Origin of the sequence: Hyphomicrobium sulfonivorans, from assembly GCF_013306565.1 — a bacterium.
In the GTDB taxonomy this organism is placed as follows: Bacteria; Pseudomonadota; Alphaproteobacteria; order Rhizobiales; family Hyphomicrobiaceae; genus Hyphomicrobium_A; species Hyphomicrobium_A sulfonivorans.
This window is the reverse complement of the sequence record NZ_PZPO01000005.1, coordinates 230,406-343,998: the sequence shown is the minus strand read 5'-3', so window position 1 is coordinate 343,998 and position 113,593 is coordinate 230,406. Positions and strand designations below refer to the sequence as shown.

General features: G+C 61.6%; 103 protein-coding genes, 2 tRNA genes and 2 riboswitches (1 of these 107 running past the window's edge). Of the genes, 54 read left to right on the top strand and 51 right to left on the bottom strand.

Annotated features, from left to right (window positions below; genetic code table 11):
- The 7 genes from C6Y62_RS13055 to C6Y62_RS13025 form a co-directional block, all read right to left on the bottom strand.
- Positions 1–285: the beginning of a TorF family putative porin gene (locus C6Y62_RS13055; RefSeq protein WP_173954271.1), read on the bottom strand. It extends 507 nt beyond the left edge of the window; only the first 285 of its 792 coding nucleotides appear in the window; its start codon is at positions 283–285; its stop codon lies off the left edge, out of view.
- A gap of 124 nt (positions 286–409) precedes the next feature.
- Complete coding sequence (gene fae, locus C6Y62_RS13050) at positions 410–949, bottom strand: formaldehyde-activating enzyme (protein ID WP_173954270.1); 540 nt, start codon at positions 947–949, stop codon at positions 410–412.
- Positions 950–1,071: 122 nt separating this feature from the next.
- Positions 1,072–2,034, bottom strand: coding sequence for an electron transfer flavoprotein subunit alpha/FixB family protein (locus C6Y62_RS13045; protein WP_173954269.1), 963 nt, complete (start codon positions 2,032–2,034; stop codon positions 1,072–1,074).
- 4 nt (positions 2,035–2,038) lie between these two features.
- Positions 2,039–2,833, bottom strand: coding sequence for an electron transfer flavoprotein subunit beta/FixA family protein (locus tag C6Y62_RS13040; protein ID WP_173954268.1), 795 nt, complete (start codon positions 2,831–2,833; stop codon positions 2,039–2,041).
- Positions 2,811–4,253 (bottom strand): hypothetical protein, encoded by a 1,443-nt coding sequence (locus C6Y62_RS13035; RefSeq protein ID WP_173954267.1) that lies wholly within the window; start codon positions 4,251–4,253, stop codon positions 2,811–2,813. The genes C6Y62_RS13040 and C6Y62_RS13035 overlap by 23 nt, the downstream gene beginning before the upstream one ends.
- Before the next feature lie 31 nt (positions 4,254–4,284).
- Positions 4,285–6,447: a heterodisulfide reductase-related iron-sulfur binding cluster gene (locus C6Y62_RS13030; protein ID WP_246274674.1), complete on the bottom strand. Its 2,163-nt coding sequence runs from the start codon at positions 6,445–6,447 to the stop codon at positions 4,285–4,287.
- A 76-nt stretch (positions 6,448–6,523) separates the two neighbouring features.
- Positions 6,524–8,710 carry an oxidoreductase gene (locus C6Y62_RS13025; protein WP_173954266.1) on the bottom strand — a complete coding sequence of 729 codons (2,187 nt, stop codon included), beginning with the start codon at positions 8,708–8,710 and terminating at the stop codon, positions 6,524–6,526.
- A gap of 578 nt (positions 8,711–9,288) precedes the next feature.
- Here C6Y62_RS13025 and C6Y62_RS13020 point away from each other — a divergent pair.
- Positions 9,289–9,978 (top strand): TetR/AcrR family transcriptional regulator, encoded by a 690-nt coding sequence (locus tag C6Y62_RS13020; RefSeq protein ID WP_173954265.1) that lies wholly within the window; start codon positions 9,289–9,291, stop codon positions 9,976–9,978.
- Between the two features lie 158 nt (positions 9,979–10,136).
- On the opposite strand, the gene C6Y62_RS13015 is transcribed toward C6Y62_RS13020, so the two are convergent.
- The gene (locus C6Y62_RS13015) at positions 10,137–11,333 is read right to left on the bottom strand and encodes an aspartate aminotransferase family protein (RefSeq protein ID WP_173954360.1); all 1,197 of its coding nucleotides are present in this window, start codon (positions 11,331–11,333) and stop codon (positions 10,137–10,139) included.
- Between the two features lie 107 nt (positions 11,334–11,440).
- Complete coding sequence (locus tag C6Y62_RS13010) at positions 11,441–12,652, bottom strand: benzoate/H(+) symporter BenE family transporter (protein WP_173954264.1); 1,212 nt, start codon at positions 12,650–12,652, stop codon at positions 11,441–11,443.
- Between the two features lie 119 nt (positions 12,653–12,771).
- On the opposite strand from C6Y62_RS13010, the gene pdxR reads away from it, so the two are divergent.
- The 3 genes from pdxR to C6Y62_RS12995 all read left to right on the top strand — a co-directional run bounded on the left by pdxR (position 12,772) and on the right by C6Y62_RS12995 (position 15,556).
- The gene (pdxR, locus tag C6Y62_RS13005) at positions 12,772–14,262 is read left to right on the top strand and encodes a MocR-like pyridoxine biosynthesis transcription factor PdxR (RefSeq protein ID WP_173954263.1); all 1,491 of its coding nucleotides are present in this window, start codon (positions 12,772–12,774) and stop codon (positions 14,260–14,262) included.
- A gap of 93 nt (positions 14,263–14,355) precedes the next feature.
- Positions 14,356–14,658: a putative quinol monooxygenase gene (locus tag C6Y62_RS13000; protein ID WP_173954262.1), complete on the top strand. Its 303-nt coding sequence runs from the start codon at positions 14,356–14,358 to the stop codon at positions 14,656–14,658.
- A 157-nt stretch (positions 14,659–14,815) separates the two neighbouring features.
- On the top strand, positions 14,816–15,556 hold the full coding sequence (locus tag C6Y62_RS12995) for a PLP-dependent aminotransferase family protein (protein ID WP_173954261.1): 741 nt from the start codon (positions 14,816–14,818) through the stop codon (positions 15,554–15,556).
- 465 nt (positions 15,557–16,021) lie between these two features.
- Here the strand turns inward: C6Y62_RS12995 and C6Y62_RS12990 are convergent.
- Positions 16,022–16,106, bottom strand: a tRNA-Tyr gene (locus C6Y62_RS12990).
- A 177-nt stretch (positions 16,107–16,283) separates the two neighbouring features.
- Between C6Y62_RS12990 and rlmB the strand changes: the two genes are divergently transcribed.
- On the top strand, positions 16,284–17,114 hold the full coding sequence (gene rlmB, locus C6Y62_RS12985) for a 23S rRNA (guanosine(2251)-2'-O)-methyltransferase RlmB (protein WP_068463541.1): 831 nt from the start codon (positions 16,284–16,286) through the stop codon (positions 17,112–17,114).
- A 175-nt stretch (positions 17,115–17,289) separates the two neighbouring features.
- Here the strand turns inward: rlmB and C6Y62_RS12980 are convergent, their stop codons facing one another.
- Positions 17,290–17,649: a hypothetical protein gene (locus tag C6Y62_RS12980; protein ID WP_173954260.1), complete on the bottom strand. Its 360-nt coding sequence runs from the start codon at positions 17,647–17,649 to the stop codon at positions 17,290–17,292.
- 306 nt (positions 17,650–17,955) lie between these two features.
- On the opposite strand from C6Y62_RS12980, the gene C6Y62_RS12975 reads away from it, so the two are divergent.
- Positions 17,956–18,030, top strand: a tRNA-Thr gene (locus tag C6Y62_RS12975).
- Between the two features lie 39 nt (positions 18,031–18,069).
- On the opposite strand, the gene C6Y62_RS12970 is transcribed toward C6Y62_RS12975, so the two are convergent.
- From C6Y62_RS12970 to cobO, 4 genes are all read right to left on the bottom strand, one after another.
- Positions 18,070–18,750 carry a N5-glutamine methyltransferase family protein gene (locus tag C6Y62_RS12970; RefSeq protein WP_173954259.1) on the bottom strand — a complete coding sequence of 227 codons (681 nt, stop codon included), beginning with the start codon at positions 18,748–18,750 and terminating at the stop codon, positions 18,070–18,072.
- 242 nt (positions 18,751–18,992) lie between these two features.
- Complete coding sequence (gene cobF / locus C6Y62_RS12965; RefSeq protein WP_173954258.1) at positions 18,993–19,754, bottom strand: precorrin-6A synthase (deacetylating); 762 nt, start codon at positions 19,752–19,754, stop codon at positions 18,993–18,995.
- Positions 19,751–21,244 carry a cobyric acid synthase gene (locus tag C6Y62_RS12960; protein WP_173954257.1) on the bottom strand — a complete coding sequence of 498 codons (1,494 nt, stop codon included), beginning with the start codon at positions 21,242–21,244 and terminating at the stop codon, positions 19,751–19,753. Before C6Y62_RS12960 ends, cobF begins: the two co-directional genes overlap by 4 nt.
- The gene (gene cobO / locus C6Y62_RS12955) at positions 21,244–21,855 is read right to left on the bottom strand and encodes a cob(I)yrinic acid a,c-diamide adenosyltransferase (RefSeq protein ID WP_173954256.1); all 612 of its coding nucleotides are present in this window, start codon (positions 21,853–21,855) and stop codon (positions 21,244–21,246) included. The genes C6Y62_RS12960 and cobO overlap by 1 nt, the downstream gene beginning before the upstream one ends.
- An 86-nt stretch (positions 21,856–21,941) precedes the next feature.
- Positions 21,942–22,135: riboswitch (cobalamin riboswitch) on the top strand.
- A 30-nt stretch (positions 22,136–22,165) separates the two neighbouring features.
- On the opposite strand from cobO, the gene C6Y62_RS12950 reads away from it, so the two are divergent.
- Genes C6Y62_RS12950 through cobJ form a run of 9 tightly spaced genes read left to right on the top strand, consistent with a single transcriptional unit; the run spans position 22,166 to position 31,468 of the window.
- On the top strand, positions 22,166–22,339 hold the full coding sequence (locus C6Y62_RS12950; RefSeq protein WP_068463551.1) for a CbtB domain-containing protein: 174 nt from the start codon (positions 22,166–22,168) through the stop codon (positions 22,337–22,339).
- 11 nt (positions 22,340–22,350) lie between these two features.
- Positions 22,351–23,112, top strand: coding sequence for a CbtA family protein (locus tag C6Y62_RS12945; RefSeq protein ID WP_173954255.1), 762 nt, complete (start codon positions 22,351–22,353; stop codon positions 23,110–23,112).
- Entirely contained in the window at positions 23,102–23,500 is a 399-nt protein-coding gene (locus tag C6Y62_RS12940; protein ID WP_173954254.1) for a DUF1636 family protein, read from the top strand. Before C6Y62_RS12945 ends, C6Y62_RS12940 begins: the two co-directional genes overlap by 11 nt.
- The gene (gene cobW, locus C6Y62_RS12935) at positions 23,497–24,534 is read left to right on the top strand and encodes a cobalamin biosynthesis protein CobW (protein ID WP_173954253.1); all 1,038 of its coding nucleotides are present in this window, start codon (positions 23,497–23,499) and stop codon (positions 24,532–24,534) included. Before C6Y62_RS12940 ends, cobW begins: the two co-directional genes overlap by 4 nt.
- A gap of 46 nt (positions 24,535–24,580) precedes the next feature.
- Positions 24,581–28,033, top strand: coding sequence for a cobaltochelatase subunit CobN (gene cobN / locus C6Y62_RS12930; RefSeq protein ID WP_173954252.1), 3,453 nt, complete (start codon positions 24,581–24,583; stop codon positions 28,031–28,033).
- Entirely contained in the window at positions 28,033–29,307 is a 1,275-nt protein-coding gene (gene cobG, locus C6Y62_RS12925) for a precorrin-3B synthase (RefSeq protein WP_276510023.1), read from the top strand. Before cobN ends, cobG begins: the two co-directional genes overlap by 1 nt.
- Before the next feature lie 15 nt (positions 29,308–29,322).
- Complete coding sequence (locus C6Y62_RS12920; RefSeq protein WP_173954250.1) at positions 29,323–29,955, top strand: precorrin-8X methylmutase; 633 nt, start codon at positions 29,323–29,325, stop codon at positions 29,953–29,955.
- Positions 29,952–30,710, top strand: a complete 759-nt coding sequence (locus tag C6Y62_RS12915) for a precorrin-2 C(20)-methyltransferase (protein ID WP_173954249.1) — start codon at positions 29,952–29,954, stop codon at positions 30,708–30,710. The genes C6Y62_RS12920 and C6Y62_RS12915 overlap by 4 nt, the downstream gene beginning before the upstream one ends.
- On the top strand, positions 30,707–31,468 hold the full coding sequence (gene cobJ, locus C6Y62_RS12910; protein WP_173954248.1) for a precorrin-3B C(17)-methyltransferase: 762 nt from the start codon (positions 30,707–30,709) through the stop codon (positions 31,466–31,468). The genes C6Y62_RS12915 and cobJ overlap by 4 nt, the downstream gene beginning before the upstream one ends.
- On the opposite strand, the gene C6Y62_RS12905 is transcribed toward cobJ, so the two are convergent.
- Positions 31,456–32,214, bottom strand: a complete 759-nt coding sequence (locus C6Y62_RS12905; RefSeq protein WP_173954247.1) for a cobalt-precorrin-6A reductase — start codon at positions 32,212–32,214, stop codon at positions 31,456–31,458. The genes cobJ and C6Y62_RS12905 overlap by 13 nt on opposite strands.
- Here C6Y62_RS12905 and cbiE point away from each other — a divergent pair.
- From cbiE to C6Y62_RS12880, 5 genes are read left to right on the top strand one after another with little or no spacing between them, the layout of a single operon-like run.
- Positions 32,213–33,481, top strand: a complete 1,269-nt coding sequence (cbiE, locus tag C6Y62_RS12900) for a precorrin-6y C5,15-methyltransferase (decarboxylating) subunit CbiE (protein ID WP_173954246.1) — start codon at positions 32,213–32,215, stop codon at positions 33,479–33,481. The genes C6Y62_RS12905 and cbiE overlap by 2 nt on opposite strands.
- A complete protein-coding gene (locus C6Y62_RS12895; RefSeq protein ID WP_173954245.1) occupies positions 33,457–33,861 on the top strand; it encodes a cobalamin biosynthesis protein in 405 nt (134 codons plus the stop codon). Before cbiE ends, C6Y62_RS12895 begins: the two co-directional genes overlap by 25 nt.
- A complete protein-coding gene (gene cobM / locus C6Y62_RS12890) occupies positions 33,858–34,625 on the top strand; it encodes a precorrin-4 C(11)-methyltransferase (RefSeq protein WP_068463571.1) in 768 nt (255 codons plus the stop codon). The genes C6Y62_RS12895 and cobM overlap by 4 nt, the downstream gene beginning before the upstream one ends.
- Positions 34,618–35,400 carry a uroporphyrinogen-III C-methyltransferase gene (gene cobA, locus C6Y62_RS12885; RefSeq protein ID WP_068463573.1) on the top strand — a complete coding sequence of 261 codons (783 nt, stop codon included), beginning with the start codon at positions 34,618–34,620 and terminating at the stop codon, positions 35,398–35,400. Before cobM ends, cobA begins: the two co-directional genes overlap by 8 nt.
- Positions 35,397–36,740, top strand: coding sequence for a cobyrinic acid a,c-diamide synthase CobB (locus C6Y62_RS12880; RefSeq protein ID WP_173954244.1), 1,344 nt, complete (start codon positions 35,397–35,399; stop codon positions 36,738–36,740). Before cobA ends, C6Y62_RS12880 begins: the two co-directional genes overlap by 4 nt.
- 353 nt (positions 36,741–37,093) lie before the next feature.
- Here the strand turns inward: C6Y62_RS12880 and C6Y62_RS12875 are convergent, their stop codons facing one another.
- The 3 genes from C6Y62_RS12875 to C6Y62_RS12865 all read right to left on the bottom strand — a co-directional run bounded on the left by C6Y62_RS12875 (position 37,094) and on the right by C6Y62_RS12865 (position 41,445).
- Positions 37,094–39,166, bottom strand: coding sequence for a S8 family peptidase (locus C6Y62_RS12875; protein ID WP_173954243.1), 2,073 nt, complete (start codon positions 39,164–39,166; stop codon positions 37,094–37,096).
- Between the two features lie 680 nt (positions 39,167–39,846).
- Entirely contained in the window at positions 39,847–40,485 is a 639-nt protein-coding gene (locus C6Y62_RS12870; protein ID WP_173954242.1) for a DNA-3-methyladenine glycosylase, read from the bottom strand.
- Between the two features lie 42 nt (positions 40,486–40,527).
- Positions 40,528–41,445 (bottom strand): DNA polymerase ligase N-terminal domain-containing protein, encoded by a 918-nt coding sequence (locus C6Y62_RS12865; protein WP_173954241.1) that lies wholly within the window; start codon positions 41,443–41,445, stop codon positions 40,528–40,530.
- A 244-nt stretch (positions 41,446–41,689) separates the two neighbouring features.
- Between C6Y62_RS12865 and C6Y62_RS12860 the strand changes: the two genes are divergently transcribed.
- The gene (locus C6Y62_RS12860) at positions 41,690–42,064 is read left to right on the top strand and encodes a carboxymuconolactone decarboxylase family protein (protein WP_173954240.1); all 375 of its coding nucleotides are present in this window, start codon (positions 41,690–41,692) and stop codon (positions 42,062–42,064) included.
- A 2-nt stretch (positions 42,065–42,066) separates the two neighbouring features.
- Positions 42,067–42,414 carry an arsenate reductase (glutaredoxin) gene (gene arsC, locus C6Y62_RS12855; protein ID WP_173954239.1) on the top strand — a complete coding sequence of 116 codons (348 nt, stop codon included), beginning with the start codon at positions 42,067–42,069 and terminating at the stop codon, positions 42,412–42,414.
- Between the two features lie 174 nt (positions 42,415–42,588).
- On the opposite strand, the gene C6Y62_RS12850 is transcribed toward arsC, so the two are convergent.
- A complete protein-coding gene (locus C6Y62_RS12850; RefSeq protein ID WP_173954238.1) occupies positions 42,589–43,314 on the bottom strand; it encodes an SDR family NAD(P)-dependent oxidoreductase in 726 nt (241 codons plus the stop codon).
- 96 nt (positions 43,315–43,410) lie between these two features.
- On the opposite strand from C6Y62_RS12850, the gene C6Y62_RS12845 reads away from it, so the two are divergent.
- Positions 43,411–44,334, top strand: a complete 924-nt coding sequence (locus tag C6Y62_RS12845) for a pirin family protein (RefSeq protein ID WP_173954237.1) — start codon at positions 43,411–43,413, stop codon at positions 44,332–44,334.
- Positions 44,335–44,352: 18 nt separating this feature from the next.
- Here the strand turns inward: C6Y62_RS12845 and C6Y62_RS12840 are convergent, their stop codons facing one another.
- Positions 44,353–45,270, bottom strand: a complete 918-nt coding sequence (locus C6Y62_RS12840; RefSeq protein WP_173954236.1) for a glucosamine kinase nucleotide-binding domain-containing protein — start codon at positions 45,268–45,270, stop codon at positions 44,353–44,355.
- Between the two features lie 87 nt (positions 45,271–45,357).
- Here C6Y62_RS12840 and C6Y62_RS12835 point away from each other — a divergent pair, with 87 nt between their 5' ends.
- The 4 genes from C6Y62_RS12835 to C6Y62_RS12820 all read left to right on the top strand — a co-directional run bounded on the left by C6Y62_RS12835 (position 45,358) and on the right by C6Y62_RS12820 (position 51,139).
- A complete protein-coding gene (locus tag C6Y62_RS12835) occupies positions 45,358–46,302 on the top strand; it encodes an N-acetylmuramic acid 6-phosphate etherase (protein WP_173954359.1) in 945 nt (314 codons plus the stop codon).
- 373 nt (positions 46,303–46,675) lie between these two features.
- On the top strand, positions 46,676–49,459 hold the full coding sequence (locus C6Y62_RS12830; protein ID WP_173954235.1) for a transglycosylase domain-containing protein: 2,784 nt from the start codon (positions 46,676–46,678) through the stop codon (positions 49,457–49,459).
- A gap of 170 nt (positions 49,460–49,629) precedes the next feature.
- Positions 49,630–50,544, top strand: coding sequence for a hypothetical protein (locus C6Y62_RS12825; RefSeq protein WP_173954234.1), 915 nt, complete (start codon positions 49,630–49,632; stop codon positions 50,542–50,544).
- Between the two features lie 61 nt (positions 50,545–50,605).
- Complete coding sequence (locus C6Y62_RS12820; protein WP_173954233.1) at positions 50,606–51,139, top strand: YidB family protein; 534 nt, start codon at positions 50,606–50,608, stop codon at positions 51,137–51,139.
- 105 nt (positions 51,140–51,244) lie between these two features.
- Here C6Y62_RS12820 and C6Y62_RS12815 read toward each other — a convergent pair whose 3' ends face one another.
- From C6Y62_RS12815 to C6Y62_RS12800, 4 genes are all read right to left on the bottom strand, one after another.
- Positions 51,245–52,450: a cytochrome-c peroxidase gene (locus C6Y62_RS12815; RefSeq protein WP_173954232.1), complete on the bottom strand. Its 1,206-nt coding sequence runs from the start codon at positions 52,448–52,450 to the stop codon at positions 51,245–51,247.
- Positions 52,451–52,665: 215 nt separating this feature from the next.
- The gene (locus C6Y62_RS12810; RefSeq protein ID WP_173954231.1) at positions 52,666–53,202 is read right to left on the bottom strand and encodes a hypothetical protein; all 537 of its coding nucleotides are present in this window, start codon (positions 53,200–53,202) and stop codon (positions 52,666–52,668) included.
- Positions 53,203–53,363: 161 nt separating this feature from the next.
- A complete protein-coding gene (locus tag C6Y62_RS12805) occupies positions 53,364–55,541 on the bottom strand; it encodes a TonB-dependent receptor plug domain-containing protein (protein WP_173954230.1) in 2,178 nt (725 codons plus the stop codon).
- Positions 55,542–55,931: 390 nt separating this feature from the next.
- Positions 55,932–56,966 carry an NAD-dependent epimerase/dehydratase family protein gene (locus C6Y62_RS12800; RefSeq protein WP_173954229.1) on the bottom strand — a complete coding sequence of 345 codons (1,035 nt, stop codon included), beginning with the start codon at positions 56,964–56,966 and terminating at the stop codon, positions 55,932–55,934.
- Positions 56,967–57,618: 652 nt separating this feature from the next.
- Here C6Y62_RS12800 and C6Y62_RS12795 point away from each other — a divergent pair.
- Positions 57,619–58,044, top strand: a complete 426-nt coding sequence (locus tag C6Y62_RS12795) for a VanZ family protein (RefSeq protein ID WP_173954228.1) — start codon at positions 57,619–57,621, stop codon at positions 58,042–58,044.
- A gap of 93 nt (positions 58,045–58,137) precedes the next feature.
- Here the strand turns inward: C6Y62_RS12795 and C6Y62_RS12790 are convergent, their stop codons facing one another.
- From C6Y62_RS12790 to C6Y62_RS12745, 10 genes are all read right to left on the bottom strand, one after another.
- Positions 58,138–59,151: a DUF1775 domain-containing protein gene (locus C6Y62_RS12790; protein ID WP_173954227.1), complete on the bottom strand. Its 1,014-nt coding sequence runs from the start codon at positions 59,149–59,151 to the stop codon at positions 58,138–58,140.
- Positions 59,152–59,192: 41 nt separating this feature from the next.
- Positions 59,193–59,717 carry a copper uptake system-associated protein gene (locus C6Y62_RS12785; protein WP_173954226.1) on the bottom strand — a complete coding sequence of 175 codons (525 nt, stop codon included), beginning with the start codon at positions 59,715–59,717 and terminating at the stop codon, positions 59,193–59,195.
- A 4-nt stretch (positions 59,718–59,721) separates the two neighbouring features.
- Positions 59,722–61,941 carry a TonB-dependent receptor family protein gene (locus C6Y62_RS12780; protein ID WP_173954225.1) on the bottom strand — a complete coding sequence of 740 codons (2,220 nt, stop codon included), beginning with the start codon at positions 61,939–61,941 and terminating at the stop codon, positions 59,722–59,724.
- Between the two features lie 150 nt (positions 61,942–62,091).
- Entirely contained in the window at positions 62,092–62,505 is a 414-nt protein-coding gene (locus C6Y62_RS12775; RefSeq protein WP_173954224.1) for a hypothetical protein, read from the bottom strand.
- Positions 62,506–62,681: 176 nt separating this feature from the next.
- Entirely contained in the window at positions 62,682–63,125 is a 444-nt protein-coding gene (locus C6Y62_RS12770) for a host attachment protein (RefSeq protein WP_173954223.1), read from the bottom strand.
- Between the two features lie 150 nt (positions 63,126–63,275).
- Positions 63,276–64,766: an MFS transporter gene (locus C6Y62_RS12765; protein ID WP_173954222.1), complete on the bottom strand. Its 1,491-nt coding sequence runs from the start codon at positions 64,764–64,766 to the stop codon at positions 63,276–63,278.
- 247 nt (positions 64,767–65,013) lie between these two features.
- The gene (locus tag C6Y62_RS12760; RefSeq protein ID WP_173954221.1) at positions 65,014–66,489 is read right to left on the bottom strand and encodes a PepSY domain-containing protein; all 1,476 of its coding nucleotides are present in this window, start codon (positions 66,487–66,489) and stop codon (positions 65,014–65,016) included.
- Between the two features lie 52 nt (positions 66,490–66,541).
- Positions 66,542–68,902: a TonB-dependent siderophore receptor gene (locus C6Y62_RS12755; protein ID WP_173954220.1), complete on the bottom strand. Its 2,361-nt coding sequence runs from the start codon at positions 68,900–68,902 to the stop codon at positions 66,542–66,544.
- A 231-nt stretch (positions 68,903–69,133) separates the two neighbouring features.
- Positions 69,134–69,346, bottom strand: a riboswitch (cobalamin riboswitch).
- Between the two features lie 209 nt (positions 69,347–69,555).
- The gene (locus C6Y62_RS12750; RefSeq protein ID WP_173954219.1) at positions 69,556–70,056 is read right to left on the bottom strand and encodes a DUF192 domain-containing protein; all 501 of its coding nucleotides are present in this window, start codon (positions 70,054–70,056) and stop codon (positions 69,556–69,558) included.
- A gap of 8 nt (positions 70,057–70,064) precedes the next feature.
- Positions 70,065–70,619 carry a cold-shock protein gene (locus C6Y62_RS12745; RefSeq protein WP_157066678.1) on the bottom strand — a complete coding sequence of 185 codons (555 nt, stop codon included), beginning with the start codon at positions 70,617–70,619 and terminating at the stop codon, positions 70,065–70,067.
- A 761-nt stretch (positions 70,620–71,380) separates the two neighbouring features.
- Here C6Y62_RS12745 and C6Y62_RS12740 point away from each other — a divergent pair.
- The 5 genes from C6Y62_RS12740 (at position 71,381) to C6Y62_RS12720 (ending at position 76,456) form a co-directional block, all read left to right on the top strand.
- The gene (locus tag C6Y62_RS12740; protein WP_173954218.1) at positions 71,381–72,196 is read left to right on the top strand and encodes a phosphoadenylyl-sulfate reductase; all 816 of its coding nucleotides are present in this window, start codon (positions 71,381–71,383) and stop codon (positions 72,194–72,196) included.
- Positions 72,193–73,098: a sulfate adenylyltransferase subunit CysD gene (cysD, locus tag C6Y62_RS12735; protein WP_068461287.1), complete on the top strand. Its 906-nt coding sequence runs from the start codon at positions 72,193–72,195 to the stop codon at positions 73,096–73,098. Before C6Y62_RS12740 ends, cysD begins: the two co-directional genes overlap by 4 nt.
- Complete coding sequence (locus C6Y62_RS12730; RefSeq protein ID WP_173954217.1) at positions 73,098–74,561, top strand: sulfate adenylyltransferase subunit 1; 1,464 nt, start codon at positions 73,098–73,100, stop codon at positions 74,559–74,561. Before cysD ends, C6Y62_RS12730 begins: the two co-directional genes overlap by 1 nt.
- 115 nt (positions 74,562–74,676) lie before the next feature.
- Positions 74,677–75,420: a sulfite exporter TauE/SafE family protein gene (locus tag C6Y62_RS12725; protein ID WP_173954216.1), complete on the top strand. Its 744-nt coding sequence runs from the start codon at positions 74,677–74,679 to the stop codon at positions 75,418–75,420.
- 220 nt (positions 75,421–75,640) lie between these two features.
- On the top strand, positions 75,641–76,456 hold the full coding sequence (locus C6Y62_RS12720; RefSeq protein ID WP_083509589.1) for a sulfite exporter TauE/SafE family protein: 816 nt from the start codon (positions 75,641–75,643) through the stop codon (positions 76,454–76,456).
- 272 nt (positions 76,457–76,728) lie between these two features.
- Here C6Y62_RS12720 and C6Y62_RS12715 read toward each other — a convergent pair whose 3' ends face one another.
- The 3 genes from C6Y62_RS12715 to cysG form a co-directional block, all read right to left on the bottom strand.
- The gene (locus C6Y62_RS12715; RefSeq protein WP_173954215.1) at positions 76,729–78,462 is read right to left on the bottom strand and encodes an NADPH-dependent assimilatory sulfite reductase hemoprotein subunit; all 1,734 of its coding nucleotides are present in this window, start codon (positions 78,460–78,462) and stop codon (positions 76,729–76,731) included.
- 38 nt (positions 78,463–78,500) lie between these two features.
- Entirely contained in the window at positions 78,501–80,279 is a 1,779-nt protein-coding gene (locus C6Y62_RS12710) for a diflavin oxidoreductase (protein ID WP_068461277.1), read from the bottom strand.
- Positions 80,280–80,358: 79 nt separating this feature from the next.
- Positions 80,359–81,828, bottom strand: a complete 1,470-nt coding sequence (cysG, locus tag C6Y62_RS12705) for a siroheme synthase CysG (RefSeq protein WP_173954214.1) — start codon at positions 81,826–81,828, stop codon at positions 80,359–80,361.
- Positions 81,829–82,498: 670 nt separating this feature from the next.
- Between cysG and pqqA the strand changes: the two genes are divergently transcribed.
- The 6 genes from pqqA to C6Y62_RS12675 all read left to right on the top strand — a co-directional run bounded on the left by pqqA (position 82,499) and on the right by C6Y62_RS12675 (position 86,553).
- On the top strand, positions 82,499–82,588 hold the full coding sequence (gene pqqA / locus C6Y62_RS12700) for a pyrroloquinoline quinone precursor peptide PqqA (RefSeq protein ID WP_068459450.1): 90 nt from the start codon (positions 82,499–82,501) through the stop codon (positions 82,586–82,588).
- Positions 82,589–82,747: 159 nt separating this feature from the next.
- A complete protein-coding gene (gene pqqB, locus C6Y62_RS12695) occupies positions 82,748–83,677 on the top strand; it encodes a pyrroloquinoline quinone biosynthesis protein PqqB (protein WP_173954213.1) in 930 nt (309 codons plus the stop codon).
- 53 nt (positions 83,678–83,730) lie between these two features.
- Positions 83,731–84,450, top strand: coding sequence for a pyrroloquinoline-quinone synthase PqqC (gene pqqC / locus C6Y62_RS12690; protein WP_280385059.1), 720 nt, complete (start codon positions 83,731–83,733; stop codon positions 84,448–84,450).
- Positions 84,451–84,453: 3 nt separating this feature from the next.
- The gene (gene pqqD / locus C6Y62_RS12685; RefSeq protein ID WP_173954212.1) at positions 84,454–84,756 is read left to right on the top strand and encodes a pyrroloquinoline quinone biosynthesis peptide chaperone PqqD; all 303 of its coding nucleotides are present in this window, start codon (positions 84,454–84,456) and stop codon (positions 84,754–84,756) included.
- A gap of 65 nt (positions 84,757–84,821) precedes the next feature.
- Positions 84,822–86,009: a pyrroloquinoline quinone biosynthesis protein PqqE gene (gene pqqE / locus C6Y62_RS12680; protein ID WP_420844167.1), complete on the top strand. Its 1,188-nt coding sequence runs from the start codon at positions 84,822–84,824 to the stop codon at positions 86,007–86,009.
- 157 nt (positions 86,010–86,166) lie between these two features.
- Positions 86,167–86,553 (top strand): c-type cytochrome, encoded by a 387-nt coding sequence (locus C6Y62_RS12675; RefSeq protein WP_173954210.1) that lies wholly within the window; start codon positions 86,167–86,169, stop codon positions 86,551–86,553.
- 193 nt (positions 86,554–86,746) lie between these two features.
- On the opposite strand, the gene folK is transcribed toward C6Y62_RS12675, so the two are convergent.
- Both folK and C6Y62_RS12665 read right to left on the bottom strand, forming a co-directional pair.
- Entirely contained in the window at positions 86,747–87,271 is a 525-nt protein-coding gene (gene folK / locus C6Y62_RS12670) for a 2-amino-4-hydroxy-6-hydroxymethyldihydropteridine diphosphokinase (protein WP_173954209.1), read from the bottom strand.
- Positions 87,272–87,538: 267 nt separating this feature from the next.
- Positions 87,539–87,916 carry a 4a-hydroxytetrahydrobiopterin dehydratase gene (locus tag C6Y62_RS12665; RefSeq protein ID WP_173954208.1) on the bottom strand — a complete coding sequence of 126 codons (378 nt, stop codon included), beginning with the start codon at positions 87,914–87,916 and terminating at the stop codon, positions 87,539–87,541.
- Between the two features lie 45 nt (positions 87,917–87,961).
- On the opposite strand from C6Y62_RS12665, the gene C6Y62_RS12660 reads away from it, so the two are divergent.
- The 7 genes from C6Y62_RS12660 (at position 87,962) to fae (C6Y62_RS12630) (ending at position 94,694) form a co-directional block, all read left to right on the top strand.
- Positions 87,962–88,981, top strand: a complete 1,020-nt coding sequence (locus tag C6Y62_RS12660; protein ID WP_246274668.1) for a beta-ribofuranosylaminobenzene 5'-phosphate synthase family protein — start codon at positions 87,962–87,964, stop codon at positions 88,979–88,981.
- A gap of 29 nt (positions 88,982–89,010) precedes the next feature.
- A complete protein-coding gene (locus C6Y62_RS12655) occupies positions 89,011–89,910 on the top strand; it encodes an NAD(P)-dependent methylenetetrahydromethanopterin dehydrogenase (protein ID WP_068461262.1) in 900 nt (299 codons plus the stop codon).
- Entirely contained in the window at positions 89,907–91,100 is a 1,194-nt protein-coding gene (locus C6Y62_RS12650) for an ATP-grasp domain-containing protein (RefSeq protein WP_173954207.1), read from the top strand. Before C6Y62_RS12655 ends, C6Y62_RS12650 begins: the two co-directional genes overlap by 4 nt.
- Positions 91,072–92,043 (top strand): methenyltetrahydromethanopterin cyclohydrolase, encoded by a 972-nt coding sequence (gene mch / locus C6Y62_RS12645; protein WP_068461258.1) that lies wholly within the window; start codon positions 91,072–91,074, stop codon positions 92,041–92,043. Before C6Y62_RS12650 ends, mch begins: the two co-directional genes overlap by 29 nt.
- Entirely contained in the window at positions 92,018–93,127 is a 1,110-nt protein-coding gene (locus C6Y62_RS12640) for an ATP-grasp domain-containing protein (RefSeq protein WP_173954206.1), read from the top strand. The genes mch and C6Y62_RS12640 overlap by 26 nt, the downstream gene beginning before the upstream one ends.
- Positions 93,115–93,951, top strand: coding sequence for a triphosphoribosyl-dephospho-CoA synthase (locus tag C6Y62_RS12635; RefSeq protein WP_173954205.1), 837 nt, complete (start codon positions 93,115–93,117; stop codon positions 93,949–93,951). The genes C6Y62_RS12640 and C6Y62_RS12635 overlap by 13 nt, the downstream gene beginning before the upstream one ends.
- 230 nt (positions 93,952–94,181) lie before the next feature.
- The gene (gene fae, locus C6Y62_RS12630) at positions 94,182–94,694 is read left to right on the top strand and encodes a formaldehyde-activating enzyme (RefSeq protein ID WP_068461256.1); all 513 of its coding nucleotides are present in this window, start codon (positions 94,182–94,184) and stop codon (positions 94,692–94,694) included.
- Positions 94,695–94,874: 180 nt separating this feature from the next.
- Here the strand turns inward: fae (C6Y62_RS12630) and C6Y62_RS12625 are convergent, their stop codons facing one another.
- On the bottom strand, positions 94,875–95,651 hold the full coding sequence (locus C6Y62_RS12625; RefSeq protein WP_246274667.1) for a HisA/HisF-related TIM barrel protein: 777 nt from the start codon (positions 95,649–95,651) through the stop codon (positions 94,875–94,877).
- Between C6Y62_RS12625 and C6Y62_RS12620 the strand changes: the two genes are divergently transcribed.
- Positions 95,650–96,669, top strand: a complete 1,020-nt coding sequence (locus C6Y62_RS12620; RefSeq protein ID WP_173954204.1) for a hydantoinase/oxoprolinase family protein — start codon at positions 95,650–95,652, stop codon at positions 96,667–96,669. The genes C6Y62_RS12625 and C6Y62_RS12620 overlap by 2 nt on opposite strands.
- Before the next feature lie 37 nt (positions 96,670–96,706).
- Here C6Y62_RS12620 and C6Y62_RS12615 read toward each other — a convergent pair whose 3' ends face one another.
- The 7 genes from C6Y62_RS12615 to C6Y62_RS12585 all read right to left on the bottom strand — a co-directional run bounded on the left by C6Y62_RS12615 (position 96,707) and on the right by C6Y62_RS12585 (position 101,778).
- On the bottom strand, positions 96,707–97,270 hold the full coding sequence (locus tag C6Y62_RS12615; protein ID WP_173954203.1) for a DUF447 domain-containing protein: 564 nt from the start codon (positions 97,268–97,270) through the stop codon (positions 96,707–96,709).
- Between the two features lie 76 nt (positions 97,271–97,346).
- Positions 97,347–97,949, bottom strand: coding sequence for an amino acid kinase family protein (locus C6Y62_RS12610; protein ID WP_173954202.1), 603 nt, complete (start codon positions 97,947–97,949; stop codon positions 97,347–97,349).
- Positions 97,946–98,338, bottom strand: coding sequence for a dihydroneopterin aldolase (locus C6Y62_RS12605; protein ID WP_173954201.1), 393 nt, complete (start codon positions 98,336–98,338; stop codon positions 97,946–97,948). The genes C6Y62_RS12610 and C6Y62_RS12605 overlap by 4 nt, the downstream gene beginning before the upstream one ends.
- A complete protein-coding gene (locus C6Y62_RS12600) occupies positions 98,335–99,090 on the bottom strand; it encodes a (5-formylfuran-3-yl)methyl phosphate synthase (RefSeq protein WP_173954200.1) in 756 nt (251 codons plus the stop codon). The genes C6Y62_RS12605 and C6Y62_RS12600 overlap by 4 nt, the downstream gene beginning before the upstream one ends.
- 201 nt (positions 99,091–99,291) lie before the next feature.
- Positions 99,292–100,026: an ABC transporter ATP-binding protein gene (locus C6Y62_RS12595; RefSeq protein WP_173954199.1), complete on the bottom strand. Its 735-nt coding sequence runs from the start codon at positions 100,024–100,026 to the stop codon at positions 99,292–99,294.
- A complete protein-coding gene (locus C6Y62_RS12590) occupies positions 100,023–100,802 on the bottom strand; it encodes an ABC transporter permease (RefSeq protein ID WP_173954198.1) in 780 nt (259 codons plus the stop codon). Before C6Y62_RS12590 ends, C6Y62_RS12595 begins: the two co-directional genes overlap by 4 nt.
- Positions 100,792–101,778 carry an ABC transporter substrate-binding protein gene (locus C6Y62_RS12585; RefSeq protein WP_173954197.1) on the bottom strand — a complete coding sequence of 329 codons (987 nt, stop codon included), beginning with the start codon at positions 101,776–101,778 and terminating at the stop codon, positions 100,792–100,794. Before C6Y62_RS12585 ends, C6Y62_RS12590 begins: the two co-directional genes overlap by 11 nt.
- A gap of 454 nt (positions 101,779–102,232) precedes the next feature.
- Between C6Y62_RS12585 and C6Y62_RS12580 the strand changes: the two genes are divergently transcribed.
- The 3 genes from C6Y62_RS12580 (at position 102,233) to C6Y62_RS12570 (ending at position 104,428) form a co-directional block, all read left to right on the top strand.
- Positions 102,233–103,015: an ATP-binding cassette domain-containing protein gene (locus tag C6Y62_RS12580; RefSeq protein WP_173954196.1), complete on the top strand. Its 783-nt coding sequence runs from the start codon at positions 102,233–102,235 to the stop codon at positions 103,013–103,015.
- Positions 103,012–104,070: an ABC transporter permease gene (locus C6Y62_RS12575; RefSeq protein WP_173954195.1), complete on the top strand. Its 1,059-nt coding sequence runs from the start codon at positions 103,012–103,014 to the stop codon at positions 104,068–104,070. Before C6Y62_RS12580 ends, C6Y62_RS12575 begins: the two co-directional genes overlap by 4 nt.
- 112 nt (positions 104,071–104,182) lie before the next feature.
- Positions 104,183–104,428 carry a hypothetical protein gene (locus C6Y62_RS12570; protein WP_157066671.1) on the top strand — a complete coding sequence of 82 codons (246 nt, stop codon included), beginning with the start codon at positions 104,183–104,185 and terminating at the stop codon, positions 104,426–104,428.
- Positions 104,429–104,517: 89 nt separating this feature from the next.
- Here C6Y62_RS12570 and C6Y62_RS12565 read toward each other — a convergent pair whose 3' ends face one another.
- The 3 genes from C6Y62_RS12565 to C6Y62_RS12555 all read right to left on the bottom strand — a co-directional run bounded on the left by C6Y62_RS12565 (position 104,518) and on the right by C6Y62_RS12555 (position 107,978).
- On the bottom strand, positions 104,518–105,156 hold the full coding sequence (locus C6Y62_RS12565) for a PQQ-dependent catabolism-associated CXXCW motif protein (protein ID WP_246274666.1): 639 nt from the start codon (positions 105,154–105,156) through the stop codon (positions 104,518–104,520).
- A gap of 206 nt (positions 105,157–105,362) precedes the next feature.
- Complete coding sequence (locus C6Y62_RS12560) at positions 105,363–105,917, bottom strand: cytochrome c family protein (RefSeq protein ID WP_173954194.1); 555 nt, start codon at positions 105,915–105,917, stop codon at positions 105,363–105,365.
- 156 nt (positions 105,918–106,073) lie between these two features.
- Entirely contained in the window at positions 106,074–107,978 is a 1,905-nt protein-coding gene (locus C6Y62_RS12555; RefSeq protein WP_338074370.1) for a PQQ-dependent dehydrogenase, methanol/ethanol family, read from the bottom strand.
- 784 nt (positions 107,979–108,762) lie between these two features.
- Between C6Y62_RS12555 and C6Y62_RS12550 the strand changes: the two genes are divergently transcribed.
- The 4 genes from C6Y62_RS12550 to C6Y62_RS12535 are packed head-to-tail and all read left to right on the top strand — an operon-like array spanning position 108,763 to position 113,512.
- Positions 108,763–110,124, top strand: a complete 1,362-nt coding sequence (locus tag C6Y62_RS12550) for a formylmethanofuran dehydrogenase (RefSeq protein WP_173954192.1) — start codon at positions 108,763–108,765, stop codon at positions 110,122–110,124.
- Between the two features lie 18 nt (positions 110,125–110,142).
- Entirely contained in the window at positions 110,143–111,810 is a 1,668-nt protein-coding gene (locus C6Y62_RS12545; protein WP_173954191.1) for a formylmethanofuran dehydrogenase subunit A, read from the top strand.
- Positions 111,807–112,706 (top strand): formylmethanofuran--tetrahydromethanopterin N-formyltransferase, encoded by a 900-nt coding sequence (fhcD, locus tag C6Y62_RS12540; protein ID WP_173954190.1) that lies wholly within the window; start codon positions 111,807–111,809, stop codon positions 112,704–112,706. Before C6Y62_RS12545 ends, fhcD begins: the two co-directional genes overlap by 4 nt.
- Positions 112,703–113,512, top strand: coding sequence for a formylmethanofuran dehydrogenase subunit C (locus C6Y62_RS12535; RefSeq protein WP_173954189.1), 810 nt, complete (start codon positions 112,703–112,705; stop codon positions 113,510–113,512). The genes fhcD and C6Y62_RS12535 overlap by 4 nt, the downstream gene beginning before the upstream one ends.
- Positions 113,513–113,593: the final 81 nt, after the last annotated feature.

Genomic DNA, 113,593 nt, shown 5'->3' with positions numbered 1-113,593 from the left:
CTGCTCCCACGGGCCGAGCGCGCCATAGCCAATGTCATCGGGAGACCCGCTATTGATGTTCTCAGCCGACAGTGCAAGATACGCAATGCCATACGTGAACTCGACGTACGCGTTGATCATCGGCTCGCCCTGCGTGAATGACACGCCGCGGAACATGTAATCTGTGGCGCCGGTCATAACGGCAGAATACGCAAAGGTGGCCGGCTGATCAGCCAGCGCTGCTGGCGCAGCTACAAGGCTGAGCAAAGCGGCAGCCGTCACGCTCTTGCGACTCTTCATCAACATTTTGCGCTCCACATAGTTTCCGCGTCTGCATCCAGTTTCCCGGTCGATCAATCACTTCCAAACCGTGCGGAAGGAGCACCAATCGGACAGTGTCCGACTGGTGCCTGCCATCCGGGAGGTATCGTCAGTCGATCTGGACGTCAGCCAAAGCGAAGTGGCGCACCGTTTTACGATTGGCGATCAGTTCATCCATCGTGGGCTCTTGCTTCATCGCCCGCGACAGCGCCGTGGTCATCGCTTCGTAGTTGTTTTTATAGAGTTCCTTTTTATCCAGGTTGGTGTCGGTAGCCGTACGCGGATCAAGCCAGACCGTCGTGATGATTGCGAGATCGTTGGCTTGGTCCTTTGGAATGATGCCGTTTGCAACGGCGTCGACGATCGCATCGCCGAGCGCCGCCTGCACAACGCCACCCAACAGATCAATGTATTCAGCGCTCATGATCGTCACCTTCGACGTCATGATCGCAGACGGGCGAACCTGCTGATTACAGTCACGCAGGATGAACATGCGCGTGTGACCAGCAGACTGGCCCATGAGGGTTGCGAAGGCAGTGCCGACCGGCCCTTTTACCGAACCGATGACAACTTCAGGCATTGCGTCAGTCACCTGCCCCTCGGAAGCAAATACTGTCGCTTCACCCGTCCTGAACCAGATCTCAGACATTAGTTCCTCATGTTTCCTTGAATGCGGATTAGGCTCACTTCGACGCGATATGCGTCCTGCAGAACCCGCGCAGGTTCTTGCGCCGATGCATCGGTGCACGGGTGTGCACCCTGCAAACGGCATCAACCCAATTGAGCTTTCAGCTCTTTGGATATTTCAAACATGTCGCCCACGATCCCGTAGTGGGCTTCGCTGAATATCGAGGCTTCGGGATCCTTATTGATGGCGATGATGTGCGGGACATGCTTCATGCCAGCCAAGTGCTGCACCGAGCCGGAGATGCCCATCGCCACGTAGACTTTGCATGCGCTAACCGTCTTGCCGGACTGGCCGACCTGGCGAAACTTCGGCAACCAGCCATTGTCAGCGATCGGTCGCGAACATCCGAGAGTGAAGCCCAATGCACCTGCAAGATCTTCAAACTCAGCCACGTTGTCTTCATCTGCAACACCGCGTCCGATGGAAAGAATGTATTCGGCCGCAGTCAAATCTTCACCATCGCCAGCCGCTGGCTCGTGGAACGTAACGTGCTTCGTTCTTGCGTCTGCCTTTGGCGCTTCAAAGCTGGTCACGCTTGGCGAACCGGTTTCCTCAGGCGCCTTGAACGCACTCGAACGCAACGTCAACACAACCGTTTGCTTGCCGGGAAACTCCAGTTCAACGTGTACCTTTTCCTGGTAGGCTTGCCGCACGGCCAGCAAATCGTCACCGTCATAGCGTGCGCCGAATACGTCGGTCGCAAAGCCGAAGCCGCCTTTTGCCGCCAGCGCCGGCGCATAGCCGAGACTGTCGATGCTGTGCGGCAGAAGCACAGCTTTCGGCGTTCGATCGGCAATCAGTGCAGCGACCGCAGCCTCATATTCGTCGCTTTGAAACTCAGACGAAGGGAGCGCCACACTGACGATTTCGTCGACGCCGGCGAGCGACAGCGACGGAATAATCCGTTCAGGCTCGGCCCCCAATACAGCGACAATTACTTTGCCGCCCTTTGCGCTGGCCAGCTCCTTCGCCGCGCCAATCGCTTCGGCGACCGTAGCGTTCAGCACTCCGCGACGCTGCTCGCTGATAACGAGAATATCGGCCATGATGTCAGGCTCCCTTCAGTTCGTTTACGATCTCGATGAGGCGTTTGACCTGCTCGGGAGGAGTTCCTGTAATGAGTTCGGCCTTGCTGCGCTCCGGGATGTACATCCGCCGCACTCGGGCAGCCGATCCGGTCTCACCCAACTGGTCTGTGGAAACGCCGAGATCCGCTGGCGAAAGCAAATCGACGGTTTTGGTCTTCGCCTGCTTAATTCCGCGCAACGATGCGTAGCGCGGCTCGTTGATACCGAGCTGAATTGTCAGCACAGCCGGAAGCGCGACTTCAATTTCCTCTTCGACGCCACCTTCCAGCTCACGACGCACCGTTAGCTTTCCATCGGCTGCGGAATAGTCGAGCGCCGACACGACAGCCACGTGCGGCCAGCCTAACAGTGCGGCAACCGCGATGCCGGTCTGTCCGTGCGCCTGATCCGTCGACTGCGTTCCAGCCAGTACGAGTTGCGCGTCTTCCTTCTTTGCCGCTGCAGCAATAAGGCGAGCAATTGCGATCGGATCTGATCCGGCGACGCTATCGTCCCATACCCGAATGGCTCGCTCGCCACCCTTTGCAAGACACTTGCGCAATCCATCGTCGGCACTTTCATCGCCGACAGTCATCGGAACGGCCTCCACCGTCCCTTCGTGCTTCTCCATCAACTGCAGCGCGGTCTCCCACGAATAGTCATCCCATTCGTTGAGCTCAAACTCTATGCAGTCAGGATCGATCGACCTGCCATCGTCCTGGACATCGAAATCCTCATCGAGAATTTCGACCTGTTTAACCGGTACAAGTATTTTCATAGCTATTTTCCTTTGCGTTTGAGGCGCGAGGTAGATTGACGACAGCGTCGATGTCGGACCAGCAACAGGACCGCTGCGTAATTTCCCGTTCCAATCCCGTGCGCGCCAACCTAGTGGCCGCCATGAACCGCACCTGCGGCTCCGGATCGGACAGCAGCGCGAGCAGCGTCGACATCGGCAACGTTGGCTGCTCGACGAGGGTGATACGGTTGAAAGCGTAGGGGTCTTCCGACAACTGTCGGAGAAGCGCCGATGGCGCATTGGGATTAAGGATCACCGCCCGGCGCAGGTCCGCGTTTTCGCTTGCCGCGATGCGCTTCAACCATCTGCCGGGCGCGGCAGGATTCTTTCCAATTCCGCTCAAAACATCGGTGTCATCCTCATGCGCGAACAGGCGCATCACATCGGCTTCAAGATCAGCGCGGAAGCTGACGCCTGCACGAACCCATGGATTCTTGTCCGTCGCCAGATGACGCAGCAAATGCTGCGGGCAGCTGACATTGCGCGCAACGCTACGGCGGACATCGGACGCGGCGTCTTTCGACAGCAATGCCAGATGCTCAACGTCCAGGCTTGGATTGCGCGCCAGCCATCTGCGCACAGCTGCACATTCGTCATTGGCGAGGCGCGCCACGAGTTGTGCAGACAGATCAACTCGGCGCGCTGTCTGTTTGCGCACAGATGCTGCCGGATCACTTTCGTCGATGTCACAAGCGGGAATATGCTTGATGGCTTCCACCCGCACGGCGGCAACCGGATCACTCAGCAACACGATAAGCTGGTCATGCGTAACGCTCGGATTGCTTGCGAGCTTCCGCCGGATCACGTCACAGCTTCTGCCCAATGCCGCTGGCAGCAGATCATCTGGGCATCGGGGGTGAGCCGCTATCTCGGCGCGCAGATGCTCGTCGTCGTTGGCGTTGTGCCACAGCGTACCCAGAAGTTCTTCCGTTGCGCCAGGATTGCCCGCAAGAACGCGCCGTTCGTCCTTGCTCGCGTCAAGGGCAATAGCCTCCAGAATATCGGCCGGGGTCGACGGGTTTCCTGCCAACGAGAACCTGATGACCGGCAAGCCGCTGGCACGAAAGGTAGCCAGCAAATCCGCCGACGCGTTCCGATGAGCGGCTATGCCTCCCAGTGAGTGCTCGTCCGTCACCACCCGGCGCATATGCCTGAGCGCCTCTAACGGCGTGCGCCCATTGCGGATGATGTGGCGATTAAGCTGGTGGTCGTTGAACCTCGCCAACGCCGATAGAATACTCGGCGGAACGAACACGGCCCTGGCCCAGCGAATGCGTGAGCGCGGCGTCCGGAACAGCATCGTCTCAATCGCCTGCCGCAGTCCAGCATCGGCAAAGCCGTGGATCGCCGCAGCAATGTATTCGTCGCTGCAGTCCCAGAGCTGCTGACTGGCAGTCATATTTGCATACGCACAATTCATGGCCGCCCCCTCACGCCGGTTCCGCAACATGCTCTTGAGCAACAACACTTATGGCGCTGTCATCCAGGCACTCTGCGATCAGCTCGACGACCTCACGAATTTCAAAGTTGTCTTCGTTGTTCGTCGTCTTGCGCGCGTCCTCCAGCATGTTCATGCATTTCGGGCAGCTGACGACAATCGTCTCCAGGCCTTCGATCGTAGCGGCTTCACGCACACGATTTTCTGACGGCTTTTCCTTGCCGACCGGATCGGGTGTCCAGATACGGCCGCCGCCAGCGCCGCAACAAAACGAGTTGTCACGGCAGCGCTTCATTTCCACGAGATCGGCACCGAGCTTGCGTATAGCGTCGCGGGGGCCGTCATAGCCTTTGTTGTAGCGTCCGAGATGGCATGGGTCGTGGAACGTCACACGGCGGCCATCCAGGCCCTTCTTCAGCGGAATGCGTTCCTCGTCCAGCAAGCGCGCAAGAAATGCGCTGGCGTGTTCCACATCGTAGTTGCCACCAAACTCGGGATACTCGTTCTTGATGGTGTTGAACGAGTGTGGATCTGTCGTAACGACGCGCTTGAAATCGCAATCGTTCAGCAGCGCGATATTGCTTTCAGCCAGATGCTGATAAAGCCCTTCCTCGCCCACGCGGCGCACGTCATTGCCGGAGTTGCTTTCGTCCTCGTAGAGAATGCCGAAATCGATGTTCGCCGCCTTCAGGATGCGCGCGAAGTCCATCGACACGCGCTGATATCGCGGATCGAACGATGCGAAGTCCCCGACAAACCACAGCACGTCGACAGCCTCAGTCCGCGCGTCCTTGATCTCGAAGTCGAGCTTTTTGGTCCACGCCGGGCGCTTCTTTTTCGTTTCGCCGAACGAGTTTCCGCGCTTCTGGATATTCTGTAGCGCCTTCTGAACCAGAGGGTCCATGTCGCCCTGCTCCACCAGTGCTCGGCGCATTTCCACAATCACAGGAACATGCTCGATGCCGACCGGGCAGATCTCCACACAGGCCGCGCAGGTGCGGCAGGCCCACAGCGTTTCGGTCGGCACCTGAAATACACCGTTGCCCTGTGCGATCAGCTTTTCCGGTTCCGGCTGCCGGATGCCTTCCAGCGTGTTCTCAGCCAGTTCGCGCAACGTCAGGATAAGATCGCGCGGCGACAGCGGCGCACCGCTTGCGTTGGCCGGGCATGCCTCGTGACAGCGACCGCACTTGGTGCAGGCATCGAAGTTCAGCAACTGCTTCCAGTTGAAATCCGTGATTTTGGAAGCACCAACCGTGTCGGCGCTCATGTCGACGGGTGGAAGCTTCTGAACGGGCAGCGGGTCTCGCAGCGCCAGCGACGACATGGCGGTGAAGATATGCTTTGCCTTGCTGTACGGTATCAATGCGATGAAGGTCAGCGAAATGATCGCGTGGAACCACCAGATGCTGATGCGCAGTGAGCCGGCACCTTCCGGCGTGAAGCCGACGAGCGAGAGAGCGTTCGCGACGACTGCGCCGACGGGCGACCACCACCTGTAATCCCAGACCGTCGGTGTATTCTGCAACCACAACAGACGCGCGCCTTCCAGCACAAACCCCGTGATGCCAATGATGATCAGCAGACAAAGGAACGCCCAATCTTCAAACTGGTAGAAGCTGCGGTTGGCGTCCGGCGCATCGGCAGCGCGATCGGGACGTGCATAATTGAGTTTCGGCGGCTTCAGCCAACCACGGCGCGCCATCATGTAAACGAGGCCGGCAACCAGCCAGAGTCCGGCCAGATCTAGTGCCAGCGAAAACAGCAGATAGAAGTTGCCGTGCCAGAACTTCAGGCCGATGAGCGGTGCCAGGATGTCGTATTCAAGTGTGATCGTCGCGGTGCCGATGAACAGCAGCGCGAAGCCGAAAAATATCAGTGCGTGCGCATATCCAGCGCTCCGATCGCGACGGCGCAGCGTTCGGTGCGTGCCAACCGACACCACCATCTGCAGCAAGCGATCCTTGAGCGGCGGCAACACTTTGCGCAGCGATTGGCCACGCGCGTACTTACGGTATTGAACAAAGCAGCCATAGAGAAAGACCGCGATCGCTCCAAATCCGACAACGTAAAATACGCCAACGGCCCAGCCAGGGAAGCTCTCAAAGAGAACCCGTGTCACGTCCTCGGGATTATGATTTCCGTCAATCATCATGGCATGTCCGGTCCCGCCGGTGGCCTACGGGGGCCACCGGCTTTGGGTTTAGCTTGGGAAAAACGAACGCTGCGGCTTACAGCCGATAGCGGATTTCGGATGTCGCGCCCGGCATGTGCGCAACACCCCACACCGCAACCTCGCGGCGATAGGGCTGCGGATACTGAGGGTTCGCTTCCTCAATCTCGCGCGCAATCCGGTGTCCATCGAAAGTAGCGTCGGCAATCAGTTTCGGCGCCAGGGCGTCACCGATCAGGTAGACACCTTTGATGTCGTTGGACGCCCACTCGCTCTGGCGTTCCTTGATGCCGCGGAACAGCGACACATTCGATGACCGACCCGTTACGAGAACAAGCGTGTCGAATTCATGCCATTTGTGGGTTCTGTTTTCCGTGCGCGGACTTTGCCCAACACCGTTGAACTGAATCTTGTGGCCATCGCCCCAAACGTCATACAGCTCAATGCGGCCTTCCTCTGCGCGCGAAGCCCAAACATCGCTGATGATCTCGATGTTGAGTTCGTTGAAGAGGCGACGGATATTCGGATACTCGAGCGTGAAGTGCATGTACCGGCCAAGGTCTACACCCGTAGCAACCTTCACCTCATGGCCAGCTTCCGCAAGTTTGTGCGCCAGGCTCGGCGCCATGTAATACGGATCAGCGTTGAGGATCAGAACACGTTTTCCGATCGGCTTGCTGCCTGCAAATATCTGCTCAGGCGTTACCATATAAGGCAGATCAGCATTGATGCCGGGAATTGGTGCATGGGTCAGTGCACTGTTGCCGTCACGGTTCCAATGGGCACCGGTTGCAATGACGACCTTGTCGGCGCCGTACCCCAGAATGCCATCAACATCCAGCGGCTTTGCACCAAGAGCGATCTGTGAGTCGCGATTCTTTTTCACCAGCTTGTTGAGCTGCGTCTCGCGATAATCGCGGTGATATCCCCACTCGCCCAGTCCAGGCAGGGATGCAACGTTATTGACGTAACCGCCAATCTTGTCGGCCTGATCAACAAGATGAACCGTGTATCCACGCTCCATCAGAACGCGCGCGCATTCCGAACCCGACGGGCCAGCACCGACGACAAGAATGGTGTCATCTGATTTCTTCGGTTCAAACTTTTCAGGATGCCAACCGCGGCGATACTCTTCACCGGCCGTTGCGTTCTGCGTGCACACCATGGGCGGCCCGCCAATTTCCCATCGCGATATGCAGACGTTGCAGCCGATGCACGTACGAATATCGTCGACGCGTCCTTCCTTGATCTTGTTGGGCAGAAACGGATCTGCAATCGACGGACGCGCGGCGCCTATGATGTCGAGCTGGCCTGCCCGGATCACCTCCACCATCTTTTCCGGATCGGTGAAGCGCCCGACTCCAAGCACCGGCTTTTTCGACACGAGCTTGATGAAGCGCTGCCAGGGCAACTGATGACCCATGCGATGGAAGCGCGACGGACCGGCATCCTCGCCCCATTCCGCGATCACACCGACGTTGACGTCCCAGACATCAACCAGCGGATCGGCTAGTTCGACGAAGCGCATGCCATCATCTTCGACCTGAATGCCCTCCTGCCCGCTGAGCGAATCCACCGCAAAGCGCGTTGCGATGGCGCAGTCGCTGCCTACGGCACCGCGGACCTTCTCCAGGGTTTCGAGCCAGAAACGGGCGCGATTTTCCAGCGACCCGCCATAACCGTCGGTACGCTTGTTGTAGAATGGCGAAAGGAACTGCAGCGGCAGATACGCGTGGGCGCCGTACACATAAACGATGTCAAACCCGGCATCGCGTGCGCGCAATGCTGCATCAACATAAAACTGCTGCACCATCTTGATGTCGTCGAGATCCATCTCCTTGCAATAGGATTGGGTCTCGAAGTCCGAAGCGTACTGGCTCGGACCGCGCGGAGTTTGCCGACTTTCCAGACACGGCGCGTGCGGACCGCCGTACCACAGCTCAACACCAACCAGCGCGCCGTATTTGTGCACCTCATCTGTCATAGCTTTGAGATTGCGAACGTCGCCCTCATCCCAGATCCGTGCGGAAACACGGTTCGTGTCGTCGGATTCGGGATGAATGGAGCAATATTCCGTATTGATGCCGCCCCAGCCGCCTTCAGCTTTCATTGAGCGATGGGCTGCCTGAAATCCAGGCTTATCGCTACCGGCGCCGATGCAGTGCGGCACCTGATAAAAACGGTTCTTCAGCGTTTTGGGACCGATTTTAATCGGCTCGAACAACGTCGCATACTTCGAGTCCATGAGCGTTTCCCCAGTCGAAACATGCTCAGACCAGATAAGGAACAAGGGCACCCGTTCCCCCTCACGAAGAGGCAGGCCAATGAGCTATATTGTTTTTTTGCAAACAGGCTCCCGTTCGGAAAAAGCGCTGCTTTTCCCGGCGAATTCCCGTATCAGTTTCATATGCAGACGTGGCCGATCACCAAAGCAAAGTGCCTGTGATCGAACTCACGCGCTGGTCTATCGCAGCGTTCCCTTCATGCTTGGTGCTTCCTCCGGTTTCGTAGTTTTTATTAATTCAAACTAGGTCGCGCGACCTAAACTAGTCAAGCAGGTAAGTTCGCGGTTGCGAACATCTTTGGTAGGAGGAGTTTTGGACGGCCTAGAGGGGCCCCAGCCCCCCATGATCACGCCACAGCCCGGCACAGCCGTGTGGCCGGATCGGGGGCTATCATTCCTAGATAGTTCGGGCCTCACAGCGACAAAACGCCGGTATCGCACCGTTCCGGTCGTCTGGAATTAAGTAATTCGTTCGGCGCCATTGGCGCCCGTCCGCTCAAATCCGCTGCGGGCCGATCAGGCTGAGAGAAACACTCGAAATGACAAAACCAGAAATTGATAATTCTGAAACAGATGAATCAACAGATGAATTCAGCCTAACGATAAGCGCCGATTATTTTTTCAATACGCACACTGCCGGACGGAATCTAACGCAAAAAGGCAAAGAAGCCACTTTGCAGATTCTTGAGGCTTCACGCCTCGTGCTCATAGAGAAGGGCTATAACAATCTTACCCTGCGCGAGGTTGCGCGGGCGGCAGGCATGCGCCTGGGAAACCTGCAATATTACTATCCAACGCGGGAAGATCTGATGAAGGATCTTCTGCAAATAATCTTTTCAACTTACGATCAGCGCTATGACATGATTGCGGTGGCGCAATCACTTGATCCCAAATGCCGGCTACAGGAAATGATCCGTTTCTTGATGATCAACATCCGGGAACGTTCGATCAACAGGTTGTTTTTTGAATTGTGGGCTGTGTCACGCCACGATCATTTCGCGGCTGAGCTCCTGGCAGATCTTTACGCGAAATACTGCCAGCGCTTTGAAACCGTAATCGCGGAGATCAGCCCGGAAATGCCGGAAGCCATCCGGAAGAAGCGCGCGGTCCTGATCGCATTTCTCGTCGAAGGCATCATGATCCACCTCAACATCAATTCAGCATACGTCACCGATGACGTCGACGACGAGTGTATGGCTGAAGCGATGCGCCTCGCCTCCTGGCCCTGACCAGCCGGATGCTGCGATGCTCGCCGCTGATGCTGCATTGCAGTTCAACGGCAGTCATTGCAGCTCGACACAGAGGCTGACGCCAAACTCAAATCGCAACCGTTACACAGCGCATCGATGAACAGCACTGCAGCTTCCCGCACGCGCATTCCCCAGCGTCAACCGGCCTTAAGCGCCGCATTGCCCACGACTGCACCCAGCGCAAGTTGCAGACGCTCCGCAAACTGCCGGATTTCTCCATCGGTGACGATCAACGGCGGCAAGATGCGAGTAACGTCGTCACTTGCTGGGATCGTCAGCACTTTGCCATGCACCCGAAGCGCTTCGGCAATCTGCGGCGCAGGCAAGGCGCATTTGATACCAAGCATCATACCGCGGCCGCGAATTTCAACGACCATGTTCGGGAAGCGGCTTGCTACGGCCGCGAGCTCAGCGCGCATAAGATCACCTTTGCGCCGCACCTCAGCTAGAAATTCATCACTTTGCACAATGTCGAGCACGGCGTTCGCCACCGCGACTGCAAGCGGATTGCCGCCAAAGGTTGAGCCGTGACTGCCGGGTGTCATGCCTTCTCCTGCATGCCGCGTGGCAAGGCATGCGCCAATTGGAAAGCCGCCACCCAGTCCTTTGGCCAGGGTCATGATGTCCGGCGCAACCTCCGCCTCCTGATGTGCAAACAGATAACCCGTGCGTCCCAACCCGCATTGGATTTCGTCAAAAATCAGCAGCAGCCCTTGCTCATCACAAAGTTCGCGAAGCTGGCGCAAAAACTGGACACTCACCTGCCGAATGCCACCTTCACCCTGCAATGGCTCGATCATTATTGCCGCCGTCTGCGCACCAACGGCGTTACGAACGGCAGCAATGTCTTCAAGCGGACAAAGATCGAAGCCATCAACAGCCGGGCCGAAACCGTCGAGGTATTTTCTGTTGCCGCCCGCTGCCATGGTGGCCAGCGTCCGACCATGGAAAGCGCCTGCGAAGGTGATGATCCGCCACCGCTCGGGTTTACCGCATGCATGCTGATTACGGCGCGCGATTTTGATCGCGCATTCGTTAGCTTCCGCGCCTGAATTGGCAAAGAAGGCAACATCGGCAAAGCATGCTTCTGTCAGCCGCTCTGCAAGGCGTTCGGCACCGGCGATGCGATAGACATTCGACAGATGCCATAGCTTTCGACCCTGCCTCTCCAGCGCCGCAACGACGTGGGGATGCGAATAGCCCAAGGCATTCACGGCAATGCCTGCGCCAAAATCCAGATAGCGGTCACCTTCGATCGTCGTAAGCCAGGCGCCATCTCCGTGCTCAAATAGCATGGGCGCAGGCTGGAAAATCGGCAGCAGGGCGGATGTCATTTCAATTCTCCACCAGCGTCTATCGCACTGGCATCTGCATTGCGGGTTCGGCGCCCGTGGTGCATATAGCAAGATATCTCCACCACAGCGGCGCATTTGTTGTTCGACTAGGAAACCGTTGCGGTCCACTTGGCAGGCATTCGCCCGTTCAGGATCATGTAGGCGCCTAACCCGATCACCAGCCCCCAGAACGCGCCGCCGATACCGAGCATGTTGATGTTGGCAGCCGACGCCAGGAAGGTGATAAGCGCTGCCTCGCGTGACGATGGATCAGCCATGGCGCTGGCGAGACTTCCGCCAATCGTGCTGAGCAGCGCAAGCCCCGCCAGCGTGGTGATGAACGTGGCTGGAAATGCCATGAAGACCGTCGCGAGCGTCACACCAAACACGCCAACGAGCACATAGAAGCAACCCGCGGCAATGCCCGCGATCCAACGCTTGGACGGATCTTCATGTGCTTCACGGCCCGTCGCGATAGCAGCGGTTATCGCGGCGACATTGAAGGCGTGTGAACCGAACGGGGCCATGATGAGGGAACCGAGGCCCGTTACCGTCACGATGGGATTGGCGTTTGTCTTGAAGCCATCATTCCGCAGCACCAGCATCCCAGGCATGTACTGACCCGTGAGCGTGATGAGAAACAGCGGCAGCGCAACACTCAGCGTCGCGTTCAGCGTGAATTCCGGCATCGTGAAGATCGGCGTAGCGAACTTCAATTGCAGACCGAACAGATCAACGCGATCCAGCGCGACGAGATAAGCGACGCCGATCAGCAATATGCCAACCACGGCATATCGCGCTGAAATGCGCTTCAGCACCACGTAGGCAAGAATGAGTATGCTGACGAGAACGGGATCAACGCTTGCCCCGCCAAATGCCCCGATGCCGAATTGAAGTAGAATGCCCGCGAGCAAACCCGACGCGATACCTGGCGGGATCATGCGGATGACTCTCTCAAAATAGCCCGACAATCCGAGCAGCACAAAAGCCAACGCTGATACCAGATAGGCCCCGATCGCCTCGGCATAAGTTGTGGTGACAAGCGCCGTCACCAGAAAAGCAGCGCCGGGTGTCGACCACGCGGTGATGATCGGCTCGCGGTAACGCACTGTGAGCAACAGGCCGGTCAGGCCAACACCAACCGATACCGACCACACCCACGATGCGGTCAGCTCCGGGCTGAGGCCGGCCACGCGGGCCGCCTGGAAGACGAGAATGAACGTCCCGCCATAGTTGACGATGACGGAAATAATCCCGGCCACGATGGGATGGGTGAGATCGTTCAGGCGAATAGATGACGGCAACGGTTCTGCAGACATGCTTGTGAGTTTCTGGGAATGCACCAAAAGGCGGACCACGATGCCGCCAACACCGCTTGACATCTAGCCGACCATTGGTCTGTAATTCCATGCCAATTTGACGATAATGGTCAGACCACTTGTTCAAGCACTCCCAGCTCGAATCCGTAAAGGCATCACTGTCTCATCCCGCAAACGCGGGTATCCCGATGCATGCCCGGATACAGCGCGCCATACGGCAACTGATCCTCGACGGAGCTCTCAGCTCAGGAAAGCCGTTGCCGGCTTCGCGCGCACTCGCAAAATCTCTCGGCGTATCTCGGGATACGATAGAATCCTCGTATGCCCAGCTTCACGCCGAAGGCTTCATAGACAGGCGCGTCGGGAGCGGAAGCTTCGTGGCGGAGATATCCGAGTTTTTGCCCCGCTACCAACGCGCCAAGCGTGATGTGCGTCATGCCAACCGGGCGCCAAGTCTGAGCAAGCGCGGTGCTGCGATGTTCCAAAGCGGCGGCGTGTGCGAGCTGCTGACACCCCGTCCATTCGCTCCTGGTGTTCCTGATACACGCAGCTTTCCGCTTTCGCTGTGGGAGCGGATGCAGCGGCAGGTGTTGAAAGAGGTTGGCACTCAGGCGCTGCTGCATAGCAGTCCCCAGGGTGCAGAGCCGCTACGTCAGGCCATCGCCGATTATGTGAACCTCGAACGCGGAGCGCGCGCCAGCGCTGACCGCGTACTCGTGCTCACCAGTTCACAACAGGCGATGATGCTGTGCGCAAGCATGCTGCTCGACCCGGGCGAGCGGATATTTATCGAAGATCCCGCCTATTATGGCGCACGCAATGCATTTGATGCTGCCGGTCTGGAATGCATTCCGGTCAGCGTGGATCGTCAGGGAGTCATGGTAGACTCGATATTGAGCGACCCGCGCCGCGCCAAGGCCATCTACCTCACGCCTTCGCACCAGTTTCCCACCGGCGCTACGCTCTCCCTGGATCGTCGTTTAGCGTTGATCGATTGGGCCGCGCGAAACCAAGCCTGGATCATTGAAGACGATTACGACAGCGAATTTCATTATGCGGGCAAACCCACTGCCTGCGTGCAGGGCCTCGATCACCGCGATCGGACCATTTACATCGGCACCTTCACCAAATCGCTGTTTCCCGGCCTGCGGATCGGATACGCGGTGCTACCGCAAGAACTCGTGAAGCCGATAACGATCGCCCGTACACTGCTCGATGGACATACAGCATCAATCGCGCAACTGACGCTGGCACGGTTCGTGGAGGGTGGCCATTTCGGAGCGCATGTCCGCACAATGCGCGGCATCTATGCACAGCGCCTCGATGTGCTGACCAAGCTTGTCGTCAAACATCTTGGGGAGTTTGTCACGCCGCAGGTTCCCATCGGCGGCTTGCAGATGTCCTGCGAGTTTATCTGCGACATCTCCGAGCGCTCTGTCATCGACGCCGCGCGCCGCGTCGGCATCGAGTTGCTGGGTCTGTCAGCTCTGCATGCTGACCGCAAAGGCAAGGCCGGATTCCTGATGGGCTTCGCCGCATATACGCCTGAGGAACTTGAGGTCGCGGTCAAGAAGCTGGCAACTACGCTTCAGCGAGAAAAACGGAAGTGATCCGGTAGTCGGCAATATCGACCAAACGCTTCGGAGATGCCTGACACATCAGAGCAACGAGTTACGCCAACTCGATCAGGTGAAAGAACAAACATGCTGAAAGTCATCGCACAGGATTTCATCCGCCCGGACGCCCTTGAGATTGTCCGCCCACTGTACCGCGAGCTTGTAGAGCTGACGCAGCGCGAACCGCTTTGCATCGCCTATGACCTCTTTGAGAACCAGAAGGATGCGGGGCACTTCATCTTCATCGAGGAGTGGCCCGACAGGGCGGCACTGGACATCCATTGCGCCAGTGATCACTTTCGTCGTCTCGTACCACTCATAAACGCGCATCAGCGACAGGATGGGACCTTCATCCTGATGGACCGTTTCAATACCGGCGCTGATACATAGTCATGCGCCCGCCTGGCCATTGCGCTCGATCAAAGGTCTGGTCGCCCCCACTGAATTGGCAGGGATCAAGCAGCGCACTTTCTGATAGGGACCGACAGAACGCACACGGCATATCGCCATGCGATGCGCTCAGTCGGAATCCTGAAGGAGAACTGCGATGGCAACATCGCCGGCCGCAGACCCGAACAAGCACTTTTCGGAAGAATGGATTGGCAGCGCCCACCATCCGGTTGCCGACAGCGCTGTTGCCGACAATCGAGAGCGCCACAGAACTTGCTTTGATCTGATCGATATCGTCGCCTGTACCGCTGAGACCATGCTGCGCAGTCGACACGACGCTCTTATCCTGAGAAAAAGCAAAGACGCAAATATCGCCAGCGCAATCAAGACTGCTGTCTTTTCCGCCCCGCTATGCGAGCCGCTTATTCAGGTTACAGCATTCAAGGCCATGATGTCTGGCCCGGTGCCAGATCCCGCGCTTAAGACATACATACGGCGCCTAGCGGAGCGTTCCTTCATTTTCGCGCAAACGCTTGCCGATAGCGACGTTGCAATCACCACCTGCGGCAATGATCATCATCTGACCGTCGTCGATCTACGGCAGATGGGTGCAACGGCAAGCACGGCGCAAACAGCTCTGGCGTCAGTAGGCATCGCCCTCGACAGAAACCTAGCCCCACGCGATCACGATAATCCCGTGATCACCTCTGGCATACGCTTCCCCACCGCTTCCGGTACTTGTCGGACGTTCGGCACCCAGGAATATCGAAAGATAGCGGACGCAATCCTCGCGACGCTAAATGCTGTGCGAACGGGAACGTTCGACGCGAACCGCGTTGAAATTAGAGACCAATTACGGCGCCTCACGAAGTGCTCCGTACTACCACTACCGTGCTGATCAAGAGCTCGACTTCTACGCTGGCCTGAATGCTTGCCTGCGTTCCCGCCTTTAATCGAGAACGCATGCTTCGAACGTGCTGATCTGACGAGTGTAAAGGCACGGTTGTAACGCTGCTCGCCCTCAACGAGATCACCTGACAACATCTGCTCCCAGCACAGATGCAGGTCATCATCCTATTGCCAGACGACATCCTTAGCCTCTAAGGCCCGGGGGTCGTCCACTACCCTGATGCCAGTCGACAGGCAGACCTTCTGACGCTTTTCGATAGACTGGAATCGCTTTGGACCCCTCCGCAGCAGCACCCAGTACCCATCCCGCTTCGACGGAAACGCAATCTTCCCAACATTCAAATCTGCTCCCTTTCAGCAGACCAAATGTTCCACAGAACGGCGCAGCAAAGGGGGAAAGGGAGTAACCTGGACCATTATATCCAGTAATTTCAACGCCAGAGGCGAGAAGGTATGGTGGAGGGGGCTGGATTCGAACCAGCGTAGGCGAAGCCAACGGATTTACAGTCCGTCCCCTTTAGCCACTCGGGCACCCCTCCTGACCAATTCATTTCAAACTGCCTTGCCGCTCGAAATGAAAGTGCCCCGCGCGAAGGGCGGCAGGGCGAGGGGTTTATCGGCATCAGGCCCTTGGATGTCAAATGGAAAAGCGGCAGGATGCGCATCCTTTGTCACGAGTTACGCTCCAGCCCCCATTTCAGGCATATTTTCTTCCAATGAAGCAGCCCTCCTACCGCCCCAAGGGCGGCAAACGACCGTTCCAGCGTCGTGGCGACCAACGCCCGCGCGCAACAACCGGACAGAATCGCCCCTCGGCGGCCGAGGACGGCCGTGTCTGGCTGTTTGGCGTCCACGCCGTCGAAGCGGCACTGAACAACCCCAAGCGGCGGGTTCAGCGCCTGCTGATGACGGAGAATGCCGAACACCGGCTGGCCGAGGCTGTAGGCGCAAGGTCGGTATCACCGGAGCGGGTTACGCCGCGCGACCTTGATCGACTACTGGGCCCGGACACGGTGCATCAGGGCGTGCTGCTGGAGACGGAGCCCCTGCCCGATCTTTCGCTGCAGGATCTGCTGGAACAGGCCGACACGGGGCCGCTGCTGGTGCTGGATCAGGTTACCGATCCCCACAATGTCGGCGCCATCCTGCGCTCTGCGGCTGTGTTTGGCGCCGGCGGGCTGGTGATGACGCGGCGGCACAGTGCGCCGCTGGATGGCACGCTGGCAAAATCCGCTTCAGGCGCGCTTGAACTGGTACCGGTGGCTCTCGTCCAGAACCTGGCTCGCACCATCGATGAACTGAAAGAACAAGGCTGCCTGACGCTGGGCCTCGAAGGTACATCAGACGCGAAGATTGAGGATGAAACGTTTGCAGGCCGTGTGGCGCTGGTTCTCGGCGCCGAGGGCAAAGGCCTGCGCGAGCTCACACGGAAAAGCTGCGAGCGGCTGGTGAAGATCAGCACTTCTGGCCCAATCGCCAGCCTCAACGTATCCAACGCTGCCGCCATCGCCCTGCACCACGCTGCGTGGAAGCGCGCTCAGAGCTGAACCGGTTACACAAATTGGCGGGGCGACTGCGGAAAAGCGAAAGGGCGGCCGGATGATTGATCCAGCCGCCCTTTGCAGGGCCTAAAACTCAACACCGCAACAGCTTCGCACCGGGTTATCATTCACGCCGTTGCTGGAGTTGACTGCACACCGTGAGGGGGACGGCGCCAGGCTCCTACTTCAGATAGCCACCGTCGCAACAGTCAGCCGCCGGAGCCGCTACGGGCGCAGCGACATAAACCGGAGCGCGGGCACGGCGGGGTGCCCAATAACGGCGGGCATACTGGCCATAGGGACGATAGTAACGGCTGTAGTACCCGCGCGGCATGTAGGCATACGCACCTGGATAGGGCGCCAGAGTCGCCCACTGGTAGACGTTGGAATAGCGCGGATAATAGATGAAGTGGCTGACCGGTTGGGGGCCACAGAACCCGCCCGGAGCACGGCAACGTCCGTGAGCTTCGGCGGGGACGGCAGCGGCGATGCCAAACGTGGTGGCAACGCTGACAGCCGCCAGCAAGTGGGTGAAACGCATGCGCATTACCTCAACTGACATTCAACGCGCGGAGAGAACGCTTCCGCAAAACTCACGCAACTGAGGGGGAGCATGGCAAAACAAGGATAATGAAGCGCTAACCGCCGCATCGGAGCGGGGCGAATGTGCCGATGTGAGGCTAAAATTTTTTCCCGGCGCTAGCTGGTCAGGGGCAGACGTGCGCGGGCGGCGGCCAAGTGGCCGTTGCCGGAAGCGATTTGACCGCAGGTAAAACGGACCTGATTTGCGTCGTGAACCACTGGCGCCTTTGCCGGACGCGCGCTATAAGGCAGCCCCGTTGATCGGGCCGGCTTAGCACAGTGGTAGTGCAGCGGTTTTGTAAACCGAAGGTCGGGGGTTCAAATCCCTCAGCCGGCACCATTCCAGACAATATTTTTCCGACTTTTCAGTCTCTTAGCATCATAGCTTCTGGACCATAACCGCGCGGGCGTCGCCTGCTCCGTCGTGGTGCCAGACCGGATCAGCGAACACCTTCGCGCGCTTCAGCAGCGCCGCGATTTGCCTGTCCTGACCGAGGCCAAATTCAAAGCCGAGCCAACCGCCCGACCGCAGGAACGCGGGTGCTTCCTTGATGATGCGCATGTGCAGCGAGACGCCGTATGGGCCGCCATCGAAGGCCTCCCGCGGCTCGTTTTCCAGCAGCTCGGCGCGATCGCCCCCCAGCAGCCTAGACGTTGAAATATAAGGCGGATTAGCGACAATCAGATCAACCGCACCGGAGAGTTCAGCGTCAGCAAGCGGGGCAAACAGGTCGCCCTGCAGCACCGCGACGCGCTGGATCAGGTCATGACGGCGGACGTTGTGGCGCGATGTTGCGACGGCGTCGTCGGTGAGATCACAGGCCCAAATCCGGGCATTCTGATGATGGCGCGCCAGCGCGATGGCGATATTTCCAGCGCCGCAGCACATATCGATGCAGAGCGGAGCGCCTTGATCTTGCGTGATTTTTTCAATCGCAGCGCGGGCCAGAAGCTCGGTCTCTTCGCGCGGGCGCAGCACGCAACCGGTCAGATCCAGATCGATGCCGAGGAAGCTGACGGTCTCGTTTACTTCGGTCGAGATCGGCGCATAAAATTGCATAATTAACTCCCCGCCCCGCAGCGTTAAGAAATGCGTTAATAGCCATAATCAATGTGCGGCAATGAGTGTTTTACGCGTTCAACGCAAACCGCGTTAAATTTTAGGTAATTATGATTTATGCGCGGCCGCGTGCTTTATTCGGCGCTGGCGACTGCCCTCCGGTCAGCCGGCCGCCAGCGCTGTTTGGTGCACCTCTTTTTGCGCTGGCGCCCCCGCTACGCGGAGCCGGCCGCCGGTGATTGTCAGGCGGGCTGTGGCGGGCGGATGAGATAGACGTCCATGATCCAGCCCTTACGCGCACGGCAGGCCTGCCGCTGTTCGAGGATGCTATCGAGCACGGTATCGATGGGACCGGCGTGCGTGACCTCATCGGCAGTGCCCAGATAAGCACCCCAGAAGATTTCCCCGGCACGGCCGCGTAACGACGCCAGCCCGTCGCCACCATCCAGAAACACGACGACGTTGCCCTGCCCTTCCGGGAAACGTTCAGCCAGTTTGCGGCCGGTGGTGAACAACACCGGCTCGCCGATGGCGTTGAGCGCGATGCGATGGCGCGCGGTGAGGATCTGGATGCTGCTGATGCCGGGAATGACAGTGTGTTCGAACTGAACCGCGCCATCGGCCCTTACGCCATCGATGATGCGAAGGATACTATCGTAAAGCGATGGATCTCCCCACGACAGGAACGCACCGGTTTCACCACGCGCTTTAAGCGCTGCGATCTCATCGGCCACCCGCGCCGCGCGGGCGGCGTGCCAGACGGCTACGGCCTGCTTGTACGGTAACGCCGGATCTCGCTCCGGCACCGAGATTTCAACGAAGCGATAGGGCTTCTCGGTGCAATAGCGCGCGCATATCTGCTTGCGCAGCTCCGACAGCTCGGCCTTTTCCTCGCCTTTGTCAAAGATGAGGAAAACATCGGTGGCACGCAGGGCGTCAATCGCCTGCACAGTGAGCAGATCGGCGCCCCCCGCTCCGATGCCGATGACGAAGATGTCGGTCATTTGTGTTCTACTGTTTCCAGTTGTGGCGCGCGCGCCAGCGTGAGCAGCGCGTCGATGTCGAGATAACGTTCAAGATGCTCGGCGAGCTGGTCGAGCGTGGCTTCGACCGTAGCTTCATAGTTCATGCGATCGTCGTGCGCCGCCACGCCCAGACGCTCAAGCCAGAACCGGCGCTGTGTGTCATCGGCAAAAAGGCCGTGCACGTAGCAGCCTTCGACTGAACCATCGGCATTGGCAGCGCCATCCGCACGGCCATCGTCGAAGCGCAACAGCGCGCGCGCACAATCCGCTCCATCGGTACGGCCGACATGCATTTCATAGCCGTTGAAGCGCGGACCGCTGACATGGCTGCCCGCGACTTCGATCAACTGCTTGTCGCCCGTAAGCACGGTATCGACATCGAGCAGCGCCAGCCCTTCACAGGTTTGCGCCGGGCCTTCGGTGCCGAGCGGATCGGAGACGATGCGTCCGAGCATCTGATAGCCGCCGCAAATGCCGAGCACACGGCCGCCGCGGCGCAGATGCGCCTTGAGATCGATGTCCCACCCCGTTGCGCGCAGCGCGGCGAGGTCAGCAATTGTTGCTTTCGATCCGGGCAGAATGACGAGGTTTACATCCGGTGGAATGACTTCGCCGGGCCGGATGAACATGAGATCAACGGACGGCTCCAACCGCAGCGGATCGAAGTCGTCGAAGTTGGACACGCGCGGATAAGCCAGCACGGCAATGCGGATCTTTGCATCGGGCTTGGCTTCCCGCTCCGCCAGGCCAAGCGCATCTTCAGCGGGAAGATTACGTGCGCCGTCGAAAAACGGCACCAGCCCCAGCGCGCGCCAGCCGGTGCGCTGCGCGATTGATGCCATGCCATCGTCGAACAGCGATGGGTCGCCGCGAAAACGATTGACGATGAAGCCTGCGATCATGTCGGCGTCATCCGATGGCAGCACCACCTGCGTGCCGACGATGCTGGCGATGACGCCGCCGCGTTCGATATCGCCGATCAGGACAACGGGCACACTAGCCGCCTGCGCGAAACCCATGTTGGCGATGTCGTTGCGGCGCAGATTGATTTCCGACGCCGAGCCCGCGCCTTCAACAAGCACGATGTCGGCTTCATCACAGAGGCGACCGAAGCTTTCCAGCACCGCGCCCATCAGCGAGTGCTTGAGTTGCTGATAGTCGGCTGCCTTGCTGTTGCCGACGACGCGCCCCTGCACCACGACCTGCGCGCCGACTTCGCTCTGCGGCTTCAGCAGCACAGGGTTCATGTGCACGGTTGGCGCGACACCGCACGCACGCGCCTGCAACGCCTGCGCACGGCCGATCTCGCCGCCGTCGACGGTGACGGCGGCGTTGTTGGACATATTCTGCGGCTTGAACGGACGCACGCGCAGACCGCGACGGGTCAATGCGCGCGCAATGCCGGCGACCAGCATCGACTTGCCGACATCCGAGCCGGTGCCCTGGAACATGAGGGCCCTGGCGGCCATCAGTATTCGATGCCTTCCTGCGCCTTCACGCCGGCATCGAAGTGATGCTTGACCGGCGTCATCTCGGTGACGAGGTCAGCGGCTTCGATCAGCTCGGGCTTGGCGTTGCGCCCGGTGACGACGATGTGCAGATCCGGCCGCCGCGCGGTGAGCGTTGCCACCACGTTGGCGATGTCGAGATGATCGTAACGCAGCGCGATGTTGAGCTCATCGAGAATGAGCAGGCGCAGCTCCGGATCGGCCATCAGCTCCTCAGCCTTGGCCCAGGCGCGCTCCGCCGCCGCCACATCGCGCGTGCGGTCCTGCGTTTCCCAGGTGAAGCCCTCGCCCAGCGCATGCCAGGAAACCTGCCCTGGAAAACGGTCGATGGCATGGCGCTCGCCAGTGTCCCACGCGCCCTTGCCGAACTGCACGACGCCGGTTTTGAAGCCGCGCCCGAGCGCGCGCATCAAAAGGCCAAATGCCGCTGTCGATTTACCCTTGCCCTTGCCGGTGTGGACGATCAGCAGCCCTTTTTCGATGGTCTTGCCGGCGACCTCGGCATCCTGCGCGGCCTTGCGGTTCGCCATTTTTGACTTGTGGCGTTCGGGATCGTCGATTTTTGCGGCCATGGCTGCAATTACTCCATAGTGCGTCGGAAGGCGTGCGGCGCTCGCTTGAGCGACAGGTTTGCCATTGACGGGGCTTCGCGCGTAGTCTTATCAGACCATGAGACGGTTCCCCACAAGGGGATTTGAAAGGGAATGCGGTGTCGTCACACGTGACCAATCCGCAGCTGCCCCCGCAACTGTAATCGGCGAGCACGCGGCATTCGTACCACTGGGAAACCGGGAAGGTAGTCGCAAGCGGTGAACCGAGAGCCAGGAGACCTGCCGTCAACAGCAACTCAAGTGGCCCCGGTGGGCGGGCTGAGGAGGCACTATGTCTACGGCAATCACCCATTCGACATCGGTACGTGCAGACGTTCGCATCGCGGCACTGCTGGCGCTCGTGTTCGGCTTCGGCCTGGTGTTCATGACCGGATTTGCGCACTCCTCGGTGCTGCATAACGCTGCACATGACACGCGCCACTCGCTCAGCTTTCCCTGCCACTGAGCATAATTGACATGATCACGCGCGTTTTCGCGGTCGGCCTGCTGGCCGGACTGTGCGCGGGGCTTATTGTGGCTCTGCTGCAGGCGTTCACCACCACACCGCTTATCATCGATGCCGAACGCTTCGAGGGTGGGCATAGCCATCAGCATGCGTCGGTGATGCATGAAGCACCGTTCGGCGGCGCGAAGCTGTATCTGGCGCATGCGACGTCCGGCGCTGATGGCGATGGACATAGCGAGTGGGCGCCGGAGGATGGGCTGGAGCGCACGGTTTATACCGGTGTCGCCACCATCGGCACGGCAACCGGCTTCGCCTTCATTCTGATTGCGGCGATGCTGCTGGGCGGCGAGCGGATCACGCAGAATACAGCGCTCGGCTGGGGTGCGGCGGCGTTCGCGGCCGCTGGCCTCGCTCCGGCGATGGGGTTGGCGCCGGAACTGCCCGGCATGATGGCGGAAGATCTGTTCGCCCGTCAGCAGTGGTGGGTGATGACGGCAGCGATGAGCGCGGTGGGTCTGTGGCTGCTGCTGCGCGGCGAGACCGGCTGGCTGCGGCTGCTGGCAATCCCGGTGCTGCTGGCTCCGCATCTGTGGGGCGCGCCGCATCCCGCTATCGAGGCCGGCGCAAGTGCTGTTCCCGCTGAGCTGGCAGCGCGCTTTGCGGCGATGTCGCTGGCGGTGCAGGCCGTGCTGTGGGCGCTGACAGGTTTTCTGGTCGGCACGTTCTGGCAACGCATCGGCGCAGCTTCGGAGGCTGAAGCCGATGGGCGCTAATGTGGATGTGTTTGTGTGCGTGACGTGCGCAGCGGATGCGCGCTGGACGAAGGAAAACCCGCATCCGGGCGCCGGATTTGCCGATGCGCTGAGCGCGCGGCTGGCTGACATCAAGGCCGAGAACATCACCGTCCGTCAGGTGGAATGCCTGGCTGTGTGCAAGCGTCCGCATACAATCGCGCTGGCCGCCGATGGCAAGTGGACGTACATCATCGGCGACCTGAAGGCCGAAGATCACCTGGAAGACATCGCCAACGCCGCGGTTGCGTTTCAGCAATCGGAAAACGGGCTCGTGCCCTGGAAGGAACGGCCGCTGTGCTTCCGCCAGGGTGTGATTTCGCGCACCCCTCCCCTTGGATTTGAACACCCCGCAACGGAGCCAGCATGACCGACATTGCCAAGGTGCCATGCACCATCATCACCGGTTTTCTGGGCGCCGGAAAAACCACGCTGGTGCGTCACGTGCTGCAGAATGCGGGCGGTCGGCGGCTGGCGGTGATCGTCAACGAGTTCGGCGACGTCGGCATCGATGGCGAGATCCTGAAGGGTTGCGGCATCGAGAGCTGCAAGGAGGAAAGCATCGTCGAGCTTTCCAACGGTTGCATCTGCTGCACGGTGGCCGACGATTTTGTGCCGGCGCTGGAAGGCCTGCTGGCACTGGCCGAGCCGCCGGAGCACATCCTGATCGAAACGTCCGGGCTGGCGCTGCCGAAGCCGCTGGTGCAGGCGTTCAACTGGCCCGCTATCGCCTCGCGCGTGACCGTTGACGGCGTGGTGACGGTGGTGGACGGCGCGGCCGTTGCGGCCGGACGCTTTGCGGATGATCCCGAAGCGCTGAAGGCACAGCAGCAGGAAGACGCTTCGCTCGATCACGACAACCCGCTTGAGGAAGTCTACGAGGATCAGCTGCTGTGCGCCGATCTCATTGTGCTCAACAAGGCGGATCTGCTGAACGATGACGATCGCCAGCGCGTGATCAGCGAGATCAACGCCGCCATTCCGCGCGCGGTGAAGGTGGTGACGGCGGAAGGCGCGAAACTGGATGCCGATGTGCTGCTGGGCATCAAGGCGGCGGCCGAGAACGACCTCGCCGCCCGGCCCTCGCACCACGACGCCGAGGAAGAGCACGACCACGACGACTTCGACACGTTCATCATCGACCTGCCGACGGTTAACGACCCGGCCGACATCGTGGCGCGGATCAAGCAGGCGACTGCGGATCATGATATTCTGCGCACCAAGGGCTTTGTCGAAGTTACCGGCAAGCCCATGCGGCTGCTGATTCAGGGTGTCGGTCAGCGTCTGCAGCAGCAGTTTGACCGTCCGTGGAAGCCCGGCGAAAGCCGTCAGGGCCGGCTGGTGGTGATCGGCCAGCACGGACTTGACCAGGACGCCATCGTTCGCGCTGTCACCGGGGCCTGAGCGGCTCCAGCAGCACAGCGCCGTTACCGGAGCCTGAAACAGTAAAGTGCATCTGCTCGCCACCCAGTCCGCTTCCCTGGACGAGGCCGACATTGCCGTCGATCTCGGCCAGACGGCTGGCGACATGGTGGTGCTGTCGTTCAGCGACAGCGATCTTTCGGCGCTGACTGCAGCGTGGAAAGACGAGCGCGATGCACTGCCAAGCCTGCGGCTGGCGAGCCTGAAGCGGCTGCGCCATCCGATGTCGGTCGATCTTTACATCGACCAGGTGGTGACGGGCAGCCGCATCGTCATCGTACGCAGCCTCGGCGGGCTCGATTACTGGCGCTACGGCTTCGAGCAACTGGCCGAAGTATGCCGCCGCAAAGGCGTGCATCTGGTGGCGCTGCCGGGCGATGATCGTCCCGATCCGCGACTGGCCGCGCTGTCGACGGTTACCGAGAGTCAAGCGGCGCTGTTCGACGCCTACTTCCGCCACGGCGGCAAGGAGAACGTCGGCCACGCGCTGCGCCTTGCGGCTGCGGTTGTGCGCAACGAAGCGCTTGAGGCGGTGCCGCCGAAGCCATTTGGCGCCGCCATTTTCATCAACGCCAACGGCTCGATCGCCAGCGACAATCAGCTTGCCGACTATGCCGCGCGTGATGGCGCCAGCGCGCTGGTGGTGTTCTACCGTTCAAGCCTGCTGGCCAGCGACACCGCGCCAATCGAAGTGCTGATGGCGCAGCTGCATACTCGCGGAATTGACTGTCTCGGCGTTGCGCTGACCAGCCTTAAAGACCCCGAGGCGGAAGGCGCACTGACGGTGCTGATGGCACAGCGCAGACCGTCGATCATCGTCAACGCCACAGCCTTCTCCGCCCGGCGCGCCGACGACACGACGGTGCTCGACGCCGCCGATTGTCCGGTGTTGCAGGTGGCGCTTTCAGGCACGAGCGAAGAAGCGTGGCAGGACTCCGATCGCGGCTTGAGCGCCAGCGATCTGGCGATGAATGTGGTGCTGCCGGAGCTTGACGGGCGCCTGTTCACGCGCGCGATTTCATTCAAGGCCGAAGCGGAGCTCGACCCCGATCTGCAATATGGCGGTGTGCATCACCGGCCGGTTGCGGACCGCGTTGCATTCGTTGCAGCGCTGGCCGCGAACTGGGTGCAACTCGCCTCGCAGCCACGGGCTGAGCGCCGCGTTGCCGTGATGCTGTCGGACTATCCGGCGCGCGGCGGGCGCACGGGGTATGCCTGCGGCCTCGATACGGCGGAAAGCGCACGCGAGATCGTGGCTCTGCTGCGCGGCGCCAGATATGCAGTTGGCGTCGACGCGTGGCCCGATGGCAAGCTGATCGATTGCCTGACCGCGCCGCAGCCGGCTGACTGCATCACCCTATCGCTTGATCAGTATCGAGCGCACATTGCGAGCATGCCTGCATCCGTTGGTGCGGCACTGCGCGAAGCGTGGGGCGATCCGGCTGACGATCCCGCCTGCATTGACGGCGCATTCCGTTTTCCGTGTGTGCGGCAGGGCAATGTAACGATCGTGCTGCAGCCCGATCGCGGTTCGCGCGGCGATCGGAAACAGGGGTATCACGATACATCCTGTCCGCCGCGTCACAGCTACGTTGCGCACTATGCAGCGCTGCGGCTGACGGAAAACATTGATGCGCTGCTGCATCTGGGCACACACGGTACGCTTGAATGGCTGCCGGGCAAAGCGCTGGCGTTGTCGAACGCATGCTTCCCGGATGCGGTTCTGGGCCCGCTGCCGGTGGTGTATCCCTTCATCGTCAACAATCCCGGCGAGGCTGTGCAGGCGAAACGGCGCATCGCCGCCGTGACGGTGGGCCATCTGACGCCGCCGCTGAGCAGCGCAGGACTTTATGGCGGACTGGGGGAGCTGGAAGGCCTGCTGGAGGAATACGCCGAAGCCGATGGCTTCGATAAGCGGCGCATCAAGCTGATCGAAGCCGAGATCATCGACCGCGCGTGGCGATCAGGCTTGGCGGCCGATTGTGGCGTGACGCGCGATGATGCTCCGCAGGTGGCGGTGGCAAAACTCGATGCGCAGCTTTGCGACATCAAGGATCTGGCGATCCGCGACCGGCTGCACATTTTCGGCCGCGAGCCTGACACCGACGCCATTGATGCGCTGACCGAGACGACATTCAACAGCCTGGAAGAGAGCGCTGCGAAACCGCTGCAGGGGCGTATTCGCGAGCTGCTGAGCGCCTGCGCTGCATCGGAACGCATGGCGCTGCTCGCGGCGCTGGACGGACGACGCGTTGCGCCGGGCGCGGCCGGTGCACCAACACGCGGACGCCTCGACGTGCTGCCAACCGGCCGCAACCTGACGACGATTGATCCGCGTGCGGTGCCGACGCGCACGGCGGCGGTGATCGGCACGCGTGCGGCGGAAGAAGTTGTGCGGCGGCATCTGCAGGACAAGGGCGAATATCCGCGCGCCGTGATGCTTGATCTGTGGGCTTCCGCTTCGCTGCGTACAGGCGGCGATGATATCGCGCAGGCACTGAGCTATCTGGGTGTGCGACCGACATGGGACCACGCATCGAACCGCGTGACCGGCATCGAGATTATGCCGATGGCGAAGCTGGAGCGGCCGCGCATCGACGTGACGTTGCGCATTTCCGGCCTGTTCCGCGACATCTTCCAATCTCAGATCGCACTGCTGGATATGGCGGTGGCGCGCGTGGCGGCGCTTGATGAAGAAGACGAGTTCAATCCGCTGGCCGCAGCACGGCGGCGCGGCGAAAGCCTGGCGCGCATCTTCGGCGGCGGCGCGAATGTCTATGGCGCGGGCACGACCGACGTGGCGCTCGATACCGAGTGGACATCGCGCCAGCAGCTTGCAGAAGCGTATCTAGCTGCGTCATCGCACGCCTATGGCGCGCATGAGGGCGGCACCGAAGCGCGCGAGCAATTCATGGCGCGCATTGCCGCCATCGATGCGCTGGTGCACCCGCAGGATGACCGCGAGCGCGATCTGCTGGACGGCGACGGCGTGGCGGATTTCGTCGGCGGGTTTGCGGCGGCGGCCGAACTGGCAGGCCATGCACCGCAGCTCTATCACATCGACACCAGCAAGCCGGGCGCGCCGGTTGCCCGCACAATTCCGGAAGAAATCGCGCGCGTGGTGCGCGGCCGCCTGACCAATCCGCGCTGGATTGCGGGCATGCTGGAACATGGCCATCGCGGTGTGAGTGAGATGGCGCAGGCGGTGGATGCGCTCTATGCGTTCGCGGCGACGGGCAGCGGCGTGCCTTCGCATCTGTTCGAGGCCGTGCACGATGCGATCATTGCCGACGATGCGGTGCGGCATGCGGTGGTGCTGGCTAATCCCGCAGCGGCGGAAGCGATAACCAACCGGCTGCTGGATGCGATCCGGCGCGGGCTTTGGGTGCCGCGACGCAACGCCGTGCATGGCGAGCTGGAGTTGCTGCGTACGGAGCACGCTGGCGCGGCGGACACGCCGGCAACGGCGGAGATGCAGTGATGGGCGCGCCGACCCCAGCCTCTTTCACTGTGCGGGGGTGGTGCCCAAGCAGCTATCGCCCGATGGAAACCGGCGATGGACTACTGTTGCGATTGCCCGCGCGCGTGGGCGGCTTTCGCGCCGATGATATGGCGGCAATCGCTGACATCGCCGAGCGGTACGGCAACGGGCTGATCGATATGACGCGGCGGGCGAACATTCAGCTGCGCGGCGTGACGGCGGAAAGCCTGGAGCACGCGCAACGGGACTTGCGCGATGCGGGGCTTATTCCGGCGGATGCCTCAGCGGTGACGCCGAGCATTATGGTGGGCCCGCTAACTGGGTGCGGTGCGGGCGACCTGCTCGACGCGGACACGTTGCATGAGCGTCTACTGGTTGCGCTGTCGGGCGCGCCGGAGCTGCACGCGCTGCCGGCCAAATTCTCGTTCAACATCGACGGTGGTGGCGAAGTCGCTGCCCTCGATGGCGAGCGGGCGGACATTCATCTGCGCGCAGTTGTCGGCACATCGGGCGCGAGCGTTGCGGTTGGGCTGGATACGCCGGGTGCGATTGCCTGGTTCGGCCCAGCCGAGATTGACGCCGCACCGGCCGTCGCGGTGGCTCTGGCGGCTGGTTTTCTGGCGCACCGGCAGCATGATCAGCGCCGCATGCGGGATCTGCCGGCGACATCGATTGCGAAACTTGCAGATGCCTGCGGGCTGACGCCGCTGGTGCTGCCGCTGCGGTCAATCAGCCGGCCGCAGCTGGGCGTGATGAGCGACGGACGGGGGCGTGTCATCGCCGCAGGTGTGGCGGCTCCGTTCGGGCGGCTTTCGGCGGCCATGCTGCGGCGTCTGGCCTCCTGCGCCACGGAGGCGGGCGTTGCATCCTTGCGCGTTTCGCCCTGGCGGTCGCTGTTCGGCAAGGTGGCACATCCGGCCGCCGGCGCACGCTTTGTGGCCGGGGCGACGGAAGCGGGCTTCATTTGCGATGGCAACGACCCGCTTCTTGCGATAGATGCTTGCCCAGGCGCACCGCAATGCAGCTCCGCCACGGTTGACACCCACGCCGTAGCGCGCGCCGTTGCGGATCACATGGCGGTGCTTGGCTTGCGTTCATGCCACGTTTCCGGCTGCGTAAAGGGATGCGCCCGCTCCGCCGCGGCTGATTTGACGCTGGTGGGGAATGCTGGTGCCCTTTCCGTCGTCCGCGCTGGCACCGCGCGTGATATGCCAATCACGGTAATTCATCTGGACGAGCTGCCCGCCTTCTGCCAACGGCCGGTGCACGCTTAAGTTTGAAGCGACATCATGACCCAAACCTCCGATTACATCCGCGACGGCGCCGAGATTTACCGCAACTCGTTCGCCATCATCCGCAGCGAGGCGGATCTGGCGCGCTTTAACGGACGGGCGGAAAAGGTGGCGGTGCGCATCATCCATGCTTCGGGCATGGTCGAGATTGCGCAGGACATCGTGCAGTCGGACGATTTCGCCGACACCGCCGCCGAAGCATTGCAGGGTGGCGCGCCGATTTTCTGCGATGCACAGATGGTGGCGCACGGCGTGACGCGGGCGCGCCTGCCAGCCAACAACGACGTCATCTGCACGCTGAACGACCCCACCGTGCCGGAACTGGCAGCCAAGCTGGGTAACACCCGTTCAGCGGCAGCCGTTGAGCTTTGGCGACCACGGCTTGAAGGCGCCGTTGTTGCCATCGGCAACGCGCCCACGGCGCTGTTTCATCTGCTGGACATGATTGCCAACGGCGGCCCCCGCCCCGCAGCCATCATCGGCGTGCCGGTTGGTTTCGTTGGCGCGGCAGAATCGAAGGATGCGCTGGCCGCATTCGGCGAGGTGCCGTTTCTGATCGTGCGCGGACGCAAGGGCGGCAGCGCGATGGCCGCCGCAGCTGTAAACGCATTGGCGAGCGAAAAAGAATGACAACGCTGGAAAGCATCGCAGGCGGCGCAACGGCTGGCACGCTCTACGGCGTTGGCGTGGGGCCCGGCGACGTGCGCTACATGACGCTGCGTGCGGCCGGACTGGTGAGCACGGTTGATACGGTTGCGTTCTTCGCCAAGCGCGGCCAGGAAGGCAATGCCCGGCGCATCGTTGCTCCGCTGATGGCTGACGGTCGCAACGAACTGCGGCTTGAATATCCGGTAACGGATGAAATTCCCGCAAGCGATCCGGCCTATCGCAGTGCCATTGCCGGTTTCTATGCAACAAGCGCCGATGCACTGGCAGCGGAATTGCAGGCGGGCCGCTCCGTCGGGCTGCTGGCTGAAGGCGATCCGTTTTTCTACGGCTCGTTCATGCATATGTGGCGACGTCTGAGCGAGCGCTTCCCCGTTGAGGTCGTTCCCGGCGTCACCGGCATGTCCGGCTGCTGGACGCGCGCCAATACACCGATTACATGGGGCGATGACGTGCTGACGGTTATGCCCGGCACGCTGACGGAAGATGCATTGATCGAGCGTCTATCGCGATCCGATGCATCCGTCATCATGAAGATCGGCCGTAACTTCGCCAAGGTGAAACGTGCCGTTGAGGCCGCCGGTTTGACGGGACGTGCGGTCTACGTGGAACGCGGCACCATGCAGGCGGAACGCGTGATGCCGTTAGCCGAGCAAAACGGCGAGATCGGCCCCTATTTCGCGATGGTGCTGATACCCGGCGAGGGACGCAGGCTATGAGCGGCAAGCTGACCATTGTCGGCATCGGTCCTGGCGCGCCGGAACTGACGACGCCGGCCGTATCCGCCGCGCTCGCCGACGCCACGGATCTGATCGGCTATGAAACCTATATCAACCGCGTGCCGGAAGTGACCGGACAGCGGCGGCACGCAACAGACAACCGTGTCGAGGTGGAACGCGCCCGCCATGCGCTGACGCTGGCCGCCGAAGGACACCGTGTGGCCGTCGTATCGGGTGGCGATCCCGGCGTGTTCGCAATGGCCGCCGCCGTGTTCGAAGCAATCGAGACCGGCGAAACGCTGTGGCGCAATCTCGACATTCGCGTTGAACCGGGCGTCACCGCGATGCTGGCCGCGGCAGCCCACGCCGGTGCGCCGCTGGGCGGCGATTTCTGCACCATCTCGCTGTCGGACAATCTGAAGTCATGGGCGACGATCGAGCGGCGGTTGCACGCGGCGGCAACGGCTGACTTTGCGATTGCGCTCTACAATGCTGCTTCGCGCGCGCGCCCGCATCAGCTGGCGCAGGCATTCGGCCTGCTGGCGCAGTGGAAAGCCCCGGAAACGGTTGTGCTGTTCGTCCGCGCCGCCGGCACGGCGGACGCCAAGCTGCACATCACCACGCTGGCCGATGCTGCATCCTATGCCGCCGACATGCGCACGATGGTGATCATTGGCGCCAGCACGACGCGGCTGATCGCGCGTGAGAACGCGCCGCCGTTTGTCTATACGCCGCGCTCGGAGGATTACCCGCAGTGAGCTTCGGGGCGCAGCAACTCCTCCAGCCACGCAAGCGCGGCATCGATGTCGGCGCACTCGGGTGCGTGCGGAATGGCCGGCCGCGCGACCATCACCACCGGAATACCGAGTTGACGCGCGGCTTCGATCTTGGGGTATGCCGCGGTCCCGCCAGCGTTCTTGCTGACCACGATATCGATGCGGTTGTGTTGCAGCAGCGCCAATTCATCCGCGAACGCAAATGGCCCGCGCTGGAGAATAACCTGAGACTGCGGCGGCAAACCTTCAGCATTCGGCGCATCGACAGCGCGCACCAGATAGCTGTGCTGAGGCGCGGCCGTGAACGCCGCCACCTCCTTGCGGCCGATGGCAAGAAAGGCGCGCTGCGGCTGCTCGCCCAACGCTGCAGCAGCCGCAACCATATCCGCAACGATGCGCCAATCGTCGCCCGGTTGCAGTTGCCATTCAGCTCGTTGCAATCTCAGCAGCGGAACGTAAGTGATCGCGGCAGCTTCAACGGCGTTGCGCGACATCTGCGCCGCGAACGGATGGGTTGCATCGATCATCGCACCGACGCGCTCATCCACCAGCCAGCGCGCCAGACCATCCACACCGCCGAAGCCGCCGATGCGGCAGGTTGTGGCGGGCAGCAGCGGCTTCTGCGTACGACCCGCAAGCGCATAAAGGGCGTCGAAACGGGCATCGCCCGCAAGACGCTGGGCCAGCTGAAAAGCTTCCGTCGTGCCGCCGAGAATGAGAACGCGCATGACACCCCGTGATGATGCTTCGCCGCCTGACGAAACGTTGCCCCTGCCCCCACCGCTGGCACCGTGGCTGTCGATCATCGGCCTCGGTGAGGACGGGATTGATGGCCTGAGCCCGACGGCACGGCATCTCATATCGGATGCCGATATCGTGTTTGGCGGCGAGCGCCATCTTAAGTTGGTGCAACCGCTGATCAAGGGAAAGTCGCACCCCTGGCCGCGCCCGATCGACGATGCATATCCCGTCATAGCGAGTCTTCGCGGCCGTCCCGTTGTCGTGCTGGCGTCGGGCGATCCGTTCAATTTCGGCATCGGCAAGCAGCTTGCCGCGATCGTTCCGACGGCGGAAATGATCTGCCTGCCACAGCCATCGGCGTTTTCGCTGGCGGCCGCACGCATGGGCTGGGCGCTGCAGGATGTCACCACCGTTTCGCTGCATGGCCGCGCGCTGGAAGGCATCATCCGCTATCTACACAACGGCGCGCGCATTCTCGCGCTGTCGTGGGATGGCACAACGCCGGAAAAACTTGGTGGACTTCTGCATGCGCGCGGCTTGAGCGCATCGCGACTGACCGTGCTGGAGCGCATGGGCGGCGCACATGAACGCATGACAAGCGCGCGCGCGACGGAAGGCTTTGCCGCGCACAGCTTCGATGGGCTCAACACCATAGCGCTGGAAGTTATTGGCGATCTCGATGCATTGTGGCCAACCCTTGCAGCCGGACGCGACGACGCGCTGTTTGAAAACGACGGTCAACTGACCAAGCGCGAAGTGCGCGCCGTTACGCTGTCATCACTGGCGCCGCGCGAGGGCGAACTGCTGTGGGATATCGGTGTTGGCGCGGGATCTATCGCCGTCGAGTGGTTGCTGACGGGGCGTAATATGCGCGCCATCGGTATCGAGACCAATGACGCGCGCGCATTGACGGCTGCACGCAACGCAGCTGCGTTCGGCGTGCCTGAGCTGCAGATCATCAATGGCACGGCACCGGCTGCGCTTGCAGGACTGGAAGCGCCGGACGCTATATTCATCGGTGGCGGGCTTGGCGATGGCGTGCTCGATCCGGCATGGCAGGCGTTGAAGCCGGGCGGACGCATGGTCGTCAACGCGGTGACGCTGGAAGGTGAAACGGCGCTGTTCGCGGCGTGGCAGCGCCATGGCGGCGAGCTGACGCGGATAGATGTTGCACGCGCATCGAAGCTGGGCAGCCTAACGGCGTGGCGTGCGGCGATTCCGGTGACGCAATGGCGGGCTGTGAAGCCATGCTGATCGTTGCCGGAATTGGATGCCGTCGCGGCGCGACAGGCGACGTCGTCGTCGAGGCCATCGATATGGCGTTGCGTACGAGCGGGCTGACACGCACACAGCTTGCGCTGCTGGCGGTGCCGGACGAGAAAATGCACGAAGCGGGCATTCATGCGGCCGCGCGCGATGTGGGTGTTGCCGTTGCTCCGGTGACGCAACAGGCGATGGAGCGCGTGAGCGCCGGCGCGTTGACGAATTCCGCGCGCGTGCAAAATTTAAAGGGCGTTCCATCGGTGGCGGAGACAGCGGCATTGGCGGCAGCGGGCAACGGCGCACGCCTGCTTGCCCCACGCAGCGCCAACACGATGGCAACCTGCGCAATCGCAACGGGAGACGGGCGATGACGGTTCACTTTATCGGCGCGGGACCGGGCGCCGCCGATCTCATCACCGTGCGCGGACGCGACCTGATCGCACAATCGCCTGTGTGTCTCTATGCGGGATCGCTGGTGCCGCGCGCGCTGCTGCAATACTGCCCGCAGGATGCGCGCATTGTCGACACCGCACCGCTGGCGCTGGATGACATCATCGACATCATGCGCGAGGAAACCGCGGCGGGGCGCGACATCGCGCGGCTGCATTCCGGCGATCTGGCGATATGGAGCGCGCTTGGCGAACAGCTGCGCCGCCTGGATGACGCTGGCATAGCCTATACGGTGACGCCTGGCGTGCCCGCATTTTCTGCCGCTGCGGCTGCATTGCGTCGCGAGCTGACATTGCCCGGCGTGGCGCAGACCGTTGTGCTGACGCGTACGCCGGGGCGCGCATCAACTATGCCACCGCGCGAAACGCTGAGCGCTTATGCGGCAACGGGCGCAACGCTTGCCGTGCACCTTTCCATTCACGTGCTGGATGAAGTGGTGGAGCAGCTCATGCCGCACTATGGCAGCGATTGCCCCGTGGCGGTTGTCTATCGCGCGACATGGCCGGATGAACGCATTGTGCGTTCGACGCTGAGCGGCATAACCGCAGCGCTTGCGAGCAGCGGACCGGTGGAACGCACGGCGCTGATACTCGTCGGTCCGGCACTTGGCAGCGACGATTTTCCCAATAGCGCGCTTTATTCCAAGGACTATGAGCGGCGCTTTCGCAGGGGCCTGCATGACTGATCTATCGTATCCCGAGTTCAATGCCGGCGAAGTCTGGCTGGTTGGCGCCGGCCCCGGCGATCCGCGCCTGCTGACGCTGTTTGCCGTGCACGCGATCCGCTCCGGCGATGTCGTGGTGCACGATGATCTGATCGACCGCCGCATACTGGATTTTGCCGCCCCCGAGGCGACCATCGTTTCGGCCGGAAAGCGTGGCGGCAAGCCGTCGCCGCATCAGTCGGACATTAACGGGCGGCTGATCGAGCTGGCGCGCGAAGGGCGCAAGGTTGTGCGGCTGAAGGGCGGCGATCCGTTCGTGTTCGGACGCGGCGGCGAGGAAGCGCAGGCGCTGGCGGCGGCGGGAATTTCGTTCCGCATCATTCCCGGCCTCACATCCGGACTGACGGCGGCGGCGCTGAATGGCATTCCGGCGACGACGCGACTGACCAATCACGCGGTTATTCTGGCGACGGGACATCGCGCACTGGATGAAGCGGCCGAACGCGACTGGGCGGCGATGGCGCGCACCGGCCAGCCGATCATTTTCTATATGGCGATGTCCAATCTGGAGCGCATCGCCAGCGTGATGATGGCTGCGGGGCTTGCAGCCGACACACCGGTGACGATCATCGCATCGGCGACCTACGACAGCGAGCGGGCGCTGGATACCACATTGGCCAGCGCTGTGACGGACGCGCGTGACAACGGCATTGGCGCGCCTGCTATCATCATCATTGGCGGCAACGCGGCGCTACGGCCGGTGCTGCTGCCACACCTGTTGCGGAGTGCGCCATGACAGCGACGCCATCAACGCCACGCGGATTGATCATCGCTGCTGCGGCGTCCGGCAGCGGTAAATCAACGCTGACGATGGGGCTGCTACGCGCACTGCATCAGCGCGGCGTCGGCGTGCAGCCGTTCAAGTGCGGGCCGGATTACATCGATCCGGCGTTTCACACCGCAGCATGCGGGCGCACAAGCTACAACCTCGATGTATGGGCGATGCGGCCCGCGTTCATCGAGCAGACGATTATGCGCGCGGGCAGCGACGCCGACCTTTGCATCGCGGAAGGCGTGATGGGATTGTTCGACGGCGCGAAAGGTCCCGGCAAGACCGGCACCGGATCGACGGCGGATTTCGCGCAGCTGTCCGGTTGGCCGGTGGTGCTGGTGCTGGATGTCGCCGCGCAGGCCGAAACCGCCGCCGCTGTTACGCTCGGCATGCACACCTATCGCAAGGGGCTGCCGATTGCGGGCGTGATCCTGAACCGCGTCGGCGGACCGGGACACATCGCGATGGTGGCTGAAGCAATCGCCAACCTCGACATTCCGGTGATCGGCGCCATCCCGCGCACGGGCGATGCGCAGCTTGGCTCGCGGCATCTGGGGCTGGTGCAGGCGCAGGAACTGGCCGATCTCGACACGCGCATCGATGCCATCGCGCGGGCGATCAACGACGGGCTGGATCTCGATCGGCTGACGGCGCTGGCGAAACCGCTGAACGTGCCGGACTATCGCAAACAGAAGCCGCTGCAGCCATTGCCGCCACCGGGCCAGCGCATTGCCGTTGCGAAAGATCGCGCGTTTTCATTCCTCTATCCGCACCTGCTGGATGCCTGGCGCGCAGCGGGCGCTGAGATCATTCCGTTCTCGCCGCTTGCCGATGAAGCGCCAGACGAAGCGTGCGACGCGATCTGGCTGCCGGGCGGATATCCGGAATTGCACGCCGGAATGTTAGCGCAAGCGGCGAATTTCCGCGCCGGCATGCGCCGCGGCGCGGCGCGCGGCGCTGCTGTTCACGGCGAGTGCGGCGGCTACATGGTGTTAGGCGAAGGGCTTGAAGATGCGGATGGCCAGCGCTTCGCCATGCTGGGATTGCTGGGGCTTGAAACGTCATTCAAGAAGCGGCGGCTGAACCTTGGCTATCGCCGCGTGGATCTTCTGGAAGCTGACGGTGCCCCTGTGCCGGGCGCGCGATTTACCGGTCATGAGTTCCACTACACCACGGTGATCGCGAACCCCGATGCACCCTATGCCGTGATCCATGACGCCTCCGGGCAGCGCACGCCTGATCAAGGCGCGCGGCGCGGCAACGTCACCGGCTCATTTTTCCATGTGCTGGATCGAGCCGATTAGAATCCTTTTGATTGCGCTCGGCGACTCCCCTGCGGGAAGCCGGCCGCCGAGCGCGAGGATTTGATGGCGCTTGCCGACTCCCCTGCGGGAAGCCAGCCGCCGAGCGCGAGGATTTGATGGCGCTTGCCGACTCCCCTGCGGGAAGCCAGCCGCCGAGCGCGAGGATTTGATGGCGCTCGGCGACTCTCCTGCGGGGAGCCGGCCGCCGAGCGCGAGGATTTGATGGCGCTTGCCGACTCCCCTGCGGGAACCCGGCCGTGGTTGTTTGTTGCGCTGGCGACTGCGCTCCGCGCAGCCAGCCGCCAGCGCTGATTGGACAACCGCGCTAGCTCGCGCGGCCATTGGCGCGTCGATCAGAACCGGACGATAAGTCCGCCGGAAAACGCGTTGTTCTGCGCGTTCTGCTGGAAACGCCCGTCGTAGGCGACGAAACCGCCGATCATCTCATCAAAGCGCAGCACGTCGATCTGCGCGCCGACGCGCAATACATCGCGGCCGATGTCGCTGGCCCGTGCGGTGAAAGCGCTGCCCAGAAATTCATAGCTGACGGGCAAGGCAACATCGCCACCAACGCGGGCGTAACCGATGTCAACGGACGGCGTGATGTTGAACGCCTGCCAGACGAGACCGTTGGCGGCGATGCGCGTGCCAATACCGCCCTCAAACTGGTCATGCGTTGTGCTGTTGATCGCGAGAGCGAAGATGTCCGCTCCCCCTTCCAGCGCAGCTCCGTTGCGTTGATGCAGCCATGTTGCATAAGCGTATGGCATCCACGCATACGTGCCACCGTCGAACAGGTAGCCAGTGCTGAGGCGACCTGCAAATCCGCGCGAACTGTTTGACGATCCTCCCGCGAGGCCGGCGTTACCCAGCACGGTGTTATCAAGCCCTGCAATGCCGCCGCGCTTGTAGCTGTTGTCGAACCAGTTGCCACCGATAATGCCATCAATGAACCAGCGGTTCTCGGTCCAGGTGCCATAGCCGAAGCCGTGCCAGCCATCGGCCGAGCTGTCGTCGTTGGCGCCGCGTGTATCAAGCCGCGAATGTGTGTAGGCGATTGCTACGCCGCCGGAGAAATTGGAGCTGCCCGCGAAGTCATAACCGCCGATGACGCCACCAAGCGATGCGCTGGCTTTGGAACCGGAACTGCTGACACGGGAATAACCGCCGAGGCCCTGCGCCCACATGGCCGGGCCGGAGCTGGCGCCAAACACAACAGCGTCGCTGTTGCTGATATCGGTGCGCGGTGGCGCCATGCCCAGCGCCATCGGTGGCGTGGGTGCGGGCGTCATGAGCTGCGCGACCGTTACGCCCGAACCACCAGAACCGCCCGCCTGCGCCATAATGCGCTGCGCGTTGCGATTCCACAGCGTCACCATCGACGTATCGACAGCGGCAAAACGGGAGAAAGCGGAATTGGCGAACAGCGTGCCGCTGTCACCCGCCGCATCGTAAACGCTGACGAGGTTGCCAACATTCAGCAAGCCCCAGCCGAACTCAGCGTCGATGCCCGGTGCACCGATATCGGTTGCTGTACGCAGCACAAGCGCGGTGAGTTCAGCACCGGTGGCGTTAGGAAACATCTGCTTGGCCAGCGCCACTGCGCCCGTGACATGCGGAGTGGCCATCGAAGTGCCGCCCATGGTGCCATAGGTATCGACGGGCACCGTGGAGTAGATGGAAGCGCCGGGCGCAGCCATACAGAACATGGCCGTGACGCCGCAACTGTTGACGCCCCAGTTCTGCAAGTTCTGGTCAACTGCGGTGACGACGATCCAGCCCGGAACCATTTCGGGAAACAGATACGGCAGACCGGCATAGAGATCCGGATTGGCGAGGCCTGCATTGCCTGCAGCCCAGATCAGCGCGCCGCCGTCGCGAACCGTTTCATACAGCGCGCTGATCAGCGGCTGTCCGATGGTTGCAATAGCATCGGCACGCGTGACAGTGGTGATGTCGCGCTCGTTCGACAGCCCCCACGAGTTGTTGAAGATTGTGACACCGGCATTCATCGCATTGCGATATGCAACCGCGAGATTGTCGTCGGTGTCAAAAGCCCAGATTGGCGCGAGCAGCACATCAGGTGCCACGCCTTCCATGCCCACACCGTTGCGGGCGGCACCGATGATGCCCGCAACGTGCGTGCCATGGGCGTTCGGGGCGAGGTGATTGGGATTGTACTCAAAGGGATAGATGCGGCCGGCGAATTCCGGATGAGTGGTCTCGAAGATGCCATCGACGACGCCAACAGCGACGCCCTGCCCGGTGATGCCGCGCTCCAGCGCATACTGCGCGTTGATCGCCGCCAAGCCCCACTGCGCGTTGAATTCCGCATCCATGACTGACTGCGCGCTGGCTGTAGCCGAAAATGAGGCGGCACCTAGCAATGCCGCCATCGCCAGCGGGAAGGAATGCTTGTTTCGCATTGGAAGGTCTCAGAAAAATTGATTTTGACGAGCGCGCATTATTCGCCGGGACACACGGAAAATGCCGACCGACGTTGCAAGCTGTTTGTGATTCGCCAGAATCGTACAAGGCTCCATTGATGAGCCTGTGCATCAGCTGCTGACGCACAGCAGCGGGGAATGTAAACCCGTGCGGCTAACCGCAGACCGGGGCTTTTAAAACCGGCGCGCTGTCGGCAATCGAACAGATTGCCGACAGCGGCGTCCGCAGCCCGACGACGGGGGGCCGGGCTTCTTGGCCAAGGCGAGGCATTCCGTCACCACCGAAAAGGCGGTGAATGGGAAGCAACCTGAACGTCCGGCAAATCCGGTTCCGGCTAAACGCCGGTACTAGGTTGCAGCCTATTGCGTATCTCATCCGAACCAGACGAATCGGCCCGGAACAAACTCGCCTTTGAGTTGAGAATATAGATTTTCTGAGCCTAATAGTCGCAATCGATGCGTTTGACAGCGCACACGACAGCGAGTGTGCAGTTCGAGCAACTGTCATCCAACGTGCAGGCTTTGCAGCACAACACCTGCCGCGTTGGTAATATGCGTGGCTCGCGCGCGGGTTAGATATTTGAGCCGCATTTCGCAAATCGGCGCCGCTGATTCACATTCTGTGGATCATGACACTGGACAAACGCTCGTTCGGCCGATCAGACACCGCTTGCGTTCAGTTTTGCCGTGCCACTGACCCAGCGGCTGGCCGGAATGAAGAAGCGCCAGGGAGCATCGGCGTTGCGGGTGATGCCGATGCGTGACGACGCAGCGATTGCCGTGCGCGCTCCATCGGACGACAGCCACAGACCGTTTGCGGGCGCGTAGATGGCACCATCGAGTGTGAAATTGACATCAAACGCCTGGGCGAGGCAGCCGGGGCCACGCGCAAGCCGGCGTATGTCGTCGATGCCGCGGCGGGCACGCATGATCGCAAGCCCGGACAACGGCTCGACAGCGCGGACCAGTACGCCGGCCCCGACACCCTCAGCCTCACTGGAAATGTTGAGCATCATCGACGTGCCGTAGGCGCGATAAACATAGATGTGGCCGTGGGGCAGGAACAGCGATGCATTGCGCGCGGTGCGGCCGCTACGGGCATGGCATGCGTCATCGCCGGGCGGATAGGCTTCGGTCTCGACGATACGGCCGACGCGGAGCCCCTCACCGCAGCGGCGAACCAACAGCTTGCCGATGAGAAAACGAGCCAGCGGGATTGTTGCAGGCGGCAGATCGGCGCGCGCCAGCGGCGCGAAGCCGGCGGTCGGCGGTGTGAGGTTGCGGGCGAGCTGATCCATGCCTGCGAAAATAGACGACGGCGGACGGCGTGAAAACCGCAGCTAGCGCTTTGTCGCTGCCTTGCGGGCAGGTGCGCTGCGGGCGGCAGCGCTTTTCTTCGGCGGCGACTTTACAGCTTTCTTTGCCGGGGCCGCCCGTTTGGTTGCGGCAGCAGCCGCTTTGCGGGGCGCTTTCGCGGTAGTGCCGGAAGCTGTCGCTGAAGCTGTAGCTGCCGTCGTTGCTGACGGGCTCCGCTTGCGGGCAACCGGCGCTTTCCGGGCAGGCTTTGCGGATGTCTCCGCGTCGCGCTGTCGGGCCTTGGCAACGGAGTGCCAGACCGCGTCAGCGTCGAATGCTTTTTTCGATCCGCCGAGCATGAACGGCGCGGGCGCCTTGCCGGTGCCGTTGGCGATCTGCTCCATCGTGCGGCCCGAAGCGATTGAGCGATCTTCTCTCAGCGCCGCATCGCCGTCGTCGTTCGCCCAGTCGTCACGATGCTTGATCAGCAGCCAGTTGTTGCGCTTGCCGCCATAGCGGTCGCCCTTCATGCGGACCAGCACGTAGCTGCCCTTGAGCTTTTCGCCGGCAAGCACGAATTTCAGCTCGCCCTTGGCCAGCGCCTTGTCGATGTCCTCATCGCCCTCCGGCAGCCAGTAGCCGCGATCCCACACCATGACCGTGCCGCCGCCGTACTCGCCCTTCGGGATCGTGCCTTCGAAGTCGCCATAGTCGAGCGGGTGATCCTCGACCTCGACGGCGAGGCGCTTGTCCTTCGGGTTCAGCGACGGCCCCTTGGTGACGGCCCACGACTTGAACACGCCATCGTGCTCCAGCCGCAGATCGTAATGCAGGCGCGTGGCGTCGTGCTTCTGGATGACAAAGCGCGGATAGGGCGCCGTCCGCACCTTGCGGCTGCCGCTCGGCTCTTCGGTTTTTTCAAAGTCGCGCTTGGAACGATAATCGGCAAGGCTGGTGGGCATTGCTGTGTTCTCCGGCAGTCTCTTGCGGTCAGTGTCCCGGCATTTGTTGAACGGCTTCACACCGCCAAACCGCAATGATTGGCCATGGTGAACGGTTTCGATACCGGGACGATAGCATTTGCCGCACACGTTCCACCGTCAGCGTTGCCCGCTTTGTGACCTGGGTCACAGTCAGCTTGCTCCAACGCAAGGTAATGGCTTCCTTTTCAGCGTAACGAGATAAAAAGCAGCTTGGAGCAGCTATATGACCGACGACTGGATCGCCCTGACGCGTGACCTGAGCGCGAACCTGCGCGAGATGCGCGGCGGCGCGCCGGAGGTGATGAAGGCGTTTGGCGGCATTGCGCAGGCGGCGCTAAAGACCGGCGCACTCGAGACCAAGACGAAGGAGCTGATAGCGCTGGCCATCGGCGTTTCCACGCGCTGCGACGACTGCATCGCGTTTCACACCAAGGCGGCCGTTGAGCAAGGCGCAACTAAGGAAGAAATCCTCGAAACGCTTGGCATGACGATCTATATGGGAGCCGGGCCAGCGGTGATGTATGCGGCGCATGCTGTCGATGCGTTCCGCCAGTTCTCCGAGGCCCGGCAGGCAAAGTCCGAGACCTCAGGTGGCTGAACATGACGGTTACGATCTATCACAATCCGGCGTGCAGCACGTCGCGGAAGACACTTGCGCTGATACGCGAAAAGGGCATTGAACCGGATGTGATCGAATATCTGAAGACGCCACCCAGCAGCACCGAGCTGAAGCGCCTGATCAAAAAGATGGGGCTTAAGGCGCGCGACGTGATCCGCCGCAAGGAGGCGCTATACGGCGAGCTGGGCCTCGATGATCCTGCGTTGAGCGATGATGAACTGATCGCGGCAATGGCGGCCCATCCCCGGCTTATCGAGCGGCCGATAGTCGTGTCGGACAGAGGCGTGCGGTTGGGGCGGCCGCCGGAATCGGTGCTGGAAATACTGTAGGCGCTGACGCTTCAAACACAGAGGTGCCGCGCGCTAGTGCTCCCCTCGATTGCGGCACCGACAGCAAAAATCGTTGACATCGGAGCTGCCTGCATCCCGCGCAGAAATGCGGGATGCAAGCATTTTAAATCGCGTGCGGAACGCGCAGATTTACAGCTCGCGTGATGGCAGCACTCAGGCGTAACCCCAGCCGGTTACTTCCAGCACCTGCCCGGTGATGCCGATTGACTGATCGCCGCTGAGGAACGCAACCGCGTCGGCGATCTCATCGCGCTTGGCCCAGTTGCTGGTATCCTTCGGCTGCATCATCGCAACGTTCGATCCGGTATCGACGAGCCCCGGCGCCACGGCGTTGACGCGAATATGCGCATCCTTGCCCTCAAGCGCGAACGTACGCGTCAGTGCGACGACACCGGCCTTGGCGACGTTGTAGGGCAGCATGTTGGCCTGCGCGTTGCCAGCACGGGCGAAATTGATGATGGAACCGCCACCGCTTTTGGCCATGTGCGGGAACGCCGCGCGGGTGACGAGAAACGCACTCAGCACGTTGTTGTTTACTTCCCGCGTCCACTCGTCCACGGCAACTTCGGCGGAGGGTTTGTAGACGGAGAGGCCGCCTGCAATGTTGACAACGATGTCGATGCGGCCCAGCGCTGAAAGCGTCTCGTCAACAAGGCGCTTGACCTGCGCCTCATCGGTGAGCGAGGCGACGACGGGAATGACGTTGGCGCCTTCGGCCTTTAACTCCGCCGCGCGTGCCACAACATTAGCCTCGGTGCGCGCGCAGATGGCGAGCGATGCACCCCGGGCGGCCAAGGCGCGGGCGACGGCCTGACCGACCTGACCTTCGTTGCTGACGCCGGTGACAATGGCCACCTTGCCGTGCAGATTGGCTGACATTTGCTCTTTTCCTGTCTTGGACTATCGGGAACGGCAACGAGCTATACATTGAGGCGGTGTCACCGTCACCGCCCGATCAAGGAGCGAAGTTTGCAAATGAGCCACCTTCCTGCTGATGACCCCGTACCGGGCGATGCTCACAGCTGCGACGCCATTGAGCACATCATCGTACCGCGAGCCCATGATCTGGGCGGCTTTTCGGTGCGGCGCGCCCTGCCCTCGGCGGCGCGGCAGATGGTTGGGCCATTTATTTTCTTCGACCAGATGGGTCCGGCAGAATTTCTGATCGGCAACGGCATCGATGTGCGGCCGCATCCGCACATTGGCCTCGCAACGGTGACTTATCTGTTTGATGGCGAGATCATGCACCGGGACAGCCTGGGCACCGAAATGGTGATCAGGCCGGGCGAGCTCAATCTCATGTCGGCGGGTTCTGGCATCGTTCATTCGGAGCGGACACCGGGCGATGAGCGCGTGCGGGGACCACGCCTGTTCGGCATTCAGGCCTGGGCGGCGCTGCCCAAATCGCACGAGGAACGGGCACCGACGTTCGAGCACTTCGACGCCGCTCGGTTGCCGCGCATCAGTGGCGAAGGCAAAACCGTGCGGCTGGTGATGGGCCAGATGTTTGGACAGACGTCGCCGGCGGAGTTCCCACACCCGGCGTTTTATGCCGAAGCCGTGTTGGCGCCGGGTGCCGTGCTGCCGCTTGATCCCGACTATGACGAGCGCGCGATATTTGTCGTGTCCGGAGAAATCGATATCGCAGGCGACATATTCGGCCCCGGACGACTGCTTATATTCCGCCCGGGCGATCGCATCTCGGTGCTCGCCATATCGCAGGCGCGGCTGATCGTACTCGGCGGCGAGCCGATGGACGGTCCGCGCCACATCTGGTGGAATTTCGTATCGTCGTCGAAGGATCGCATCGACGCGGCAAAAGCAGACTGGAAGGCGAAGCGGTTTGCACCCGTTCCGGGTGATACGGAGGAGTTTATTCCGCTGCCGGACAAACCTTAGTTGATGCAGACGCGATTGTCAGGCTGAACGCTCGACCGCAGCGAAATGATAGCCGGCATGCGCACTCAACGCCGCATCGCGCGCAAGCTGTAGGGCACCGCTCAGTGCATCTCCCTGCGGCTCCACCAGTAACGCGCGCGTCTGCGCCGATAGCCACGGCTTCATCAACGGTGCAAGGCCGCCAGATAGCGCCAGCCTGGGCACACCCAACACATTGAGGCGCGCGGCAATGGCATCGATGTGCTGACCGGCTGCGCGCAGGATTTCATGCGCGACCGGGTCATTGCGTTTTGCGTGTTCGATGACGAGCGGAGCGAACGTCGCGTAATCGCGCGGCTGCGCGTGCGCCGTCCAGCGGACAACCGCGTGCGGATCGCCATCGAAGCGGCCCAGAACCTGCTTTAACAGATCGCTCCAGGGCGCGCGGCCGTCATAGGCCCACAGCGTACGGCGGACCGCTTCACCGCCCAGCCATGCACCGCTGCCCTCGTCCGAAATCGGATAGCCCCAGCCGCCGACGCGATAATCCTGTCCGGCGGCGAAGCCCCAGCCGATGCTGCCGGTGCCGATGATGATGATGCCGCCGCTTTTGCCACCGTGGGCGCCGATGCAGGCCGCGTGCGCGTCGGTGGTGAGAACGGTTTGGGCAAATGGAAAGTTGCATGTGCGCGCCGCAGCCAGACAGCTCGGCTCGCTGGCGCCTGCCAGAGCCAGGCAGGCGATGACTTTGACATCATCACCTGGAACCAGATCCGCTGCATCGAAGCTGGCCTCGGCGGCACGCATTACCGCCGCAATGCTTTCCTTTAAGCCAATGCGGATGTTGGCCGGACCGGCGGTGCCTTCGCCCAGGACGTTAAGATCGAGATCGGTCAATCGGGCCCGGCAACCGGTTCCGCCACCATCGACACCAAGCAGTAACGTCGTTTGGCCCATTGGATGCCACTTTCCGTCCACCTACGTTATGTAGGTATGACCAGTATAGACGTCGACGACTGTGGCCCGGAGCGTTTGCTGCCTGACATGAATACGGAACAGTTAAGCCCGCGCTACGCGAACATTGATATCTGGCAGCCCGGCGACATTCTGGACGCAATGATCGATGGTCAGTTGGCGTCGGTTGCAGCGGTACGCGAAGCCCGCGGCGCCATTGAGCAGGCGGCACTGGCGATTGAAGCGCGCCTGCGCAACGGCGGTCGTCTGATCTATGCGGGAGCGGGTACTTCGGGCCGTCTGGCAGTTCAGGACGGCGCGGAACTGCTGCCGACCTTCAGTTGGCCAAAAGAACGCCTGCTGCTGCTGCTGGCCGGCGGCGACGTTGCGATGACGCAAGCGGTCGAGGGCGCGGAAGACGACGTTGATCGCGCCGAAGCACTGATCGCGGAACATGGCGTTGCCGCAGCCGACGTGTTGATCGGTGTAGCGGCCAGCGGCACGACGCCGTTCACGCTGGCATGTTTGCGTGCAGCGCGTGCACGCGGGGCATTGACTGTCGGCATCGCGAACAACCCCGATACACCGCTGCTGACCGATGCCGAACATCCGATCTATCTGGCGACCGGCCCCGAACCGATAGCCGGCTCTACGCGGATGAATGCTGGCACCGCGCAGCGCATAACGCTTAACCTTTTGTCCACCCTCATCATGATCCGCCTGGGCCGCGTCTATCGCGGCATGATGGTGGAAGTGCAGGCCTGCAACGCCAAGCTTGCCAAGCGACGCGAGCGCATGGTTGCACATCTGACCGGCCAGCATGGCGCGGTGGTTTCAGAAGCGCTCGACCGTGCAGACGGCAGCGTGAAGCTCGCCGTGCTGTTGCTGCAGGGCTATGATCTGGCTGAAGCAGAGCTCGCCCTCACAAAGGTGGGCGGCCGATTGGGCGACGCGATCGATCACCTAGCGAAGCAAACTGCTGACCATTCAGACGACGACGAGCATCGCTCGACCAGAGCACACGCTCCGCGCTGAACACGCATTGCTCCACCAACCTCCGCGAACAGATATTCATCTGATGGTGAGAGTTTGTGCGGCTATCCCAGCCGCCATGCACGTGCCCTATGTGCTGGCGGCCATCGCCACGACTGCACGTTTAGCAGCCAACCATAAGGCTTTTTGGCGGGCCAGCACCCACGCACATGACCAGCCCTGTGCGTTGTTATGAAAATCTGAGAAACACTTCATCTCTCTATGAATTAAATCGCGCCAATACGGTTTGGCGCGCGTAAACGCGCTTTTCGCGTTTCGATTGTGATCCCCCGCGCAATGACTGTTGATAGCCCTGCCCGCATATGTGGCTTGTGCGGGGTGGAGCAGCAGCTCCGATTGGGACGGCGAGGGCGCGATGTCGGAACGCACAGAGGCGGGCAACTTTGTTGGCATCGAGCCACAGACACTGACCGACCAGGCATCCGAAAATTTTCGCTCATTTTTACGCAATGCCCTGCGCAATCGCATTGTGCGCTATGTGATGGCTGCTGTGCTGACCGTCGTCGCCCTGCTGCTCATTGCCTACATTGCGCTGCGCATCGCGCTGATAAATCTTGGGCCGCCACCTCTGGCCAAAATCGCGCATTTCCGTCCGTCGACTACCGATCGCAGCGCGTTGATCGCCAGGAACGGAACATCCGCGCCCAAGCCGATGGCTATCGCGCTTGACCCCAACGAAGTGGACCAGCGTTATCTGGCGATGCTGTTCACGTTCGAGGATCGCCGCTTTTATTCTCACTACGGCATTGATCCGGTTGGCCTTGTGCGGGCGGTACGCGATCTCGTCGTCTCACAGCGCATCATAACCGGCGGCTCCACCCTGACGATGCAGGTCGCACGGCTGCTCGACAACAAATACAAACGTACTGCATCCGTTAAAACGCAGCAGATCCTGCGCGCCATTCAGCTTGAGATGACGCTGACGAAGCGTGAAATCCTGAGCCTCTATCTCGGCCTGGCGCCTTTTGGCGGACGCATCAAAGGCGTTCAGGAAGCCTCTCAAAAACTTTTCGGCAAGGAGCCCAAGAGCCTCACCATCAGCGAGGCCGCGTTGCTCGTTGCCCTGCCCCAGGCCCCGGAAGCCCGTCGCCTCGACAGGCACGCCAAGGCCGCCCGCCGCGCGCGCAATTTCGTGCTGAAGACGGTTGCTGCTGCAGGTGTCATCACGCCCGAAGAAGCGCGCATCGCTGCCCTTGAACCCCTTGCCGCTGAGAGTTCCCAGATGCCTCCAATGCCGCTACCGAAGCCATCACCCAACGTCGCCAGTCTCTTCGCGGGGCTCACACTCGGCATAAATTTTGTCGCTACGCCCGCGATCGCGGCACCGATAGAGCCGCCAAAATCAAATTACTTCGTCGGCTCCGAGAGACAGATCGTGCTTGATGTGCGCAAGCAATTGCACGAGCAGCGCGCTGACGATGCGACACAGGAAGACCGCAACGCGCTGTGGATGTTCTACTCAGCACGCGACAAGCCGTTGTGGACCACACGCCAGGGATGGACGCGCGGCGCGGAAGCCGCCATCGATGAACTGAAGCGGGCCGGCGATTGGGGATTGGACGCAGCCGAATTCGACATTCCGCAGCTGTCTCCTGCAATGGCCGAACAGATGGATGCCAATCAGCTGGCCGCGGCAGAAGTTGGCCTGTCACTTGCGATCCTGAAGTATGCCCGTCACGCTCGTGGTGGCCGCATTGAAGATCCGGCTACGCAGCTAAGTTCGTATCTGGATCGCAAGCCGCAGCTAAAGCCGCCGTATCTGGTCATTTCCGATATCGCGGCGAGCGGTGTGCCCGATATCTTTCTGCAAAAGCTGCATCCGCAGCACCAGCAGTTCCAGCGTCTGCGTCAACAGTATCTGGCGCTGCGCGAAGGCGACAAGACCGCAACGGTGAGTATCCCGGCCAAGGGTAACGTGATGCGACCGGGCACAACGCACGACGACATTGCTCTGGTGCGCGAGCGTCTTGGCGTTCCGCTCCGCGGCGGCGATCCATATTTCTATGACGACGAACTTGTGGAGGCGGTGAAGAAGTACCAGGAACGCAAGGGCGTTTCACCGGCCAACGGCACGATAACCTGGCGCACCCGCAGGGCCTTCAACGAGAGCCCGAAGGTGACGGCGCAGGCTCTGCTGGCGAACATGGAAGAGTGGCGCTGGATGCCTGATGACCTCGGCGACACCCACGTGTGGGTGAACGTGCCGGACTATAAGGTGCAGGTTGTGCACAATGGCAATGTTGTGCACGAGGAACGCGTTGTCGTCGGCACGACCAGCACGCAGACGCCGATTTTCTCGCATGACATCGAGACGATCTATTTCCACCCGCGCTGGACAGTGCCCCCGTCCATCAAGATGCAGACGGTGTATCCGAGCCTGCAACGGGGCGGCGGCTATTTCTACAGCAATGGTCTCAAGCTGATCCGCAACGGCAAGGTTGTGAATCCGAGCAAGGTGAACTGGTCGCGATCCGATATCCGCAACTACGATATCTATCAGCCGCCAGGCCCCAGCAACGTGCTGGGCAAGGTGAAATTCACCTTCCCGAACAAGCATGCTGTCTACCTGCACGACACGCCTAGCAAGAGCCTGTTCAATTCATCCCAGCGGACTTTCAGCCATGGCTGCATCCGCGTCCGCAATCCGGTGACGCTGGCTGAAGTTCTGCTGCAGTACGACAAAGGTTGGGATGCTGACACCGTGCAGGCGCTGCTGAAGGGCACGCCTGAGGAAAACGGCGTCCAGCTTGAGCATCACATTCCGGTCCACATCACCTATTTCACCGCGAGCGTCGATGAGAATGGCGACGTGCAAACGGCGAAGGATGTGTACGGGCATGAGAAGCGCATATCGCTGGCTCTGGCAGGCAAGTGGAAGGATATCGACAAGGGCCGCGATCACCTGGCGCCTGCAACGGTTGCCCGCTCGCAGGAGCGTCCATCGAGCGCTAATTCCAGCTCAAGCTCGCGCCAGGCTGCATCCGGCAACCGGGCCACATCCAAGCGTCGTACCGCCTCCCGCGGATCAGCCGGCAGCAGCCGCGCACGTAGCAGTGGCGGCGGCGGCGGTTACACCACGCGGGTGAGCGGCAGCAGCGGATCTGCAAACGATGTGTTCCGCGGCAGTTTCGGCCGCTGAGCAAAAATAATGCGCCTCGCCTCCTCGGCGGAAGAGGCGAGGCGCTGCTCTGGCAAGGACAACAGCAACGGACGTTCATTCGCACACGGACCTATCGCCAAGCTTACGCTGCGTACGTCCGTCACCGCTAACTGAGTTTCCGGCTACGCCGTTTGAAAGCGAGGTTTGAAATGCGCATTAGCAGTATCTTTTCCGCTGGCACGGCAAGCATTGCGCTGTTCGTGTTCGCGGCGCCGGCAAGCGCGCTGACGATGCAAGAATGCAGCGCCAAATATAAAGCGGCGCAGAAATCCGGCGCGGCTGGCGATATGAACTGGAACCAGTTCCGATCCGCCGAGTGCGCCGCTGGCGCGACGATGGATCTGGTAAAACCGCAGGCGGCGACGAAACCGGCTAAGGAGCCGAAAAAGGCCGCTGAAAAGCGGGCTCCTGCCAAGGGCAAGGATGCAAAGGCGGCGGCAAAAGATGCCGGCAAGGACGTGCTCAAGTCGGCAAAGAGCGCCGAAACGAAAGCGCCGAAAAGCGTCAAAGCCGATGCCACTGGGCCAAGCATGGCTGAGTGTAGCGCCCGCTATCGCGCCGCTAAACAGGACGGCACTTTGGGCAACACGACGTGGAACACCTTCCGCGCTGAAGGCTGCGTTGCTGGCGTGAACGCTGCCCCGGCGCAGAAGCAAGCCGTGCGCTCGCCTGCGACGCGCGACACTGAGACTACAAAGCCAAAGGCGAAGGCGGCCAGCACCGGGCCCGGCAATATCAAGGTTAGCGAGCAGGAATGCAGCGCGCGCTATCAGGCCGCAAAAGCCGCCGATGCGCTTGGCGGCATGACATGGAACAGCTTCCGCTCGGCGGGCTGCCCTGCAACGGTAACCGGCCGCGCTGGCAGCATGGTGCCAACGGCGGCGGGAATCTTCCCCTCATCGATCCCGCGCAAGTATGCCCACCTGCCCGCCGGACGCGCGCGCATGCTGACCTGTCGCGACCAGTATGTGGCGAACAAGGCAGCGGGCATGGATGAATCCAAGTGGAGCCTTGCCGGCGGCGGCTTCTACAGCGAATGCAACCGCCGACTAAGCGAGCACTGAACCGGCCACCGTGCACCCGCGTTTATGCAGACATCTGAACACGTGTAATGGAGTAAAGATCATGGGATTTCTTGACGACACGTTGCGACAGCTACAGCAGAACGGCGATGTTCCACAGCCCCTGATCGTCGTCTTCCGGGAGCTTCTTGCCGGTAACCCCACCGACGCTAACGCACAGGCTCCGCAGTCTATGCCGCAGCAGAGCGCACCGCAGGCGCAGCCGAGCCCGCTGCCTATCCCGGGCAACATCCCTGCTCCGCCTGCCGGCAACGCAGCATCGCAAAACGATATTCCGGATCTGAATGCCGGACTGGGCGCCTTGCTCGAACAGTTGCAGGCATCCGGCCTCGATGATGTCGTACGTTCATGGCTGGGTGCGGGCGAAAACAAACCCGTGCAACCCGACCATCTCGGCAACGCGCTTGGGCAGGACAAGGTCGGGCAGATGGCGGACAAGGCCGGCTACAGCCAGGATGACCTGCTGTCTCAGCTGGCAAAGGCGCTGCCGGGGTTGATCGACAATCTGACCAAAGGTGGTGGCGGTGCTGACGCACCATCGCCACAGGACATAAGCCAGCGGCTGCGCGGACGCTAAACGCGAAAGACGGTTTGCGGGCGCTAAGCTGCATCAGAGCCTGCGGAAGCAAACAACAAAATCGGGCGCACCGGTCATCATCCGGCGCGCCCGATGCCGTTATGGCTATGGCGCGATCAGATGCTCGAAGCGCTTGTCGGTGAGCGTTTTCAGAAACGCCACCATCGCGTCGATGCGTCGGTTGTCCATTGCGCGGCCGCGCTCAAGATCATCCGTCGAAATGTTTTCAGCCGTTTCAGGATCTCCCCACGGCTTGCCGGTCTCGGGGTTGATCTGACGCGCAGCGCTGCGATTGTTGAACTTGTCGTAGAACAGCACCACCGTGCGCAGATCCTCAAACACACCGTTGTGCATGTAGGGCGCAGTGACGGCCACGTTTCGCAAGGTAGGTACCTTGAACTTGCCGCGATGCGCAGACACAGGCACAGAAGCAGCTTTGCCATCTGCGGCTGCAAGATGTGCATTGGCGGCGAGGCCGAGATCCGGGCTGCGTCCCGTGGCGGCAACCAGCGCCGCGTTGGCGGGCACGCCGATGTTGTGAAATTCAAAGTTGCTGAATAGCTCTTTCTCGGTGCCGCCGAACATATTGCCCTTGTGGCACTCGCTGCAGCTTGTGAACTGCTCAGAGAAAAACAGCACGCGCCCCAGTTCTTCCTGGTCGGTCAGTTTCACCTCGCCGCGCAAGGAGCGATCGTATCTGGAATCGAACGTCGAAAATTCAGGTGTGCTTTCAAACCTGGCGATCGCCGCCGTCATGGCCGAATAGCCCCGCTCCACGTCATTCAGAACGCCGGGCGCGAACAGCGCGTTGAAGGCGGCGACGTAGCGCGGATTTTCCTTCAGCCGCTCAACCACGCTGGCCTTATCAGGCATGCCCATCTCAAGCGGATTGAGGGGCGGACCGCCAGCCTGCTCCGCCAGAGTCTTGGCGCGGCCATCAAGAAAGAAGCCACCGATCGGCTCGCCGGCGGCGTTGATGTGAAACTCCGGGATGAGCGCTGCGTACGTGACGGTCGGGGAGTTGCGCTCACCCAGAGACTTTGCATCGCCGCCAAGCGAAACCGCGCCGCCGACCTCCGGCGCCATGCGCGGATCGGTGAACGCGAGGTTGGGCGAGTGGCAGCTTGTGCAGGCCTGCGATCGGTTCAGGGAAAGATTGACGTCGCCAAACAGTTCGCTGCCCAACGCCTCAACGGAGGTGATGGGTGGACCGGGCGTTTGCGAATGGACCGAACCGCTCAGCAGATAACCGAACAGCGAAGCCAGCATGGCAACCACCGTCATCCCGAGCACGGGATGGGCCAAACGCATCCGCCACCCGCCGCGCAACAGTCCGACGCTTTTGCTGACTTCGATCAATGGCACAGCCGGTGTTGCCCCGTTTCCCAGCGCCTGGCCTTTAAGTGGCGGAGGCAATTCAGCCTTCCGCCGCCGCAACATGTCATAACGCCTTGGCGGCAACAATTCACGCGCCGAAGCATCGCAGGGCGCATAGCAGAACCGAGGGGTACGCCGTTTGGAGCGCCTTATTCAGCCGCCTTGAAGGTTACCAGCACCGTTTGCTTAGGTGCGCCGCTGATCTGGATCGTTACCGGGCCTTCGCCCAGCTCAAACCGCACGCTCTTGTGAATCACATCGCATTCACGGCGGCCGGTGAACCCGTTCGAACGAATGAGCTGGCCATTCTGGGCGGCATCCAGCCATCCGTTGGTTGACAGCGAAACCTGATAGATGCCCGGCTTCACGCCGGCCGGCAGCGTGAACCAGCCCGAGAACGTGCCCGCGCCAATGGCCTGCGGCTTCACACCGGCGGCCACCGGCATCTTCACATCTTTAGCCGGCTCAAGCTCAAGCGTAATTGCGCGCGTCGGCTGCGGATCGATCTCAGCGCCGCTCTTGATCTGCAGATGATCGTCAGCCTTCAGCCAACCAACCTCGGTATCGACCGGCCACTTGAAGCCCTTGCAGCCTTCATCTGCGATGGCAGGGCTTGCGATCGCAACGCCAGCGAGCAGCGCCGATAGCGCGAGCATGGAAACGGTGGGCTTGTTGGTGTTGCGCATTGTCTATCTCCGCAAGGTATGCGCCGGGGGAGCGCAGAGGAACGTTTAGCATGCAGCGGCACTGAAAGCCTTTGCGGGTCAATCAGCGCTTTGTGAACAAAGAAGGTGCCGACGCATGGACGGGGTGTCATGCGCCGGCACCTCAGTTGAGGCGGGATCGATCAGTATCTTGCGCGCACGTTGGCGAAGAACTGGCGACCCGGCTCCGGGAAACCTTCAACCAGCATGTAGTTCTGGTCGGTGAGGTTGCGACCGCCAACGGAGGCCGAGAAGATCTCGTTGACGCGGTATTCGACGTTGAGGTTCACGAGGGCGTAGGAGCCGATCTGTATGAACTGATTGGCGTCCGCGCCCTGGCTTGCCAGGCTCCAACGATCGCTCGCCAGTTCCAGGCTGGGCGTGATGGTCAGGTTCGACATCGCATCCCAGGCCAGATAGACGAAGCCCTCGTGCTCCGGTGTGCTCTCAGACTTCAGGCCCGGCCGCAACGGATCGCGAATATCGCGGCGCAGATAGGTGTAGTTGCCGCCAACGCGCAGGCCTGGCATCAGGTCATAGTCGACCGCAAGTTCGATGCCCTTGTGCGTGCCGTCACCCACGTTCTGGTTCTGCGTCACCTGCACAGTGCTGCCGTTGCTGTCCTGATAGCTTCTGACCAGCACCGACTGAATTGCATTGTCGATCTCGCTGTAGAAGACCGCACCGGACAAACGCAGGCGGCGATTGAACGTGTCGCTCCAGCCCAGTTCGTAGTTGCGGGCCTCTTCAGCATTGAGATCCGGATTGGGCTCGGCGGTGCCGAAGCGTGTCGAGAAGCGCTCAAAGATATTCGGGAAACGCGTGCGGTTGGAGACGCTGGCGTGCACCTTACCGGTGTCGCTGTAGCGAGCGATTATCGCCGACTGCCAGTTCCAGGCTTCACCCTCACCCGTCGGATAGCTTTCGACGAGCCGCTTTGTGCTGTTGAACTTCTCAGCCTTCAACAGGCGTGCGTGGTCCTTGCTGACGCCGCCGACGATGTCGAGCCAGGACGTGGCGTGGAACGTGTTCTCAAGCGCATAGTACCAGTTACGCTCTTCGGTTTCCTGCTTCGGCTCGATATAGCCGCTGGAGTGATCCGGGCGGTTGTGATCGTACTCGCTGTGGTTATCGAGGCGATAGTGCACCGAGCCCTTGAGCGTATTCATCGGAATGAGCTGCGTGCCCATTTCGATCATGCCGCCATAGGCGAAATCGTCGTACCAGCTGTTGAAACCGCGGCCGAGCGCCTGGGTCGTATACGTTGCGTCGTCGAACGATCGCAGATTGTTGTTGAGCTGGTTGTAATAGACGTTGGACTTCACATAGGACGCTTCGCCGATCTTGGTGTGCGAGAAGCCCGCAAGGCTGGTGATGTCCCAAGTCGGCCACTTCCAGAAGCGGTTACCGCCTTCGATATGCAGCGGTGCGCTCTTGGAACCGGCCTGCGACGTGTAGCTGATGGCGTATTCGTCGGTTGGGTTCGGCGTGTAGCCGATCTTGGCGTTGATGCGCCAATCCTCAGTCTCCGAATTATCGCGCAGACCGCCATTCTCGTACGGCGTCGGCGTGAAGTCGTTAGACAGATTCCAGTGATCCTGGCTGACAATGGTGCCGCTGATCTGCGCATAGCCTTCTGACTTGCGCGTACCCATCATGCCGTAGCTGTTGACGGCGTTGCGGCCTTCCAGATCGCCATCGAACACGACGCCAACGCGGGCCTCGGCCTCAAATGCCTTGGTGGGCTTGCGGCTGACAAGGTTGATCGCGCCGCCCATGCCGCCCGGACCGTTGAGCACCGAAACGTAGCCCTTTTCGATCTGGATTTCGGCCAGATCGGGCGTCAGGAAGCGGTTCATATCGAGACGGTTATCGGCCGGCAGATAGATGCGCACGCCGTCCATCGTCAGTGGCACGCGCCAACGGTCGAAGCCGCGCACGAAGATGTCGCGTTCGTTGCGCGAACCGCCAAGGTTGCTCATCGATACGCCCGGCGCCATGGCGACGGCCTGATCGAGCGTGAGCTTGTTGAAGGTCCAGATGGCTTCGCTGCCGACGGTCGAGCCGCCGATCATGCTGTTCTGGCCGAGCGTGAAGACGGACGGCGGTGCGGCCGTGTCCTCAAGGCCGATGCCTTCGTCCATGCCATCGGACGCAGCTACAGCGCTGCCCGAACCGCTCGATTGTGATTTCCTGGCCTTGCGCTTGACGATCGGCTGCGATGGCGCCGTCACGTCCAATGGCGGAAGTGGTGTTGCTTCCGAAGCCGAAATATCACCTGCCGCCGTCACCGGCGCTTCCTGCGCGATAGCATCAGACAACAGGACACCCATCGCGGCGCTACATAGCACCGCGTACGCAACTTTACGCACGATTACCCCCACAAACTCAGTACTTGAAGTGATACGCTCGCTATATCCCATGAGATACAGCACATGAACGCTGTATCCCACGGGATACTTCGCTTAGCAAGGTTCCAAACTGCCAAGATGGGCATTGCCATCAATGTGCAAATTTGGTGTGGCTAATGGGCTACGATGAGAGTGCGGAGCAGCAATCCGGCGGCGGCCGATTTGCCAGGTTTGTCGGCGTTTTGAACAGCACACACATGCATCGCGTTGCGATATACGCCTGCAAGGCAGCATTCACCGTTTAATCCCAAACGCGCATTTTGAGCACGCGGAGATTGCGGCCACGGCCGCGCGGGCTGCTCACTTGCCGTAGTAGTCGCGGAACCACGCCACGAAACGGGCAACGCCGTCATGGAAGTCGGTTTGCGGGCGATACCCCGTCAGCCGCTGTAGAAGCCCTGCGTTCGCCCATGTCGCGGGCACGTCGCCCATCTGCATCGGCATGTAATTCCGGATGGCGGTCTTGCCGAGGCTCGCTTCGATTGCCTCCACAAAATCCAGCAGGCGCACCTTGTCGGAATTGCCGATGTTGACCACCCGGAACGGTGCCACCGGCGAAAGGCTGTCGCCCGGCTCGATCGCATCCTTCGTTTCCGGCCGCTGCGGAACCGCGTCGATGAGAAGCCGGATGCCGCGCACCAGATCCTCTACGTAGGTGAAGTCGCGATAAAGATCGCCGTTGTTATAGATGTCGATGGGGCGGTCATCGAGAATGGCATCTACGAACTTGTAGAGAGCCATGTCCGGCCGGCCCCATGGTCCATAGACGGTGAAGAAGCGGAACATCGTCGTCGGCAGGTCCCACAGATGCGCGTAGGAGTGGGCCATGCTCTCATTGGCCTTTTTCGTCGCGGCATAGATGGTGAGCTGCGTGTCAGCCTTTTCGGTTTCGCTGAACGGCATCTCGTCGTTGGCGCCGTATACCGATGAAGTCGACGCCATCAGAAGGTGCTGGACCTTGAGCCGGCGCGCCGCTTCCATCACGTTGAAGGTGCCGACGATGTTTGAATCGATGTACGCGCGCGGATTTTCGAGGCTGTAGCGCACGCCCGCCTGCGCGGCGAGATGCACAATCACATCCGGCTGGAATGCGTCGGCGACCGCGTCGAACAGCGCTTGATCCTCAAGCATGCCCTCAGTTGCCGAGAAGTTAGGCGTCTGCAGCAGCATGGCGTGACGACGCTGCTTAAGAGCGACGTCGTAATAGTCGGTCATGCCGTCGTAGCCCTGAACGACAAACCCTTCCGCCAGCAGCAACCGCGCCAGATGGAAGCCGATGAAGCCCGCCGTTCCAGTAACCAGAACCCGGCGCGTCGGCCCCTTGTCGTCGCCCATGATCGCTCCTTCGCATTCAAGAAATCGTCTGAGCATCGGCAACGCGCGCCCAGGCATGCCACTACGCTACCGCGCACTTGCCAATGCCGCCGCTGCGCTGCGCCGCGCGCAAACATAGATGCCTCGCGCGCCGAACATATCGGGCGCCGTCTGCGCCGTCACCGGGGGAAAGTGCCCTTGTGCAACGTCATGAAAATCAGCCGCACCGATCATGCAGCGGGCTATATCCGGCGAGGTGGTCGGCGCGAGAAAGGCTATGGCAATGAAAATATTGCTTCTCCTCGCGGCCACCCCTAACATCGCCGTATTGATCGATTTTCTTATTTTGCATGGCCTTTTTCCGGCCCTTTGGCCCACTCCATTGATGGCATTGCGCCCCCCAACCACCGCAACCGGTGTTTTCTCAGCCCGGACAGATATTGTGAAAATTTACATGCATGGACCTTCACTTGTGGTGCCCTCAACGGCCCCCTGCCCTACAAATGACGCGGAACGAATTCATCCACTCACTGCGCCGACAACACCAGGGGCGGATGCTGCACCCACCAGCCAGCCGTCACTGTGCAGGCTCGTTCGGTTTCTGCGCGCCTTTGATGTGCGCGTGAAAGCGTCTCTCTGCGATTGCACCGATTAGTCAGGATCCGATAGAGCCTTGTTCTTCACCGCACCGGGACAATTGTCATCCTTCCGCAAACGGTACGCCGGTCCGGCAACGCTTGCACTGATCGCCTGCCTCGCCACGCTTGCGGTGCTCTCATGGCTGCCGGCGGCACAGCTTCAACGCACTGGCCTGGGCGCGAATTTTGAGCATTTCGTCGCCTATGCCGGCACTGCGTTCCTGGTCGGATTTTTACGATCCAACCGCCACATCCTGGCCGACCTGGCGTTGCTCATCGGCTACGCCGCGTTGCTTGAGGTTGGTCAGGGCATGACCGCTGGCCGCATCGCGAGCGTCGACGATTTTATGTTTAGCGCCGCGGGCGCAATTGCCGGCCGCATCGCCATCCCCGTCCTGCGCTGGTGCTATTACCGGATCATTGCAAGACGTAACGCAGCAGCCAGCGCTCTGCGCCCCTGACCCGCGCCGGTGTGCAGCGTGTTACGGCTTGCACAGTATTGATCTGCGCAAGCCGGATTATTTTTCCACGCCCAGTCAGGGAAGCGCTGAACCTCAGTGCTTGTGGTCGCCGTGATCATGATGATCGTGACTATGGTCATGCGCATCGGTCTTGCCATCGGGTGCTGTCTTCTGCGCCTTCAGCGCTACCTCAACATCGCCCGCATGTTCGAACTTCAGCTTCACCTTGACCGTGTCGCCGTCCTTCACCGGTTGCTTCATGCCGATCAGCATCAGGTGCAGTCCGCCCGGCTTCAGCTCGATGCTGTTGCCGCCGCCAACCTCAAGCCGGTCAACCTTCTTCATGCTGGCGACACCGGCATCGTTGATCGTCGTCTCATGCAATTCGACGCGCTCGGCGGCATCAGAACTGGCGCCGATCACAGCGTCGGTTTCCTTGCCGGCGTTTGTGATCTTGCCATAGCCGACCCCCATGCCGCCGGCCGCAGCAACGGGACGGGTCCACGCCTGCGTTACAGTGACATCAGATGATGCGGCGGCAGCGCCGTGATTGTGGTGGTGGTGATCATGACCACCGCCCGCCACGAGACGCAGAACCGGCGCGGGATATTCAAGGCTGTGCGGGTCCTGTCCGGGCGCGGCCACCTGCTCCCAGCGCAGTTCGCCATCGGCGCACTTCTGCGTCACCGGAAACACAAGCGTGCCGTCGGCAGGCAGCTCAGCGGCGATGAAGCTCGACAGCACAAACTGGTCGAAGTGCTCATCGGCCAGTTCACCACCGCTCCACGTGACGCGCTTCACGCCCTCGCTTTTTGTATCGCCGTGATAGAAGCCGTAGCTGCGCGCATAGGGACCTTTTTCCAGCGACAGTTTCCAGCCTGCCTTCGGCATCGGCTTAACGGCGATGACGCCTTCCGGAATGTCGATGATGACTTCGTTCGTCGCCTGCCCCTTGCAGCCGTGCGGCACACTGAACACAGCCTTATAGCCCGCACCGGTCGGTGCTTCACTGCGCTCCAGCGAGACGTGCGCAGATGCGCCGCCTGCCATTGCCAGCGTCAGCACACCTGCCAGAGCTGCGATCTTACCCGTATTGGCATTCGTCATTTGGTATTTCTCCGAGGTGCAGCATCGAAGTGTAGCCGATGCTAATGGCCGTGGTGTTTGCCGCTATGGTTGTCTGCGGGCGCATCATTGCCGCCGGGCGTAGAGTGGCCGTGGTGGTCATCTTCCGCAACGTGCACCACGCCTTCAAATGTTGAAAACAATCGCGCCTGCTCCGCTGGCAACTTGCTTTCCGCTTCGTTAAGGCGATCCGCCAGCGCATGGGCATCCGCCTCCGCAATGCCGGTGGCAATGAGCGTGCTGGCATGGCGCAGCGGCTCACCGCTGCACAACACCACTTTCCATTGGCCGCCATCGTCTCGACGCAGCAATGCGCGGCCACCGCGATCGCCCTGCGTCCAGCTTGCGAGCGCGTTGCCCTCGACGATGACAACAGGATCGACAGCGAGACGATTATCCGGCTTGTCCCACGTCTGCGCCAGCAGTGCGCGGATGTCGTTTGCATCATCCGCGACTGCAGGGGCAATCGACATGCCGCCGACGAGAAACGCAACGGCTGCGATGCGCAACAGATAGCGCCCGCAGCGCTGCGTTGTATGCAAATTCATGGCATCACCATTTGAACTGCACGCCGGCATAGAATGCGCGGCCGGTGCCCGGTTCAAACACCGCCGCATCCAGGCCGCCGAGGTTGGCCGACGTGCTTGCACTGGCGATGTACGCTTCATCGGAAAGGTTGCGGCCTTCGATATAGGCGCTGATCGGGCCGCCATTGTCGAAGCCGACCTTCGCACCCCAAATGGCATACGAAGCGGTTTTCACAGTGTTGGCGCTATCAACGTAATAGGCCTCCGGCACCCATTCGATGTTCGGCCCGAAGTAAAAGCCGGTGGGATGCTTATAGAGCAGCTCCGCGCGCAGGAAGTGACGCGGCGCGCCCGGCAGTTCGTTGTCGCCCCACGTTGCGTCACCATCGTAGCGGAAATCGTTGAACGTATAGGCGGTGTTGAGCCACAACTCGTCCGCGTCGCGGCCTTCGGTCAGCACGCCGCGCGCGATGGCCAGCCCGAAGCCAAGCTCAACGCCCTGATGGATCGTGCTGTCCGCGTTGGCTACCTGACAGGCACTACCGAAGGTGTTGGCCGCCGTGAAGCACAGCAGCTCGTTGTCGATGTTGGCACGATAAAGCGCCAGATCCCACGTGTAATCGGCGGTGCCGCCGCGCGTGCCGATCTCGTAGGTGGTTGCACGCTGCGCACGGATGTCGGTGAACGCCACACCCAACGCGGCCGAACTTTCACCGAAACTTGGCACCTCGGCTGAGCGCGAGACGTTGGCGAACACCTGCGCGTTCGGCGTCACATCCCACAGCACGCCAACCTTGGGGCTCCACAGATTGAACTCGGTCTGGCTCGTCTGCCCGTTGATACGGTTGTAGCGATCACGCGTGGCATGGAGGAACTGCACCCCGCCGACGAGCGCAACGTCGCTCAGCACATACAGCGCGTTCTCGGCATAAACGGACAGGTTTTCAGAGGTATCTTCGGAGCTGGAAGCCAGATTGCCCTTGCGCCCAGCGACGTTGGCATAATGCTTGTTGTCGAGCGTGCCGTTGTGCAGGTTCACGCCGCCGATGAAGCGATTACGCATGCCGGCGATGCGGCTTTCGTCCGCGATACGCGCGAAGGCGCCATAGTCCTGATAACGGTAATCGAGCCACTGGTAGATTGGATGCATCAGATGCCGGTCGACGCCGAAGGCGCCGAATTCCAGCAGCGTGCCCGGAGCCAGACGCACGGCGGTCTTGTTGGCGATGCGCACGGTGTCGATATTGCGCTTCTGATCGAGCGCGATGTTGCCGGGGTTGGCCGCATCGGGCGTGGTCAACGCCGCCTGCCGCGTCAAGCTGCCGGGGATGTCCTGGCGGACGTGGTTGGCGTTGATGTAGAAGCGCGTCTCGACGTTCTCCGACAGGCGGTAGCCGACGTTCATGCTGCCGCGATAGCTCTCGCCGCCGGAGTGATCGCGGAAGCCGTCCGTTTCCATCCATGTGCCAGCGATGAAATAGTCGGCCGCGCCGGCAACGCCGCCGGAGCTGACCGACAGCTTATGGAAACCGTAGCTGCCGAAGTCCGTGCGCACCTTGGCGGCGTCGGCGTCATAGCCGGTCGGCATCACGAAGTTGATGGCGCCGCCGAGCGCATTGGCGCCGAAGCGCAGCCCGTTGCCGCCCTTGAACACTTCCGTATAGCGGTAGGCGGTGGGATCGATTTCCTGGAAGTCGCCGTAGCCGTCAGCGGTGTTGATCGGGATGCCGTCCATGTAGAGCTGGATTGAGCGCAGATGGAAGTTGCGCGACAGGCCGGAGCCACGGATGGACAGGCGCGAGTCATCGCCCCACTTGGGTTGCACGAACACACCGGGCACGTAATCGAGCACGTCCTTGACCGTGCTGGCCGGCGTCGAGGTCTGATAGGCGCTACCGGGAACCAGCGCCACGCCGCCCGGCGTCTGCTGGATCGCCGTTTGCGCTTCGGCCGTGTTCGGCACCGTGAGGCTGCCGGCACGCACCGTGACGCCAACGCCGGTATTGGCTGACGGGGCTGCCGTTTCCGACGGCACAAGCGGCGCGCTGGACGGCGCGGCAACCTTATTGGACACGGCCTTTTTCTTGGCCTTCTTCGTGGGCGCTGCAGTCTGCTCGACCACCACCGGCGGCAACGCCACCTCGCCATTCTCTGCTGTCTGTGCGACGCCTGCTCCGGCGAGCGGACCGCACAGGGCGGCTACAGCCGTGGCACATGCCACCGGCAGCCCTGAACTCCGATACATTACTCAATTCCCCCAACGCATTACTGGAAGCCGTGCGTGCAGGCGCAGGCATTTGCCACGCACTTCGGCGACGCATTACTTCAGCGCTGGCACAACGGAACCGGCGGGCTGCAAAGGCAGCAGGCGGCCCGAAGCCGAGCGCATTCGTCGTCAGGCTGGGAGAGGTGGTCCGCGACTGCGGTAAACGGGATTGGTGGACGATGCCAGATCGTCATGCAGGAACGTCGGCATCGGCGCGGCGTGCGGCATGACCGGAAGCGTCACGGCCGAGCGCGGTGCCAAGGCTAACTGCAGCGCGCTTACGCCCTTGCAGATCGGGCATTCCGTTTGCGGTGCTGCAGGATCGGTGCCGTCGGTGGCACAGATGGCGCCTTCAAGCTGTGCCTCAGCCAGCAGGGCGTGAGAGACATGCTGAAGCTGCGCGTTGAATTGTGAGGTGAGATGACCGGGGATCACAAACGCGTACAGAGCGACGCCCAGCAGCGCCAAGGCTGCGGCCACTCTGTTACGGATACGCGATACACCCCACATCATGGCCGCGAATGTATCCGCGAAGTGTCGCATTCTCAAGCGTCATGCATACATTTTTAAGCCATCCTGTGCCGGAGCAGCACGCCAGCAACAGGCTGCACCGCTGCTTCGAAACCCATTGCAGCGCAACAGCGCGCCGTTGTTACAGCCGTTCCAAACAACGGCAATCCCGCGCGCTGCGGACAAGTGCAACGCGCGGAAAGGGCGCTTCAGATCGGCATCACCGCACCCAGGTGTTCCGGCAGCGCCTTGGTAGGCACCTTCACCAGATCCTTGTCGAGCTCAGCATAGACCTTGTGCTTGACCGGCTCGGACAGCACCTCGCGCAGGTCCCCCAGCGCCGTCGGCGGCGCGACCAGCACCAGCCGGTCATAGGCATCCTTCGACAACCCCTGCTCCAGCACCTTACCCAGATGCTGCGCGAACGCGCGCTTCAACTCGCGGTGCGGATCGACACGCGGCGTGATCGCGTGGCGGGTATCGCCGACGGATTCGTGTGTGCGCCCCAGCTTGTCGCGCACAAGCTCACTGTCCGGACGATCATCGCCGTTGATGACTTCAATCTGCTCGATGCCTTTACCGGGGCCGCGATTTGCAAACAGGCGCGCATGGGCGCCATCGGCGATCAGAATCCAGGTGGTTGTCGCTTTCATGCTGCAAGCTCTCCCGTTGCGCGTCGGCTGTTGCCTCGCTGTGCAAAGAGAGTGCGTGGGAAGTGTCACCAGGTCATTGACGCCGGCACGCACCTGCAACGAACGCTTAATGCATCCAATTTTAGCCAACTGCCGTGCAGCTTGATGGACTCACTTCAGGCGTCGGCCGAATGCAAAGATCGCAGCGATGGGAATGACGAAGCCCATCACCAGACTGATGCCGACGATGTAAGGCAGGTTGTCGTATTGGCCGCGCGTGATGACGAAAATCTCGTTGAGGTATTTCGTCTGCAGCGCGCCAGCGACAAGCGCCAGATTCATCAGCGACGCCATCAACGCGAACCACGTTGCACGATGACCCGCTGGCGCATAAATCGCGACCAGCGTCAGCAACGGTATCATGCTGAGCTGCGCGAAAGGTGACGTCGTCGCCGCGTCGATGATGGCGATGGTGCGCGCGCCAAAGCCGAACATACGCTCAGTCCAGTCCGCAAGACCGAGCGTGAGACCGAATGCCGGCAACGACAGCAGCGTTGTGATAACGGTGAGCCATAGCAGAACCTGCGCAACCGGACGGCGCGTGATGGCATCGGAAAACAGCCACATGCCGAGCAGCGCGAGGGCGGCGCCGATCTGCGCCAGCGTGCCCTGGAACGCTTCATCAAAGCCCAACACATCGATGACGAACCAGGTGTAGCCCTGCCCCGCCAGCGGCATGGCGCGGTAAATGAAAATGATCAGCGCAGCAAAAAAGATCGTGCGCTGTGTTTCGGGATCGAGCTGACGCACCACGCGCCACAGCATCGAACATATGACCGCCATCGAGACCGCGAACACGATCTCCTGATTGAACGGCACCGAAGCACCCGCAAGCGTCAGCACGAAGATGCCGAACACGATACCGCCGCCGAGAATGCGCCAGTCGATGGGGCGCCGTTCAACCGGCCGCAGCGAAATCAGCAGCGCTCCGCTGACCGATATGGCGGGAATGATGAGACCGGCGAGGAACACGCTTTCATATGAATAGATGCTGGCGATCCAGCCCGCGAGGCCAGCGACGCAGAACATGCCGAACGACAGCGCAAGCCGCCCCAGCACCTGCACCATGCCGAGTTCGCGATCGACATCTTCCTTGGGGCGCGGCGTGCCATCGGGATTTTCGCGGTCGACAACTTCGGTGCTCATCGCATCGGCGACGACATCCTGAATGACAACACCGAGCACGCTGACAAACGCGCCCAGCCGATACAGGTTCTCCGGGCTGGCAAAGGTAAGCCAGCCGCCCGACGCGCCCGCCAGCAGCAGCATGCCAGCGGCAATGAACGCCGCGCCGATGAAAACATAGATCCGCCGTTGCGAGCCGAAGATGGGCACGGCGTCGACCAGTTCGCCGAACACCATCTTCACCGTCCATGGCAGCGTGATCCAGACGCTGAGCGCGGCGAGTTCGGCGGGGCTGAGGGTGAGCGCCTTCTTGACCCAAAACGCTTCGGCGACAGCGATCAGCCCCAGCGCACCATAGGCGAAGTACACCATCAGCAGCGGCAGGTAGCGGGGCCTGAAGGCTCGGATCGGATTAAGCAGCGCCGCTTCGAGTTGGCGCTTCACGTAATCCATGCTCCAGGCTTCGCCTGCTGCCATGAGATGCTCCTTCAGGGATCAGACCGAACTACGGATACGGAACGCGGGGACGCCGCCTGCCCGATCAGTTTTCGTTGCCTGTATGAGTTGCGGGCGCAGTGAGAGATCAATCAGTCCGTAGCCGACTGTGCCGGCCGCAGGCTATGCGCACGATCAATGCGCAACACCGTTAAAAGATCATTGGTTGATCGACTGTGTGCCGGCCGCACCGCGAACAGGGATGCGCGCGGGCTTGCGACGGTGGCTGTCAGCGCAGCCGAAACATGCGGTACGCCAGCACCACGCCGGTGAGAGACACCGCCATGCCGAGCATCGAAAGCAACCAGATCAGGGCCTGGCGGAGCAGAGGGCGCGCAAGCAGCCACGGCAGATCATACTGATGCACAAACCCGAACAGCCACCGATAGACCCGGTCGCCATGCGCCAGAGCGCCGACGATGCGCCCGGTGGTCAGGTCGATCATCAGCCAGGTGGATGCGGGATCGTCGAACATGACGCGCAGCACCGGCAATGGCCGCTGGGCAAGGTGCGAAAACCAATAGAGATCGGGCGCATCCAGTCGCTGGACTGCCGCGATATTAGCTCCCGGCATCACGACAGCCGCAGCCGTCGTCAGACGCTGCTCGGCGAGATCGGCCGCTTCGCCGCTGCCGGCGTCGAGCACCCGCTTTGCAGCGCCATCATCGGCGATAATGATGGGCGCGCCTTCGACCCACGAGAACGACAGCTCCTTAGTATTCGCGTCAACTGCGGCCCGCAGCGTGGGCAATGTAGCCGCGAACGCAGGGCGCCCCGCGCCATAGTAACGGGCAAGATCGTCGGGCCCAATGCTCAGGCCGCTGATCACCCCAAGCGGCGACACCGACAGCCATCCGCTGACCAGCCAGGCGACAACAAACACGCCGCCAGCAAGCCCACTGAGATGGTGCCACCGCATCCAACCGCGATAGGGTGTGATCCGTCCCGAGGCGTAACGCTTACGCAGCCGCATGCGCAGCACACCGATCCAGATGCCGAGCACCGCGCCGATGGCAGCCGGGCCCGCCGTCCACATGATGACCTGACGCCACAACGGCGGATCGCTTCTGATGACGGTGAAATAAATCCAGTGCGGCACCGAGCCGAGCCAGTTCCAGATGCGCTCGCTGCGGGTGGTGTTCTGAACGATCTCGCCGGTTTTGGATGAGACGTAAATCTCGGTGCCGAGACCATCCGCAAGCTCGAACACATGCAGGGGGCGATGCGGCGAGAACAACCCGGAGACCGTCCATTGATCCTGCTGAATTGTGCGGGCGTGACTGACCGGGCTATCGGGAAAGATGCGCTGCAGCCGCTCGGCGGCGGCATTGGTATCAACGCTGGCGATCAACCGGCTGTCCAGCGCGGAGACGGAGGTGGGCTTGCCGAAATCGACGATGCGGTAGACCGGTTCATCGCCCCACATTTCGAGGCGGAATACGGTCGGCACCCGGGCGAGATTGACGGCGGCAAGTGCCTCACTCGGTGTCACGTTGATTTTGGCGGCATCGAGCCGTGGCAATGCCGTCAGACGTTCTGCGTCCCGCCACGCGGGATATGGCACGTAGAGCATCACGAGGCCGGAGAAAAACCACATGGCGCACAGCAGGCATGTGAGTACTCCGAGCCAGCGGTGGCTCCAGAAAAGCCAGCGCCGCAGCCACGAGACTGTCCACCGAACCGGAGAAGTGGTTACCAGTTTCAAGTCTCAACTCTTGCTGCGGCGCTATGCGAAAGTGTGTCCGCGGATCGACGGATCAGAACTTATAGCCGAGCGATACCGCAAACGTGCGCGGTGGCGCGACAAAGCCCTGGATATCGTTGCCTGTCGAGACCGACGGATCGGTCCGATAGTACGATGCATAGGTTTTATCGAACAGATTGGTCACCTGGAAATCCAGTGTTGCCGCTGCGGTAGGCTTCCACTGCAGAGCTGCGTTCGCGATTGTGTAGGCAGGCCGCTCTAGCGTGTTGGCGAAGTTTTCGTAGCTGCTGCCGACATACTGGATGCCGCCGCCAACCTGCCAGCCCGGAGCGAACGCCCAGGTTAGCCAGATGTTCGCGGTTTCGCGAGGCACAATGATTGCCTTCTTACCCGAGTAGTCGACCATTCGAGCAACAAAATTGACCCAATCGATTTCGGGGTAAGCAAACTCATCGTATTTGGCGTCGAGCAGCGCGCCGTTAGCATCCAGTCGCCATCCGCTGCCAAGTTCCGCGCCGAACGTAGCTTCAATGCCGCGCGACGACTGCTGACCAATCTGGTGCAGCGTCGGAGTGAATGCCGGCGTGATCCCGCGGATCAACATGTCATTCTTCACGATTTCATAAGCTGCCAGCGACCATTCAACCGCGCCGCCAAAAAGCGATTGCTTGATACCAATCTCGTACTGGGTGCCGGTCGTCTGCTTGAGGTTGGAGATGTTTTTCACGTAGTCGAGCAGCGGCACATCCAGAGGGTCCGCGCCGACGGCGTACTGGCCGTAAAGTGCCAAGCCTTCAACCGGCGTCACCACTACGCCAGCGCGCCAGTTGAACGAGTTGAAGTCGCTTTCAAAGCCATTGTTGGCATTCGCTAGATCTTCACGCGTCAACGTCGTCGTGTCCCACCGCGCGCCGCCAACCACGGTGACGTAACGATTGAGCTCAAGGCGATCCTCCAGGAAGAACGAGCGCTGCATGAGTTCGGATTCGAACCGCGGCACGAGCGTGTGCGGGTTCGGGAACAGACCTGGACTGGGGTTGAAGGGGTTCACGCTCGGAATACCCCCGGCGCTGTAATTCGCGTAGTCGAATGTGCCCTTGTTTACGTCAAAGCCAACCACGGTCTCGTTGCCGAAGCCGAAGAAGTTACTGCGGACAGTGGCGTCAAGCCGGTTGCCGATCTGGTTTTGCTTCTGCCGGATATGCAGCCCGCCGAACCGGTCGATCTGATTGTTTGCAGTGTCCCACACGTAGTCCTCAACGTTGCGGAACTCGCGCCGGCTGCCCAGACGATAGGCGACGTTGCGAACGGTGATACCGTCCGTGGCTTGCCATTCGGCCTTGAACTGAGTCCACTCGTCGCGGAACTCGGCCAGCGAGTTAGCGACGTTGAAGTTCTTGTCCTTGATGCTCTTGTCGAACACGCCATCTCGATAGGGAACGCCGAAATACTGCATCGGCTCGCGTTCAGCGTAATCGTGCGAGACCGAGAGCACGAGGTCGTCTGAAACCTGCATGCGCAGAGCGCCATAGGCGTTGAAGTTTTCGGAGTCGCCGTTGTCGACCCAGCCGTCCGACCCTTCCTTGCTGAGCGCGAAGCGATAGGCCACCGCATCGGTGAGCGAGCCGCCGCTATCGATCGACGCGCGCCGTGTGTTGTTGCTGTCGTAATAGACCTGCGCCTCGTTGACCTGCGCGCCAACGATCGGCTTTTTGGGCACAACATTGATCGCGCCACCGATCGCTCCGTCGCCGTAGAGGATGGACGCAGGGCCATGCAGAACTTCGACGCGCTCGACGGACCACATGTTGAACGGGAACGATGTGGTGCCGCCCGTGCCCGGATAAAGGCGCGTGCCGTCGTAAAGCCGCGTGATGGAATTGTTGCCGACAAAGCCGCGCGCCGTGAAGGCTGTGCCCAGTACCGGAATTGTAGCGATCGTAATGCCGGGAGCGTTTTGCATCACAGCCTCGGTAATGGTGTGCTGGCCGCGCTCGCGGGCGGTCTGACCGGAGATGATGCTGACGCTTGCAGGCGTTTCGAGCGGCGTCAGGCCTAAGCGGCTGCCGGTGGTGTTCGGCACGTCCAGGTTCACGCCGGGGCCGGGATCGGCATAGAGCGGCGAGGCGCTCGACTCTGCGGTTTCGGTCGCAGTTGCCGTCTGGGGTGGCTGCGCAGCCACGGCAACGGGAGCAGCGGCCGAGGCAGGCGCGCTCTTTTTCTTGGCTACCGGAGCTTTTTTCTTTTTGGCCGCCGGCTCGACAACGAGCGCTGGCAGTTCATCGGCAGGAACCGCCGCCGACTGCGCATTGGCGTCGGCTGCTCCCAGCATGAATGCGGTGGCCGCAGCCAGGGCACCGAACGAAACACTTATGGATGGATGGAACGCGCGGGACGCCGAACGCTTGGACACAACACTACCCCCAGTAACGCAAACTATACCGAGGGAAACACGCCGGAACGCAACTCTACCGCACACCGCGATACATCACAGCAGCACCCGCCGTGATGCGCACCGATGGCGCTGGCTAAACAGCTGGTGTCAGGAAATGACACCGTAGAACGACAAACCTGACGTAGCTTCCCTACGGTCGCACATCAGTCGCCACTACGGGTTTCCGTTTTACCGCGCGGCCCGCACGGCAAAGGGCGACTTGTGACGCCAGGTCTCCTGGCTCTCGGCTCTGGCGCTTTATCCGGCCTTCCCAGCAGCCTATGCGGCCGCCAGTGGCGTGTGCGGAAAAGCTCACCGATTACAGTTGCGGGCGCAGCCGCGGTTTTGGCGTATGCCTCACCGCGTTCCCTTGAACGTCACCTCTGCATCTGCGCCTGTCGGGGCCACATGAGTCAATGCAGAACGCGGCTGGGCAATGCCCGCACAGATTCGACGTGGCTGTTTAGCAACAGCTATCCGTGCCTTATAGACACGGCCGGCCTCTGGCGCTTGTCCGCGATAATTCGGATTTGGCCACCAGACTTTAGCCGCAGCATGCGATGCGCGCCGCGGGGCAGCTGCTAACGCGAACCGCGAAAACAGTCTGTTCGATTTGCGGTGGAAGCGGCGTTTCAGTTTTCCGGGCTGGCCGACGAAAAGCTGGGATGGCGAACCCGGTCGCCTGCCTTGATGCCCAACCGCTGCGTTGCTCCGCCCGCCAGCTCAAGCACAGCCGAGACCGGACCACCGGACGCGATGATGCGCTCGGACAGGGGTTCGGTGCGCACCTCGATGCGATGGATGACGCCATCCGGCTTGATGAACAGCATATCCAGCGGGATGTACGTGTTGCGCATCCACATGCTGATCTCGCGCGGCTCACCGTAGGGGAACAGCATTCCCTTGTTGTCCGCCAGCTCGGTACGGAACATGAGGCCAAGCGCCTTCTGCTTGGCATCGTCCGCAATCTCGACGTCGATGGCCAGCTCGCGACCATCGGACGGCAGCAGCCAGAGCTTTTCGACACGCATCTGCACATCGGCCAGAGCAACACTCGCCGCCGTGCCGATCGCCATAACAAACAGGGCCGCCCCACGGGCAGCCCTGCTCTGATGAATTTGCAATTTTGCCATCGCCCTTATCAGTGCGTTGGCGGCAGCCCCGGCTGACCATCCGGCCTCAGTTCGGCAGCCATGCAGCCCTTACAGCCGTGACCCCAGCGAACCATGACCATCTGACCCGGACGCAGCTCGGTGAAGCCGAAGCGCCGCAGTGTTTCCATATGTACGAACACGTCCGGTGTTCCTTCGCCACGCGTCAGGAAGCCGAAGCCTCGTACCCTATTAAACCACTTTACCATGGCCCGCTCCCAGTCACTCTCGGGCGTAACGATAACGTGTGTACGCTGCGGAAGCTGCGAGGGATGGATCGCAGTGCTCTCGTCCATGCTAAGAATGCGGAATGCCTGCATCCCCTTAGGACGGCGCAGGATCTCAGCGTGAACCCGGGCACCTTCGTAGGCTGTCTGGTAACCACCGGCGCGCAGGCAGGTGACGTGCAGCAGGATGTCGGCCAGCCCGTTGTCGGGCACGATAAAGCCATAACCCTTTGATGCATCGAACCATTTAATGGATCCGACGACCTCGAAGACTTCGACACCGGCTTCTTCGGCCCGTTCTCTCGACATGTCGGCCATAGGCTCGAACTGCGGAAAATCCGGACGCTCTGAAGAATCCCCCATTGTGGTACCCCGCTACTTTCTCAAACGTTTGCTTTTTACGCCTCCGAACGCCGCCTACTCATGGAAGAGCCCTCTTCATGGCCGGCGACGTCGCGAAGCACGTGAAGAATACCATTTGTTAACCTGCCCGCCAGTTCGTTTGTTCCCGCAAAGCACTTGCAGCAGGAATGTCACGGGGATGTCCACATTAAAGCACACCAAACAAGGTATTGGTTTTGCTGGCTTTTATGGGTTATTATTTCATCCCCACATTTTCATCTGGATCAACTTGGGCACAGCTCTCCGAATGAATCCGTCTTTGCAAATTGAGCCCGTGAACTGACGTATTGCAGCGGCACTGATTCGTTTATCCACATGCTGTGGATCATTTCCGACCGCAGCTGAAAAGAGCGAATCGGCAAGCGAATCATCAGGGGCGATTTGGCTGCGAATAAGAAGGCCGGGCGCTATAAAGGCTGCTGTCCACAAGCAGTCTTGCGACTAGGCGGGTCCAGCCGGGCTCAGACGGCTTCTGTAGTGGCTCTCGGCGCCCTGGCGCGGCACATGGCTGACGGTGAGGCTGGAGCTTTCGGGACGGCGTTCCCCCAAGCCTCGGATTGGCAAAAAATTCCACCCCTCCGGATGATGGGGAATGTGATACTATTTTTATTTCTGACTATAGCTTTAAGTAGAATAAGGTTTCCACTACGTTCGGCCTTGAGGATTTAGGGACCACTATGCCGACGAAAACCTCGAATGCGGGCGCCGCCAACGCTTCGCCCCGTGCCATCCGCCAGCCTTCGCCCACTTCGACACCCCATGACTGGGTGGCCGAAGCGGATGCGCTTGATCAACGCCTGAGTGAGATCGACAGCCTCGAAGAGCGGCTGCTTGAGATCACCCGCGCTGTTCCCGGCCGCATCACTTTCTCTACCAGCCTTGGCATCGAGGATCAGGCCGTTCTGCACGGCATCGCCCGCAGCGGCGCCAACATCGATGTCTTTACTCTGGATACCGGCCGCCACTTCCCCGAAACGCTCGACACCCTCGAAGCCAGCGAGAACGTCTACGGTCTCAAGATCCGCGTGATGTTCCCGGAGGCGCACGAAGTTGAAGAGCTGGTTGCGCGCGACGGCATCTATGGCTTCCGCATGGCCATCGAGAACCGCAAGGCCTGCTGTGACGTGCGCAAGGTGCGGCCGCTGAAGCGCGCACTGAACGGCGCCACCGGTTGGGTCACGGGCCTGCGGCGTGAGCAGTCCTCCGGTCGCGCCCATGTGCCCTTTGCGGCCTGGGATGCAACGGACGGTCTGGTCAAGCTCAACCCGCTTGCGGACTGGAGCTTAGAGCGCCTGGAATCTTTCGTGGCCGACAACGCCATCCCGATCAACCCGCTGCACGACCGCGGCTTCCCTTCCATCGGCTGCCAGCCCTGCACGCGCGCCATCCGCCCCGGCGAGGACATTCGCGCAGGACGCTGGTGGTGGGAGAACGAAGACGGTAAAGAGTGCGGCCTGCACAATCGCCCCCGCCAAAAGGATGCCGCCGCATGAGCGCGCAATTTTCGCACCTTGATCTGCTTGAAGCAGAAGCGATCCACATTTTCCGTGAGGCTGCGGCTCAGTTCCGCAAGCCGGTGCTGATGTATTCGATCGGCAAGGACTCGACTGTTCTGCTCCACCTCGCCCGCAAGGCGTTCTGGCCGCAGAAGCTGCCGTTTCCGCTGCTGCACATCGACACCAAGTGGAAGTTTCGCGACATGATCACGTTCCGTGACAAGACGGTGCGTGATTTCAACCTCGATCTCATCGTGCACACGAATGAGGACGGGCTGAAGCGGGGCGTCAATCCGTACGATCACTCGCCATCCGTTTACACGGACGTGATGAAGACGCAGCCGCTGAAGCAGGCGCTGGACAAGTACGGCTTCGACGCGGCCTTCGGTGGCGCGCGCCGCGATGAAGAAAGCTCGCGCGCGAAAGAGCGCGTGTTCTCGTTCCGCTCGCCCGGTCACCGCTGGGATCCGCGCCGCCAGCGCCCCGAAATGTGGAACCTGCTGAACGGTCGCCTCGGCCCCGGTGAAACGGTGCGCGTGTTCCCGATGTCGAACTGGACCGAACGCGACGTATGGCGTTACATCGCCCGCGAAAACCTCGACGTTGTGCCGCTCTATTTCGCGGCCGAGCGTCCTACTATCGTGCGCAATGGCCAGCTGCTCGTCATCGATGACGACCGCCTGCCGCTGCAGCCCGACGAAGTTCCCGAACTGCGCAGCGTGCGGTTCCGCACTCTGGGCTGCTGGCCGTTGACCGCCGCCGTAGCCTCGACCGCAAACGATCTTGAAAGCGTCGTAACCGAAACCCTTGGCGCCCGCACATCGGAACGCCAGGGCCGGCTTATCGACCATGACCAAACCGGCGCGATGGAGCGCAAGAAGCAGGAAGGCTACTTCTGATGACAGCGGTCACTGCTATCCGGCGCGAAGCCACTGCGCCTGCCCTCAAACAGGAGCTGGACGGCATCCTGCATCTTCTGACCTGCGGCTCGGTTGATGACGGCAAGTCCACGCTTATCGGGCGCCTGCTCTATGATGCGTCCGACCTTTCCGACGATCAGCGCGCTCTGATCGACAAGTCCACCACCGCCAGCGGTCAGCCCGACTATTCACTGCTGCTCGACGGTCTCGTTGCTGAGCGCGAGCAAGGCATCACCATTGATATCGCATGGCGATATTTCGATACGGATAAGCGCCGCTTCGTCGTCATCGACAGCCCCGGCCATGAGCAGTACACGCGCAACATGGCGTCGGGTGCTTCGCATGCCGACGTTGCGATCATGCTTGTCGATGCGCGTCATGGCGTGAAGCGCCAGACCCGGCGCCATGCGGCCATTCTCGACATCGTTGGCGTGCGCCGTGTTATCCTGGCCGTCAACAAGATGGATCTGGTTGACTGGTCGCAGGAAAAGTTCCGTGCCATCGAAGCTGATTTCCGCAAGCTGACGCTGCGCTTCGGCTTCCGTGATGCGATCGCGGTTCCTGTCTCCGCTGTAACGGGTGACAACATCGCCCATCAGTCGGAGCACATGCCGTGGTACTCCGGCCCGCATCTGCTGGAATACCTTGAGAAGACGCAGGCGCGTGACGTTGCCCCGCGCGGTCCCTTCCGGCTGCCGGTACAGACCGTGCTGCGCGATGGCGTTGATTTCCGCGGCCTCGCTGGCACTGTTGCTTCCGGCTATGTCAGCGTCGGCGACCGCGTAACGGACGTGTTGAGCGGCCAGAGCGCACACGTGCTGCGCATCGCTACCATGGACCACGATCTGGAAATCGCGCGTCAGGGTCAGGCCGTTGCCATCCAGCTCGACACCGACATCGACGTGGCACGCGGCGCTGTCATTTCAGCCGCCGATAGCGCACTGCCCATCGTGGCCGGTCAGATCGAAGCCCGCATCATCTGGCTGTGGGAGACGCCGTTCGACAACGCCAACGGCTATCTCCTGCGCACCGGAACGGATCTGGCGCCGATTGCCGACATTACGGTGTCGTCGCTGCTGGATCTGGAATCTCTGGCCGTGCAGCCGGCGACGACTGTTGAAGTCAACGACATCGCCAACGCCTCCATCACGCTTGGCAGGCCGATTGCCGTCGACACGTTCGCCGACAATCAGCCGACGGGCGTGTTTCTGATCGTCGATGCGCTGACGGGCGCCAGCGTTGCCGGTGGCGTCATCACCGCCGCAACCGCGGGCGAAGCAAGCAATGAAGGCGCATTCCATCTGACGCGCGAATTGCTGACGCGGGGTCTGTGCCGCGATCTGGGCGAAAGCGACGAAGACCGCCGCGAATTCCAGCGCCGCGCCAACGAAGCAGCGTTGCTGCTGCAGTCCGCCGGCGTGCAGGTAAAGATCGACATCTGATCCGCCGAGATTGAGTAAAAAGGAGCCGGAGACGGCTCCTTTTATTGTGGCCGCAGCGTCCGTTATATGGATTAATCCGTCGCTCTATCGATCATTAAAAGGTTAGTTTCGCCGCATGTGGGAAGACTTTCTGCTGTTTGTCGCCGTCGGCTTCGCCGCGCAGATGGTGGATGGTGCTATCGGCATGGCCTATGGCGTCACGTCCTCCTCGGTGCTGCTGAGCATGGGTGTGCCGCCGGCCACCACCAGCGCCTGCGTGCACGCGGCTGAAACTTTCACCACCGCGGTTTCGGGCACGGCCCACTGGAAACTCGGCAACGTCGATCGCAAGCTGCTGGTCCGCCTCGCCGTACCCGGCATGATCGGCGGCGCGCTCGGCGCTTACGTTCTCACCAATATCGATGGCGACACCATCCGTCCGTTCATCAGCGCCTATCTGCTGCTGCTTGGCGTGCTGATCGTCTGGAAAGCGGTTGCGAGCCGCCCGTCTGAGGGTGCTCAGCCGTCGCGGGTTGTGCCGTTGGGATTTTTCGGTGGCCTGTTCGATTCCATCGGCGGCGGCGGCTGGGGTCCGATCGTCACCTCGACGCTGATCGGCCAGGGCACCAAACCGCGCTATGCCATCGGCTCGGTCAATCTCGCTGAGTTTTTCGTCACGCTGACGATTTCGGCCACCTTCATCATGACCATCGGCCTCGACCTGTGGCCCATCATTGCCGGTCTGATCATCGGCGGCATCATCGCTGCGCCCTTCGCCGCTTACGCAACCAAGGTGTTGCCGGACAAAGCCTTGATGATCCTGGTCGGCTGCGTGGTCGTTATCCTGAGCCTTCGCACCATCATCTCGGCACTCACATAGAGCCTTATCAGCGTTTCGTTGAATCGCGGAAAGACTCTAAACGTTTGTTTTCTCGTGCTTCTTGTCGGAAAGCCGGTTCCCACTTTTCCGGAAGCACTCTACGGGGCACCGCGCATTTCAGTTTCGTCGGCCAGACGTGCTAAGCGCTGTCCGGTCTGTTCAACATAACGGAGCGTCCGGCGTTCCCGGCGCGGACAATTGAATCGCTGATCGGCACCTGATGGAATTGTTTTTCTCAACCGGCTGGCCGGTCGTCATCATCGGCGGCTTTGCGGTTGGCTTTCTGGTGGGGCTGACCGGCGTCGGCGCCGGCTCACTGATGACGCCGTTTCTGATTTCGGGCCTGGGCGTGCCGCCCATTCTTGCAGTCGGCACCGATCTGCTGTTCGCCTCGATCACCAAGGCATCGGCAGCCTGGCGTCACAACCGGCTCGGCAACGTCGACTGGCCGATCGTGAAATGGATGGCGCTCGGCAGCTTGCCGGGTGCTGCGGCCGTGCTGGCGTGGATGTACCTCACCAAGCCCGATGTGCACGTGCTGTCGATCATCATCCGTGAGGTTCTTGCCGCCGCGCTTGTCATCAGCGCGCTCTGTGTCGCCGCCTATCCGCTGCTGAAGCGGCGCGCCAACCGTAATGGCAACGGCGCCGCTGCGACTGACAATCCGCCCGTGCGGCGCGCCCCGACGCTGGCGCTAGGCATCATCCTGGGCGTGCTTGTCGCGCTCACGTCGGTCGGCGCGGGCGCCATCGGCGTCGTGGCGCTGACGGTGCTGTATCACACCATGTCGGCCCGCCGCCTGATCGGCACCGACATCGTGCACGCCATCCCGCTCACCTTCCTGGCGGGCATCAGCCACTTCGGCATGGGCCACGTCGATCTGACGATACTGGGCCTGCTGCTGATCGGCTCGGTGCCGGGCATCGCATTAGGATCGCGCATCACCAGCATGGTGCCGGACTGGGTGCTGCGCGTCGTGCTGGCGCTGGTGCTGGGCTGGGCGGCCTACTCCCTCATCGGCCCGCTGGCGCACTGAGCGCTGATGCACTGAGTTCCCGCGAGAGCTCCGAGCCTGCGAACGCGCACGCGCGGCCAGCGTCGTGGGCGCGAAGCGAGCGCCGCCTCGCGTCGCTGCATCCGATTGCGCAGTGTTGCTGAACCATCCCCATAACGAAAAAGCCGTCGCGCTCTGTCCAAGGACAGTGCGCGACGGCTGTCGTCACATGCAGGTGAAGTGACGTAACTATATCGGCCAGCGTGGCGACAACGCGCCTGACGCTGGCGAAACCGGGTATCCGCAGGCTGCTGCTATTCCGCCGCCGCAACCTTTACCGGCGCAAGATCAGCGTGGAAGCGATTGCCGCCGGTCGTTGCCTGAACATAACCGGCGCGGATGGCAAAGTCTCCGAAATGTTCGCCCTGCTCGCGCTCCTTGGCGTAGCGGGCGAAGATCGGATCCAGCAACCGCACAATACCACTTTTATCGACGTCCTCGGCATAAAGCTTGTTCAGCCGCTCGCCGTTAAATGCCGCACCGAGGTACAGGTTGTAAAGCCCTGGATTACGGCCGACGAGACCGATCTCGGCCAGATAGGGACGCGCGCAGCCGTTGGGGCAGCCGGTCATGCGGATGACGATCTCGTCGTCGCGCAGGCCGGCGCGATCGAGTGAATCCTCAAGCGCCGTCACCAGCTCCGGCAGGAAACGCTCGCTCTCCGCCAGCGCAAGACCGCACGTCGGCAACGCGACGCACGACATCGAGTTGCGCCGCATGCCCGAAAGATCGGTGCCGATGTCGATGCCATGCTGCTTCAGGATGGCTTCGATCTTCGCCTTGCCCTTGGCTTGCACGTTGGTGACGATGACGTTCTGGTTTGCAGTGACAACAAACCCGCCCGGATGGACTTCCGCAATCTCGCGCAACGCAGAGCGCAGCGTCCAGCCCGGCACATCCTTGATGCGACCGTTCTCGATGTAGAGCGTCAGGTGCCATTTCTTGTCGGCGCCCTGCGTCCAGCCGATCACGTCACCGGTTGAGGTGAACTCGTACGGCCGCGCCTCGCCCAGCTTGTAGCCGAGACGCTTCTCGACTTCGGCGCGGAAGTTCTCGAGGCCGTGATCCTCGATGGTGTACTTCAAACGCGCGCGCTTGCGGTTCTCGCGATTGCCCCAGTCGCGCTGGACAGTGACAACTTTCTCGGCAACGTCGATGGCCTGCTCCGTCGTGCAGAAGCCCATCACGTCGGCCGGGCGCGGGAAGGTTTCGGTATCGCCGTGGGTCATGCCCATGCCGCCACCGACAGCGACGTTCCAGCCGACAAGCTTGCCGTCCTCGACGATAGCGATGTAGCCCAGATCGTGCGCGAACAGATCGATGTCGTTCGATGGCGGCACAGCCACCACGATCTTGAACTTACGCGGCAGATAATGCTGCCCGTAAATTGGCTCTTCCTCCGGCTCCGCAGCGCGCGTCTTGTCGACCACCTGCTCACCGTCCAGCCAGATCTCGTGGTAAGCGCCAGTGCGCGGCAGCAGATGCTCGCTGACATTGACAGCAAGTTCGTGCGCAGCCGTGTGCGCCTTCGTCAGATACGGATTGGACGCCGCCAGCACGTTGCGGTTCACGTCACCGCAGGCGGCCAGGGTATCGAGCAGCGCCGCGTTGATGGCCTGCATCGTGCGCCGCATGTTCGGCTTGATGACGCCGTGGAACTGGAACGTCTGGCGCGTCGTCAGCCGAAGCTGATCGTTGGCATAGGTACCCGCGATCGCATCAAGCTGCAGCCACTGCTTCGACGTCGTCACGCCAGCCGGCAGACGCACGCGGATCATGAAGCTGTAAGCCTTTTCCAGCTTCTTCTTGGTGCGCTCACCGCGCACGTCGCGATGGTCCTGTAGGTACGTGCCGTGGAACTTCGTGAGCTGGCTGTCGTCCTCGGAGATGGCACCCGTTGAGACATCCGCAAGACCTTCTGAGATGGTCCCGCGCAGCAGCCGGCTGTCTTCCTTGATGTGTTCGTTCTTTGAACGCTTGTCAGTCATGTCGTCCGTCCTGTCAGAGTGCCCCCAGGCCACCCTTTTTAATATACGTCGCGCTGATACCGGCCCGCCTTGGCGAGTTCCTTCAGCTTTGCGCGGCCAACCTCGTCATCGCCGCGCGCCGTTTCTGCAAGGATGCGCGCCAGCGTGTCATCGACGTCGCGCGCCATGCCCTTTTCGTCACCGCAAACGTAGAGGTGCGCACCATCGGCAATCCAGTCGAGCAGTTCCTCGCGCCGATCCCACAGACGATGCTGCACATAGATCTTTTCCGGCTGATCGCGCGAAAACGCAACGTCGATACGGCTGAGCGTTTCAGAAGCCAGATGCTCCTGCCATTCGAGCTGATAGAGGAAGTCGTTGGTGAAGTTGCGCTCACCGAAGAACAGCCAGCTTTTGCCCTTGTGCTCCAGCTCCGCACGCTCTTCGATGAAGCCGCGATAAGGCGCAACGCCGGTGCCGGCGCCGATCATGATGATCGGGCGATTGCCATCCTCCGGAATGCGGAAGTGACGGTTCGGCTTCACGTAGACGCGCACTTCATCGCCGGTCCTGCGACGGTCGGCGAAATAGGTCGAGCAAACACCGCGACGCTCGCGGCCGTGGGATGCCCAGCGAACGGCGCCGACCAGCAGATGCGCCTCGCCCGGATGCGCCTTGGGGCTGGAAGCCACCGAATAGAGGCGGCCCGGCAGCGGACGCAGCAGACTGAACAGCTGCTCGGGCGTCAGCTTCTCGCTGTAGGTCTCGAACAAATCGACAAGCTGGCGATCGGCGGCGAAAGCGGCAAAGGCTTCCGGCTCCAGCAGCTTGGCGGCATCGGTGCGCTGCGTCAGCTTCGAGAACGCCTCGATCAGCGGACGCGACAGCGTGGTGACGTCATAGCGCTCGCGCAGCTTCTTCACCACCTCACCGTCGGCGCCAAGACCAACGGCTTCGGCAACTTCCAGCGCGAGCTGCGGATCGTTCTCCGGCACCACGCCGATGGCATCGCCGGGCAGATACGAGAAGCCAGGTGCATCGGCTGCGATTTCCACATGCCAGGTCTCGCGGCTCGAACCGGTGCCGTTGAGATCGACCAGCGCGGTGATCTCACCGGTGAGCGGGCTCTCGACCGTGTAGCGCGGCTCGTCGTCGTCTTCAGCAAGCAGCGGCGACTTGAAATCAACATGCACGACGGTGGCGTTGCCCGCATCGGCCGGGGCCAGCTCGCCCAGCGCCTTCTCGGTCCACTCGGCCGCCTGCTTGGCATAATCGAGGTCGAGATCGATGCGATCGAATGCACGCACACCGCCCAGCGCTGCGAGACGCTCGTCGATTAGTCTGCCGGTAGCGCAGAATTCGACGTAAGCGGAATCGCCCAGCGCCAGCACCGCGAAGCGCACGCCATCAATGCGCGGCGCCTCATCGCTCATCAGCGCGTTATAGAAATCGACGGCGCGGCTCGGCGGATCGCCTTCGCCCCAGGTGGCCGCATAGACCAGAATGTTCTTGGCTTTCTTCAGCAGGTCGAAGTCGGCATCGGCGAAATCGACGATGCGAGCATCGAGTCCGTGCTTCTGGGCGATTTTCTTGGATCGCAGCGCCAGCGCTTCGGCGTTGCCGCTCTCGCTTGCATAGAGCACCGTCAGCGGCTGGCGCGGCTTCTGGGCTGGAGCGGCCGCAACCGCGCCACCACCCTGGGCAGCCTCAAAACCGGCGAAGAAACCCGCCAACCACGCGCGCTGCTGCGGCGTCGTGCGCGCGACCACGCTATTGAGGACTTCAATCTCCTCCTGCGTGAAGGGCGCATTCTTCGGTAGCAACGGCTGGGCGGTCACACTCGCCTCCTTGAGTTTATGGCACTGCGGCGCAAAGGAGCGCTGATCGTTTCTGAACTATGCTGATTTGTCTGCACGACTATCGGCATACCTGCTCGGCATATGCGTCAATGGCCTGCGAGCCTTTATCAGGTCCGCTCCCCGAAGCAATGCGCGCCCGGTATACCTCGACACGCTGTGGCCGCGACAGCCCTGCGCTCGCCCAATCCAAACCAACAAAAATCACTGCGGGACTGCGTATACCCGTATCCGCAATGGCCTGCACCAGCGATCGAAGATCCGTCTCTATGACCCGCTCGCTGGGCAGCGTGCCGTTTTCCACGACCACGACCGGGGTTTCGGGATCTGCTCCGGCGGCCAGCAGGTGCTTGCAGTAATGATCTGCGGTCCTGACACCCATGTAGATCGCGAACGCCTGCCCCGGCCGGGCCAGAGCGGGCCAATCGAGGTCGATATCGCCCTCGGACGAAGCACCGGTCACAACGGTGAACTGCCGGACCCGGTTGCGCTGCGTAACCGGCAGCCCGATGCTGGCCGCGCAGGCGTGGGCCGCCGTGATGCCCGGCACCACCGTCACCGGCACGCCAGCCTGGCGCACAGACGCCATTTCCTCGGCGGCACGGCCAAAAACGAACGCGTCGCCGCCCTTGAGCCGCACCACGCGATGGCCTTTCAAAGCCTCGCGCACGATGATGCGGTTGATTTCTTCCTGCCGGTGGGAATCCCCTTCCGGCCCCTTGCCAACGTCGATGCGCGCGGCGTCGCGGCGCGCGTATTCGAGGATCGCGGGATTGACCAGCCGATCCGTCACCAGCACATCGGCCGACTGCAAATATTGCTGCGCTTTCAATGTGATGAGGTCTGGCTCACCGGGGCCGCAGCCAATCAGAACCACGCTGCCGACCGGGTGGCCAAGCTCGCGGGCAGCTTCAATCTGGCGCTCAAGCTCACGGTTGGCCTCTTCGCTGTTTCCAGCGAGCGCCGCATCGCGCCAAGGCCCCTGCAGCAATGATTCCCAGGTCCGGCGGCGCAAAACGGGATCGAGAATAGTGTCCTTGACGCGCTGACGGAGCGCCTGGGCACGGTGGGCGATATCGCCGAAGCGTGCCGGCAGCCAGTCCTCCAGCCGCGCCTTGATCTCGCGGGCGAGAATGGGCGCGGCGCCTTCCGTGCCGATGGCGACAACAACCGGATCGCGATCAACAATCGCGGGCACGATGAAACTGCTATCGGCCGGGCCGTCGACCACATTCACGGCAATGCCCCGCGCGTGGGCCGCTGCCGCGACGCTCTTGTCGAGGGCCTCATCATCGCTGGCGGCAAAAACCAGCACCGCGCCATCGACATCGCTATCGATGAAAGCGCGTGCCTCGACCGTCAGGTTCTCAAAGCCGGCATCCAGGATCTCGGCGCACACGTCCCCATCGACAAGGCGCACCCGCGCCGTCGTCTTTGCCAGCAGACGCAGCTTCTGCAGCGCTTTCTCGCCACCACCGACGACAAGCACTTCGCGCTGCTCAAGATCGAGAAAAACAGGGAAGTATCGCAACGCCTTGCCTTTCGCTGCTCACGCGCTGATCAACCGGATATCGCGTAGGGCACCAACTGGGCGAACCGCGCAAGGGCGGCTCCGCATGTCAGTGACTGACGTTATAGTTTAACAAAGTAGTTTTTTCTATTCTCCCGACCGTAACGAGGAGAAATAAGAACAAAATCCCTTCGCATCACCGCATTCTGAAATTGCATTTCCATCTTGCGGGCCAACGCCCCCGGTAAAAGACCCCTGGCGGGTCTAACTCCGAAAGGGCGGGCGAACCTGCCGCCCCGGACCTCGCCCCTGACGCGCTAACACTTTGGTCTACATCGCCCCTTGCGCCGCTTGCGGCATTTTTCCCGACATCAGCCGAACCGGCGCATCCCCGGCCACTCCGGTGGCATTGACACAGATCAACTGCTCCCTCGGCGCTCACGGCCAAATGCCTGAGTCAATTGCCATTCTACCCATGCTCAGCTGACGTTTTTCACACGGCATTGTGAGCGCCTTTGACTTCCGTTTCGGGCGGGCCTGTGGTTTATAGCCGCTATGGCGATTGAGGGCTCGCGTGCCTGAAATCGACGAACCGGGGCACCCGTAGAAGGTTAATGCTCCGGTGGATGGGCCCTCGGCGGGGTACATCCGAATAATGGAAACGGCAAAATTGCCAACCGGAGGAAAAGTCATGAAGGTTTGGACCAAGCCCGCAGTTCGTGAGCAGGAAGTTGGCCTCGAGGTTACCTCGTACATGCCGGCTGAGATCGACATCATCTAATTTTTGACTGTCGACTTTGACTCACACTGTCAGTGAGTTTCTTGCAACGGCGGTCGAGGCCTCGACCGCCGTTGTTTTATCGGGCGAAGAACGATCGAGCGCCTACGACGTACGGCCCCAAGCCACATGGCGATGCGTGCTCACATCCAGACAGCAGAAATGATCATAAAAATCCTGGGGTCCGCTGCGGGCGGTGGCTTTCCGCAGTGGAACTGCAATTGCCGCAACTGCACCGCTGTGCGCACCGGCGTGCCCGGCTTCCGCGCGCGCACCCAATCGTCGCTGGCCGTCAGCCGCGACGGCGTCAACTGGGTGCTGCTGAACGCTTCTCCTGACCTGCGCCAGCAGATCAACGAGACGCCCGAATTGCACGCAAAGCCCGAATTTGGCATGCGCCACAGCCCCATCAAGGCCGCGGTGCTGACCAATGGCGATGTGGATCACATCATCGGACTGATCAACCTGCGCGAAGCCCAGCCGTTTTCCGTCTATGCGTCCGACCGCGTGCTGGCGACCATCAACGCCAACTCGGTGTTTCAGGTGCTGGCCGAACAGCACGTGCCGCGCATCGAGATGAAGCTGAACGAGCCCTTCGCGCTGACCGGCGCGGGCGTCGATCTCGGCCTCACCGTGGAAGCTTTTGCAGTGCCGGGCAAGGTTGCGCTGTACCTTGAAGATACGTCATCGGACAATTTCGGCAGCAAGGACGGCGACACGATCGGTTTGAAAATTACTGATACGGTCGAGAAGAAGTCCTTCTTTTACATTCCAGGCTGCGCGCAGGTAGATGAGAAGCTGGCCGCGCGCCTTAAAGATGCGCCGGTTGTGTTCTTCGACGGCACGCTGTTCACCGACAACGAGATGCTCGATCAGGGTCTGATGCCGAAGACCGGCGCCCGGATGGGCCATATCAGCATGTCGGGCGAAGACGGTTCGATTGCTGCATTTTCCGGCCTGAATGTGGGCCGGCTGGTCTATGTTCACATTAACAATTCAAATCCGGCGTTGGATGAAAATTCTGAAGCCCGCAAAACGATTGAAGCTGCGGGCTGTGAAGTCGGATATGATGGGATGGAGGTGCGGCTATGAGCGATGCGGTGAGCCTTGAGCGCAAAAGCGCCGAACGCGACGCGCAGCAATTGATGCCGGTGGCGGAGTTCGAAGCTGCGATCCGCGCCGTGGGCGCTGAGCGCTATCACGACAAGCATCCGTTCCATCACATGCTGCACGGCGGCGAGCTGACCAAGCCGCAGGTTCAGGCCTGGGCGCTGAACCGCTATTGCTATCAGTCGGCGGTGCCACGCAAGGACGCCGCTCTCATCAGCCGCCTTTACGATCGCGAGCTGCGCCGCGAATGGGTTCACCGCCTGCTGGATCACGATGGCTACGGCGAAGAAGAAGGCGGCATCGAGCGCTGGCTGGTGCTGACGGACGGACTTGGCCTCGATCGCGATTACGTCGTCTCGATGAAGGGCGCGCTGCCCGCCACCAAGTTCGCCGTTGAAGCTTATGTAACCTTCGTGCGCGAGCAGCCGATCACGGTCGCCATCGCCTCATCGCTGACGGAACTGTTCGCGCCCAAGATCCATAAGGAGCGCATCTCCGGCATGCTGGAGAACTATCCGGACTTCATCGACGACAAGGTTATGGCCTACTTCAAGCGTCGACTGACACAGGCCCCGCGCGATGCCGACTTCGCGCTCGGCTACGTGCTGGAGCACGCCAAAACCCGCGACGAACAGGAAGCGTGCGTCGATGCTGTTCGCTTCAAATGCAACGTGCTGTGGTCACAGCTTGATGCACTGCAAAATGCCTATGTCGAAGGGCGTGTTCCGCCCGGCGCATTCCGACCGGAGGCCTGAAAAATGGGCGAACCTACACCACGCCAGCGAACGGTGATCGCAACCGACAGCAAGCCGGTGATGCCCCCATACATCAAGATGCGCTACGACGCCGGGCGCAACCGCTGGATCATCCTGGCGCCTGAACGGCTGTTCGATCCCGATCCCATCGCTGTCGAAGTTTTGAAGCTTTGTGATGGCGCGCGCACTGTCGGAGACATCGCCGCCCACCTATCTAATGAATACAATGCTCCGGCGCAGGATATCGAGGTCGACATCATCGCGATGTTGCAAGACCTCTCCGACAAGGGAGTTGTGAAGGCATGAACGAGATTGCCCCATCCCCGGAAGGCCACGTCAAGGAAGGCACCATAACCATGGATGCCGGCGAGATGCGCTGTGATGCAAACCCGTCATCGCCCACCGCGCCAGATCCTTCTTGCGTCGTGCGTGCGCCGATCGGCCTGCTGGCCGAGCTGACCCACCGCTGCCCGCTCCAGTGCCCCTACTGCTCCAACCCGCTGGAGCTTGAGAAGGTCAACGTCGAGCTGTCGACGGAGGATTGGCAGAAGGTGATGCGGGAGGCGGCGCAGCTTGGCATCCTGCAGGTGCATCTTTCCGGTGGCGAGCCAACCGCGCGCCGTGACCTGGAAGAAATCGTGAAGACTGCCGCTGAGGCAGGCCTTTACACCAACCTCATCACCGCCGCTGTTCTGCTGAAGCGCGAACGGCTGGAGAAGCTGAAAGAGTGCGGGCTGGATCACGTCCAGATCTCCATTCAGGACGTCGACACGCAGGCGGAAAACGCCGATCGCATCGCTGGCTACAAGGGCGGCAGCGCGAAGAAAAAGGAAGTTGCCGGCTGGGTTCGCGAGCTGGGCATGCCGCTGACGATCAACGCGCCGATCCATCGCCATAACATCCACAGCGTCGAAGCCATCATCAACTACGCCGTGGAACTGGGCGCCGGCCGCGTCGAGATCGCCCACGTGCAGTATTATGCCTGGGCACTCAAGAACCGCTCATCGCTGATGCCGACGCGCGATGCCTTCATGGCCGCAGCGCGCCTCGTTGAGCGCAAGCGTGAAGAATTGAAGGGCATCATCGTCATCGACGCCGTGGTTCCGGACTATTACGCCAAGTATCCGAAGCCCTGCATGGGCGGCTGGGGCAGGGGCATCATCAACATCACGCCGTCGGGCCGGGTGTTGCCGTGCCACGCGGCGGAATCGATCACGCACCTTGAGTTCGATAACGTGCGCGACAAGCCGCTTGCCGACATCTGGCTCAATGGCGACGCGTTCCAGAAGTATCGCGGTACGAGCTGGATGAAAGAGCCCTGCCGCACTTGTCCGCGGCGCGAGATCGACTACGGCGGCTGCCGTTGTCAGGCGTTTGCGCTCACCGGCGATGCAGCAAATACTGACCCTGCGTGTTCACTTTCTCCGTTGCATGAGGAGTGGGCCAAGGTGGCTGATGTCGAATCCCATCAATCTCCACCAGCATTTGTTTACCGTCGCCCGGGCGGTGCAACACCCAAGCCGGCGGCCGAAAAAACACCAGTTTCAAGCGACGCTTAAGACCGTTTTCTCCCACGACCTGGAAGCGCAAGTACCAAAGGGTGCGGCATCGTGTTCAGTCCAAGTTCAGAAAAGACTTGGCACAGTCACAGGTGCCATCCGATGATGCGCGCGCCATCCAAACGACGCGCGACGTCGTAACTAGGGAGAAAACGGGATGCTTAAGTGGGTACTGGCCGCAAGCGCTGTGCTTGCGATGCCAACAATGGCTTCTGCTCAGGACGTTGAAGCCGGTCAGAAGGTTTTCGCACAGCAGTGCGCTGCCTGTCACAAGGTTGGTCCGGGCGCCAAGAACGCCGTCGGTCCGGAGCTCAACGGCTTGTCCGAGCGCAAGTCGGGTTCGCTTGAAGGCTACAACTTCTCGCCAGCGCTGAAGACCGCTGCGATTGAGTGGACCGCAGAGAACCTCGACGAGTGGCTTGCCGATCCGAAGAAGAAGATCCCCGGCAACCGCATGCCGTTCCCGGGCGTCAAGGACGAGCTGAAGCGTGGCGACCTGGTTGCCTATCTTGAGTCGCTGAACGCTGACGGCAGCTCGAAGTAATAGGTTTGCTGCGTCGGCGGCCAGCGCGCGCAGAATTTCGATAGCGCTGGCGGCCGGCGCCCCGCCGGGGTGTCGCCGACGCACTCAATTTAGAACGCCGTCAGCCTTCGGGTTGGCGGCGTTTTTATATTTCAGGGGCTCTTATAAAGCTGATCCGGAGGCCGGTGCATTGACGACAATCAATCGCCGACGATCAGTCCAGCCGCTCCATGCCGGTCTTGTCGACGGCGTCATACAGCTCGCGCACAGTCCGGCCACCGATGACGAGAGCGGGTGCGATGTCCATCAGCGGACCAAGCACAAATGCGCGCGCACCGATGTGCGGATGCGGCAACGTGAGCTCGGGCGTGTTGAGTATCGTGTCACGATAGACGAGCACATCAAGATCAATGACACGCGGCCCCCAGCGCTCGATCTCGACGCGCCCCATCTCACGCTCAATCTGTTTGCAGCGGGCCAGCAGATCATGCGGCGCCAGCTCAGTCTTCACAGACATTGCGGCGTTCACGAACCAATCCTGATCGGTCTTGCCCCAGGGCGGCGTCGCATAATCGCCGGAGCGCGCAACAAGGCGCACCTCACCGCTTTGGGTCAACAGCGCGATAGCGCGGTCGATGTTGGCGGTTTTATCGCCCATGTTCGAGCCCAGCGCGACAATGCTGTCGAACGCGAGCCCATTGGGCGTAGCTGAGGACGGGGCAGGAAATACGTGCTTCATGCGACGGGACACTTGGCCATTGGTGATTTCGGCGCCGCAGGAAAGTGGCGGCTATATTCATGCGGGCTTCGGATTGGCGGGTAGCGATGGGACGTTGCGAAGTTTCGCCTGCGCCATGCCAATTTCATGCCCGGCGGCAACCCACTAGGAATACGCCCAAACTGCTGCCCAATCATCGGGACAACCGGCTACGCTCGATATAGCGCAGCCGGCTGCAAGGCAAGTTCGGCACTCTAGCTTGCCAAAAGGTAAACGAAGGCTTTCCGATCAGTCGTATTTGATATAGGCAAAGCGCTGGTCGGCTTCCGGCGTCCCCTCCAGAGCTCCCCCGGCCTTGCCAGGGCGCCAGTGCACGACCTCTTCAATTTTCTGGGCCAATTCCAGATCCTTGGGTGTGATACCCTTGGCGGAGTGGGTGACGAGACGCACCTCAACCCAGGCATAGGAGGCTGTAATATCAGGGTGATGCCACGCCGCTTCGGCCAGATGCCCGACCGTGCTGATGACCATCAGCGTCCCCTTCCATCCGCTGGTCTTGTATGTCCGCCTGATCCAGCCATCCTCGAAGCGCCACGTGGGTAGATTTTTTTCGAGCCACGCGTTGACTTCGGCATCAGGCATGGGCTTTTCGCGCTCAGCCGCCATATTGTCCTCTCCTAGGGGATTTTTCGCACCTGCAGGTTGACCGTAATGCCACCACTGGCCGACGCAATGCAATCTGAAGCGCCTGGGCAGAAGTCGACTGCCCGACCCGAGGCCGTGCGCGTGGAAGCCGCCGCGCGCCTGCATCTGGGTTTTCTGGATCTCAACGGCAGCCTGGGACGGCTTTTCGGCAGCATTGGCCTCGCCATCAACCGCCCGCGTACCGAACTGGTGCTGCGCCGCAGCGACGTTTTCCGTGGCGATGGCCCCGATCATGAGCGCGCGGTCCGGCAGCTGCAGCGTTTTGCGAAACTGTTCGACCTCACCAGCAGCTACGAAATCTCTATCAAGAACGCCATTCCGCCCCACGCCGGGCTCGGTTCCGGCACGCAGCTGGCGGTGGCCGCCGGGGTAGCGCTGGCCGCGCTCGAGGGCATTGACATCACCCCCACCCGGCTCGGCGAAGTCGTCGACCGGGGCGCCCGCTCCGCAATCGGCATTGCGTCGTTTGAGCGCGGCGGGTTCATCGTCGACGGCGGCAAGGGGGGCAGCGACCGGGCCCCGCCGATCATGATCCGCACCGATTTTCCCGAGGCGTGGCGAGCCCTGCTGGTCACGGACCCAAAAGCCTCCGGCGTACACGGCGAGGCGGAAACGAATGCTTTTGCCACCCTGCCGCCGCTGCCCGATGCGGCTGCCGCAAGTGTTTGTCGTCTCGTGCTTATGCAGCTCGTACCCGCCTTGATGGAGGAAGAGATCGAGCCCTTCGGCGACGCCCTGACCGAGATTCAGAAAATTGTCGGTGGCCACTTCGCCGCTGCCCAGGGGGGTAGCCCGTGGACCAGCCCGGCGGTGGGCCGCGTTGTAGAAGCCCTGCGGGCCAATGGCGCCATCGGCATCGGCCAAAGTTCGTGGGGCCCGACCGGCTTCGCATTCGCGCCTTCGCAGGAAATTGCCCAGCGCCTCTATGATTCTTCCATCGAACTCGCTAGAGGCGTGGGGCTTGAAATCATGATCGTCGAGGGTCGCAACAGGGGCGCCACCATCGAAAAGATCACGAACACGTAGTCGATAAAAAAGCCAAGGAAAGTCCTAACATGAGCGACGCCACTCCTATTCTGCACATGCTCTCGCCGCAGAAGCACATGTCTCCCTTCGACGTGAACATGGCAGCGGACGCCGGCTATAAGGTCATCGTTCCCTACATCAACGTGACCCTCGAAGAAGTGACCGCGCTCACGCAGGACGCCATCTTCTCGCGCCCGCCGAACTACGGCACCCGCACCGGCCTGTTCATCGGCGGCAAGGATGCCATTCTGGCCCTCGACATGCTGGACGCCGCGCAGAAGGCACTGGTGCCGCCGTTCGGCCTTTCCACCTTCGCTGACCCGGCTGGTTCGTTCACCACCGCTGCCGCCATGGTCGCCTGCGTTGAGCGCGTGCTGCGCACGAAGTTCAATCGCGGCTGGAAGGGCACCAAGGTTGCCGTGTTCGGCGCTACCGGTGTCGTCGGCTTCGCCTCCTCGATCATCGCCGCGCTGGAAGGCGCCGAGGTTACGCTGGTCGCCCACCGCGGCGTTGACCGCGTCATCAAGTCGGCTGAAGTCTCCAAGGAGCGCTTTGGCGTCGATCTGATCGCCAAGTCGGGCGAAACGCTGGAGCAGAAGCAGGCCATTATCGCCGACGCTGAAGTGGTGTTCGCCGCCGCCGCCGCTGGCGTGCGCGTGCTCTCGGCTGAAGATCTTGCTTTGGCCAAGAACCTGCTCGCCGTTGCCGACGTCAACGCTGTGCCGCCGGCCGGTGTCGAAGGCATGGAGCTGTTCATGGACGGTGGCGAACTGCCGGGCTCGAAGGCTCTCGGCGTTGGTCCGCTCGCCATCGGCGACATCAAGTACAAGACCGAGTCTGGCCTGTTCAAGCAGATGATCAACTCGACCGAGCCGGTTCACTTCGACTTCCGCGCCGCGTTCGCGCTGGCACGGACGCTGACAGCTTGAAGACGGGCGTTCCCGTCCTCATTGCAGCTCTTTCCGGGCGGGGGCTTTGTGCCTCCGCCCGTCGAGCTGGCTACCTGCCATACGTCGCCGATGCCTTCAGCGATCGCGACACGCGCTTAATGGCGGCACAGGCGCTGCGCATTGGCGATGCGATGCGGCTTGGCATCCGCGCAAAGCCGCTGTTTCATGCCCTCGATGCACTGATCGATGCGGCTCCGAAACCTGCCGCCGGAAATCCATCTATTGGCTTGCTGCTCGGCTCCGGCTTTGAAGACCGGCCGAAGCTGGTGGCCGCTCTCGCCCAGCGCTATCGCATGCTTGGCAACAGCGCCGACGCCATCCGTGCCTGCAACGATCCCGTAGCTCTATCAGCCTTACTGCACGCGCGCGGCATTCCCCATCCTGAGACGCGCAAGCTGCCGCCTGAGAACCTCGATGGCTGGCTGGCCAAGCGTATCGGTGGCAGCGGCGGCACCCACATATCAGCCAAGCCGACGCGCGCTCCGGCACCACGTCGCTACTATCAGCGGCGCCTCCACGGCGAAGCTGTTTCAACGCTCGCGCTCGCCGCCAATGGCGCAGCGCGCATTGTCGGTTTCAGCCGTCAGTGGTCGGCGGGCAATGGCCCGCGGCCATTTCGTTATGGCGGCGCTGTAGGACCTGTCGAACTTGCACCCGCTGTTGCTGACGCGATGGCGTTCGCAACGCATGAGGTGTGCAATGCGCTGCAGCTTTCCGGCCTTGTCTCGTTTGATTTTCTGCTCTGCGGCGCGATCCCCTATCTGTTAGAGGTCAACCCACGCCCCGGCGCGACGCTGGATGTTTTCGACGACGAGCATGGCACGCTGTTTCACGCCCACATGGCGGCATGCAGCGGCGAAAATCTTGCGGGCATCGCATTGCCCGAACTGGAAGGCGCCAAGGCGTCTGCCATCCTCTATGCAGACCGCGACCGCTTAACCATCCCCCGTGCTTTTCAGTGGCCGCAGTGGGCCGCCGACATCCCCGATCCTGCCAGCCGTATCCCCCGCTATCGCCCGATAGCGACGGTCTATGCCGATGCTTCAACCACAGATGAGGCATTGCAACGCTGCCGTGAACGCTTGGAGGAATTGGGGTCAATGCTGTATGCACAGGCGCAAAACAGGGAGCGTACTACAGATGCAGATATTCAAAGGCCCCGCCCCTAGCGTTTCGGCCCGCGCTGCTAAACTCGTTGAAACACTCATCGCCGATGCAGATGCGCTGCGCTGCTCGGTGACGACCGGTGCAGCCGGCGAGCGCTGCATTGATCTTGGTGCTGAGGTTCCTGGCGGTCTTGAAGCCGGTCGCCGTCTCGCCGAGATTTGCCTCGGCGGACTTGGCACCGTGACGCTGACGATGGACTCCGGTCTGAAGCGCTGGCCGCTGGCCGTCACCGTCCATGCGATGGAATCCATCACCGCGTGCCTCGGCAGCCAGTATGCCGGTTGGCAGATCACCGACGAAGAAACCGGCTTCTTCGCGCTTGGCTCCGGCCCGGCCCGCGCACTGTCGCGCGTGGAAGAACTCTACAAGGAGCTGGGCTACGTCGACCAGTTCAACAAGGCCACGATTGTCATCGAAGGTGACAAGGCTCCGCCCGCCCCGGCGGCGCGCAAGATTGCAGCCGCCTGCGGCGTGAAGCCGGAAGATCTGACGGTGCTGTTCGCACCGACGGGCAGCCTTGCCGGTACGGTGCAGATTGCTGCGCGCGTGCTTGAGGTAGCGCTGCACAAGGCGCACGCGCTGCACTTCCCGCTCGAGAACATTGCTGACGGTATCGGCACTGCTCCGCTGGCTCCGCCGGTGCCGGACTTCATCGGCGCCATGGGCCGCACCAACGACGCGATCATCTATGGCGGACGCGTGCAGTTGTTTGTGCGCGGTTCCAACGAAGCTGCCGAGAAGCTGGCCAAGCAGCTGCCGTCGAATACGTGCTCGGCATACGGCGAGCCATTCGCCGACATCTTTGCGGCAGCGGGCGGCGACTTCTACAAGATCGACCCGATGCTGTTCAGCCCGGCCGAGGTGATCGTATCCAACCTCGACACCGGCACCACCTTCCACGCTGGTGAGTTGGCACCCGATGTCGTCGACAAAAGCTTCCGCTAACGAAGTCATCACAACAGGCGAATGCGCAGGCTCCAAGGGCCTGCGCATTGCCGTTTTTCTGGAAGAGGAAGCGGGCCACTGGCATGTGCGCCGGCTGGCCAGTGCGTTGCGCGCGCGCGGCGCTGACGTTGTCGTCACCTCGCTGCCGCGCTGCGCATTCGATACCGGCATTGCCAGCGGCATCGACATCCCCGGCTTCAATGGCGAACTGCCCGACGCGGTTTTCGTCCGCTCCATTTCCGCCGGCACGCTGGAACAGATCACATTCCGCCTCGGCATCCTGCATGCGCTGCGTGAGTGCGGCGTGCGGGTGTGGAACGATGCGCGCGCAATCGAGCGCTGCGTCGACAAATCCGCCACCACATTTCTGCTGCATCGCGCTGGCGTGCCGACACCACGCACACGGACGATGGAAACCAAGCCGCCCGCCGATGCCTACGTTGCCGAGGCAGGGCGCGGACTGATTTACAAGCCGCTGTTCGGCTCGCAGGGCAAAGGCCTGCTGCGCATCGACGACGTGGCCGAACTGCCCGATCCCGTCGCCGCCGACAGCATGTATTACCTGCAGGATTTCGTCGGCCCGAGCGGATCGGTGTTTGAAGACTGGCGCGTTATCGTCACCCGCCGCCGCGTTGTGGCCGCCATGGCGCGCCGTGCCGATACGTGGGTGACGAACGTGCATCTGGGCGGCGCGCCGGTTGCGCACGAACCCGACGCGCAGATGGCCGAACTTTCGCAGCGTGCGCTGGCTGCGGTTGGCGGCGATTATGCCGGCATCGATCTCATCCGTGCTCCGGATGGGCGCCTGTTGGTGCTTGAGGTCAACAGCAATCCATCGTGGCGCGGTTTGCAGACCGTGACCGACGTCGACATTGCAGCCGTGATTGCGGAAGATTTCCTGCATACGGTGATCGCGCATCGCCAGAACGGCGCGCGCGCGGCGTATCCCGCAGCCTCAGGCCCACACGCCGAACTGCCGCTGACCGCAAACAGCGGCTTCGCGCCTGCGGGCACTTCGCCTGCCGCAACAACCGGCGTTTCGGTTGAACGTGATCCGGAGAAAACAACGCCATGCCCCGCGTGAGTGAAGCAGAACTGGCCGCGTCATTTGTCGCGGCCTGCCGTGCCGAACTCAATGCGCTCAAGCCTGGCAACGTTCACATCCATGCGCCCGGACACGGCATGGACATCACGCATTTCGAACGCAGCGCCGAAGCTGCCGCACCGCACATTGCTGCCGTCGGTGACAAGGTTGGCGTGCGCATTCTGCGGGCGATGCAGGCGTCATTTGCGGTTGCCGGCTGCAATACCAATCTCGGCATCCTGCTGCTGTGCGCACCGCTCGCCGCCGCTGCGCAGCGCGATGACAGCGTACCGCTGCAGGCGCGGCTACAGGATGTGCTGATCGACCTCGACGCTGAAGATACCGTCGCCGTTTACGAGGCCATCCGCTTGGCCAACCCCGGCGGCCTGGGGTCGGCTGCCGAGCAGGACGTGGCAGAATCACCGACCGTCGGGCTGATCGATGCCATGGCGATGGCCGCCGAGCGCGACCGCATCGCCGGCGCCTACGTCTCCGGCTTCAGCGAGATCTTCGATTTTGGCCTGCCGGTGTTCGCAAACGCCATCGAGGCGACGGGAAATCCACAACTCGCCATCACAAATCTGCACATGGCGTTCCTGAGCTACTTCCCCGACAGCCACATTGCCCGCAAGTATGACGTCAATCTCGCTGAGGCAATCCGCCTCGAAGCGCTCGCGATGGCGCCCGTCTGGCAGCAGGCCGGCGAGGCTAACGCCTTTGATAAATTACTAGAATTCGATGCGTCCCTTAAGCATCGCAATATTAATCCGGGTACCACCGCAGATTTTGTTGTAGCAACTTTGTTCGCCGCTATTCTCAGTTGAGCGCTAACCTCTGTGGGAAGTGTTTAGCCCCCTTGTGTCCGGCCTAGGCCTCAGGCTATTTAGTGCCCGTGCCGAAACAAGGCGCGCCGCTATCTAGCTAACCGGTTCGGGGACACGTTCACCGGACGCAGACAAGGATGGCTATTCGAATCGGGCAGAACCGATGCACCCAGCCCAGGCAGGGTGGCATTGGCGCTCGTTGTGTTTATAGCTTGGGAGATCCCCCCGAAATGTCTAAGATCAACAAGGTACTTCTCGGCGAGTCGCTCGTCGGCGACGGCAATGAAGTGGCGCACATCGACCTTCTGATTGGTCCGCGTGGCTCTGCCGCTGAGACCGCATTCTGCAACGCGCTGACGAACAACAAGGATGGTTTCACCACCCTTCTGGCCGTTATCGCTCCGAACCTGCCCTGCAAGCCGAACACGATCCTGTACAACAAGGTCACCATCAAGGACGCCCGCCAGGCCGTTCAGATGTTTGGCCCTGCTCAGTACGGCGTTGCCAAGGCTGTTCAGGACTCGGTTGCTGAAGGCGTGATCCCGGCTGCTGAAGCTGATGACCTGTTCATCTCGGTTGGCGTGTTCATTCACTGGGAAGCCGCCGACGACGCCAAGATCCAGGACTACAACTACCGCGCCACGAAGGAAGCGATCGCTCGCGCCGTCGAAGGCAAGCCGACCGCTGCTGAAGCAACCGCTCAGCGCAACTCGGTTCAGCATCCCTTCGGCGCCAAGGCTTGAAGCGGACACCGTCCACAGCAGAATGACAACCCGCCTTTGAAGACGGGCCTGCTGCAGCGATTGGGTAGACTGCTTTCTGGACGTTGGAACGGGTAGGACACCGTTACGTTCTGCTCTTTCCCCCTGGTTGGAATGGGTGGAACACCCTTACGTTCTGCTCTTCCCCTTCGCATGACGACATTAAAGGCCGGCGATCTCCCTGAGGTCGTCGGCCTTTATGCTTTCACGGTGCAACGCCGTTGCGAGCAGCACGCCCGATGCGCCAGCACGGTGCGCGGTATCGATGTCAGAGCGGTCGCGCACTCCGCCGGCGGCATAGACACGGCGATCCCCTGCAAGCGTAACGATGGCCACGAGGCGCGCGATATCCGGGCCTTCGCCGGAGCCAACGCGCGCCAGCGTCATCGCGATCACGCTGTTGGGCCACACATGCGCATTGAGCAGCAGTTCCGGCGGCCCCTCGAACGTCTCGCCCCTGAAATCCAGCGACAGAACATACGCGTCGGCGGGTAAAGCCTGCAGCGCTTTGATATCGCTTTCGTCCCTGAGGCTCTCCGAGCCGATCACCGGCATCACCAGGCCTTCGGAAACCCGTTGCGCAGCCTCCTCTGGGCGCGCGCCCTCATCCAGCCACACCCGCATCGATGGCACAGCATCGTGCAGCTGGCGGCCGAGCTGCGGGTTGCCGCCTCGGCCCTCGATGCCATCGAGGTCGGCAACGTAAAGCCCGGAAAACGGATAGAGCGTCGCAAACCCCCGTGCCACCACGACAGGATCGCTGCCGGCGGCAAGAGGCGTTTCGAGTGGGCGATAGTTGGCCCGGTCCCCTTTTACCGCCGCCACCGCCGCCCCGTGGCGCACGTCGAGAACCGGTATGATGTCCATCTGCTTGCCTCCGCGCTCCACCCGTGCAACACGGCCCGGACGCGACGAAGTTTGCAGGCGCGGAGATTCCATGTCCATCACTGCCGGATACGATGTTGGGGGCGCACACCTGAAAGTGGCGCTGGCCGAAGACGGACGCACTGTTGCAGTGCGGCAAATTCCGTGTCCGCTGTGGCAGGGATTGGCTGCTCTCGATGAGGCCTTCGCAACTGCACGCGACCTCACCGACCGCGCACAACATCATGCGGTGACGATGACCGGAGAGTTGTGCGAGGCCTTCCCGGATCGCGTGACGGGCGTTGCGGCGATACTCGACCGAATGGCGCAGCTCACCGCGCAAGCACCATTGCGCATCTGGATCGGCCAGCGTGGCATGGGTTCGGCGGAGCAGGCGCGCGCGCACCCGCTGGATGTCGCTTCCACCAATTTTCTCGCCAGCGCCGCACTGGCCGGGCGACAGGTTGAGAATGCGCTGATTGTCGACATGGGATCCACCACCACCGACATCATTCCCGTCGTCGACGGCATCCCGGTGCCGCGCGGGTTGAGTGACGGCGAGCGCCTGCGCAGCGGTGAGCTTGTCTATTCCGGCACGACCCGAACGGACGTGTCCTGCGTTGCCAAGCGGGCGCAACTGGATGGCATCACCCAGCGCCTAGCTGCTGGGAGCTTTGCCAACATGGCCGACGTCCGCCGCGTTCTGGGTTCACTGCCCGATGACGTCGACCAGCATCCGACGCTTGATGGACGCGGCAAATCCCAGACTGAAAGTCTGGAGCGGTTTGCACGCTGCTTCGGTCGTGATGCGGCAGAATTCTGCGCCGATATCTGGCGCCTGTCTGCCGCTGAGATTGCTGCCCAACAGATGGACGACATTGCCGACGCCATCCAGCACGTGCTTGCAACATCGAAGCTGCCCGCCGCTGCCCCGATCATTGCAGCCGGTGTCGGCGCCTTCGAGATCGCAGCGCTGGCGCAGCGGCTTAATCGTCAGCATCTATCGTTTGCCGATATTGCCAATGCCGACGAAAGCTGCCGCGATTGGGCCACGCGCTGCGCTCCCGCCGTCGCGGTTGCGCTGCTGGCGTAAAATCAGCGGGAGTTATGATCTCGTGATATGCGCGCCGCTATTGTCCGGCGCGCCAGGCGTTGATCTTTTCCATCAGCCAGCCCCATGCTTCTTGTTCGCGCGGACCGGCCGTTTTTGAAATTGCGATATCGAGATACTTGAGCTCGCTGTCGATCTTTTCCGGCGGAAGCATGTGCAGGCGCGTCACCAGCACCGCGCACTCCAGCACCGCCGCCTGCGCGCGGTTGAAACCTTCCCACGGCCGATGGCTCTGCGCGTGCACGACGCGGCAGGAAAAGCGCGGCCGCTGCTCGTCTTCGTGCACGTCAGCAACTTCCAGCTCCCAATGGGAAACCGCATCCGCGAGGCGCACACCCTGCACGTGTTCCACCGGCACCGTGCGCCAGTTCTTGCGCCCGGTAACACCTCCGGCAAAGACGCGCACATCGTCGGTATGGCTGGCAACGGCGAACGGCGTGCGCTCCAGATTGGCCAGCGTGCGCGAGGGGCGGAATGGAGCTATGATCCAGTTGTCGCCGTCGGCGATCAGGCCCAGGGGTGCGATATAGGGCGTTCCATCCGCATCAAGCGTGGTGACGATTGTTTCAACGATGCGCGGCATCAGCAGCTCCCATCGCTCCGGTTCGGCGTGATTTATATCCAGCGCTTAGCGTGGGCGCGGGCTGCACGCAAATATTTCAGCTGTCTCGAAGCAGCTTAGCCAGAACATCGCCATCGCCCGCTCCCAGCACGCGCCACTTTAAGCCAGCGCGCGCGACAATCTCCGGGAAAGCAGCATCGACGATGCCGGCGTCGGCCAGCGCCTGCGGACCAGCATCAGGATCGACGGCGCACGACTTCACCAATACCACTTCGGCATTACCCAGCCGCTCAGCCAGTCGGGCCGCAAGGGCGTCCGATGTCGTGCGCCAATCGTGCGTTATCTGCGGATCGTCAGCGGCAAGCCGATAGGGCATCCAGACCGGCACGCGATCGGCGTCAAACGCCTGCGCAATCTCGGCCACGTCCTCCGCGGGCTGCAGCCTGGGCGCCATATCGGCCAGCAACAGGCCCGTCTGCTGCATGGCCAGCAGCGCCATGCGATGCGCCGTAGCTTGAGAGACGCCGTGCCGCTGATATGCCGCGCGCACTGCGTCCGCGAACGTGCCACCACCGGGCACCACGACGCACGGACGCTGCGCCGCTGTCACCGCACTCAATGCAGTGGCAAGACGCTGACCGTCATCCTCAGCGAGACTGCCGCCGAGTTTCACCACAACGATTGCGTCGGACGAACTCACGTTGGACGGGAACGGACGATCTCGACGCCAACCGCATCGGGTCCGCGCTCCAGCTTTTCGATCCGCACCAGCACCCTGACGATGCGCTTATCTGCGAGACAACGCTCAGCGATGCGGGCCGCCAGCGTTTCGACGAGATTGATATGCCCGGCGGCGACGATGTTTTTCACCGCGTTGGCGAGATCGTCATACGAGGGCACTTCCTCGATGTTGTCGCCCTTGGGCGAAACACCGGCAGCCACCTCGGCCTCAATGGTGAAGCCGACCTTCTGCGTGATGCCCTGCTCTTCGTCGTAAACGCCGATGGCGATGGGCAGCACCAGATTGCGCACGAAAATGCGGTCCAAAATCCTGCCGTCGCCCTGCGTTTTGTTCTGCATCTCGCTCATATCAAGCCTTCCGTTTGCGCGGGCGCCATAGCATCCGGCATTGGCACACGGCAAGCATCGTCACGTGCTGCGCTGCACACAGAAACGGCCTGCCGCACCGCTGCGATGGCCTCAGCGTCCAGCGCGCCGGTGCGATCGCCCGCTCGGCACAGCCCGCCGCGGAAGCCCAGAACATCGGGGCCAAGTGCAATAAGCGGCGCAACATGGTTCACACGCAGCGATCCGGCGAGACCGGCGAACATGCCCGCCGCCTGCACCGCCGCGACAAATGCCGCCAGCTGCTCCGCTGGCACGATATCGCTCAGCGCGCCCTGCCCCTTGGCCGCCGTGTCCAGCATCAAGCCAACGCAACCGGCCGCGGCGGCATGGGCAATGAGCGCCGGATCGATGCCATGGTCGGCCAGCAGCACGCCGACAAGCTGCGCACCGCCCAGATCCAGCGTGCCCAGGCGCGCCAGATTGGCCTCCGGCGCGTAGCGCATACTGAGCCCCACCTTGACGATCTCGATACCGGTATCGGCCATGCGGATGGCAGCCGATGCGATTGCTTCAACATCGTCCGAAGGATCGCCCACCGTCGCGCTAACCGGCACATGCGCGGGCAACGCAGCCCGGATCGCCTCGACACGGGCGAACGGCAGCGCACCCAGCGCGCCTGCACCCGGATCCTTTGCATCGACGATGTCGGCACCCAGCGAAACCACGAGCCGTGCTTCATGCTCGTCTGTCACGCTGGCAAGCATTCTTGCCATCTGGCGCGTGTATCCTGATCTGCGGTTGAGATTAACGGTCCGCCTTGCCGCATGCGGCGCGCGCCGGACGCTCCTCGTCGTGCGGGACTAGACCGGTCCGCCGGCAGACACAACTAGAGTATCGCGGCGGCGGAGCCAAGCCTATGGCCGCATGGCGCTATTTTGCCCACTCAATACAGCGATTTCCGCATATGCCTGACTTCAGGCGGTGCCGAAAATGCGATTCTGCTCGGCGCGGACCTTATCGCGATCAACGCGCTCGCCGCTTGTCAGCGCAACCGCCTCGTCCTGCACCACGGATGCCGGTGTGCCCGCGAGACAGATGACGCGGCTGGCCAGCATCACCGCCTCCTGACGGTCGTGCGTGACGAAAAGAACCGTGGTCGGGCGGCGAGACCAAAGCTCCATCAGCAGCTGGCGCAGCCCCTGCGCGGTCGGGTCATCGAGCGAAACGAACGGCTCATCCATCAGCAGGATGTCCGGCTCAAGAATGAACGCGCGCGCCAAAGCAGCCCGGCGCTGCATGCCCAGCGAGATCATCTCGGGATAGGCATGCACCGCATCCGCCAGCCCGACACGGCCCAGAAGTTCATCGATGTTGGCGTGACGCGGATCGTTCGGCGGCAGTACGAGCGCGATGTTCTCGCGCACCGTACGCCACGGCAGCAGGCGCGGCGACTGGAACACAAATGCGACGTTGAGGTTCGGATCGGAGAAACGGATGTCGCCATCAAACGCGCTGTCGAGCCCCGCGATGATGTTCAGCAGCGTTGACTTGCCGCCGCCGGACGGCCCGGTGATGGCGACGAATGATCCGGCTTCCACATCGAATAGGATTGCGTCCAGCACATGATTTGCCGCCCGCCCTGCAACGGCCGGAAACACCTTGCGCGCAACATTGACCTGAAGCGTGGGCACGTTCAGCACGCTGCTCATCGCCGCCACCTGTTGGTGCGTGCAATCATGGGCTGCAGCAACGCCAGCTCAATGAGCTGCACCACGGCAATGAACGCCAGCGAATAGGCGAGGATCATCGGCACATCGAAAAGCTGGAATGCGATGTTGAGCTGATAGCCGACGCCATCGGAGCGGCCAAACGCCTCCACCACCAGCACGATCTTCCAGACCAGCGACAATCCGGTGCGCGACGCCGCAATAAAGAACGGCGCCAGTTGCGGCACCGTGACGTGACGCAGCGTCTTCCACCAGCCGAAGCGATAGATCTGCGCCATCTCGATGAGATCTTTGGAGAGGCTGCGCGCTCCTTCGCGCATCGTCACCGCAACATTCGGGATCTTGTTGATCGCCACCGCGAGTACCGCGGCCACCTCGGTCAAGCCGAACCAGATGTAGCAAAGGATGATGATGACCAGCGCGGGCAGGTTGAGAAAGAAGCTGACCCAAGGATCGAAGAAGCGGTCGGCCAGCGGATGGCGGCCAAGCAGCAGACCGATAGCGGAGCCGACAAAGATCGCGATGGTGAAACTGAAGAACACGCGGATCAGCGTGGCGACGATGTTGCGCCACAGATCGCCGTTCTGCCATTCGCGCGCCATCACCTCAACGACCGTGAGCGGATCGGGCAGATAGCGGCTCTGCACGATGGCAGCGGCAATCGCCCATAGCGCCAGCAGCGTCGAGAGCGAAATCAGCGTCCAGCCGATGCGGCCGATCCTGATGGCGCCGAACGGCGCGCCCGCTTCATGTTGCATAGAACAGCTTCGGATCGAACGGCGTATCGGGGCCAAGCAGCTTAGCACTATCGACATCGGCCAGAACTTCGACGAGACGCTGCGCAGCTTTAGTTTGCGCGTCGCCCCACGGCTGCGGAATGCCGGCGCGGTAGTAAGCCTTGATGGCCGCGAACTCGGCATCGGTCTCAGGCCGTACCAGATGGCGGATGCTGTCCCACGCGTCATCCGACGTCGCCAGAACACCCTGCGCCTGACGCACCACGGACAGAAACGCAGCTATCGCAGGCGCTTTAGCCGCTTCCGTTTGTTCGCGCCAGATGAAGCCAACGAGCGACGGCATCGGCGCGATACCCAATGCGTCCAGCACTGCATCCATGCCGATCACCGGTCGGGCGCCCTCACCCTCCATGCGCGCGGCATAGGTCCAGAAATTCAGCACGCCATCGAGCCGGCCATTCAGCACCTCAGCCGTCAGCAACGGCGAAGCGCCGAACGACGGCCGCGCTTCCTTGGCGATATCAAAGTTCAGCACGTTCCGGGCGTAAGCGCGCAGCAACAGCCAGCTCTTGTCGATCGGACCGCCAGAAACGCCAATGGTGCGACCTTTGAAATCCTGCAACGTCTTGATGGGCGATGAACCCGGCACCATCACCGCGCCCAGCGCCGACGAATACGGCGCATAGCGCAGCGGAATACCGATGGCGCGTTCGCGCAGCGCCCACAGCCAGTCACTGATGATCATGTCGCTGTCGCCCGACAGCACCGAAACCGACGCCGCCTGACTGTTGGCAACGTGGATGACATCGAGCTTCAACCCGGCCTTGGTTGCAAGATCATGCGATTTGATGATCTCCAGCACCCAGCCCAGCGAACCGAATTTCAGCGTTGCAACGCGCAACGTGCCGACATCAGCGGCAAACGCGAGCGGGATATCAAACGCTGCTGCTGCAGTAGCCGCGCCACCGGCCGCCAGCAGTTGACGGCGATCGATCATGCGGCACCCTTTCCCGCGCGACCGCAGAACTGACCCATCGGATCACGGTGCAGCGCACCGCGTTGCAGCTTGTCACCGCTATGGCGTTTCGCGAGGCTCGCTTCAGCAATCAAGGCGCTTCCCCTGGCAGGCCGCAGAACTGAAATTTCGGCCTGTTTTTGTTGATTTTTCCTTTTAGGTGGGCCGAAGCTCTCACCGATTGCAAGAACATTCTAACCTTGCCCGCAAACGGGATGATGTTTCGCTATCGCAGAGCGCACCTGCACCTCGTCGGATCTTGACAAAGCAGCGCTCTATTCCGTCTAAGTGCAACATTATAACATAGGCCACGCTCAGAGGTCCGGCGTTCAAGGTCACATTGTTGCGAGGCGAAGTTCATTCGCCGTTGCATCTCGAATGCGGCATTGAGCAACTGCCGTTGCATCGCAATTCCAGGATTGGCGTCAGCAGGAACATGGCAGTCGAGCATCGGACACCGGAGGCTGAAACGCCCGCGCTGCTGGTCAGGGATGTCAGTCACGCGTTTGGCGAAAATCGCGCACTGAGCGATGTATCGCTAGAAATTCCGCGCGGCCGTTTCGTCGTGTTGCTGGGGCTCAACGGCGCTGGAAAGTCGACGCTGTTTTCGCTCATCACGCGCCTATACGACAACGTCACCGGCGAGATCCGTATCTTCGGCGCCGACATACGCCGCCGTGCCACCGCCGCGTTGCAGCGGCTTGGCGTTGTGTTCCAGAGCCGCACGCTCGATCTCGATCTGACGCTACACCAGAACCTGCTTTATCACTGCGCCTTGCATGGCATCAGCGGTGCCGATGCGCGTGCGCGCACGGCACAGGCACTGGCGACGGTTGGATTGACGGACCGCGCCGAAGAAAAAGTGCGCAACCTTTCCGGCGGCCAGTCACGGCGACTGGAAATTGCCCGCTCCCTGCTGCACCGGCCATCGCTGTTGCTGCTCGATGAGCCGACCGTCGGTCTCGACATCGGATCGCGCGAAAGCGTGGTGAAGATTGTGCGCTCGCTGGTCGAAAAGGAAGGCCTCGCCGTGCTGTGGGCAACGCACCTTTTCGACGAGGTACTGCCCACCGACCTCGTCGTGCTGCTGCACAAGAGCCGCGTACTTTTCACCGGCTCGGTTCCCGAATTGCTGGCACACACCGAGACACAAACCGTCAGCGACGCATTTCGCAAAATGACCGGTACCGCAGCCGGCACTGGGGAATTCGCGGCATGACGACTGTGAGCGCGACGGATCAACAGCGGTCCCCCACCGGCGATCGTAACACCTACGATGCTCCGCCGCCGCTTGGCGTGCGCGCGTATTTCACCTGCCTTTACGGCATCGTGTGGCGCGAGGTGCTGCGCTACATGCATCAGCGCGAGCGTTTTTTGTCCGCGCTGGTGCGGCCGCTAATCTGGCTGTTCATTTTCGCCGCCGGATTTCGTCAGGCTCTCGGCGTGCAGAACACCCCGCCGTATGACGGCGCAGTGCTCTATGAGGTGTATGTCTTGCCGGGTCTTATCGGCATGATCCTGCTGTTCAACGCCATGCAGTCATCGCTGTCGATGGTGTACGACCGCGAGACCGGCGCGATGCGTACGCTGCTGGTTAGCCCGTTTCCGCGCTGGTTTCTGCTGGTATCCAAACTGGTCGGTGGTGTCGCCGTCGCGGCCATTCAGGCCTATGTTTTCCTGATCATCTTCTATTTCTGGGAAGCAGATCTCGGCAGCACCGGATACGCGCTGTTGCTCGGCCCGCTCGCTGCACTCGCGGTGCTGGTAATCGTCAACGCATTCGGCAAAATGTTTTCCCAGCGCACCATGGCGGGCGCGCTGGTTGCAGCGCTGCTCGCAACCGCTGCGATGATGCTGGCAGTCGTCTTTGCGTGGGGTCTGCCGGCGCCATCGATGAATTACCTTGCCGTGCTGCCCGCGGTTCTGATTGCGGGTTTCATGCTGGGTTCGCTGGCACTGTTGCTTTCATCAGTGGTGCGCCAGCTCGAGAACTTCGCCGGGGTAATGAACTTCGTTATATTCCCGATGTTTTTTGCTTCGTCCGCGCTCTACCCGCTGTCGCGCATCGAGCAGTCGAGCCCGGTCTTGTATCACATCTGCCTGCTCAATCCGTTCACCCACGCCGTGGAGCTGATCCGGTTTGCGCTGTATGCAAGGATCGACTGGATCTCGCTGGCAATCGTGCTGCTGTGTACGGCGATCTTTCTGGGTGGCGCGATCTACGCGTACAATCCATCGAAGGGGCTGATCGCCCGACGCGGCGGCCCCGGCTAAACGCGTGCTTCGCATTCATCGCGGCGATTTTTGCTCAAATTCGCGCGAATAAATCAGGCGGAACCTTTCATCGCGCCATCGGTTCGATGTGCAAACCAACTGGAGGTTTGCCATGGCTTTATATGATCGCCCGGATCGACGCGACACCCACTCGCAGCTGGATTCCAGCGTAAGGACGCTGGCCATGATCGTTGCTGCAGCGGTTCTGTTGGCGTTGCTGACGATGTATTTTGCATCCCAGCGCGACACCACAACAGTGACGGTTGAGCCCGGCGCCAGCGTCACCACTCCGGCGCCAAACAACACCATCACCGTGCCGACAACGCCATCGCCGGCTCCTGCGCCGCGAACGCCGTAAACCGCGACACAGCACAATCGCTCGCAGTATGATAGCTTCGGACCTAATCAGTCCGAAGCGTGTTGTGGCTGCTCGCGTCGCGCTTCCGCTTACGGCAGCTTCTTCACCGCGATCAGCGGATAGCCCAGCTCCTGCCAGCCATCGGTGCCGCTGGGGAACCACATCACGTTGGAGTAGCCATACGTCATCGCGCGCTTGGCCGCGTTCCATGACATCCAGCATTCCTTGAGGCAGAAAAACACCAACGGCGCATTTTTGTCGCCTTTGGTCAGCGCCTCCAGACGCTGCTGGAAATACTGGTCCACTTCATCCGGCAGCCCGCCGTAGCCGACGTTTGGCATCCACGAGGCGCCTTCGATGCTGCGATGGGCCGGATCGCGCCACAACGTGCCTGCGGGCAGATTGGGTGGCTTTTGCGCCTGCGGATAAACGTCGATGAAGACGGCGCCATCGCTATTCCAGAGGTCGGCGGCCTCTTCGTTGGTCAAAACGCGCGCGCCGCGCAGCGTCGCTGGAACCGGCGAGCGGAAATCATCCATGCGGTAGCTGTCAGGCTCCGGCGGCACATTGGCGGCCGATTGCGGCGTTGGCGCGATATCGGGATGCGGCGCAGCGCCCGATATCGGGCGCTGTGGCTGTGGCCGCACTTCGGTCGGCGTATCGGCCGCCACCTGCCCGCAGAATGCAACAGCATTGAAGCCGGCAACAAGCAGCGCAACAGTCATCATCCGGGCCGTCGCGCGCCGGGGAGCGCAACGAAATTCCGGTGCCGGCTGAACCAAATGTTTTCCGACCTTCATGCGTCTTCGCCCCTCCGCTCGCATCCCACCGCAAAGGGATGCTGCCATTCTAGCGGATTGGCAGCGACAGCACAGCCCGCCTAAACGCCAAGATGCGGATCAGGCGGCGGCCATGGGAAAACACGACCGGCGCATCAGCCGAGGCACTGCTCATCGGCCTTTTGCACTTCGTCAGGTTTATCGTCGCGGTTTTCGCCACCAAGCTGGGTTGCGGGCAGCGCGTTGTCGAACGAGCGCGCCTTTAGGTAGGCGTACAGATCGTTGAGGAAGCACATCACATTGCGGTCATGGCTGAAGCCGGGCATCGTAATTCTGGTGCCGCTTTCGTCCGAGACACGCCCATTCGCGACGATGTTCGCATACTCGTTGTAGTCGAGCTTCCTCAGCGCGTTGGCCAGCCCCGGCGCATCTACGGTGCCGAGCGCATTCGGCCCATGACAGAGCGCACACTCCGCATGATAGCGGCGATAGCCGTTATAGGTTGCCCAGTCGGTGATGATCTTGCCGTCGCGCCGGCAGACACGAAACGTCGGCGTGCCATCGGGCAACGTCCATCGACCGTCCTTGAACTCCGCGCCTTCCTGGCTGACGCAGCCATCGGGCAAAGTCACCTCGGGCTGCATACCCGGGCGCGTATCGGCGGCCAGCGCGGCGGCAGCGGCGATGACCGCCGCAAACAGCAGGCTCATAGCACCCACAACAGGTAAGCTGTCTCGTCCCAATCGCTGCGTCCCTGTTCTGGATGAGGTTGCAGAACGACACTGCCACACACGCGCAACGGCAGAGTAAATGCTCACAATCGATTTTTCCGAAATAATCGATGGCTCGCCTGGTGCTAGCGGCGCCTACGGCAGCGCCCACACCGTGAGCGATCCGCCCTGCGCCGTATAGTTGCGCAGACCAGACAAAGCTGCCGCCATTGGCGATTGTTCCGTGCGCTTAGCATCATTCCCGCCGCTGCCGATACCTAACCCCGGCAGCCCGCCAATGCCCGACAGCACGCCGATGTACTGCTTGCCCTTATGCGCATAGGTGAACACATTCCCGACGATGCCGGATGGCGTGCGATTACGGAACAACTCGCGCCCGTCCTTCTGATCGACGCATTTGAAGTCGCCCTCCAGCGTGCCGTAGCAGGCGATGCCGCCCGCCGTGGTCAGCACGCCGGACCAGATGGGGAATTGCTCCTTGTTGGACCACACCGCCTTGCCCTCAACGGCATCCCAGGCAATCAGGTTACCCATGTGCGTGTCGTTTTTGGGCGGCGACATGCTGACGGGCGGGCCAGGAATTGCGACCGGACCAGTGGAAATCGGACGCGAAGCTTCAGAGGCGGCCGGCTGCGGAGTTTGCCCCACGCCCGCCGCACCGCTTTTTCTAGCTGCTTCGCCGGCGGCTGCAGCGGCCGCCGCAGCAGGCACGGCAAAATTCATGCACACATGACTTGCAGGCACATAGAACAGTTTCGTCATCGGCGAATAGGCGGCGGGCTGCTGGTTCTTGCTGCCCAGCGATGCCGGACAAACCTGTGCGGTCTGCGCTGCCGCATCTGTCTTCAGCTCGGATAACGATGCAATTGCCTTCGGTCTTCCAAACGTCGGACTGGCTGCGTCGAGGTCAATCTCACTGGCCCAGTTGACCGCCACATCGAACCTTTCCGCGACCAGCGGCATCCCGGTTGCGCGGTCGATGGTGTAGGCAAATCCGTTGCGGTCAAAGTGCACCAGAACATCGCGCTTCTCGCCGCCGATCTGCGCCTCGTCGATCAGGATCATTTCATTGACGCCATCAAAGCCCCACACGTCAGACGGCGTCAGCTGATAGGCCCAGACAGCATCCCCGGTCTGCGGACGGCGGGCGATGATCGTGGATGTCCACTTCGCATCCGACGGGGTTTCACGCGCTCCGGCGCCGAGAGCTGGACTGCCGGTTCCGTAATAGAAAAGGTTCAGCTTCGGGTCCCAGCTGAACCAGCCCCACGGCGCCCCCCCACCTAGACCACTAGCGTTGCCGGCTTCGCCACCGCCCGCTCCACCGGGATTGCCGGAGTTCGCTCCCACCGGCTTGCCCAGCACCGTGGTCTTTTCCGGATTGAAAAGCGTTTGCGCATCAGGCCCCGACGAATAGGCGCGCCACAGCCGCTGACCGGAATTGATGTCGTACCCAGTGATGAAACCGCGCGCGCCTTGATCGCCTCCCGATACACCGGCGATCACCACCTTGCCCGCGACAAGCACCGCACCGGTGCCGGTTTCACCTCGGGCCGGATCACCATTCGGCGCCTTCCAGATCACCTGCCCCGTCTTCGGGTTCAGCGCGACGAGCGTCGTGTCGGCCTGATAGAGAAACAGCTTGCCGTCCGCATACTGCAACCCGCGATTGACACCCTCGCAGCACATTCCCTGCACGAGATTGGCATCCTGTGTCGGCTGATATTTCCAGACGATGCGGTTTTCGTCATCAAGGTTCAGCGCATAAACGACGTTCGGGAACGGCGTGTGAAGGTACATCATGCTGCCGATCACAAGCGGCGAGCCTTCGTGGCCGCCCAGCACGCCGGTCGAGAACGACCACGCCATGCGCAGATCGCGCGCGTTTTTCGAGTTGATCTGATCCAGCGTGGAATAGCGCGTCGCAGCATAGTTCTTCTGCTGCATACACCAGTTGTTCTCATCCTCGACGCATTTGCGGGCGCGCTCATCGGCCGTCGCCGGATATGGTCCCGCCGATAACAATATCGACAGAAGCACACCTACCAAGCTCAATCGGCCTACGGCCAGGGACAATATTGCGCCTGATAGCAGCGGAAAGCGAATCGCGCCTGAAAGCTGAAAGCCGGTCATCGTTTCGCTCCATCTCATCCCGATGCGCCCTCATGCCGATACACGGGTGGCCGGAAAAATGCGTCGTCGCGCACGCAGAATAGCAACGAATTCGCATTCCCGCCCGCACACTGACAGTAAGTTGATGCCTATGATTATCCGTACGGGCGGCGCGGCGTTGCGTGCGCTCAGAAACTGAAATGCTGCAGCAAAGTTGCAACGACAGGCTGTTTCGCGTCGCCATTCCCACGCACTGACGATATTTTTGCAGCGCACAATCAGCGTCGACAATGCCGCTATCGACCCCGATATTCAGTCTGGAAACCCATACCAAACGCTGCGACGCCGGAAGCATCTGAAAAGTGGCTCGAAAACTGGCGAATCAGCCGCCGGTTTCAGGACGCATCAGGCCTTCGGTTGGAGCCGCGCCTTCCTACCCAATCGGGTTGGAAAACCCGGCCGCACAGCGTGTGCGATCGCGAACGGCTTATGTCAGATTTTTTGCGTTCCGGTCCGTTCTGAAAAGAAGGCTTTGCGTTGCGAATTTCAGCGTGTATCTGCGAACGTAATGAGTCAGTCGTAGCATCAAAAAACATAAGCGCTGGCATTTACCCGCAATTGTCGCCGATCCGTCAAACCGCCGCATTAGTACAAGTGTTGTTTTGGCGGGACGTCCGTGCTTATTTGCGGCCCCCGAAGGAGACTGCACCGAATGACAGCACAGGCTGAGGGTGACCGCTCAGGCGAACCCACAGGTACCCACATCTACAACAACGTCACCTGTCCCTTCTGCGGCCTCCTTTGTGATGACCTGCAGATCACGCGCACCGGTTCGTCGTTGAAGGTCAACAATGGCTGCCCGCGCGCAACGGCCGGGTTCCAGCGTCCGCTTCCCGCAGCCAAGCCGCTCATCCGCGGTTCGGAAGCGAGCCTGGAAGAGGCCGTGAAGGCCGCAGCCGAAATCGTACGCGGTGCCAAGCTGCCACTGTACGGCGGCATGGCCGGTGACGTTGGCAACGCCCGCGCAATGCTCTCCATCGCCGACCGCACCGGTGGCGTTGTCGATCACGTGCTCAGCGAAGGGCAGTATCGCAACTTCCGCGTCGTGCAGACGAGCGGCTGGATCATGACGACGCTGACTGAAGCGCGCAATCGCGCCGATCTCTTTGTCATCGTCGGCAGCGACATCCACAAGCTGCACGGTCGCTTCTTCGATCGCATCGTCACACCCGACGAAACGATGTTTGAAAGCCTCGGCGGCAAGCGCACGGTGATCTTCATCGGCGAAGGTCTCGACACCTCCGCCGCTACCGGCCCGCGCGTCAAGGAAGTCATCACGCTTCCGGCCGCCAAGGATCGTATCCCAGAGGTGCTGGCTGCAATCTCCGCCATCGTGCGTGGACATCCGATCTCGTCCGGCGGTGAAGAGGTCAAGCGCAATAGCCTGCTGGCGTCGTTCCTCGGCTCGTCCGGAAATGCGGATGAAATCGCTGGCATCAAGCGCGCCGACATCGAAAAGGTGGCTGAAAAGTTCAAGGCCGCCAACTACGGCGTGCTTGTCTGGTCGCCGCCTGCACTCAACATGCCGGAAGCCGATCTCACCGTGCACATGATGACGGAGATCGTGCGTGAGCTGAACCTCACCACGCGCTTCGCGGGTCTGTCGCTTGGCGGCAACGAAGGTGCGCCGAGCGCAGCTTCGACCTGCACATGGCAGACCGGCTATCCGCTGCGCGTCAGCTTTGCCAGCGGCGCGCCGGAGTATGACGCCAACCGTTACAACATCGCGCGCATGCTCACCGACGGTGAAGGCGACATGCTGATGTGGGTTGCTTCTATCGGCACCGACATTGGCCTGCCGCAGACTGCAGTGCCGACCGTTGTGCTTGGAACCCCCGGTCTTCGCCTCGCCCAGCCGCCGACGGTTTACATCCCCGTCGGCACGCCGGGTATCGATCACTCCGGCCAGATGGTCCGTTGCGACAACGTCGTCTCGTTGCCAATGCAAAACCTTGGGCGCTCGCAGTTGCCGAGTTCCGCCGATGTGTTGGCCGCCATTGAAGCCGCCCTTTAAAGACGTGAGCCCCGCGCTATGATGATCAAGCTGACCGGCGGCAAGGTCTACGACCCCGCAAACAACGTAAACGGTGAGGTGCGCGACATCTACGTCCGTGATGGGCGTATCGTTGCCGCCGATCCCGACGCCCGTGTCGACCAGGAATACGATGTCCGTGGCAAGGTGGTGATGGCTGGTGCCATCGATCCGCACACGCACATCGGCGGCGGCAAAGTAACGATCGCCCGCACGCTGCTGCCCGAAGATCACTTCAAGGACGAAGTCGCCCACACGGAAATCACCCGTGCTGGCACCGGCTACGCCACGCCTTCGACGATGATCACCGGTTACCGTTACGCCGAGATGGGTTATACGGCAGCGTTTGAACCGGCCATGTTGCCGGCCAACGCCCGCCAGGCCCACATGGAAATGGGCGACACGCCGCTGCTCGACAAGGGCGCGTTCGTGATGCTCGGCAGCGACGACTTCCTGCTGCGCTCAATGGCCGAGAAGCAGGACTTCGAGTTCATCAAGGACTATATCGCCTGGACGATGCACGCCTCGCAGGCCATCGCCATGAAGGTGGTGAACCCGGGCGGCATCAGCGCGTTCAAGTTCAACCAGCGCAAGCTCGACCTCGATGAGCAGCATGTTCACTACGGCGTCACGCCGCGTGACATCATTCTCACGCTGGCGCGCGGCCTGCTGGAACTAGGCGTCACCCATCCGCTGCACGTGCACGGCTGCAACCTCGGCATTCCCGGCAACGTCGAGACGACGCTTGCCACGATCAAGGCCACCGAGGGCCTGCCGCTTCACCTCACGCACATACAGTTCCACAGCTATGCCACCGAGGGCGACCGCAAGTTCTCGTCGGGTGCTGTGCAGATCGCGGAACTGCTGAAGAAGTATCCCAACATCTCGATCGACGTCGGTCAGGTCATGTTCGGCGCCACTTGTACGGCTTCGGGCGACTCGATGCGCCAGTATAACGGCGCCAAGAATGCCGACCCGAAGCGTTGGGTGGTGATGGACATCGAGTGCGACGCCGGTTGCGGTGTTGTCCCGTTCCGTTATCGCGACAAGAGCTTCGTGCACGCCCTGCAGTGGGCCATCGGTCTCGAAACCTTCCTGCTGTGCGATGATCCGTGGCGCATCTTCCTGACCACCGACCATCCGAACGGCGCACCGTTCTACACCTATCCGCACCTCATCCGGTTGCTGATGGATCGCGATTTCCGTCGTGAGACGATGCTTCACGTCAATCCGGACGCACTGATGTATTCGACGCTGCCGCATCTGGAGCGCGAATATACGATGTACGAAGTTGCGATCATGACGCGCGCCGGCCCTGCCCGCAGCCTCGGCCTGAAGGATCTGGGTCACGTTGGTCCGGGCGCCCGGGCGGACATCACCGTCTACAACGAAGACTCCAACCGCGAGCGCATGTTCGAGAAGCCCGCGATGGTGTTCAAGAACGGTGATCTCGTCGTCCGCGACGGCAAGGTCATCAAGGTCGTCAACGGCGCTACGCACGTTGCACGTCCCGAGTACAACCGCGATATCGAGAAGTCGCTCAAGAGCTACTTCGACCGCTATCATACGGTGCGTATGGAGAACTTCCGCCTGTCCGATGACGAGATCATCGACGGCGGTCGTGGTGAAATCATCGTACAGCCGACGAGGGCCAGGACGTCGTCATGAAGGTCAACGGCATAGAAATCGACGATACCTTTGCCGAGGCCTTCGGCATGGCCGGCACGGGTGTCATCATCACCGCCGACACGATGAAATGGGCCCGCATTGCTGCGGTCACCATGAGCGGGTTCGGCACATCAGTCATCGGCGCAGGCGCTGAGGTCGGCATCGACCGCGAACTTTCGCCGGACGAAACCCCGGACGGACGTCCCGGCGTGCGCGTGCTTCTGTTCGGCTTCTCGCCGGAATCGGCCGCCGCACAGCTCAAGACTCGCGTTGGCCAGTGCGTGCTGACCAGCCCCGGTTCGGCCTGCTACGCGGGCGTCGATACAAAGAAGCGTATCGGCCTGGGTCAGGGACCGCGCTTCTTCGGCGACGGCTTCCAGACCTCCAAGCGCCTTGGCAAAAGCCGCTACTGGCGCGTGCCAGTGATGGACGGTGAATTTGTCATCGAGGAAACCACCGGCATCGTCACCGACGCTGTTGGCGGCGGCAACATCCTGATCCTCGGCAACGATCGCGTCGGCCTGCTTGAAACGGCTGAAGCTGCGGTTGAAGCCATCGGCGGCGTGGCCGACGTCATCACACCGTTCCCCGGCGGCATCGTGCGCTCGGGCTCGAAGGTCGGTTCCAAGTATGCCGGCGCCATCGCATCCACCAACGATGCGTTCTGCCCTACCCTGCGTGGCCGCGTGAAGAGCGAGCTGGCCCCCGATACGATTGCCGTGCTGGAAATCGTCATCGACGGCCTCACGTCCGACTCCGTTGCGCAGGCCATGAAGGTCGGCATGAAGACCGTGCTCGACATGGGCGCACCGAAAGGCGTGACGCGCATAACCGCTGGCAACTACGGCGGCAAGCTGGGCCAATATCACTACAAGCTTCGGGAGCTGTTGCCATGAGCGGTCTTACTTTCCGCGCCAATTCGGCCCCGAGCGAGCGGCTGAACCTTTCGCACCTGACGCCGAAGCGGATCGCTGAATTATCGCAGTCCGAGCTGATGGCGCTGAACGTTGGCACCACCACCAAGACCTTGAAGCTTGGCGATGTGTTCACTGTTTCCGGCTCGGCCGGTGACAGCGTTCGCATTGAAGGCGCGACGAACCGCATGGATTTCGTCGGCAGCGATCTCAAGGAAGGCACCGTCATCGTTGAAGGCGATGTCGGTCTGTCCGCAGGCCGCAACCTGCGTGGCGGCCGTCTGGATATTCGCGGCGATGCAGGTGCCCTGCTCGGCTCCGGTATCAGCGGGGGCGAAATTCTGGTGAAGGGCTCGGCCGGTTCACTCGTCGGTGGCCTCAGCCCCGGCGACAAGTTCGGTATGACCGGCGGTCTCATCGCCATCGACGGCGATGCTGGTGATCGTGCTGGCGACCGTATGCGTCGCGGCACCATCTACGTGCGCGGCCGCTGCGGCAGCTTCGCCGGATCGCGCATGGTTGGTGGCACAATCTGGACGGAGCTCGGCTTCGGCACCGATCCGGGCATGCTACTGCGCCGTGGCACTTTGATCGGACCGTCGGTTGAGCGCATGCTGCCAACCTTCGCCGATGCCGGCGACCATGACATCGTCATCCTGCGCATTCTTTCGCGCTACATGGCGTCCGCGCTCGGTTCGGCTGCGCCCAAGGCATTGCCCGGCAAAGTGCGGAAGTTCGCTGGCGATCTGGCGACCATCGGTAAGGGCGAGTTGCTGATCACCTCGTAACGCCCCGTCACACAATTTAGAAAATGCAAACTCCGGTGTCTGGATCTCCAGCACCGGAGTTTTTGTTTTGGGCGTCTGCCT

What these genes read in the sequence shown, in the direction of transcription:
- fae (WP_173954270.1), bottom strand. Translation starts at nt 949, where the DNA reads ATGTCTGAGATCTGGTTCAGGACGGGTGAAGCGACAGTATTTGCTTCC.
- C6Y62_RS13045 (WP_173954269.1), bottom strand. Translation starts at nt 2,034, where the DNA reads ATGGCCGATATTCTCGTTATCAGCGAGCAGCGTCGCGGAGTGCTGAAC.
- C6Y62_RS13040 (WP_173954268.1), bottom strand. Translation starts at nt 2,833, where the DNA reads ATGAAAATACTTGTACCGGTTAAACAGGTCGAAATTCTCGATGAGGAT.
- C6Y62_RS13035 (WP_173954267.1), bottom strand. Translation starts at nt 4,253, where the DNA reads ATGACTGCCAGTCAGCAGCTCTGGGACTGCAGCGACGAATACATTGCT.
- C6Y62_RS13030 (WP_246274674.1), bottom strand. Translation starts at nt 6,447, where the DNA reads ATGATGATTGACGGAAATCATAATCCCGAGGACGTGACACGGGTTCTC.
- C6Y62_RS13025 (WP_173954266.1), bottom strand. Translation starts at nt 8,710, where the DNA reads ATGGACTCGAAGTATGCGACGTTGTTCGAGCCGATTAAAATCGGTCCC.
- C6Y62_RS13020 (WP_173954265.1), top strand. Translation starts at nt 9,289, where the DNA reads ATGACAAAACCAGAAATTGATAATTCTGAAACAGATGAATCAACAGAT.
- C6Y62_RS13015 (WP_173954360.1), bottom strand. Translation starts at nt 11,333, where the DNA reads ATGACATCCGCCCTGCTGCCGATTTTCCAGCCTGCGCCCATGCTATTT.
- C6Y62_RS13010 (WP_173954264.1), bottom strand. Translation starts at nt 12,652, where the DNA reads ATGTCTGCAGAACCGTTGCCGTCATCTATTCGCCTGAACGATCTCACC.
- C6Y62_RS13000 (WP_173954262.1), top strand. Translation starts at nt 14,356, where the DNA reads ATGCTGAAAGTCATCGCACAGGATTTCATCCGCCCGGACGCCCTTGAG.
- C6Y62_RS12995 (WP_173954261.1), top strand. Translation starts at nt 14,816, where the DNA reads ATGGCAACATCGCCGGCCGCAGACCCGAACAAGCACTTTTCGGAAGAA.
- rlmB (WP_068463541.1), top strand. Translation starts at nt 16,284, where the DNA reads ATGAAGCAGCCCTCCTACCGCCCCAAGGGCGGCAAACGACCGTTCCAG.
- C6Y62_RS12980 (WP_173954260.1), bottom strand. Translation starts at nt 17,649, where the DNA reads ATGCGTTTCACCCACTTGCTGGCGGCTGTCAGCGTTGCCACCACGTTT.
- C6Y62_RS12970 (WP_173954259.1), bottom strand. Translation starts at nt 18,750, where the DNA reads ATGCAATTTTATGCGCCGATCTCGACCGAAGTAAACGAGACCGTCAGC.
- cobF (WP_173954258.1), bottom strand. Translation starts at nt 19,754, where the DNA reads ATGACCGACATCTTCGTCATCGGCATCGGAGCGGGGGGCGCCGATCTG.
- C6Y62_RS12960 (WP_173954257.1), bottom strand. Translation starts at nt 21,244, where the DNA reads ATGGCCGCCAGGGCCCTCATGTTCCAGGGCACCGGCTCGGATGTCGGC.
- cobO (WP_173954256.1), bottom strand. Translation starts at nt 21,855, where the DNA reads ATGGCCGCAAAAATCGACGATCCCGAACGCCACAAGTCAAAAATGGCG.
- C6Y62_RS12950 (WP_068463551.1), top strand. Translation starts at nt 22,166, where the DNA reads ATGTCTACGGCAATCACCCATTCGACATCGGTACGTGCAGACGTTCGC.
- C6Y62_RS12945 (WP_173954255.1), top strand. Translation starts at nt 22,351, where the DNA reads ATGATCACGCGCGTTTTCGCGGTCGGCCTGCTGGCCGGACTGTGCGCG.
- C6Y62_RS12940 (WP_173954254.1), top strand. Translation starts at nt 23,102, where the DNA reads ATGGGCGCTAATGTGGATGTGTTTGTGTGCGTGACGTGCGCAGCGGAT.
- cobW (WP_173954253.1), top strand. Translation starts at nt 23,497, where the DNA reads ATGACCGACATTGCCAAGGTGCCATGCACCATCATCACCGGTTTTCTG.
- cobG (WP_276510023.1), top strand. Translation starts at nt 28,033, where the DNA reads ATGGGCGCGCCGACCCCAGCCTCTTTCACTGTGCGGGGGTGGTGCCCA.
- C6Y62_RS12920 (WP_173954250.1), top strand. Translation starts at nt 29,323, where the DNA reads ATGACCCAAACCTCCGATTACATCCGCGACGGCGCCGAGATTTACCGC.
- C6Y62_RS12915 (WP_173954249.1), top strand. Translation starts at nt 29,952, where the DNA reads ATGACAACGCTGGAAAGCATCGCAGGCGGCGCAACGGCTGGCACGCTC.
- cobJ (WP_173954248.1), top strand. Translation starts at nt 30,707, where the DNA reads ATGAGCGGCAAGCTGACCATTGTCGGCATCGGTCCTGGCGCGCCGGAA.
- cbiE (WP_173954246.1), top strand. Translation starts at nt 32,213, where the DNA reads ATGACACCCCGTGATGATGCTTCGCCGCCTGACGAAACGTTGCCCCTG.
- C6Y62_RS12905 (WP_173954247.1), bottom strand. Translation starts at nt 32,214, where the DNA reads ATGCGCGTTCTCATTCTCGGCGGCACGACGGAAGCTTTTCAGCTGGCC.
- C6Y62_RS12895 (WP_173954245.1), top strand. Translation starts at nt 33,457, where the DNA reads ATGGCGGGCTGTGAAGCCATGCTGATCGTTGCCGGAATTGGATGCCGT.
- cobM (WP_068463571.1), top strand. Translation starts at nt 33,858, where the DNA reads ATGACGGTTCACTTTATCGGCGCGGGACCGGGCGCCGCCGATCTCATC.
- cobA (WP_068463573.1), top strand. Translation starts at nt 34,618, where the DNA reads ATGACTGATCTATCGTATCCCGAGTTCAATGCCGGCGAAGTCTGGCTG.
- C6Y62_RS12880 (WP_173954244.1), top strand. Translation starts at nt 35,397, where the DNA reads ATGACAGCGACGCCATCAACGCCACGCGGATTGATCATCGCTGCTGCG.
- C6Y62_RS12875 (WP_173954243.1), bottom strand. Translation starts at nt 39,166, where the DNA reads ATGCGAAACAAGCATTCCTTCCCGCTGGCGATGGCGGCATTGCTAGGT.
- C6Y62_RS12870 (WP_173954242.1), bottom strand. Translation starts at nt 40,485, where the DNA reads ATGGATCAGCTCGCCCGCAACCTCACACCGCCGACCGCCGGCTTCGCG.
- C6Y62_RS12865 (WP_173954241.1), bottom strand. Translation starts at nt 41,445, where the DNA reads ATGCCCACCAGCCTTGCCGATTATCGTTCCAAGCGCGACTTTGAAAAA.
- C6Y62_RS12860 (WP_173954240.1), top strand. Translation starts at nt 41,690, where the DNA reads ATGACCGACGACTGGATCGCCCTGACGCGTGACCTGAGCGCGAACCTG.
- arsC (WP_173954239.1), top strand. Translation starts at nt 42,067, where the DNA reads ATGACGGTTACGATCTATCACAATCCGGCGTGCAGCACGTCGCGGAAG.
- C6Y62_RS12850 (WP_173954238.1), bottom strand. Translation starts at nt 43,314, where the DNA reads ATGTCAGCCAATCTGCACGGCAAGGTGGCCATTGTCACCGGCGTCAGC.
- C6Y62_RS12845 (WP_173954237.1), top strand. Translation starts at nt 43,411, where the DNA reads ATGAGCCACCTTCCTGCTGATGACCCCGTACCGGGCGATGCTCACAGC.
- C6Y62_RS12840 (WP_173954236.1), bottom strand. Translation starts at nt 45,270, where the DNA reads ATGGGCCAAACGACGTTACTGCTTGGTGTCGATGGTGGCGGAACCGGT.
- C6Y62_RS12835 (WP_173954359.1), top strand. Translation starts at nt 45,358, where the DNA reads ATGAATACGGAACAGTTAAGCCCGCGCTACGCGAACATTGATATCTGG.
- C6Y62_RS12830 (WP_173954235.1), top strand. Translation starts at nt 46,676, where the DNA reads ATGTCGGAACGCACAGAGGCGGGCAACTTTGTTGGCATCGAGCCACAG.
- C6Y62_RS12825 (WP_173954234.1), top strand. Translation starts at nt 49,630, where the DNA reads ATGCGCATTAGCAGTATCTTTTCCGCTGGCACGGCAAGCATTGCGCTG.
- C6Y62_RS12820 (WP_173954233.1), top strand. Translation starts at nt 50,606, where the DNA reads ATGGGATTTCTTGACGACACGTTGCGACAGCTACAGCAGAACGGCGAT.
- C6Y62_RS12815 (WP_173954232.1), bottom strand. Translation starts at nt 52,450, where the DNA reads ATGCGTTTGGCCCATCCCGTGCTCGGGATGACGGTGGTTGCCATGCTG.
- C6Y62_RS12810 (WP_173954231.1), bottom strand. Translation starts at nt 53,202, where the DNA reads ATGCGCAACACCAACAAGCCCACCGTTTCCATGCTCGCGCTATCGGCG.
- C6Y62_RS12800 (WP_173954229.1), bottom strand. Translation starts at nt 56,966, where the DNA reads ATGGGCGACGACAAGGGGCCGACGCGCCGGGTTCTGGTTACTGGAACG.
- C6Y62_RS12790 (WP_173954227.1), bottom strand. Translation starts at nt 59,151, where the DNA reads ATGACGAATGCCAATACGGGTAAGATCGCAGCTCTGGCAGGTGTGCTG.
- C6Y62_RS12785 (WP_173954226.1), bottom strand. Translation starts at nt 59,717, where the DNA reads ATGAATTTGCATACAACGCAGCGCTGCGGGCGCTATCTGTTGCGCATC.
- C6Y62_RS12780 (WP_173954225.1), bottom strand. Translation starts at nt 61,941, where the DNA reads ATGTATCGGAGTTCAGGGCTGCCGGTGGCATGTGCCACGGCTGTAGCC.
- C6Y62_RS12775 (WP_173954224.1), bottom strand. Translation starts at nt 62,505, where the DNA reads ATGCGACACTTCGCGGATACATTCGCGGCCATGATGTGGGGTGTATCG.
- C6Y62_RS12770 (WP_173954223.1), bottom strand. Translation starts at nt 63,125, where the DNA reads ATGAAAGCGACAACCACCTGGATTCTGATCGCCGATGGCGCCCATGCG.
- C6Y62_RS12765 (WP_173954222.1), bottom strand. Translation starts at nt 64,766, where the DNA reads ATGGCAGCAGGCGAAGCCTGGAGCATGGATTACGTGAAGCGCCAACTC.
- C6Y62_RS12750 (WP_173954219.1), bottom strand. Translation starts at nt 70,056, where the DNA reads ATGGCAAAATTGCAAATTCATCAGAGCAGGGCTGCCCGTGGGGCGGCC.
- C6Y62_RS12745 (WP_157066678.1), bottom strand. Translation starts at nt 70,619, where the DNA reads ATGGCCGACATGTCGAGAGAACGGGCCGAAGAAGCCGGTGTCGAAGTC.
- C6Y62_RS12740 (WP_173954218.1), top strand. Translation starts at nt 71,381, where the DNA reads ATGCCGACGAAAACCTCGAATGCGGGCGCCGCCAACGCTTCGCCCCGT.
- cysD (WP_068461287.1), top strand. Translation starts at nt 72,193, where the DNA reads ATGAGCGCGCAATTTTCGCACCTTGATCTGCTTGAAGCAGAAGCGATC.
- C6Y62_RS12730 (WP_173954217.1), top strand. Translation starts at nt 73,098, where the DNA reads ATGACAGCGGTCACTGCTATCCGGCGCGAAGCCACTGCGCCTGCCCTC.
- C6Y62_RS12725 (WP_173954216.1), top strand. Translation starts at nt 74,677, where the DNA reads ATGTGGGAAGACTTTCTGCTGTTTGTCGCCGTCGGCTTCGCCGCGCAG.
- C6Y62_RS12720 (WP_083509589.1), top strand. Translation starts at nt 75,641, where the DNA reads ATGGAATTGTTTTTCTCAACCGGCTGGCCGGTCGTCATCATCGGCGGC.
- C6Y62_RS12715 (WP_173954215.1), bottom strand. Translation starts at nt 78,462, where the DNA reads ATGACTGACAAGCGTTCAAAGAACGAACACATCAAGGAAGACAGCCGG.
- pqqA (WP_068459450.1), top strand. Translation starts at nt 82,499, where the DNA reads ATGAAGGTTTGGACCAAGCCCGCAGTTCGTGAGCAGGAAGTTGGCCTC.
- pqqB (WP_173954213.1), top strand. Translation starts at nt 82,748, where the DNA reads ATGATCATAAAAATCCTGGGGTCCGCTGCGGGCGGTGGCTTTCCGCAG.
- pqqC (WP_280385059.1), top strand. Translation starts at nt 83,731, where the DNA reads ATGCCGGTGGCGGAGTTCGAAGCTGCGATCCGCGCCGTGGGCGCTGAG.
- pqqD (WP_173954212.1), top strand. Translation starts at nt 84,454, where the DNA reads ATGGGCGAACCTACACCACGCCAGCGAACGGTGATCGCAACCGACAGC.
- pqqE (WP_420844167.1), top strand. Translation starts at nt 84,822, where the DNA reads ATGCGCTGTGATGCAAACCCGTCATCGCCCACCGCGCCAGATCCTTCT.
- C6Y62_RS12675 (WP_173954210.1), top strand. Translation starts at nt 86,167, where the DNA reads ATGCTTAAGTGGGTACTGGCCGCAAGCGCTGTGCTTGCGATGCCAACA.
- folK (WP_173954209.1), bottom strand. Translation starts at nt 87,271, where the DNA reads ATGAAGCACGTATTTCCTGCCCCGTCCTCAGCTACGCCCAATGGGCTC.
- C6Y62_RS12665 (WP_173954208.1), bottom strand. Translation starts at nt 87,916, where the DNA reads ATGGCGGCTGAGCGCGAAAAGCCCATGCCTGATGCCGAAGTCAACGCG.
- C6Y62_RS12660 (WP_246274668.1), top strand. Translation starts at nt 87,962, where the DNA reads ATGCCACCACTGGCCGACGCAATGCAATCTGAAGCGCCTGGGCAGAAG.
- C6Y62_RS12655 (WP_068461262.1), top strand. Translation starts at nt 89,011, where the DNA reads ATGAGCGACGCCACTCCTATTCTGCACATGCTCTCGCCGCAGAAGCAC.
- mch (WP_068461258.1), top strand. Translation starts at nt 91,072, where the DNA reads ATGCAGATATTCAAAGGCCCCGCCCCTAGCGTTTCGGCCCGCGCTGCT.
- C6Y62_RS12640 (WP_173954206.1), top strand. Translation starts at nt 92,018, where the DNA reads ATGTCGTCGACAAAAGCTTCCGCTAACGAAGTCATCACAACAGGCGAA.
- C6Y62_RS12635 (WP_173954205.1), top strand. Translation starts at nt 93,115, where the DNA reads ATGCCCCGCGTGAGTGAAGCAGAACTGGCCGCGTCATTTGTCGCGGCC.
- fae (WP_068461256.1), top strand. Translation starts at nt 94,182, where the DNA reads ATGTCTAAGATCAACAAGGTACTTCTCGGCGAGTCGCTCGTCGGCGAC.
- C6Y62_RS12620 (WP_173954204.1), top strand. Translation starts at nt 95,650, where the DNA reads ATGTCCATCACTGCCGGATACGATGTTGGGGGCGCACACCTGAAAGTG.
- C6Y62_RS12625 (WP_246274667.1), bottom strand. Translation starts at nt 95,651, where the DNA reads ATGGAATCTCCGCGCCTGCAAACTTCGTCGCGTCCGGGCCGTGTTGCA.
- C6Y62_RS12615 (WP_173954203.1), bottom strand. Translation starts at nt 97,270, where the DNA reads ATGCCGCGCATCGTTGAAACAATCGTCACCACGCTTGATGCGGATGGA.
- C6Y62_RS12605 (WP_173954201.1), bottom strand. Translation starts at nt 98,338, where the DNA reads ATGAGCGAGATGCAGAACAAAACGCAGGGCGACGGCAGGATTTTGGAC.
- C6Y62_RS12600 (WP_173954200.1), bottom strand. Translation starts at nt 99,090, where the DNA reads ATGGCAAGAATGCTTGCCAGCGTGACAGACGAGCATGAAGCACGGCTC.
- C6Y62_RS12595 (WP_173954199.1), bottom strand. Translation starts at nt 100,026, where the DNA reads ATGAGCAGCGTGCTGAACGTGCCCACGCTTCAGGTCAATGTTGCGCGC.
- C6Y62_RS12590 (WP_173954198.1), bottom strand. Translation starts at nt 100,802, where the DNA reads ATGCAACATGAAGCGGGCGCGCCGTTCGGCGCCATCAGGATCGGCCGC.
- C6Y62_RS12585 (WP_173954197.1), bottom strand. Translation starts at nt 101,778, where the DNA reads ATGATCGATCGCCGTCAACTGCTGGCGGCCGGTGGCGCGGCTACTGCA.
- C6Y62_RS12580 (WP_173954196.1), top strand. Translation starts at nt 102,233, where the DNA reads ATGGCAGTCGAGCATCGGACACCGGAGGCTGAAACGCCCGCGCTGCTG.
- C6Y62_RS12575 (WP_173954195.1), top strand. Translation starts at nt 103,012, where the DNA reads ATGACGACTGTGAGCGCGACGGATCAACAGCGGTCCCCCACCGGCGAT.
- C6Y62_RS12570 (WP_157066671.1), top strand. Translation starts at nt 104,183, where the DNA reads ATGGCTTTATATGATCGCCCGGATCGACGCGACACCCACTCGCAGCTG.
- C6Y62_RS12565 (WP_246274666.1), bottom strand. Translation starts at nt 105,156, where the DNA reads ATGATGACTGTTGCGCTGCTTGTTGCCGGCTTCAATGCTGTTGCATTC.
- C6Y62_RS12560 (WP_173954194.1), bottom strand. Translation starts at nt 105,917, where the DNA reads ATGAGCCTGCTGTTTGCGGCGGTCATCGCCGCTGCCGCCGCGCTGGCC.
- C6Y62_RS12550 (WP_173954192.1), top strand. Translation starts at nt 108,763, where the DNA reads ATGACAGCACAGGCTGAGGGTGACCGCTCAGGCGAACCCACAGGTACC.
- C6Y62_RS12545 (WP_173954191.1), top strand. Translation starts at nt 110,143, where the DNA reads ATGATGATCAAGCTGACCGGCGGCAAGGTCTACGACCCCGCAAACAAC.
- fhcD (WP_173954190.1), top strand. Translation starts at nt 111,807, where the DNA reads ATGAAGGTCAACGGCATAGAAATCGACGATACCTTTGCCGAGGCCTTC.
- C6Y62_RS12535 (WP_173954189.1), top strand. Translation starts at nt 112,703, where the DNA reads ATGAGCGGTCTTACTTTCCGCGCCAATTCGGCCCCGAGCGAGCGGCTG.